This window comes from Cellvibrio mixtus subsp. mixtus J3-8 (assembly GCF_000766945.1).
In the GTDB taxonomy this organism is placed as follows: domain Bacteria; phylum Pseudomonadota; class Gammaproteobacteria; order Pseudomonadales; family Cellvibrionaceae; genus Cellvibrio; species Cellvibrio mixtus_A.
This window is the reverse complement of the sequence record NZ_KN266207.1, coordinates 344,062-459,404: the sequence shown is the minus strand read 5'-3', so window position 1 is coordinate 459,404 and position 115,343 is coordinate 344,062. Positions and strand designations below refer to the sequence as shown.

Sequence of the window (115,343 nt, the reverse complement as noted above, 5' to 3'; positions counted from 1 at the left end):
AGAGCCTTTATTAAGCGTAACGATAAATGAATTTTCTTTTGACGATGATTCACATTACGGAAATAACGAATTGCCAGCAGCACCAGGTTATGCACTCAAAGGTGAAATTTTGTATCGCAACAGCAACGGTTTTTTCGCCGGCCCAACGTTTGACATTATTGACGAACGCTACGCTGATTTCAGTAATACCTACACCGTTGATTCCTACATACTGTTAGGGCTACGCACTGGTTTTACTCATGCAGATTGGGAAGTATTCGGAGAAGTTCGCAACCTCACTGATAAAGAATATGTCTCTCTATTTAGCGTACGTGATCGCGCTGCGCCAAACGCCGCCATTCTACAAGCGGGTGAACCGCGTTCGGTTTATGTGGGTATGAGATTACAATTTTAAAGGAATACCAAAAGGGAGCATTTAACCGCTATTCAAGGACTGCGCAAGGATGCGCCACTCCATCAGACATTATCGAAAACTTCTGCCTCATCCAACTCTTGAAGCTGCCTCAATTGCCCCAATTAAGTTAAGCGGCGCAGCGAGCCAATGCATTCCGGAGTAACCATCATGTTGAAATCCATCCCGTTTTCTTTATTGGAGCTAGCCTCTGTTCGCGAGCATTCCAGTATCAGCGATACACTGCAAAATTCACTGTGTTATGCACAAGCAGCGGAAAAATTGGGCTTCAAACGGTTTTGGCTGGCTGAACATCACAATATGGAAGGTATTGCCAGTTCAGCGACAGCAGTATTGATTGGTTATATCGCTAGCGGCACACAAACGCTGCGAGTTGGTTCAGGTGGAATTATGTTGCCGAATCACCCCCCGTTGGTTATTGCCGAACAATTCGGGACACTGGCGTGTTTATATCCGGATCGTATTGATTTGGGATTGGGACGAGCACCAGGCACTGATCAAATCACCAGTCGTGCACTGCGGCGAGACAATCTTGCCGCCGATGAATTTCCTACCGAAGTCAGCGTGTTACAACAATTACTTGCTCCCAGCGTGCAAGGTCAACGTTTGAAGGCGATTCCCGGCGCTGGAACGGAAGTACCTATCTGGTTATTGGGCTCCAGTTTATTCAGCGCACAACTCGCTGCAAAACGCGGCCTGCCCTATGCATTTGCCGGGCATTTTGCGCCGCGCTTGATGCGCGAAGCGTTACGCATATACCAAACACAATTCGTCCCCTCTGCAACCCTGAATACACCTTATGCAATGCTGGGCATGCCGGTTGTTGTTGCGGATTCCGAAGAAGAAGCGAAATATCTTTCCACCACAAGTCATCAGCGAATTCTCGCATTACTGCGAGGAAACCCATTGTGGTTAAAACCACCGGTTGATTCCATGGAGGGCTTATGGAATATCGAAGAAGAATTGCACGTGAAGGATTTTTTATCGCTCGCCGCTGTTGGCAATCCCGCACAAGTCAAAGCAAAATTAGAACAGCTTGCGACTGAGCTAGGCATCAATGAATTTATGTTTACCATTGATGTTTATGAGCCACAAAAGCGTTTGCGTGCGCTTGAATTCCTGGCAGAGATGAAAAGCGATTAAAGATACAATTCCACTCAACGATTTAAACTAGCGGAAAAAAATAAAATAAAACATATAAACTGTAATCAGGAAAAACAAAGACAGCCGTAAAAAATTAAAGCCTGACTCCATTGATTCAGGCTTTAAGCATTGCTTTAAATACTTTAAAAGACGCATTTACATCAATCGCTATTTAGTTCTTTTCCAAAGATAAAATCCCAACCACATAAAACCACCAGAAAACAACAATCCGATGAAATGGGTGTTTTTAAACCCTGTTACCAATACAGAATCACTGTAATCTTCGGGATTGACATAAACCTTAACTATTTTATCAGTCGCCTGAACCTCATCGATACGACTGATACCATAGCCAATACGCGTACCCTGGTATTTTTTTCCGTCGATTTCATAACTGTATTTCAACCAGGTAGTACGAAATAAAGTAGTAGATCTGGCTTTATCTCCACTTTCCAATACACCGGAATAAATTCGCCAAGTTTCTGCTGACAAGGTTTTTACGATATTTTTGCTGGTGATGAGAAAGAAAAGCCCCGCTGCCAATATGCACAAACCAAAAAAGAAAGAACGCAAACGTTGATATTTTTTTTCTATTTCCGGAGTCATTGATTCGTTACCTCATTACAATAATTAGCTACCACAAAAACAAAAAGATAGTGGTGTTCATCGTAAGGTTAAATATTATATGTGCAAGGATGGCCACGAAAATACTGCCACTCCTGGCCCTGAGCGATGCAAACATCCAGGACACCAAAAACATCAGGATAAACCAGAGCGCGCCCGAGAACGGTAAAAATGTTAATCCGGATGTTGTTTTGATAATACCATGATGAATCTGATGGATCAGTGCAAATAAGGTACACTCAATGATAGTACTGGAACTGAGACTGAGTTTTTGTTCCAGCGTTTTTGGATCAGATGTCGCCCCTTAACGAAAAACGGCGTTATGTTTTTCCACATAACGCCGTTATCAAGCAGACTTTAATAAATCCGGAATTAATTCGAATCCAAACAGATTCAACGTTTAAATAAACAAAGTCCCGAGGTAAAACAAACCACCTGACAAACCTATAGTCGCCGGTAAAGTAAATAACCAGGCCAACAAAATGGTTTTCACCGTACTGAATTGCAACCCGGATTTATTTGCAACCATAGTACCCGCCACAGCGGACGATAACACATGGGTAGTCGACACCGGCATACCTGTCACACTCGCCACACCAATCGCAGTGGCTGCAGTAATTTGTGCGGCCATACCTTGTGAATAGGTCATGCTGCTTTTACCGATTTTTTCACCGACGGTATACACAATACGTTTCCAGCCCATCATAGTGCCCAAGCCTAGTGCCAATGCAACGGCGACGATTACCCAGAAAGGCGCGTATTCAGTGGTAGCAGTCAGGTCTTTGCGGAGGCTATCAAGATCGGATTTATCTTTACCGGAAAAGCCATCCAGCTTGGATACTTTCTTGGCCGCATCATCAATACACAATAATAACCGACGAATATTACGGCGCTCATTTACATCGAGATCGCGATAGTGAGTCATGCCATCCATACCATTGATCAAGGTATTGATCTCCAGCATTGTATTTTTGGTATTGCATTTAAAATCTTCAGGCAAGACAGCATTGGCGGGAATATTCACATCAACCAGTGAACTTACTTTTGCTTCGTGTTCGCGGTAAAACGTCTGCAAGTGGGCAGCAGCATCGCGGGTACGCTCCACTTCGTATTTGCCACTATCGAGATCAAGAACAAATTGGGCCGGGGCCAAACCGATAAGCACCAACATAATCAAGCCAATACCTTTTTGGCCATCGTTAGAACCATGCACAAAGCTCACACCCATCGCTGATGCCACCAGCGTTACCCTCGTCCAGAATGGCGGATGTTTTTTGCCATCGATTTGCTCACGCTCTTGCGGAGTTTTATGGATTTTTGGACCGGTAAACATTTTTTTGAGCAACAACAAAACCAGTGCTGCCACACCAAAACCTACCAGGGGGGAAATTAACAGGGAAAGCATAATATCAATGGCTTTTTTGACATTCACGCCTTCACTGATCGGGATATCGGACAATAATGCGTTAGCCAGGCAAACACCCAACAAGGAACCAATGAGGGTATGGGAGCTGGATGCCGGGATACCGAAATACCATGTTCCCAGATTCCAGACAATCGCTGCACTCAACAGGGAAAATACCAACACCATGCCCTGGACCGAGGAAATATTGAGCAGCATATCCAATGGCAGCAAATGGACAATCGCATAGGCAACCCCAAGGCCGCCAAGCATCACTCCGAGAAAGTTGAAAATACCGGAAGCAATTACCGCAAGATGCGGATTCATTGCTTTGGTATAGATCACGGTTGCTACAGCATTCGCTGTATCGTGGAAGCCATTGATGAACTCATAGGCAAGAACAAAAGCAAGTGCCAGAAAGAGACTAGCTCCCATGAAAAAGCTAAGTCCGGTAAACATTTCTAACATAGGTTATCCACTTGACTGAGAAGACCGATCTAAATAACCACCCCCTCCTTGTGGCTGAATCACACTACCTTACATTGCAGCCAGCACTCTGACCCCAACGGGCGCGCATTATGATGTTTTTGTGACATTAAATCGACATTATTAACAAAATCGAATGCACCGGATCGATTGTTTTTTGCCCAACCCTACCCACTACAGACAATAAAAAAGCCGCCTCGAACCTATCGGGCGGCTTTTTTGATCGCAATCTAGCGAGCTAGATAGTACAGCGACGAGCGATTAACGCTTAAAGTCCAATTACGTTTTCAGCTTGTGGGCCTTTTTGGCCCGGCTTAACGTCGAACTCTACTTTTTGGCCTTCAGCCAGGGTTTTGAAACCTGAGCCAGTGATAGCGCTGTAGTGAACAAATACATCTTGACCAGCTTCGCTTGCAATGAAACCGAAACCTTTAGACTCGTTGAACCACTTAACGGTGCCAGTACTTCTAGCCATGATAAACCTCGATGCTCTATAAATTTATAAATTGAATACCCCAAGAGGAGCCTTGGCTGGCGAATTCAGGTTTTACTTATGAAGAACAATACGAGGTGCTAATAGATGTACTGCTAGAACAACGGATAGACTTACCATAAATAATGCTGCAGATGGGCCAGCTAAAACGCACTATATTCCGGCCCTTTCATGATGTAAAGGCTTTATTGCGAGCAAAAAAATCGTTTTTTGGGTATAAGGCCGAAACAGCCTGCGGCAATTTGTCACTCCCGTCTTCCACCATTAAACCGCTAAGATTCATCACATCGCCAACGCTTGAAATTCACATGGCGAACCCACTTTCACTTAACCGGAATCCCCGGTTAATCTCCCTGGGGCTGGAATTCCAGCCCATTTTTTCCTTAACTAACGACGCAATTCCTGCGTAGTCAATTTAATCCTTTACCATGGATATCATTTTAATTCTTTAACAATCGTACAATTACCCAACCCGAATTCGGCTTGCGCCAAACCATACATAAACAGCGGATCATATTCATGAATCCCACCCAGGCAATCCCTGTAGAGCAACACCGCTTCTATATATTCACCGTTGACCAACAACTCTTGCGCAAGACGCTGGACATGGAACTTAACCTTTACCGTGCCAGGTAAAGCTGCAACAATCCGATATCCGCAATCCATGCCCGCGAAACGCGTGAGGTTACCACTTCATGAATATTAATCAGCCGCTTGTAAAAGCCCAGGATTCCAATTGCCCGCACGACAAACGCGTAAGTTGTGGCAATTGCCGGTTGAATACCATTTGCCTGCCAATCAGTTTGCATATTGATGATATTGATAAACTCAACAACATTGTGCAGCGCGGCAAACCATTACAAAAAGGTGACTACTTATACCGCGCCGGTGAGCAGTTTGATTCTGTATACGCTATTCGCTCTGGCGCGGTTAAGGCCATGACGCTGAGTGACAACGGTGAAGAGCAAGTGACCGGATTCTATTTGCCCGGCGAAGTCGTTGGCATGGATGGTATTGCTGACAATCGTTACACCAATTCGGTAATCGCGCTGGAAACTTCGTCGGTATGTGAAATTCCATTTAATCGTATGGAAGAATTAAGTTTGCAGATCCCTAATTTGCAGCGGCATTTTTTCCAATTGATGAGCCGCGAAATTACACAAGACCAACAAATTATTACACTGCTGAGCAAAAGCAGCGCTGAAGAACGTATCGCTGCCCTGCTGCTTAGTATTTCCAGCCGTAATAGTCGCCGCCAATTATCGGCTATAGCATTTCGTTTACCGATGTCACGCACCGATATTGGCAATTATTTAGGCCTGACTATCGAAACGGTCAGTCGAATTTTTACTCGTTTGCAAAAGCAGGATGTAATTCATGTTGATAAAAAAGAAGTGCTGATCAACAACATGGAGCAATTACGCAATATCGCAAATGGCGATACCGGCTGTTAATTTAACGAGATCGCACTATGACCGATTTAATTCGCCTGGAAGCTACGCTGACCGCATTTGATGCAGCCAATCTGCAAGATCCGAATACTGAACTGGTTGATGGAAAACCCGTTGCCAAAGAGTGGATATATGCTCAAAGAATGAGTGCACACCTGCATCAATTTTGCGATTCACCATCAGAAGCGCTGCAACTCGCTGCACGCAGCCAGCACATTTGCCGCTGGAAAATTCCACGTAGCGATTACCCGATGGATCGCAGTGGTTATAAAAAGTGGCGCCTGGATTTGGCGCAAATGCATGGCGATATTGCCGGCGACATTATGGCAGCACATGGCTACGATGAAACAATCATTACGCGAGTGAAAGATTTATTACTGAAACGCAGCCTGAAACGCGATGAAGAAGTTCAAGCGCTGGAAGATGTTGTGTGCCTGGTATTTATCGAGTTTTACCTGGAAGATTTTGCCAGCAAGCACGATGAAGAAAAACTCATCGATATCATTCGTAAAACCTGGAATAAAATGTCTGCGAAAGGCCATGAGGCCGCACTGAAATTGCCGCTGTCGCAAGCCATGCTGACCCTGGTAACAAAAGCATTAAGCCCTGGTTAAAAAGCAAAAGAACAACCGTTTTTACATTCGCTATAATTAACAACCATTATTAAGGAACACACTGTGTATTTAGCCCTAAAACATTTGCATTTAACATTTGTTGCGCTGTCGTTAATTCTTTTTGTGTTGCGCGGCATTTGGTTATTTATGAACTCCGGAATGCTAGGCAAAAAATGGGTAAAAATTTTGCCACACATTATTAGCAGCTTATTATTGATCAGCGGTATTGTGCTTGCAGTAAATTTAAATATGTCACCCGGCAATCAGCCCTGGTTGCTAGCCAAAATTATTGCGCTGGTTGCCTACATTGGCTTAGGTGTTGCTGCCTTTAAAGCCGCTAACCCTATTACCAGCAAAGCTTTCTGGTTAATTGCATTGTTGGTATTTGCCTATATGGTGAGTGTTGCTGTTACCAAAAATCCGTTAGGGTTTTTCGGCTAGCAATGTGAAGCAATAGATATAGCAATAAAAAAAACGGCGCTGAAGGCGCCGTTTTTTTCGAGCAACTTTTTATTGCAAAACAAATCAGGAGTTTTTCTTCAATGAAAGCACAGAGCGTTGTGGCTTATCGGGGCGCTCCGCAAAGCGCCTGGCAAGCTCTTCACGCGCTTTAATCGCTTCGGTTTTTACATCCTGCGCAGGATTTGATTGCCATGACTTGGGGGCACTGTTTCCGGCTTTTGCCAGGAACTCCAAGCCTGAGCGCAACAGGCGCGCCTGATCCACAAAACTGATGCCCTCTGGAAATTTGCCGGGGTATACCTCGGACGGGTCTTTGGGGTTACCTTCTATACGAATCGTAAAACCATTGGCATGAGTTGCAGTGCCAATTGCCAGGTCCGCTGTCCAATCATCAAAATTCATAGGTACCACTTGAAGTCATCAATGAAGCCGCTATTAAATCATATTGTAATTATGTGACCAAATAGCTAAACACTATTTCCAACAGAAAGAGTTGTAATATTTCCTGCTGCCTGCGAATTCCGGCGCTGCTCTTCACGTAATTCACGTTTTTTGGCGGCTCGTAACTGGCGCTCAGGAGGTAAAGCACCAATATGGGTCTCGTTGCGCTCTTTGGCGAGTTCGATTTGCTTCTGACGCTCGGTAAAACGAATTTTTTGATCATCAGTGAGTTTATCAAAACACCGCGGGCAACAAACACCAAGCATATATTGCGGTGAGAGTTTATCTTCTTCTGTGATTGGAAAACGGCAACCGTGGCATTGATCGTAAATACCTTTTTCCAATTTATGATTTACCGCTACGCGATTATCGAATACAAAACATTCACCACGCCAAAGGCTCTCTTCTTCCGGAACCTCCTCCAGATATTTAAGAATACCGCCTTCCAAATGATAAACCTCATCAAAGCCCTGCTCTTTCAGATATGCAGTGGATTTCTCGCAACGAATGCCACCTGTGCAAAACATGGCAACTTTTTTATGTTTGGCAGGATCCAGATTTTCCGCTACATATGCGGGAAACTCACGAAAGGTTTCGGTTTGTGGATCAATAGCGCGCTCAAAAGTGCCTATTTCATACTCATATGAGTTGCGGGTATCAATCACCACAACCTCAGGGTCACTAATCAACGAGTTCCAGTCCTTTGGCTTAACGTAGGTTCCGACGATTTGTTGTGGATCTATGCCGGTAACCCCCATAGTTACAATTTCTTTTTTTAACTTGACCTTCATGCGATAAAAAGGCTGCTCGTCATAAAAGGATTCTTTGTAACTTAAATTATCGAAACGGCCATCGTTGCGCAAAAATGTGACTAATCCATCAATCCCCGCACGGGTTCCCGAGACAGTACCGTTGATTCCCTCTTCTGCAAGCAACAACGTGCCTTTAATACCCAAAGAATCACACAGCGCTTTCAAACGAGGAACGAGGGTTTCGTAATCAGGTAATTTGACAAATTTATAGAGGGCGGCAACAACAGTTTGAGTCATAAGAATCACTTAACGGGTTAAAACAGGATCGGGCAGATACCCTTTTCATCGGGCGCGCATTATAAGCGTTTGTTTTTTGTACAACCACTAGTTCTTTTGCTGGTCGTGTTTGCTACCACCCAAACACTGTGGCGACTTTGGAACCCGGTCATCGGCTTGCCATTCTTTTGGGCTAAAGGTATGTAGCGCAAGCGCATGGACACCAGCACCTAACTCTTCGGACAAACAAGCATAAATGGCCTGGTGGCGCTGTACTTGACGCTTTCCTTCAAAAAAGGCCGACACGAGAGTTACCTTAAAGTGGGTTTCCGACCCTGGAGGAACCGAGTGCATGTAACTTTCGTTGATCACCTCCAGATGGGCTGGCTGAAAAGCGCGACCAAGCTTGGTATGTATTTGATTTTCAACGGAGTTCATAGCAATAACCTCTAATACGACAATGCATAGGGATAGATGATGGCTATCTGTCCAGCGGGATCCATGCAAAAAAACTGGCGGCATTTTACCGTCAAAGATCTACACTGTGTTGACTTGGCGCAACTAGATCCAAGTTAATTTACAGCCAAATAACCATAACACTGCGCAATTGGGGATAGCTAATCAGATCATGAGTGAACATAAGTTTTTCATCGACCGTCGTAAAGGCGCTGATCGCCGCCTGGATCGAGACCCCTGCAGAAACCTGCCAATGGACCTGTATCATCGCAAACGCCGTAAATCAGCAGAGCGCCGCAATCAGGAACGCAGTTTGGCCGATGATTATATAGCGTTCCTTGGAACACCAGACTCAGGCAATAAGATGCCTCATTAAATACCGGCCATGATCCCACTCACAACCGGCAAAATGAGTACCGACAAGCGTTTTTTCTGTAATAGGCTTACCAAAAGCGATTAATCGCTACTATTGACCACACGATTACCAATAGGGTCAAACTTACAAATACCAATGCCGAACCAATATCTTTGGCTCGACCAGACAACTCATGGCGTTCTGATCCCGTGCGATCAACGACCGCCTCTACCGACGAATTGGCAAGCTCCGCCATCAATACCCAAAATACACTGCTAATTAACAAGATAAGTTCGATATGGCTTTGTGCGAGCCAAAAAGCGGTTGGAATTAAAATCATAGCCAACGCCACTTCCTGTCGAAATGCAGCTTCATATTTCCAGCTTGCAGCAAATCCTTTCATTGAATAACCAAAAGCGTCTATTACGCGCGCGATACCGGTTTTGCCTGGTTTGCCCATTCCCGTCTCCAACAGAGTTGTCATTTCAGATTCATTGAGTGTTCACAGAATAGTCACATAGGAGTGTTACAAAATATCGGGTGCTGTTGATTCTGCACCCTAGCCTGGATTCCTGTGCAACATTAACTAAAGGCGGTGAATCATGAACACATTTTTACAGCGAGTCCACCATTTGGACACACTTGCATTCTTATGGGTGCATGTGACAAAAGGTTTTCAATATCGTCGCTCTGTCAGATTTATTTCACATACGGGCGATGGACCGGTGTATTTCCTGGTTGCATTGGCATTGTTATTACTGGAACCAATTGTAGGCGCAACTTTTTTTTGGGCTGGTATTATTGCTTATGTATTTGATGTAAGCCTTTATCTGTTACTGAAAAACGTAATCAAACGCGATCGCCCTGCCGTAAAAATTACTACCTATCAAGCGTGGATTACGCCTTCGGATCAATTCAGTTTCCCTTCGGGCCATACTGCCGCCGCATTTTTATTTGCGTGCCTTATTTTGAATTTTTACCCCGCATTTGCCATACCTGCATTTATCTGGGCAACGGCAATCGGCATGAGCCGGGTTTTGTTAGGAGTTCACTACCCTACCGATTTGGTTGCTGGCGCCATCCTTGGAAGTGCCTGTGCATTTTGGGGAATCTATTTACATGCAATTATGAGTGCGCCGTATTAATACCATTAGCTTTCACTTGAGAAAACTGCATGAAAATATTGTACGGAGTTCAGGGCACAGGTAATGGTCACACTACCCGTGCTCGCATTATGGCCAAAGCGCTTGCTGATGCTGGCGCTCAAGTAGATTGGGTATTTTCAGGCCGCGAACGCGATAAATTTTTTGACATGGAACCGTTTGGTAATTTTCAATCCTATCGCGGCCTTACTTTTGCTACACAAAGTGGCAAAGTACTTTATTTAAAAACCGCACTTACCTCCAATCTTGCCCAACTTTATCAAGACACAAAAAAAGTGAATGTCGAGGGCTATGATTTCATTATCAATGACTTTGAACCTGTTTCCGCATGGGCGGCAAAACGTGCAGGCAAAAAAGTGATTGGTATCTCTCACCAAAACGCTTTTTTTTACGATATCCCTAAAGTTGATAGCAATATTTTCGTTAATTGGTTTATGCGCAACTTTGCACCGGTAACAATGCCAATTGGTTTGCACTGGCATCATTTCAACCAGCCAATTTTGCCACCACTGATTGAGCATTCGCATTATTCGAATATTTCCACCCCCAGGCACTATCTGGTTTATTTACCTTTTGCCGGATTGGATGACATCGTTCCCCAGTTGCGTGAATTTCCACAATACGATTTTTTTATATATCAACCAGTTCCCGCTGCTTACGATGAAGGAAACATTCATGTCCGCCCATTTTCACGCGAGGGATTCCAACTGGATTTGCATCGCTGTGAAGGCGTGATATGCAGTGCCGGTTTTGAATTACCCAGTGAAGCAATTCACTTGGGTAAAAAAATATTAGTGCAACCGGTAGCAGGACAAATGGAACAAAAGTCCAATGCCCTGGCATTGGAAAAATTGGGTTATGGCTATTCAACAAAAAATTTTGATGTAGAAACCTTGCGAAAATGGTTGCCATTAAACGCCCCCACCAACGCGCAAAATTACCCTGATGTTGCCAAAGCATTAGTAGGTTGGTTGATGAAGGGTGGTGGTGAGGATATCCGCGAATTGCAACAACAGCTATGGCAGGAAAAAATTGACCAGGTAACACCGGCTGTACAAGTTTTCGCAAAATAGTTAATAGCCATACAAATCAATTCGCGCAAAAACAGCGGCTATAAGTCACTATTACAGAAGAAAGTTAATCAAACGAAACTTTTTGGCGCGCGGCCTTAATCGCACCGCGCTGGCTTTTTGAATCCATACGTTTTTGTCTGGATGAAAATGTAGGTTTGGTGGCGCGGCGAGCTTTTTCTATTTTTATTGCATCCACAATAATTTCTTGCAGACGCAACAATGCGTCTTCACGATTTTGTTCCTGGGTGCGGTAGCGTTGGGCTTTGATAACCAATACACCATCATTGGTGATACGGTTATCCCCTAACGCCAGAAGGCGCGCTTTGCAAAAATTGGTTAATGATGAATTAGGGATATCAAAACGCAAATGTATCGCACTAGACACTTTGTTGACATTCTGCCCTCCAGCACCTTGGGCACGCATGGCCGTCAGTTCAATTTCACTCAGGGGAATGTTGAGGCTGGCATTAATTCGCAACATGCGGATGCTGCTCATCAGGTTGATAAAAATACAATGGCTGATTATCGTCAATCAATACCGGTTGCAACTCGCGGTTATGACGATTACGCCAGGAATACCAACGCACCAAACCCCCTCCAAACAATAAACCAGTCAAACCAGCAAGCATGGTCACTGCTTCATTCGCGAATTGCATATGCGCCAGAGATGTAGTCATTACTAATACTACGATGGGAATCACGTAAATAATTAGCGAGCTCTTTGCAATAACTTCCTCCGGAATACCAATCCGGACTTCATCGCCCAGTTGGTAGCTTTCCGCAGCGCGGCCTTCGAGTAATACACGAATATAAGATGTATGACCATCCATCTGGCTAATCAATCGCTGGCCACATCCCCGTTCTGCTTTACATGAACCACAGGCAGTTTTTTGGACAGTTTCTACCCATACACTTTCGGTTTCTATTGAGACGATACGGCCAGTTTCAACAATCATATTGCCACCCCCAAAGAAAAAGGGGGGATTAAATCCCCCCTATGCTCTGTGCAACTTTTTGAGCGGTCACAATTGGTATTTCTCCAATCACCGTAACCCGATAGGTTTTACCCTGATAATTTAGCGCATCCATGATGACCAGCGTCGCGCCGCGATGGGCGACCCCTTCCGGAATAACGCCTGCAGCAGGCTCAATAAATACCGAAAATGTAGTTAAACCATCGGAATACATCAACATATCAATTTTTTGTCGCACCTGACGTTGGCCTGTAAAAATAAACCCGGGCGGCACCCATGCCAATTGCCAGCGTTCAGGCTGTTTGAGCACGTCCGGGTTACAGTCGGTTTGCGAATTCGCGTCTTTATGAATTTTCGCCAGGGGTCGCTTCATGCTTTCCGGATCAGGACTCAAATCCAGGTCAATAAATTGATAGCGCTCCAGCGGCCGTGACGATTCATCAACCAACCAGGATTTGAGGACAAGGCCGGTTTCATTGTCGATGCTCAACAAAGAGCTATGGCGGAATTTATCCAGCGGCAGCGCAAGTAATCCTGTCGCCTCGCGCCCGGCAACACGCTCGGGACCAAGAATTTCAAATTTATACAATTGATCCAACCGGGCAAGGTTCGCACCAAACTGGCTAATTTTACCTTGCAATAGCTGATTACCAAGGCTATCGCACGCCAGGGATTTTCCTTCGCGCACAAACTCACGCTCAACCCCGTTCATATGCTGCAAACGCTCGTGCTCCACACCATCTTCGATCCAATGGAGAATCCGAAAGCTTTGCAATGCGGGGTTATCTTTATGCTGGTAGGTAAATGATCCCTGGTAATTCAGGGTTTTTGGAACCGTTGCCATTTTATGTAACAAGGCCGCTACATCAGCAGAATCGCGCTGCGAATTTTCCGGCGATGACCCGGTTTCCTGGGCCATTAACGGCGTTGCACAGCAAAGTGCGATAAAAGAAAAATACGATAAGCAGCGACGGGGTAAATTAGCAGAAATGAAAGTTGGCATTCTGGGCTCAATCAGGAAGTTAGTTGGGAGCAGCATAACTGCTCCCTAATAATTCCAACAAGTCTGCAATGAGGTAGGAAGTGTGAAAAATTACTCTTCTTCAGTCAGGATCACACGGGTATACGGCAACATCCCCTGACCACTATTCATGGAGGCATTATCTGTATGCTCCTGAATCAACTGGTTTACATAAATAGATATGTCTTCGTTATATACCGGTGCTGCTTCTTGACGCGGTACATACATCACCCGACGGCTTTCTTGCGGCCGGGATTCATAACCACTTTGCACTGCAACAGTACGCGCAGATAAAGCCGGTGCATTAAACCCAGACGGTAAATTTGCCGCTTTGTTTTCGGGTACATTAGCAGGCACTGCAGCGGGTGTAGTCGCTGCAATTTCAGCCGTTTGCGGTGCGACAGTTTGGTATTGCTGCACACCTACAACCAAGGCACCGGCTACTGATGCTGCAACAGCAGCGCGGCCAAGTTGTTGCCACCAGGATGTCGGTACAGCCACTACATTACTTTCCTTCACCACTTCAGGCTTGGCTGCAACAACAGGTTGTTGCGAGTAAGTTTCCTCAGCTTCAATAGCGGCACTGATCCTGGAAGCGAAATCACCGGAAGCCATCACGGGTAATTTTCCTTTCAAACCTGCGCTGGCGATTTGGTAACGGGACCATGTAGTTTTTACTTCAGGGTTCGCATCCAGCGCCTTGAGCAGACGCTGTAGTTCCAATTCGGAAGCTTCATTATCCATAAGTGCTGATAAGGATTCGGCAAGCACTGGTGGTTGGATTTGCTCTGTCATTCTCGCTGGTGCCTCTACAAAACTAAGTATTATAGAAAAGGGTTTGGGGTAACGATGACTCGCGTAAAACTAACTGTCTCTATGACTAACCCCTACATAATTGGTTCAGTAATTTCGCAAAAATTGTGAAAGTTTTACAAAATGACTTAAATATCTTCAACCAACGGCTTAATGCGCTTATCGATCGCCTCTCGTGCCCGAAAGATGCGTGAACGCACAGTCCCCACCGGGCATGCCATTACTTCTGCAATTTCTTCATAACTCAGCCCATCCATTTCCCGCAGGGTCACGGCAGTGCGCAAGTCGTCAGGTAAATCGCGGAAGGCCTGGGAGATGGTATCTTCAAGTTCCTCGCACAGCACATTGTGTTCAGGAGTATTCAATTCGTGCATACCATCATTGCCATCAAAAAACTCGGCATCCTCAATTTCCACATCACTGGTAGGCGGACGACGGTTTCGCGCGACTATATGATTCTTGGCAGTATTGATGGCGATACGATAAATCCAGGTGTAAAACGCACTGTCACCACGAAAATTAGGCAGCGCCCGGTAAGCTTTAATGAAGGCTTCCTGGGCGACATCCTGGGCTTCGGCATGATCGCGGATAAAGCGGCTAATCACCGCCAATACCTTGTGCTGGTATTTAATAACTAGCAAATCAAACGCGCGCTTATCGCCTTTTTGAACTCGCTCGACCAATTGTTGATCAACATCAGGCGCCACTTGCGCAGTCATTCTTTAACCCCCAAGTACCCTGCACTTATGTCAGGGTCAATCTAAAGTCAGTGTGATCCAGACCAAACTACATTTTGCTTAACGTGCCTGTTGGCGTACCGTTAACCCCTATTTCTTGGCCGGAAATTTAATTATCTACCGGCATAGAGCAAACTGTATGCCTATCTATCACTGTATACCCTATTAAAGCAAAGTGGCTCATAGACATAAACCATACCAAAAAGTTCTGGCGGGTAATTATACGGGCTTATTCGGGCCTTGGCTGTTTCCTTCGGCTAAAGCTGTGCAAGCTTGTTATAATGCGCGTCATTTTCCAGCGAATTATTTACCCTTGTCGTGAGTCGGGTTTTATTGAATGAAAAAACACTATCAATATGATGTTCTGGTAATTGGTTCCGGTGCCGCCGGCTTGACGTTGGCCCTAAGTCTAGCGCAACACGCTAAAGTTGCTGTGCTTAGTAAAAATGCGGTGAACCAGGGCTCAACCTGGTTTGCCCAGGGAGGAATTGCCGCCGTACTGGACGACCAGGACTCTATTGATGCCCATGTTGCAGATACATTAATTGCCGGCGCCGGTCTGTGCCATGAGGATGCAGTAAGGTTTACCGTAGAACGCAGTAAAGAAGCCATCCAATGGTTAATCAATCAGGGCGTGAACTTCACCAAGGAAAATGCCAATGGCGATTATCATTTAACAAAGGAAGGCGGACACAGCCATCGTCGCATCATCCACAGTGCTGATGCCACTGGCCAGGCGGTGCACTCAACATTGATTGATCAGGTTGAAAGGCAGCCGAATATTGATATCTACGAACACCATGTAGCGGTAAACCTGATATCGCAAGCTGACGCAGGTTCACGCAAGCTGCGGTGTACCGGTGCCTATGTATTGGATAGCGAAAAAGATACCATTCACGTATTCCAGGCCAAAGTGGTTGTTCTTGCCACCGGTGGAGCAAGCAAGGTCTATCTGTATAGCAGTAATCCGGATAGTGCCAGCGGTGATGGGATTGCGATGGCGTGGCGCGCCGGCTGTCGTATCGCCAATATGGAATTCAACCAATTCCATCCTACCTGCCTTTATCACCCGCGAGCCAAAAACTTCCTGATCACCGAAGCCTTACGCGGTGAAGGTGCCTATTTGCGCTTGCCTAATGGCGAGCGATTTATGCTGCGCCTCGATGAGCGCGCCGAGCTGGCACCGCGCGATATAGTGGCTCGGGCGATTGACCATGAAATCAAACGCCTCGGGTGTGATTGTGTATATCTGGATATCAGCCACAAGTCACCGGAATTTATTAGCGAACATTTCCCCACGGTAAAAGCGCGCTGCCTTGAATTTGGAATCGATATCACCAAAGAACCAATCCCTGTCGTTCCTGCGGCTCACTACACCTGTGGTGGTGTTGTGGTTGATAAGAATGGCCATACAGATCTGCAAAATTTATATGCTATCGGCGAGACCTCATTTACCGGCCTGCACGGCGCCAACCGTATGGCGAGCAATTCGTTGCTGGAGTGCATCGTTTACGCCCAATCCGCTGCCGAACACATTCTTGCCAACTTGCCACATATTTCGGCACCGGATACATCTCCACAATGGGATGCCTCGCGCGTACGCGATTCAGACGAAGATGTAGTGATTTCACACAACTGGGACGAGCTTCGCCGTTTTATGTGGGATTATGTGGGAATCGTGCGTACCGACAAACGCCTTGAACGGGCAACACATCGCATAAAACTGTTACAGAAAGAAATTGCCGAGTATTACAGCAACTACAAAATCAGCAGCGACCTGATTGAATTACGCAACCTGGCAACAGTAGCAGAGCTAATTATTCGCTCTGCCCATGAGCGCAAAGAAAGTCGCGGGCTGCATTACTCGCCGGACTATCCCGATAAATCACCTATCGCCCGCGATACCATTATGATTCCCCACAATTTTGCAGGGCAGGATGTAATTGTTAGCAAAGAAGTTTCACCACAAAAATAAAGTCCGTTAGCTTTTGGGCCTCAGGCATACCCGTATCCAGGTACGCAAGCGCGCCCTGTCTATGGGGGATAGTGCATCGTTAGCAATCAGCAAATATTTACGCTGGCCCGAATCTATCGACTGCATGGGCAAAATAATGAGTAACGACCAACAAAGCACCTCACCTGCAAGCTGGTATTTTTGTGGGGTACCCATGTCAACCTTTAATATCCATTCTCCCCGCTCAAACCACAACATTCCTGAAAATAGAGTTTGTGTTTGATATTGGTAACCTGTCCATAATCCACACCAACCACTGGCAAGAACAATCAACCAAAACGGGTTGCCAAGTACCCACGGGAAAAGAACCCAAAATACACATACTGCGAATAACAAATATGTTATTCGATAAAAATAGGTAAGGAGGGAAGATAAAGTAATTGTCACCGCCACTAAGGAAGGCAGCGGTTTTAACAGGGATAGAGACGCGATGTCAGTTGCTGGATTAACTGTTTTTCTGGAGCCCGGTATTTGCACGAATAATATCCACAATCCGTTGTAGTTCAGGGTCGGCCGGATTTTCCCGGCGCATGAACCAGGCAAATAAATCCTGATCCTGTTCTTCCAATAATAACCAATAACGTTCCTTATCGCTTTGTTCCAAAGTGGGGTACACGTTTTCCAGAAATGGCATCAACACCAGATCCAATTCCAGCATGCCGCGGCGGCTTCCCCAAAACAAACGATTTATATCCACGCTACTACCTGTTTAATCACTGAAAAAGGCTACCATTATAAACGAGCCACTCATGAATAGCGCTAGGCAAAATCATTAGCCCGGATAGGGCGACTTCGCCCCGGGCCTTGGCTTGATAAAGCGCTAATCCATTCCACGAATATGATGATAAGCATCGGTTATTTATAGACCAAAATGTATTAGCTTCAAATTGCGACTATGAAAAACAAGCAATTCTTCCGATAATCACCGCTAACCATTTTCAATATTGCTTTTATCTAAAGCTTCAAACTTTTGGTAGATATTTATGAATACCAACTTTACCACCGTAACGCGCCCCTTATCCTGGTTGCAACTTAACCACTCACAACTTCTCCTTGTTCAAGGTGCGGATGCCAGTAAATTTTTGCAAGGCCAGGTCACCTGTGACCTGCGTGAGCTAAATTCTCTTGTCACTCGCCTGGGAGCGCAGTGCAATCCCAAAGGGCGAATACTTCTGACCTTTCGAGCATTACAAATAAATGCAGAAACGATCGCATTGCGCATCCCTTCTTCGATGCTGGAAAATGCCAGGCAATCCCTTGGAAAATACATTGTATTTTCCAAAGCTAAATTAATTGATGGCCACGATGAATACTCTCTCTATGGTTTGTATGGAAATGAAGCATCCGATCTGGCAAAAAAAATTTTCCTAAACCTGCCAGGTGAAGATGGCGGATATGTAGAGCACAATGGAAATTTTCTCATACAACTAGATTCATCTGGTCGCTATGAATGTTGGATTCACCATTCAAATATTACTGGCTTCGTACAGCAAATAGGCACAGTTGCAAGCCAAGGTAGTGTTGATGATTGGAAACTACTCGATATTCAAGCGGGTATTGCCGATATTTACCCGGAAACATTTGAACAATTAACACCGCAAGAAATAAATTACCAATTGATAAATGGTATTAGTTTTCGCAAAGGTTGTTATACCGGCCAGGAAATCGTGGCGCGCTTGCATTATCGCGGCAAGTTAAAACGGCACATGTACCGCTTCAGAATTCATACCCCGGAAACACCTGCGTTGGCAACACAGGTAATAAACAGCATTACGCAGCAAGCTGTTGGGCAAGTTGTCATGGCTGCGCGCATTAATGCAGAAGACGTTGAAATACTTGCATCAGTATTGGATGAGCATTTGGGAGCGCTGACACTTGCAACAAATACGCAAAAATTAGAACAGCTGCCACTGCCCTATGCTATACCTACAGCAGACCAAAGTACTGAATAACGCCTGCAACAGGATTTCCAATGAATGCTATCGCTGAAAAAGTTCGCCAGGAGATTATTACTGCTATCGAGAAGGATCAACTCGTACTCCCAACCTTACCTGAAGTCGCGCTTAAAGTTCGTGAAGTCGCCGATGACCCCGATGCAGACATTGATAAATTAACCAACGTTATCGGCAACGACGCAGCCCTGAGTGCACGAATTATCCGTGTAGCCAATAGCCCATTACTAAGAGCAAGTCGCTCCATCGAAGACTTGCGCACTGCGCTCATGCGCCTTGGAATCCAATATACGTGCAACATTGCTACAGGGCTTGCAATGGAGCAGATGTTCCAGGCTACGTCAGATCTGGTTGATATGCGCATGCGTGAAGTATGGAGCCGCTCCAGTGAAATCGCGGGGATTAGTTATGTACTCTGCAAACACTACACACGCCTGCGCCCGGACCAGGCCACCCTCGCCGGACTCGTTCACAAAATTGGGGTTCTGCCCATATTAACTTATGCAGAAGAACATCCTGCGTTACTCAAAGACAGCTTTACCCTGGATACGGTGATCGAGCAACTACAAGGGCAACTGGGCGATTTGATTTTGAAGACCTGGAATTTCCCCGAAGAGCTGGCTCATATCCCCAGTCAACATTTGGATTTTGACAGAAATATTCCCAAAGCTGATTATGCAGATGTAGTAACAGTAGCCATGCTACAAAGTTACGCGGGCTCGAAGTCTGCAATGGCACAGGTGGATTTATCTAACGTGAAAGCGTTTGGCAGACTTGGCCTTGATCCTGATACTGAAGGCACCGAATCAGAAGATTTGAATGAGGAAATGGAAGCTGCGATGGCTCTATTGCTGTGACAGTAGAGCTGAAAAAACAAAAAGCGGCAAATGCCGCTTTTTTTGAGTAAAACTTAAATTCAAGCACTAAATAAAGCTGCGCTATCCAAGCCTTGTTTTTCCATAATATCGCGTAAACGCTTCAATGCTTCCACCTGGATTTGACGAACACGTTCGCGAGTTAAACCTATTTCATGCCCGACCTCTTCCAACGTACTGACTTCATAACCACGCAAGCCGAAACGACGAGCCAACACTTCACGTTGTTTCTCAGTTAATTCGTCCAACCAATGATCCAGGCTGGTCGTCAAATCACTGTCTTGCAACAAAGTTGCCGGGTCAGATACATGGGTATCAGCAATAGTATCCACAATTGCCCGATCCGATGAATTACCAATAGGAGCATCAATGGAAGTTACACGTTCGTTAAGGCTGAGCATATGCTCTACATCAGCTACCGGCTTCTCCAGCAGATTTGCAATTTCTTCCGGCGTAGGTTCGTGATCCAGCTTTTGCGATAACTCACGCGCAGCACGTAAATAAATATTCAATTCTTTAACGACATGAATGGGCAAACGAATAGTACGCGTCTGATTCATGATCGCACGCTCAATTGTTTGGCGGATCCACCAGGTAGCATAAGTGGAGAAACGGAAACCACGCTCGGGGTCAAATTTTTCTACAGCGCGGATTAAACCGAGATTACCTTCTTCAATTAAATCCAACAGGGCTAAACCACGATTTACATAACGGCGGGAAATTTTCACAACCAGGCGAAGGTTACTTTCAATCATACGCTTGCGCGCAGCTTCATCACCTTTAAGGGCTTTACGTGCAAAAAAAACTTCTTCTTCTGCACTCAGGAGGGGAGAGAAACCAATTTCATTCAGATAAATCTGCGTAGCATCCAGCGTTTTATTGTACTTGTCATCAATAAGTCGCTCACTTACTACTGCAGGTTTAGACAGCTCTTCCTCTTCTGCCAAAAGAAGCTCTGCATCATCCAATTCAGCGTCTGGAACCATGAATCCATCATCACGATCAAATGCAGTTGTATCCCTATTTTGTAAAGTCATTTTTTCAGCCCCTTAATCAATTTTTTTATTTAACCGGCTGGCTTTTTATATTAAGTCACCCAGCTTTGCCCAAGCTGTACATCTCCATTCATGATGCCAAATGCCTGGAGAACCTGCTCATGACCCGTTTATCTCATGAGTGTGACACTTTAACGTCGCGGAAGATATTTCAGAGGATCTACCGGAGTACCGTCACGACGAATTTCAAAGTGAAGTTTTACCCGATCAGTACCGCTTGAACCCATATCGGCAATTACTTGTCCTGCTTTAACCAAATCTCCTTCTTTCACCCTTAATCTTTCGTTGTGCGCATAAGCGCTTAGGAAAGTTTCATTGTGTTTGATAATCAGCAATTTGCCGTATCCACGCAGCCCACTTCCTGCATAAACCACCTGTCCTGTAGCCGCTGCAAGCACAGGCTCTCCCAATTTCCCGCCAAGATCAATACCTTTATTGAAGCCGTCATTGCCCTGAAATGATGACAAAATTATTCCTCGAGTTGGCCAGCGCCATTGTGGTGCATCAGATTTGGCAATAGTTTTATTAGTCAAATCGACCTTATATGTTTTATTTTCTTTACGCTGAACTGGCAAGTTATTTGTACTTACCCTATCTTTTTTATCCAGAATCAGGGGATTTTTCGATGTGGTAATAGAAGTTTTTCCTGGAGTTACACTTGCCGGGGTTTGTAAATCCAACCGAATTACCTGCGATGGGCGGATGATATACGGTGAAACTATTCCGTTATATCTAGCAAGATCCTCATACTTAAGCCCATAACGCCATGCAATAGAAAAAAGAGTATCGCCAGGGGCCACAGTGTGAGTTTTGGGTCTCCATTGGGAGAAACGGGATTTGTCTGTAACAGGAGCAGGTTGATGAGAGGAGCAAGAAAAAAGCCCCCCCAAAATGATCAAAATAATGAACACCCGAAATGTCTTTAAACTGTAATGAAATGCTACTTCGGGCATAAAATCATTCACCTGCCGCGATCATTTTTTAACCTCTTTTATGCCATTTTAGACTTAATATTTTAAATTTATTTTAAAATTATCTAATATATTTATAAAAAAACGCACAAAAAGAGATTTATAGGGCTTTAAAAGCGGTGTTTGACGAAAAATACGCACTTTTTTGAACCTGAAAAACAAACCAATCTGGCAAGTTTTTTGTCCGTAGACCCGATTCTAGACTTTAGATGAGAATTTAGCGCGAAGTTCCTGATAAAAAAGGAACAAATTTAACTGGCTCGATAATTTGGGTTATGAAATTTTCAGTTTCCCCATCCCGCAAAATGAGATGTAACTGTTGTTCGCGCCCCCCCACGGGAATGACCAAGACACCTCCGGGAGCTAACTGCTTTAATAGCTCATCTGGAACCGACTGTGGCGCGGCAGTGCTAAGAATTCCGTCATAGGGACCCGCCTCAGGCCAGCCAAAACCACCGTCAGCATGGCGTAACTGAATATTCCGTAAACCTATCTGACGAAAACGTTCGCGCGCTTTGTCTTGCAACGGCTTGATACGTTCAACGCTATAAACGTTAGGAACTAATTGAGCAAGAATACTGGTCTGGTAACCGGACCCGGTACCAACCTCAAGTACCTTGGTTAATTTATTACCTGCAGCCCCGAGAAGTAATTCTGTCATACGGGCAACAATATAAGGCTGGGAAATAGTTTGGCCATGCCCGATAGGTAATGCGGTATCTTCATAAGCACGGTGAGCCAGGGCCTCATCAAGAAAAATGTGGCGAGGGGTATTGAGCATAACATCCAATACTTTCATATTGGTTACGCCTTGATCACGCAACCGCTGAATTAGACGCTCACGGGTGCGCAGCGAAGTCATACCAACGCCTTGCATCAATAAGTTAGTCATCTTCAGTGCCCCTTTATCTGATAGCCGAAATCATAATCACGGCCGCAACTATAGCACAGGGTAAAGCTGCCCTGACCTACTCAGCTACCGTCAATGTTGTTTGCAAATTTGCCAGCTCGTGCAAAACAGCGGTTGCAAATTCACCAGCCTCCAAAGAAAAGCTCAATTGCAAGTGCTGCCCTTGCCATTCATAACTTGCATTGTGCGGAATTAGCTGTAGTGAACGACGTTCTTGCGATAAACCCGCATGCTCCAACCCATTACACCAGTCATGCCAATTACTTAAAATCTGTTGTTCAAATTCAGCTAACCTGCTCGTCACTAGTGGTCGCCCCCTGCCCCACAAAGGTCCAGTAGGAAAAGACTCAACTTCACCCTCAAGGCTCTGCGACCAGTTACCTGCAACTACCCTTGCAGCAAGAACTTGATTAAATAAAAAAGATCGTGCCGCCGACAACATAAGGCCACGCTTTTGTTTGTCGCGATAACGTTTACCTCCGACCAGAATTGCATGGGCTTCCTGTAAATTATTTCCGTTGCGCCCAAAACGCTGCTCACCAAAATAATTGGGAACACCAAAGGAAAAAATCTGCTCTATTTTTTGCTGCAGGACTTCACGATTATCAACTTTTACGTCGCGCAAACGAATAACAAAATGATTTTTTCGATGATCGCCACGGCGCAATTTTTGTTGGTGGCGGGAGGTAGAAATTAATTCAATCGTCTCTGAATTAATTTCATCCCACGCAGGCTCTGCACCTTTGGGCAAATAAACACTAAACCATTGGGTCGTTATAGCATGACGATCTTTCCGCCCGCAGTAACCGACATCATTGAGCGCAACACCTGTCAAGGTCGCAATTTTTTCAGCGACCCAGGCAGTGTTTTCACCACGCTTTCGAATATGCAAAAGAATATGTTCACCGGAACCTGAAGGTGAAAAACCAAGATCCTCATCTACCTGAAAATCTTCAGGCTGTTCACGGAAAATAGCCGTTGCTGTTAACTCACCGTAGGCGCGAGGAAAATCCAAATTAAATTCAATCAAAACATACCTGCTTTTTTTGTTAGGACATTTATGTTGTAGCGTTAATTTTTATGTTTCATCCAGTTTCTTTAAAAAACTCCAGAAATCGCTTATCAAGCCACCATTCATAGTCATGGCTCAAAAAACCAACATGGCCTCCGGACGCTGTTACTTCAAGTGTTAGCCATCTATGGTTTTCCGATACAACCCGGGGAATACAATCCTCATTGATAAAAGGATCATTCTGTGCGGAAACCATTAAACAAGGCACTGCAATTTTCTCCAGCACATGCACTGCACTCGCTTTAGCATGTAACTCGGTTGCATTGCCGTAACCATTCAACGGAGCAGAAAAAACATCATCATAAGAATAAAAACTATTCACCCTTGAATAACCGGATAGGCTAATTTTATCCGGGTGTTTTAACGCTTTACGTTTTAATCGCCATTTCATACTGGTAACAAAATAAATCCGGTAGATAAGGTTGGACCACTTATCCAGCGTACGCACACATGCTGCCAAATCGATAGGCACAGATGCAGCACATACCGATTTAATACCACGCGAATAAACAGCAGTCCCCTGGTCACCCAACCATTTGAGAACAATATTGCCACCTAAAGAGTAGGCTGCCAGATATATTTCCTTATATCCCTGCTCGCCTGCCCAGGTAATGACATCATCGAAATCCTGCGTCGCACCTGCATAATACAAACGCGCTGAAGGATTATCCGGATTTCCGCATCCACGCAAATTCCAGGTAAGTACATCCACCAATTTACCTGCAACACCTTGTTGTAATGCCGTTTGTGCCATCCCTAACACATAAGGTTGCTGGTTGCTCCCCTCTAATCCGTGGGAAATAATGAGTAAACTTTGTTGCGGCTCCGCTGCTGCGGAATACAAATTCCCACTCAATTGATCACAATCTTGTGTAGGAATGGAAATCGAACGGGATGTTAATTTAATACGACGCAATAACACCGGCAATTGTGTTTGCAAATGCCCATTGAACATCCACCAGGGTGAACGAAAATCAGAGATTTTTAACGGCATATGAAGTCCTTATCAACTAATCATTATATTTTTTCGAGCAATACCACAGCATAACAAGCAATACCTTCTTCACGACCGGTAAATCCCAATCGCTCGGTAGTGGTCGCTTTCACATTTATTTGACTGGTTGTAGATTGCAAATCAGCGGCAATAGTTTCTTGCATGCGCGGAATGTAATTAGCCATACGCGGTGCCTGGGCAACTATCGTCATATCGGCATTAACCAATTTCCAACCCTGTTGGGTTACTTTTGCATAAACCATACGCAACAACGAACGACTATCTGCATTTCGATATTGCATATCGGTATCAGGAAAATGTTTACCGATATCTCCCATGGCTACTGCACCTAACAAAGCATCACTTAACGCATGTAGAAGCACATCACCATCAGAGTGGGCAATCAATCCGTGATGATGAGGTATCACTACACCACCAATAACAATTTTATCGCCTTCACCAAACGCGTGAACATCGTAGCCATTACCTATGCGCATCGACATAAAAATTTCCGCAAATAAAAATAGGATTAATCAAGATTATTTTGCTGCTGCATGAGCATAGCAGCAATTGCCAAATCTTCCTGACGAGTGATTTTAATATTATCGCTACGACCTTGAACCATTAAGGGGCGATAATCATAAGCCTCTAATGCAGACGCCTCATCTGTAATTATTTTTCCTTCAGCCAATGCTTGCTGCAAACAATTACGCAACAATCCTATCCGAAATAATTGCGGCGTTTGCGCCTGCCAAAGCACGCTACGATCAATTGTTTTATCAATGACAGCAGAAGAAACCTGTTTCAAGGTATCACTTACTGGCACCCCTAAAATTCCACCCACCGGATGATCGCCAACAACATCAATCAACATCATAATTTCTTGTACGCGAATGCAAGGGCGCGCAGCATCATGAACCAAAACCCAATCATCATCTTTTGCCTGCGCAGACAACGCATGAAGGCCGCTCAATACCGAATCAGCGCGTTCTTTGCCACCCGCTACACGAATAATATTATCGTTATGCGCGAGCGCTAATTGCGGCCAAAATTCATCGTCCTCGGCTAACACCACATGGATTCTTTTAATAACCGGCAATGCCAATAAGCGCTCCAGCGTATGCTCCAGAACCGTTTTTTCCAATAAAGGGAGATATTGTTTGGGGCAAGCAGCCCCCATACGTGAACCAATGCCAGCGGCGGGCACTACAACCCAATAAGCGGGCACATCAGGAGAATCAGGAGCATTCATGGGGATATTCAGATATGTGCGATAAGTTCATTACCACAAGGATTTTACGTTTACTGCTTATCATCCAGCAACATAAAAAAAGTTTCGTCTTTTTTGATAAGGCCAATATCGTTACGGGCACGCTCTTCAATTGTATCCAAACCGGATTTTAATTCTTCGACCTCAACATCCAGGATACGGTTGCGCTCGCGCATGCGATCATTCTCAGCTTGCTGCAGATGAATCTCACCTTCCAGACGATGGGCATGCGCCAAACTGCCATCACCGATCCATAACCGGTATTGCAGGTAAGCCAATAATATAATCAGAATGCCCAGCAACCATTTCATAATGTTACATCAATGCCAGATCTTTTATTTTAACCGCATGAAAATTTATTTTTAACAGAAACAATACAACCAACGTAATAAAGGCCGAAAATTCGGCCTTTATTACTTTTTTATTTACGACTTGAATTCAGCGCGACCTTTATATGGAGCAGCTGCACCCAATTCAGCTTCAATGCGCAACAGGCGGTTGTACTTGGATACGCGATCTGAACGGCACAGGGAACCGGTTTTGATTTGACCTGCAGCAGTAGCAACCGCCAAATCAGCAATGGTAGTGTCTTCAGTTTCGCCAGAACGATGAGAAATTACTGCAGTGTAACCAGCGTCTTGCGCCATTTTGATTGCATCCAGAGTTTCAGACAAAGAACCGATCTGGTTGAACTTGATCAAAATAGAGTTAGCGATTTTCTTCTCAATACCTTCTTTCAAAATTTTGGTATTGGTTACGAACAGATCGTCACCAACCAATTGGATTTTGTGACCAATTTTCTGCGTCAGATCTGCCCAACCAGCCCAATCACTCTCATCCTTACCGTCTTCGATAGAGATGATTGGATATTTAGCAGCAAGCTCAGCCAGGTAATCAGAGAATTCATTCGTAGTAAATACACGGCCTTCACCAGCCAAATCGTATTTACCATCCTTATAGAATTCAGAAGAAGCGCAATCCAGGGCCAGGGTTACATTTTCACCCAGTTTATAACCGGCTTTTGCAACTGCTTCAGCGATAACTTTCAGCGCATCTTCATTAGATGGAAGGTTTGGAGCAAAGCCGCCTTCGTCGCCAACTGCGGTGTTCAATCCCTTATCGTGCAGGATTTTTTTCAGGCTGTGGAAAATTTCCGCACCAACACGCAGAGCTTCAGCAAAGGTTTTTGCCCCCACTGGTTGAACCATAAACTCTTGAATATCTACGTTGTTATCTGCGTGCTCTCCGCCGTTGATGATGTTCATCATTGGCACTGGCATGGAGTATTTGCCCGGAGTACCGTTCAGGTCAGCGATGTGTGCGTATAGGGGTACTTTTTTGGAAATCGCAGCTGCTTTGGCGTTAGCTAAAGAAACAGCAAGAATGGCGTTAGCGCCTAACACAGTTTTGAAATCAGTACCGTCAGCTTTGATCATTGCATTATCAAGTGCGCGTTGATCCAGAGCATCAAAACCTACCAGTAAATTTTTAATAGTAGTGTTGATATTGTTTACCGCTTTCAACACGCCTTTGCCCAGATAACGTGATTTGTCGCCATCGCGCAATTCCAGAGCTTCGCGTGAACCGGTAGAAGCACCGGACGGAGCAGCCGCAGAACCTACGGAACCATCTTCCAGAATAACTTCGGCTAATACAGTTGGATTGCCACGGCTATCCAGAATTTCAAAAGCTTTGATGTCAACAATCTTAGTCATTCGTTTTTCTCCAGAGTGTGTTTCTACAAAAATCAGTTAATACCTAAAGTGTTACTCGATATCCAAAAATTATTGAATATCCAAAGGCGGAAAATTTTTCACTACATCATCAATGGTTTTCATTTGATGTAAAAAGGGTTCAAGCCTATCGAGCGGCAAGGCACTGGGGCCATCACATTTGGCTTTATTCGGATCGGGGTGCGCCTCCAAAAATAATCCAGCCAGGCCAACTGCCATACCCGCACGAGCAAGCTCAGCAACCTGGTGACGACGGCCACTGGATGCAGCCCCCATTGGATCACGGCATTGCAACGAATGAGTTACATCGAAAATTATCGGAGCATTACCGCTCACATCGCGCATGGTACGAAAACCAAGCATGTCTACCACAAGGTTGTCATAACCAAAGTTAGTGCCCCGGTCACATAAAATAATTTTTTCGTTGCCGCACTCAGCAAATTTTTCCACAATGTTTTTCATCTGGCCGGGACTAAGAAATTGCGGCTTTTTAATATTGATAACCGCACCGGTTTTAGCCATAGCAACAACCAAATCCGTTTGACGCGCAAGAAATGCAGGCAACTGGATCACATCACAGACATCAGCCACTGGCTGGCATTGATAAATTTCATGCACATCGGTGATGACAGGAATACCAAAAGTTTGTTTGATTTCCTGGAAAATCTTTAATCCTTCTTCCATTCCAGGGCCGCGATAAGAATGGATAGAGGAACGATTTGCCTTATCAAAAGAAGCCTTGAAAACGTAGGGGATACCCAGTTTTTGGGTAACCTTCACGTAGGCTTCTGCAACTTGCAGGGCCATATCGCGCGACTCAAGAACATTCATACCGCCGAACAATACAAAAGGCAGTGAATTACCAACTTGAACCTTACCAATATTTACAACTTGTTGTGACACACGAGTTCCTTTTTTGATCAGATATTGATTTACAAAAAAGACCGGGGCGCAATAAATTGCGCCCCACAGAATTATTTTTTATTTGCCAGTGCCGCCTTTACAAACGCAGTAAAGAGCGGGTGGCCATCGCGAGGAGTGGAAGTAAATTCCGGATGGAATTGACAAGCCACAAACCAGGGATGATCCGGGATCTCTACCATTTCAACCAAGGTGTCATCTGCAGACCAACCACCGATTTTCAAACCGGCCTTTTGCAACTGATCGACATAATTGTTGTTCACCTCATAGCGATGACGATGGCGTTCAACAATAACATCAGCACCATAAATATTCCGCGCACTGGAACCTGCAACCAAACGGCATTCTTGCGCACCTAAACGCATGGTACCACCGAGATCAGAAGACTCATCGCGCTTCTCGACTTCACCATCAGAGGTGATCCATTCAGTAATCAAACCGATTACCGGATTTGGTGAGTTACGATCAAATTCCGTAGAGTTAGCACCTTTCAAACCGAGTACGTTACGCGCAAATTCGATTACTACTGATTGCATACCCAAACAAATTCCCAAATAAGGAACTTTGTTTTCGCGGGCGTATTGCACTGCCATCAATTTACCTTCAACACCGCGCTCACCAAATCCACCGGGGACCAGAATAGCATCGGCATCACTCAAAATGCCTACACCTTCTTTTTCCACGCGTTCAGCGTCGATGTAATTGATATTCACTTTAGTGCTGGTATGAATGCCAGCGTGAGTCAGGGCTTCAATCAGGGATTTATAAGCATCCAGCAATTCCATGTATTTGCCGACCATGGAAATGGTGACGGAATTTACCGGATTCAGTTTGCCATCAACGACTTTATCCCACTCGCCCAAGTCCGCTTCACGGCATTGCAAGCCCAACAACTCAACCACAATTTGATCGAGACCAAAGCTTTGCAATAAGCGCGGAATTGAATAAATAGTATCTGCATCAGGAAGCGGCACTACAGCCCGCTCAGCTACGTTGGTAAAAAGAGCTATCTTGCGGCGCGAATCTTCATCAACCATTTTTTCTGAACGGCACAGCAGGATATCTGGCTGCAAGCCAATAGAACGCAGCTCTTTTACCGAGTGCTGGGTCGGCTTGGTTTTGGTTTCACCGGCGGTAGCGATATAGGGGACGAGGGTCAGGTGCATCAACAGGGAACGCGATCCCAACTCTACTTTCAATTGACGTACCGCTTCCAGGAATGGCTGGGATTCGATGTCACCCACAGTACCGCCGATCTCAACCAATGCCACGTCGACATCGCGTCCCCCTTCGAGGATACGACGTTTGATTTCGTCAGTAATATGCGGAATCACTTGCACAGTACCGCCGAGGTAATCACCACGGCGCTCTTTGCGCAAAACGGTCTCATATACGCGACCAGTCGTGAAGTTATTGCGGCGCGTCATCTTGGTACGGATAAAACGCTCATAATGACCGAGATCCAAATCAGTCTCTGCACCATCTTCGGTAACAAATACCTCCCCGTGCTGGAAAGGGCTCATAGTACCCGGATCTACGTTGATGTAAGGGTCCAGCTTCATAATGGTCACTTTAAGACCGCGGGCTTCAAGGATTGCAGCCAATGAAGCCGAGGCGATGCCTTTGCCCAATGAAGAAACAACACCACCGGTTACGAATATATAGCGCGTCATGTAAAACCTGATTAACTGTGAAAATGCGGAGCGGATTGGAGATAAATGCCTGTTTCAGCGCCCGGCAGTGCGAGCCAAGGGATTTATCGTTCAGGACGGGGCGCCAGAGTAACAGAAACGGCCTTTCGGCTCAACGAAAAGCTGGCCATTGGCATCGACAGGATTAAATAAGTGATTGATCTAAAAAAGATTGGTACTGGCACGGCGCTGGTTAATCATGATCTCCGTTGCCAGTAAAAGCCGCCTGTATATGGCGACCGGCAAAACCTCGCGAATGCAGAAAACGCATTTGCCTCGCTTTTTCACGCCCATCTGCGGGTAAATCATGGAAACGTTTCTGGCGTATATTTTGGGCAAGTTCAAACCAGATGGAATCAGCATCATCAATCAACGCACCAATCAATTCGCTTGAAATCCCCTTGTCGCGCAACTCCATCCTGATTAGCGCACTTCCCTTTCCCTGGCGCTGGCGCATGGCAATAAAGGCAACAGCAAAACGCTCATCCGATTGGAGATTCTGTTCCGCCAACTTGTTTATTACTTGCTCAACAAGCCCAGAGCCGGGAAACTTTCGCTCCAGCTTTTCCGTCAACTCTTTTACCGAATGTTCACGCATAGCCAATAAATTCATGGCAGCCATACGCAAATCCGGGAGAGTAATTTGTTCTGGCATAAAAAATTTATCCTGATTGCCTGTTTTTTAACACAACAAAACCAATCACCAAGCCATGAAAAATGGCCGCAATTGCGGCCATTTTTCATACGCATCAATTAACTTTTATTTTGGTGCAGCCTGAACCGGCGGGAAGAAAGAAATCACTTCAGTTACCGCCTTGCTTAGTACTTCACGTTGTTGTTGCGGAGCCATACCACGACTCAAGCGCTTTTCTGAAACACCGCGCCAAATAGGTTTATCTGTTTTAGCATCAACGATGTCAATAATCAGACTTCCCTGGTTATACACTCTCAATCCTGCACCGGGGCCATGGAAAAATGGACTTGGATAACGATAGTAGCCACGACCATAAAATCCAAAACCGTATAAATCATCGTAACTGCGCGGATCTATTTTTTCTTCAACCACAACATGATAACTCACAATAAAATCCGGTTTTGCACCTGAAGCAGCACTTTGATAGCGCTTGCCCAATTCACTGTCCAATGCAGAATGAATATGACTGAGAGTAAAAGGGGAAATCAAAATATCTTCTTTAGTATCTTGTTTGGTTTCCACCACACTGAAAGTTTTTAATGCTGAAAAATCATAATTTGCCTGATGGTCGGTTTCTACGTTTGGCTGGGTTGTACAGCCCGCAAACAACAAGATGCTGCTTAATACGATCAACCATGTAAACTTTTTCATACCTGCCTCGATTTAAAAAATCATGTAGCTAAACGCTTTATCCTATTATCAATGTCGGAGTTTTTGCAGCAGCTTTTAACACCCGGCATTTAAAACCAGAATACTGAGCATAATAGACACTAGCAAGAAGAATTCTGTAATAAAAAGCCCCCGCTGTGTTAACAACGGGGGCTTTTTATTATCCTGATACAAAGTATTACATTTCAATATCTTCTGCTTCGCCACCGCTTGCACTTAATGAGAGTGCCGGTGTCGCCAGAAGTTCAGCACGAACCCTTTGCTCCAATTCTTGAGCAACAGCAGGGTTTTCTTGCAAAAACTTCATCACGTTATTTTTTCCCTGGCCGATTTTATTACCTTGATAGCTATACCATGCACCGGCCTTGTCAATCATTCCCAATTTAACACCGTAATCAACCACCTCACCCATACGGTTGATACCTGAACCATACAGAATCTGGAATTCAGCTTGTTTGAAGGGTGGAGCTACTTTGTTCTTAACAACTTTTACACGAGTTTCAGATCCAACTACTTCTTCCCCCTCTTTTACTGCACCAATACGACGAATATCCAAACGTACAGATGCATAGAATTTCAATGCATTACCGCCAGTAGTAGTTTCCGGATTACCAAACATCACACCAATTTTCATACGAATCTGGTTAATGAAAATCACAAGGCAATTGGCATTTTTGATATTGCCGGTGATTTTGCGCAACGCTTGCGACATTAAACGCGCTTGCAGGCCTACGTGATGGTCCCCCATCTCCCCTTCAATTTCTGCGCGGGGAGTCAGCGCTGCTACCGAGTCGACCACCAATACATCTACCGCACCAGAACGAACCAGCATGTCAGTTACTTCCAGGGCTTGTTCACCTGTATCTGGCTGGGAAACAATCAAATCATCAACATTCACACCCAGCTTGGTGGCGTAGATAGGATCGAGTGCATGTTCTGCATCGATAAATGCACAAGTACCGCCCTGGCGCTGGGCTTCTGCAATAACTTGCAAAGTAAGGGTGGTTTTACCAGAAGATTCAGGGCCATAAATTTCGATGATACGGCCTTTGGGTAAGCCGCCAATACCGAGGGCGACGTCCAACCCTAACGATCCGGTAGAAATTGCAGGAATCACCAAATCTTCGCGATCCCCCATACGCATGACAGTTCCTTTGCCAAACTGACGCTCGATCTGGCTCAGCGCCGCTTGTAACGCCTTTTCTTTGTTCGCATCCATTTCACACCTCAACTTATACAATGAAATCTATTTGAAAATGATTCTTATGAGATTGGTGCAAGCTTGCTGCAACCATGGGTGTACTATACACCAAAAACCTGTACGCGCAACCAGTACCTGTTAATTTATACAGGGCAATATTCACGGATACCCAACTCATTCATTGCAAACTATAAAGCCACTACAAAAGTGGCTTTATTAAGGTCAGATCATCTATCGCGATGGAAATCCCATCATCATTTAACCATCGGAGCCATCCAATTAACTATATCGCTACTGAGATCCTTCAGGCATTTACGGGTCGCGGAGCAAATAGTTGTGCCGGGGGTTCCCAAGTCCAATACATTTGAAGAAGGAGTGAATTCATTCAATACCATGATGGCACAGGTATGTTTTGTGGTAACAATATCCTGCTTCCCTTTCACCAGCGCCACGGTTACTTGCACTTTGGGCAAATTGGAACTTCGTTTTGTACCAAATTGACGTTTTTTATCCTCACCCAACACCAACTGTTCTATATCAATTGCCAGGACAGGTACCGAGCCGTTAAGGATTTTGTCAGCGGTGCCGACTGGCTCAAGATTGATGCCGTCAACATTCGCTTGTTCGACGAGATTACCAACTAGCACCTTATCAATATCACAGGGGAATTCTGCTTGTTTGTACTTATAACCCGGAACATTAAACCCAACATTCTGATTAATATAGACTAAAGGTGTATGTGTTCCCGTGGGTGCGGAATCAGGGGCAGCGAACGCCGCAATGGGACATGCGAATGCCAGGATCAGTAGTGATAATTTCATAGCCTTACCTTCTATGGTTGTGATCTGGGAAGACACTCATCAATACAGAGGATGTGTGTGAGCTCAATATATGGCAAACATCAAAAGAAACACTGACCATCCGGAAACTTCGCGCTTACCTTTTACTTACCAATTTTTTTTATTTATAAATCAATAACATAAGAATGCTAAAAAAATAACCATTGCTTGTCTTATCCAATCGGGTTCTTGCAAAATTACATCCATGGTCAACGCTTGGGTAGCCCCTGGTGACCACATCCAAATCAATAAGAAAAACTTACCGGAAAGGTACCACTATGCTGACAGTAACAGGTTCCGTACCTGTCATGGATGCACATCCAGACACCCGTTTTATGCTGGGTGAGATTAAAGTCTCTCCTTCGCATAATACGTTATGGGCTCGCGACCAAAGCATTAAAGTACAACCCAAAGTCATGGCGGTTTTGCACTACCTTGCACTAAACCAAAACCGCGTGATTAGCAATGAAGAATTGATTGAGCGCCTGTGGGCCGGCCGTGTAGTTACCCATGGCTCCGTGCAAAAAAGTATCAATGCCCTAAGAACCGCCCTGAATGGATTAATTAGCGATCAGGAGTTTATCGTTCATTATTCAAAACGTGGTTATCAACTCGCCATAGAGCCGCAATTTCTAACGGAAGAAACGCTTGAATCCCCAAATGTGACAACGGCTATCGAGCTTGGAAAAGCATTTGCCTCAGTGCAGCCCAAATGGCGCACAGCATTCTGGACGATCACCGTATTAATTGTTCTCTTCATTATTTATCACGGTGTTAATTGGGCCACGATTTATCTCCCCAACCATCACAACACCGTTTTCCAAACTACGGCAGGTTACACCAATGAAACGGGCCATGAACGCAATCCGACACCACACCCGGACAATCAACACATCGCCTATATTCGCGAAAAAGCGAACCCTGCAAAACCAAATGAAAGTGACAGTGAAATTGTCATTCGCAATGCCGCAGGAAAAGACTGGCGTGTTGCCACCAGCCATGGAACCTGGTTCAAACTAGCCTGGTCGCCAGCAGGGAAAAATCTGGTGGCTATTGAAATAAAACGCCGTGACAAGTTTCTCGCCGAAACCCAATTTTACCAGCCTCCCAATTTTCTCTATTCATTTCATATTTTCGCGCTGGATCTTGATAAAGAACAATTACTGGAAAAACAACAATTGAGCCAATGGCAAGGGCAGATCTTGAGCGTTACCTGGTGGGATGAAGATACATTGGAGATTGTCGCCAAACAGGGGCCGAATGCTGGTAATGGGCGCTACCGTTATTCAATCCGCGAACAACAATTGAAATTACTGGATGAAGTTGAAGGTGCAATTAACCCAATTGCCAGCACCATCCTCAATCAGAAAACAGCAATTGCGAGCTTGCATAAAAATAAAGTGCGCATTGATTTTCTTAATGCCGCACAAGGCTCCATTAATCGGGTGCAACTGGATGTAAGTGCCGCAGACATCAGCTGGATTCCTGACGGTAGCGGTGTACTTGTGTATGCGGAAGAAGAGCGCAAACTCTTTGTTGTCTATTTGAATGGCAAGCAAGTAGCAATTCCATTAGCGGAAACAAAAGATAAAATCTTTTCACGGCCACATTACAGTACCGATGGAACCGGCATTTACTATACCGAAGAAAAGCGCAGTGCCAACATTGTAATGGCATCGCTAAACGGATTAAAAACCAGCCTTACCGGAAACATCAATTTAAATTACGCAGCGAGTTTTTCCCCCAGCGGTGAACGGATAGTGTATGCCTCTGTGCGCAATAACCAGACTCATTTGTGGTTAGTTGAAAATGGACAAGAACATCAACTTACTACCCAACCTGTCACGGCCAAAATAGATTCAATCATCTGGTCTGACGACGGCGACCATATTGTTTTTAATTCAGGCAACCAACTTTATCATCACAATTTATTAACCAATACAAGTGAATTGCTTGTTGTTGATACTGACAACATCGAGCCTATTGCCTATTACCCGAATAACAATCGGTTATTTGCACTTAAACACAATGGCGATAGTAGAAATTTGTGGCGCATTGAAGGAAAACAGCAAAAGCAACTCACCTTTGGCGCAGTCGGTTCTGCGATTGAATACAGCGGCGATGTATTGTTTCAATATGTGAGCGAAAGTGGCTTGTGGGCACTACGCAGTAAAGACGATTCGCTCGAACGCATTCCGCCCAATGTGGATGCCTACAGCAAATTACTCAAGGCAGATTCCGCAGGTATTTATTTCATCACGGGTGGCACCTGCCATGAATCAAATGTTTTTTATTGGCGCTATACAGAAAACAATAAATCAATATTTCTACCGCAACCAAATAATGCCGTTTCCACAACATCCTTTAATCCGAATAAAGGCTTATTGCAAACCGGATGTGAGTTATCTGAAGCCAATATCGTTTTATTGAAGTGACCCCAGTGCGCAACGGTGCGTTACATCGTTAACGCACCTTCCAACGCAAAAACTACTGCCTGTTTTTGTATCTCTCCCCTATCCCCCTCAAAATTTTTTAATCCGGTTTTGATGACAGCATTTTTCGTAACCCAGGCAAACCACACGGTGCCAACCGGTTTCTCCGGTGATCCGCCACCCGGACCAGCAACCCCGCTGATTGCAACAGCGAGATCAGCCTCAGCAAGTGCCAACACACCACGTGCCATTTCAATGACTACCGCCTCACTTACCGCGCCCTCGCATTCCAGTGTTGCTGCGCTTACACCAAGTAGTTTTTGTTTGGCAGAATTGGCGTAACTGACAATGCCACATTCAAACCAGGCGGAACTACCGGGAATAGCCGTAATTGCAGCCGCCACACCACCGCCAGTGCAGGATTCTGCAGTGGCAATGTACCGGTTGCTGTGCAATAACCGTTCACCCAGTTGCTGCCCCAGTTGTACCAGATAGTTATCCATTGTCGTCCCCATCGCTTGTAAAACATTAGTGTGCCGTCAAACAGATGCTGATACCAGTATCATAATCTGTGATGGAAACTTTCCCGCCTCGCGCAATAACGCGATCTATACTCCAAGCCATAACACATGGCGAGACATTAAACGTGCAAACGATCCCTGGCTATCACATAAAAACCCAACTCGGCGAAGGTGGTATGGCCAAGGTTTACCTGGCGATACAAAAATCCCTTGACCGGCAAGTCGCGATTAAAGTGCTGGACGCCAGCCTGAACCAGGACGAGATAATCCAGCAACAATTTGAACAGGAATCGAAACTGGTTGCCCAGTTAAACCATCCGAATATTATCCAGGTCATTGATAAAGGCATTAGCGATGAAAAACTGCCTTATTTCGTGATGGCTTATATTAAAAGTGTATCGTTGGAAACCATTCTCACTCGTACAGATGTCAACTTAAGCCGCAAGCTGGATATCCTGATCCAATTATGCAGCGCTCTCGCCTACGCCCATCGCAACAGTATTGTGCATCGCGACATAAAACCTGCAAACGTGTTGGTGGATTACGATGGTCGCGCGTATCTAATGGATTTTGGAATCGCTGGCTATTTCACTTCCAACAAAAAAAACGAACACACTGAAAATAATCAACAAACACCAGACATGATCATGGGAACCGGCGCATACATGGCTCCCGAGCAACGTGAAGGAATTTCCCAAACCAGTTACCAGAGTGATATTTATTCGCTGGGTGTATTGATCCATGAATTTATTTATGGAGTGACGCCCGTTCAGGCAACGCTACAAACATACCGGTCATTCAATAATGATCCGGCAGTGAATAAATTTGCACTCGCTACAAAAATACAAGCATTGATTGAACAATGTACTCAACCCATACCGGCACAGCGTCCGGCCTCGGTAGAAAGTATTCGCCAACAATTATTATTAATTGCCCAAGGCAAGCATCTCCATACTAACCGCTGGGGAGTTGAATCCACTCGCGATAATATTCCACCCAATTACACACTGCTGGATGTATTTAAAGAGAATCCGTTTGGTGCAACCTATCTGGTCAATGACCCCAATCGCCAGCGCTTTCTGGTCATTAAAAAACAATCGCTGGATCATTTGGGTAACGCCCCGCAATTCGCAGCAAAGTTAATCCAAATCCAGCACCCGCATATCGCAAGGGTTTACGGTACAGGTAAAAATCCGCGGGTATTTATTATTGCCATGGAATATTTACCGGGAGGTAATCTACAGGAACGGTTGAGCCACACGTTAAATATTGGCGAATGTTTAATTCTGGCCCAGCAATTGGCAAATGCACTTGCTTGTGCACACTCCTATGGATTGGTTCACGGTAACTTGCGCCCGAGCAATATTTTATTTGCAGAAAAGAATCATCTGAAGCTCACCGATTTCGGTTTTCCACCACATAGTTATGGCGAAGACACGCATTGGTATCACCCGGCCAATGAACCGGTTTCTATTACAACGGATATTTATGCAATGGGAGTTATATTATTTCAACTTATCACCAACCAATTACCGTCTAATGATTGGTGGGGTATGAAAAATCGCTGGAGACTGCGCAAACTCCCCGCTAATTTACGCAAAGGTATTTTGCAGATGTTACAACCTAACCCCAAAAAGCGGTTGCAAAGTGCTGATCATGCCGCGTCTATTTTCTCTATGTTGCAAAACGATCAAAAAACCCGGGTAATGCAAAAAATGGCTGGTACTTGAATAGCAATTCCATTAATGAATCCTGCGGAGGAAAAATGCCAAACCAGTTAGAAGAATTGAGAAAATTTAGCAACCTTACAATTCAGGAAGTTGACGTCAGCAGGGCAAAATCACTTTCTGCCACACATACCGAAATCAGTTCCAAAACAATTCTGTCACTACTTAACGAACTGCAATTTACCACAGCATTACAAAAAGCAGTTAATGATAGCCGCGACCAACGCTGGAACGGAGATTACGCAAAAAGCATCCGCCGCAATTTAATATTAAATTTTGCAAAAGATTTTAACGCGCAGCTACCAGGTCAGATTTCAATCGAACTGGATGCAGATCTGGCGTTTGATATCGAGGGTATTATCAATCAGGCCAGCAACATTCATGAACAATATCGCTATAGCAGGGCGAGTGCCGCGCAACTATTAATAAAAATTCCTGCCACCTGGGAAGGTATAACGGCTGCCCGTGAATTAAAACGAAAATCAATCAATAGCCATCTCACAATGGTCTACAGCTTTATCCAGGCGCAAGCCGGTGCTGATGCGGAAGCAGAAGTGCTGTCTATCCCGGTCGGCCCCACGAGCAGCTGGTACCAGACTTATGAGCCCCAGGATTACTCAGCGAATGATCCGGGTGTTGCAACACTCAGTCATATTTATACCAACCTGAAATATTTGGGTTATAAGACCCCGATCAGGGGAACCGAATTTACCAGTATCAAGCAGATACAGCAGTTGGCGGGCTGTGATCAACTTGAATTAACAACATTACTCGCGCAACAACTCCAACAAGAACATTCACCGCTGGAGCGCAAGCTGGACAAACCCGCTGATGTCTATGAGCGCCCACCGGCAATATCTGAAAAAGATTTCCGCTGGCATCTGACTATCAATGCGATGGCCCATGAAAAGCTCGCACAGGATATTCGCGAGCTGGATATGAGCCAGTATCAATTAGATAATTTTATTAAAGAAAAAGTTGAGTCATTGTAAAAAAATCTGTAGCCCGTAAGGAGTGAAACCTATTGCGGTAAAATGGATCTGCGAATTACTACGTATTTCGTTAGGCTCCATACAGGCTACGGTTCGATAGCCGGGATACACAAAAACAGGCGCATTAAAAATTTCATTGGCAGTGAGCGGGTGATCTGGTTAGAATACGGTCTCTCGCAACGCCAAGTGCCTGCGCTTTAAAAATACCAGAAATAACAATAAAACTAGTCTCAGCCGTATCGATTCCAGTTATATAAGGGCTCAAGCGTGCCCATTCGCAATGATTTCCCGGTCAATAATCGGCTCTAATTGATAGCGCTATAACCCTGTTTATTATTCTAATAAAATTCGTGAGCTGCCTGAGTTCATTAGCCTTGGGCTAATGTAATGTTTTTCATTGCAGCAAACGCATTCTGTGGCAATGTTATTCAGTGAGTACCCTTCCATACACACTATAAAGGGGAAAACCATGAAACGACATTTTTTTAGCAGCATTATTTTTATTTTATCAATGCTGGCTGGTGTAACCAACTCTGCACAAGCAGCCTTAATCACTACAAATTTTTCGGCGCTGGCCGGCAACCAGGGCACGGTTGATATTCAACTAAACCTTGGCACAGGTGAAACAATTGAAGGTTTTTCCCTGTATTTTTCTGAAGAGTTATTCAGCGACCTTTCTATCGTGTTTAGCCCATTAGCCTGGGACAGCGTAGTTTTCCAGCCGGATAGTTTATTAGGTGCAGGCTTATTCGATAGTTTTAATCCGGCAGGTTTGATTACAGGCTCAGCACGTATTGCATTTACGTTTATTGGTAGCGGCGCCCTGCCCGCATTAAATTATGACTTATACAATGCCGATTTTCAGATCATTGAGTCTGGTGTTTCTACACCGGCCGGTACATCTGTTTCCGAATCTTCATCGTTGGCACTGATTCTGTCCGGGCTGTTTGCACTCGCGTTACATCGCTGTTTATGCATAGCGCGCAACCGTTTTCATTTGGCTGCAAGCCATTAATAACGGAGGTAGTTATGAATAATAAAATTAACAATAAAATTTCCTTTTTGCAGCGTTTAGTCAGCCGCGCAGCTATTTCATCACTTTGCCTGGCTAGTGCAACTCACGCAGTGGATCTCAATGTAGTAACGCTCACAAAACTGGGCGAAACCCGCGTTGATCGCACCAATTATGATTACGTATTTTCCGTCACCGTAAAAAATGGGGCGCAAGCCCTGACCAATGCAAGCCAAACACTCACTGCTGTAGGAACAGGCTCCAGCATTATTGATGGAAGTGTTGCCCTGGGTAATCTTGTTGCTCACGAACAAATTACACCGGCAGATACCATCACTATTCGTCACAATCGTTCCTTGCCGTTTAATCAATCAGCATTCACGTGGTCGGCAAGTGGTACCCTGGTAAGCGCTTCATCTTCCAGTGCAACAAATCGCACATTATTAAATGAGCCATTTAATATTGATAAAGCAACATTATTTGGTGCTGATTATCGATCCATTTCAACGGATACAACAGCACCCTTATTTTTTGTAACAGGTGGCAACAGTGGAATAACAATTGCCAACAACGAACTTACACTTGCAGCAGCACGTTTTACTATTGGCCATAAACCGCCGCGCAACAACACAACTACCGGTGATGCAACTGCCAATGGCGATCTGGATTTAAGCAAGCCTTATCGCATCTCTTTCCGCGTAGTTGCCAGTTCCGGTTCCGGTGCATTACAGGTATTGGTTGATAACAACACAACAAGCGCCGGTAATTCATTGCATGGCAGTGCTTCACGGATATTTAATGCATCTGCAAATAGTTTGGTTGCCGGGCAAACCATTGAGCTTCTACCAACTATTGGCACAGCAAATTCATTTATTGCGTTGCGTACGGAAAGCGGTGCGTCAGTCACCATTGATGATCTGATTATTGAGTATCTGGATGGATCTATTGTTAATTCCTCATCCTCTATATCGCTATCAAGTACAAGTAATAAATCCAGCTCAAGTATTGCGGCACCGGTAAGCACTTCATCTGCGTCAAATAGTTCAATCGCATCAAGCAGTGTTCCTGTGACCAGCAAATCATCCAGCAGTACCACGTCTTACAATGGTGCACTTCGCCCTGCGAAAATAGAAGGTTTTGCCGCGCACGCAGGTGTAACGGGTGGCCAGGGCGGCGCGGTGGTTACAGTATCGACGGGTACACAATTAAATGCCGCGCTGTGTAGCCGCGCAACCACAAGCACACCTATCACCATTTTGGTGAACGGCACTATCACCCATGCCAATACTACTGCGCAGGGTTGCAACACCCAGGCAGATGTTATTGAAATCAAACAAATGAGTAACATTTCAATTATTGGTGTAGGTACCAACGCATTGTTTGATGAAATTGGTATTCATGTGCGCGATGCGTCCAATATTATTTTGCAAAACCTGCACATTCGTAACGTGAAGAAAAGCGGATCACCTACCTCGAATGGCGGTGATGCAATTGGCATGGAAACCAATGTAAATCGCGTGTGGATTGACCACAATCACCTGGAGGCATCCGGCGGTGAAAAAGAGGGTTACGATTCATTACTGGATATGAAGGCTGGCGTTACCAATGTGACCGTTTCTTACAACTTCTATAACGATTCCAGCCGTGCCGGTTTAATCGGTTCCAGTGATAGCGATAATAAAAATACCAATATCACGTTCCATCACAACTGGTATAAAAATATTGAACAACGCACACCGTTAATTCGCCACGCGTTGGTGCATATGTATAACAATTACTGGTCTAATGACCGCATTGATTATATGTTCCATGCAATCAATTCACGCATGAGCGCAAAAGCACTGGTAGAAAGCAACTATTTCTACAATGTAAACAATCCATTGCTTGCTTCTGACGATTCAAGTCAACCGGGTTGCTGGCAAACTAATAATGAAAATACAGTATTACCTTCCATTTATTACAGCCGAACGGTAGGCAACGGCGCATTGGTAATTCCCGAAGTTGTCGATGGTCAATTGCAATCAACCTGTAGCGTCACAGTTCCTTACAGTGTTGAACTGGATCACTCGTCTACAGTACCTGCAATTGTTATGGCGAATGCGGGAACAGGAAAAATCTCTCCAATAACAGAAACCTCCAGTAGCAGTTCGATTGCAGTTTCATCCGCTGCAACGAGCAGTTATGCATCATCAATTGTTATTGTGAGTTCAGCAGCGTCATCATCATTAATAAGCTCAAGCGTTGCACTTTCCTCCGCAGCCAGCAGTGAAGCACAAACAACTGGATCAAGTTCTTCCCTTGCTTCCACAAGCCAGTTTATTAATGAGGCATTTAATATCGATAAAGCAACGTTGTTCAGTGCAAACTACAAATCGATATCTACCGATTCATCGTCTGCGCTTTACTTTATCACTGGTGGAAGCAGCGGCATTACCATTACTAATAATAAACTCACGTTAGCAGGAGCACGGTTAACAATCGGCAATCGTCCACCGCGTGCATCAACTACAGCGAGTGATACAAATGCCAACGGCGATTTTGATTTCACTCGCCCGTATCGAATCAGTTTTTCTGTGGTTGCTGCATCCGGCTCTGGAAAGTTGCAAGTGTATGTTGATAACAACACCACCAGCCAGGGCAATTCAATACACGGAGCTAATTCAAAAGTATTTGAAGCAACCGCAAGCAGTTTAACGGCTGGACAACGGATTGAAATATCGCCAACCGTGGGTACAAGCAATTCATTTATTGCATTGCGCACTGAAAGCTCGGTAACTGTCACAATTGATAACCTGGTAGTGGAATATTACGATGGTTCTGTTGTTTCTTCTTCCAGTGTTAATAGCGCCATTGCGAGCAGTAGCTCCATTATTAGCACTTCATCAATTTCATCCAGTGCTTCAACCAGTGTAATTAATTCCAGCGTCAGCAGCTCCTCATCAAGCATTCCCAATATTCCAGATGATGTAAACCTGAGTGCAGATTGTATTAACCTTGCAACCAATCCGGGCATTAACTGGCGCGATACGGCATTGCAAACTGACCAGGAAATTGTGGAATGCTTATATAAAACACTCGGCACTCCTGTTGGTTATGGTGAGAATGCCCGCGGTGGTTACGATCCGAATGGCAATAGTAAATTGACTGTTATCACCAAAAACTCCAGCAAATCTGTTGAACAACAAATTCTGGACGCTATTACCGGCGATGCCCACAACTGGATAGTGTTCGATAAAATGGAATTTGCACAACCCCATGAAATTGGTATGTATCGCCTGGGTTGTAGTAACGCTACCGTGCAATCCATTCTCGGTGCTACTGAAGCCGAGTGCATTAATTATCAACAATGGTGTGCAAAAAATAGTGTGAGTGAATCCGCGTGTGTTACAACGTTTTTTAACACGGCAATGAATAAATCCAACAACCCGATTCGTAATCCGGTCGTCGGTTCCAACAAAAGTATCGATGGACGTATGAGTGAGGCCTATTTCCTGTTCAGTGGTTTTGCAATTGGCAAAGATTCAACCGGTTCGCCAACCCAAACTGCCGAACATGTAATACTGACTCATTTGAATTTCAAAGGTACAGGCCATACCGAAGATCATTATGTTGATCCTGATATGATTCGCTCCACCGGAGCATCGCACGATATCTGGATTCATAAAAATACATTTGATACGACCGGTGACTCGGCATTTGATGTGAAAGTTGGTGCTTATAACATCACTATGTCATTCAACAAAGTACAAAATGTAAAACGCGCAACCCTGCATAGCTCCAGCGATAGCCATACTATTGATGCTCAAATCCGCACTACCATGCATCACAACGCGTTTGTGACTACGGATGATCAATACACTACGTTGGGTAATACGTTGCGCCGTGTGCCATTAATTCGCCGTGGAACCACACATATGTTTAATAATTTGTTTGTGAATTATCGCAAAGACTTATTGAGCATTCGTGTCGGTGCAAGCGTATTGTTTGAAGATAATATGTTTGTAGTAAACCGTAGCTTGCAAGAAAAAAGTTCACTGGAGGCATCACTCGCCGAATTGCAAAGCAATTTGATTCGCGATGTCAGCGGCGGAAATTATCGCGGCGAGGGAATTTATTTATGGTTTGCCGATGGTGCTTGTAACCTGGATGAGTCCACCAAAACACTATTAACAGCAGCTTCCGGTAATGTTGCTGATTTGAGCCAACACTATAATGCCAATTCCCGCTCGGTGATTAGCCATTGGCGTTTCAGCGCGGGGCAATCGTTGGAAGACTATGTGAGTGCGACCGCAGGTAAATATGGTGCAGTTCCATTTAACTCACCGCTAGCAGCGGATCGCTATTACACACTGCCCCACACTTCCTGCCAATAATTGGCAATTCCAGAAAATCAAGGGCGTTTCAGCGCCCTTTTTAAATTTATTCGCGTTTTATTAGTTTTTATCCGCGTTTTGAATATCCAAAGGAACCAACGCCAGTGTTAACCCACTGGGTACTACAGGCGGCGGGCCACGCCTCGCTTTGGGTGCAGCCGGGCTTGCAGGGTTTCCTGCAGCAATTCGTTTTGCCTGCTGCTGCATTTCCAATTCAATTTTTTTAGCTTCAGCACGCCGCACTAATTGCACAACCATTTGACGACATTTTTCGGCCTGCACTTGCGTATTGGGCAGATCATTCAAGCACTCAGCCAACAATGTATAAGCAGCGGGCAAATCAATATATTCCGGATACAATTTATGCATTCCATTGAGCATTTTAACTGCCAGCTTTAAATCACCCTGTTGGCGCAAAAATGTCGCGAGTTGTACACGCATTGCCGGCGAATCAGGGAGATAGTCCGGCACCAGTAAAGTAATTTGCTTAAAGATTGAAGTCAGTTTATCAAAGCGCTTTTTGCGCAATAAAAATTCCAGATAAGTTAGTCCGTAATCAGCCATTAGCGCCGGCTTCTTGCACACGTATAGCAACTCAAAAAAACGATCAAAAAAATTGACTTCGTTAGGGAATTGCTTAAATGCTTGATAATAAAGCCCTACCAGTTGCTCATAATCCCCCTCCTTCAACAACACATCCATTTTTGCAGCCATGCGCTCAAAATCGCTACGCTCAGGCTGTTCATCGTCCTCATCGGAGCGCGCGCTATAACCTAATTCGTGCTGGTATTGGAATAACATGTACCCCATTAAATGAAACATTACGACCATGTAGTAGCTGGAAATTATCGACTGGACCAAAAATGCACCAGCGGGAAGAATAGCGCTTGTCCATTCATGCAATACACCGATGGACGTCATCATGATCATCATAAAAACAATCAATAATCCGTAGGGCAAACCTATCGCGACCATCAAGGCAATTGCCGCCAGAGGATTGAGCGCCTCAAACATACTTTCGGTTTGCGCAAAACGAATTAATACCGCTGGAAAACTGACCACGGCAATAACGCCTAAAATTCCACCGAGTGTTACACCCACATAATAAGCAGCCAAACCGGCAAATACCGACATGACAATGGTGATTAAAATTAGCTGGAATAATAATTTAATCCCGCCTTGATAAGCATCCATCACATCCGGTGCTTTCATTTCTCCCAGTGCCGTGCGCTCAAGGCAGGTAAAACTGTATTTAAGCATGGCCCCCGCAGCAAACAGGTACATCACAATCGATATCACAAACAAAAATGGCATGAGTACCGCTATCACAGACATAACAGAAGTGATAACGATCAAACTCATTGCCGAGGAATTAAGCGGATATTTAAATGCTTCTTTCAGGCGACGCCAAAATGGTGTAACGGTATTGGCAGAACCCAGGCTTTCCACTGTTGAATCACATATAAAACAATGCAAGGTATGGCGTTTGTTTTTTTCGTCATTTACACAGCGATCACATTGGTGGATATTGCATTGGCGGCAAAAATACGTAGCACCATCAAGGGGATGATATTTACAGTAATCCACGTTCTGCTCCTTGTGCCAGTTGTGCAGCCAATGATTCGTAATGCGCTTTTTTCTGTCCATCGCGCAGGCGCTGGAACGCAGCAGCCAATTTCATTGCAAATACAGAGAGCGCAGGATTTCTGGATTTTGCCCGCAAGAGCTCATTAAATACTTGCTCGGCCGACGAGGGATTTTCCAGCGCGGCAAATTGCATTCCTAGCTTTAATGCAGTTTGTTCATTGAGCTGTGAATGTACTTCTGGATTCTCCTGCCACACCCGATCCAGTTTTTTTATGTGCTCCGGAGTTAACAACGGCTGTGTTAACAACGTCAACGCTGATTGCTGGAAGGCTTCGCCACGCCCGATCTTTAACAGGTTGTAGCGAATTGTTTCCAATTCAAAATCTTGCCCTTGCTGTGAAATTAATTCATTCACTAACGCCAGCGCTTTTTCAAAACGAAACCGCTCAATATTCTCGTAGATTTCTGCCAGTTGTTGTTGGCGCGGATTTGCAATTTGCTCGGACTCGATATATTCCGTGTTGAACACCGAGCGATTAAACAACCACGCCAAACCAATCAATACCGCACCCGCCACGAAACCACCGGCGTGCGCCATAAAAGCCACATTGGACTCAGAATCAAACTGGTAACTGTAAATTTCCTTGCCAATATAAAATGGCAAAATCAACAACGCCGGCGCCCGGAAATAACCGACAAAAAAGAAAAACCAGTAAAAGAATTCGATTTTTTTCCAGCGAAACACCGCGAGGTACATTGCCATTACCCCCGAGATAGCACCGGATGCCCCGACTAATGGGCCAGTGCTTTCCCAATCGGAAGCTGCATGGGCAAGGCCCCCCGCCACACCGGATAATAAATAGAAGGCTAAAAATCGCCAATGGCCGATAGCGGCTTCCACGGCAAAACCACAGACGATTAAAAAGAACATATTGCCCAGCAAATGCATAATATCGCCGTGCAAAAACTGGTGGGTAATTAATGAGGAAATGCGCAAATGTGCCGGCGTTAAACCATTGGCAATATAACTCACAGATTGAATACGTTTGTGCATAAGCTCGCGCTGGGGGGCCCACTCATCGTAAAAATCCGGATTAAAATGAGTGCGCGCGTTTTGTGTTAAATAATGATAGAAATCCACATGCATTAGCATATCGCCAATTACCGCAGTGGTATCTTCGTCAGCCACCGCTGCGCGATATTCGCCCAACAATTCATTTTCATTATTCTTTTTCAGGTACTCCTCAAATACCGGCCATTCACGCTCAAAGTAGCCTTGCACCTGATATTTGGTCATTACTTCAATAAGCTTGGGGGTATCGCTGCTTTGGTAAAGAAAGAACACCATGACATTGATAAACACTAACGCGCACAACACCAAAGGCGCATGCCGCCAATCCAATTGTTTTTCTGTGGGTACTATGATCATTTTTTTGTTATTGATTCCTTTACCGAGAAGAGAGATGAGCTTGCTTCTGAAGGCTTGTGAGCCGCGTTGGCGGCGGCAATCTGGCCGCCGTGAATTCTAGCCAAACTTCAGATAATTGGCAGCCAATTTATCTTTTTACGGGTTATCCGGCATCATCAAGATCTTCAGCACCAACAAAAAAGCCCCGCCATCGCTGGCGGGGCTTAATCCAATCAAGCTCAATTAGTTATTACAGGCACCCAGGTTTTCCCACACGTGATAAACGCCGCTGTTCAAATCCGGGCGCTCATTCAGGGTCCACCATTTAGCGCGATACTTTTTGCCACTGTATTGCACAACGGTATTACCCCCATAGGGCGATGCCGAACTCCACTGCGGTAATGTGCAAATATCAGGTGCACCCGTCAAAGAGAAAGGAACCAGATCGGCAGTCTCAAAGATGCTGCCGGTGAGACTGGACTGCGCTGGCACTTCGGTAGAAACACCTACACCAATCTTGTCACCATTCACCAATAGCAGGTTTTGCAATGCAGATTTGGGAATAGCAAGCTGGAAAGTCGTCCAGCCACCATTAGCAACCCTGCGCCCCTGGAAGCCTGTTACCGGCAACCAGGTACCCACTTCAGAATACACACCGGATGCATTCGGGAAGGTTTCCAGTTTCATATATTGGTTGCTGTCAAAACCCCCAGGAGTCAAAACCACATGCAGGTTGCTATAACCATAAAAGAAACCATCAGCACCAGGATCAAGTGTCACACGCAGATTCGGTTGATCGCCCTGCACTTTCGCCCCTACATATAAATAGTTTGCATCCGCACCTATATGTAAATCCGAAGTATTACCTGCTGGAATAAAGCTTTGGGTTCCCGCTTTTGGCCAGGTACTGATATCCGCATTAACGTTTAAGGTTCCAAACGGAATATTCTGGTTTATGGCGTATAGCGGCTCTGCATCCAATTTGTCATTAACACCATCGCTATCGGTATCCGCAGCATTTGGGTTGGTGCCGCTGTAAATACCCGCCATGGCCTCTTCCAAATCAGTCAAACCATCTTTATCGGCATCCTTATTATTGGGGCTGCTGCCCAACCTGGCTTCAGTGATTGGCAAATCAATTCCATTGGGAACACCATCGTTATCAGTATCTTCAAATATTTTGGATTCAGCACTCTGACTTGCACCAAGCAACAAGAAGTTATCACGCCCCCAATGGCGAATTATCTTCGCATTCAAGTCTGCATCAATGCCGGAATCAGGAACAAACTCTCCCTGGTTTAATGCGTCGGATGGATGTGCATGTGGGTATTTGGCAAAACCATTACTCGCAAAGAATGAATCCACAACGTGATTGAACTCATGGATAGTGACAAACAGATTGTCCTGGATATCATCAAAAAAACCGACGGAGAAATAAGGCGTATTCCCCAGGACCGGCTCCCAATAGGCAGCATTTGCACTACTTCTTGATACCACCATGACTGCGTCGTATTGGTTATCCAGATAACCAAGTGCACGCAAATCGCTTTCCACCACCTCGCGTTTCACCCATCCCTCATTATCCACTTGCACATTGGCAGGCTGGTTGATGTAAACCGGTTGGGTATCAAAGGTGACCAGATAACTCATACCGGAATTGCGCCAGTAAAATTCAGTCACCTTATTCAGTTTGGGACGGAATACACCTTCGATATTAACTGGCAATTTAGGTTTGCTATTGGCATCCATGTAATAAACAACCAGCACTTTCGATTCCACATAGCCTTTAGGGCCATCAAGGAATTTCACACCATCTATATTCGCGGTAAAACCGTATTCCCAGGTATCAGCCTTGATTTCGATTTGATCCACATCAGCCAGGTTAGGTGTGCCCGTGCTGGTACGAATCCAGGACTGGTTTCCCGCTAACGGAATTTCGTAATAAACCCATGAATTATTTTTTATAAGGATTTGAGTTGGGGTATAGGTATAGGAACCACCTGACGTAGTCAGGGTAACAATAGGTTGATTTCCCTGAAAGCCGGTTGCAGAGCCTGCAACGCCGGCATTAGGGTTTTCAGTGTAAAGCCAAAAACCAAGGTGGGTTTTGCCCGAGGCGTTGAAGTTCAGGTTGGCAGAAGCAGGATAACGAACTCCTGTTCCAAACCCGCTTGCCGTTTCCAGGCGAATAGAGGAACTCCCATCCTTTACACGGGCAGAATCAAGGTAAACGTTGGCTGCAGCATTGTCGTCCGCAAATGCTCCCCATGCCGCCACATTACCCTCTGAAAACTCTTGTGCAATGACGGGTAAACCACACATCAAACTTGTTGCCAATAGCCATTTTGATGTTTGTTTAAATCGGTTGATGATTGTTAATGATTTTTTCATTTTATCAATAGCTCCCTATCAATGTTGTCAGTTAAAAAATGCATAGAAGTCCGTATCAACAAAACATCAAAATTGCCAATAAACCACTAGAGACATCGTTGTCTTTACAGCTTCCGGCACGCATAGTACGCAATGATTTATTACAGAAACAATAAAAAATTAATTTTTTTATGAAACTTTCATTATTTTTTTGTTACAGCATCTAAAAATTGTACAAAATGTTTTTAAACCATCAACTGATTAATCACCAGACTTACCACATGTACAGGTTCAGTTTTGCCTCATAAAAATCTCGGCGATAAGCGGAATTTACCTACGCCCGCCAAAGGACCATTCAGTGTTTAATTAACCTTTAAGGCTGGCCCAAAGCAGCGCGAGAAAAATAAAAGGTAATTTAATACCTAAAAAATCAAAAAATATGAATTAAAGGTAAAAAAAGACCTAAAATTGAAATTTAAAATAAAAGCTATTAAAATACCTTTAAAATGCTTAACAGCAAGTTATGAGGTAAAAAAATACCTATGAAATTCACTAACATGAGCAATATGGCAATTGCAGCTGAGTTGGGTAATCGCCTTGAGCACCTGCGCCTGCAACAAAACCTGACCCAGCAAGCCCTGGCAGCAGAAATAGGCATTACACCTAAAAGTTATCGCCAATTAGTCGCTGGCGGAGGAAAGCTGGAAAACATGATTGCCGCATTACGCGCATTAAATGCGCTGGAGCAGTTGGATAATTTTCTTCCCGAACCACCACCTAGCCCTCTAGCGCAATTGAGGCTACAGGGAAAGCAACGCCAGCGGGCACGTTCACGCCAGTACCCAAAAGAATCCGGCACCAATAATGATCATCGAATTGAAGAACAAGGGTTGGATTGGTAATGCAAAACCTCGCGGAAGTCTGGTTGTGGGACAAAATGGTTGGCGCCCTTGCCTGGTCGCCGGAAAACAAATTAGCCAGTTTTGAATATACATCGGAATGGCAGGAAACCGGGGTGCAAATTTCCCCGTTGCATATGCCATCACGACTGAATGACCAATCGATTTTTCAATACCCAAACCTTAATCCGGCAACCTATAAAGGTTTGCCAGCCTGTTTTGCGGATACCCTTCCCGACGACTTTGGCAATGCCGTTATCAATGCCTGGCTAGCTCGTATTGGTCGCGATTCACAAAGCTTTAACCCATTGGAACGATTACTTTATAGCGGCAAACGCGGTATGGGCGCACTCGAATATGCGCCGGCATTGCGCCAGGCTAAAAACGCCAACGATAAACTGGAACTTGAATCACTGATCCAATTGGCACAACAAGTTCTTGACCAGCGCGCAGGTGTCAGCAGCAATCTATACCAACCCGGCAACGATGACCTGACAGCAATTTTACAAGTAGGGACTTCCGCAGGTGGCGCACGCGCAAAAGCATTGGTGGCGATTAATGGATCGCGGACGGAAATCCGTTCCGGCCAGGTCGATGCGCCGGAGGGTTTTGAACAATACTTGTTGAAATTTGATGGCGTAGTTGAACACGGTAACCAACGCGAAACCTTTGGCGACCCCCAGGGTTTTGGACGAATGGAATACGCCTATTACCTAATGGCAAAAGATGCAGGGATTAACATGACGCCTTGCGAGTTGCTGGTTGACGGATCGCGTGCGCACTTTTTAACGAAGCGCTTTGATCGCATCGGCAACCATAAATTACATTACCAATCACTTTGCGCAATGGATCATGCAGATTTCAAACAACCCGGCCATTACAGTTACGAACAGCTTTTTGGTGTTGCGCGACAATTGCGTTTAAAACGCGCTGATGCGGTGGAAATTTATCGCCGCATGGTATTTAACATCATTGCACGCAATCACGATGATCACAGTAAAAACATTGGGTTCCTGTTGCCCGGGCCGCGCACAGATTGGCAACTGGCTCCTGCATTTGATATTGCCTATAGCTACAAACCCGGCTCCCCCTGGGTTAACTTGCATCAACTCAGCATGAATGGCAAGCGCGATAACTTTATGATGGAAGATTTTCTCAGCACCGCAAAACTGATTAGCAATTTCACGAAAGAGGCTAAAGCGATTATCCAGCAAGTATTGGATGTAGTTAGCCAATGGGAAAATTATGCGCAACAGGTTGAAGTGAAACCGGAATTTGCCAGCGAGATAAAACAACATTTACGACTCAAGTGGTAACACCCATTTATCACCAGAAAAATTCAACAACGGAAACCTATTATGCACATTAGCACGATTGTTTTTTTTGCATTGTTAGCGTTCTTCACCTGGCGTGGCTATCAAAAAGGGTTTATTGAGGCAATCACCCGAATTCTCGCCTTTATCGTCGCCTATCCTGCCGCAATATTTTTTAGCCGGCCTTTTGCAAAATGGTTGATGGCAAACACCCCCCTGGATGGGATTCTGGTTTATTTCATCGCAGGTTGTACAATTTTTATAACGGTAAGCCTGCTCGTCACAGCATTGCTGAATTTGTTATCGAAATTAATTCCAGACAACAAAGCAACCGAGCTGGGTTCAAAAATTGGCGGCGCCGGTGTGGGCGTATTCATGGGGGCAATTATCGGTTTAGTCGTGGTATATGCACTGGGTTTGATAATTACACCCGAGCCAAGCACATCCACTATCGCCACTAAAACACCCACCGGGCAGGATATTCAACCTGCTACAAATACTGGCCTGGCACCCGGTGTTCCGGGAATAAAAGACCTGGAAAAACATCGGGATTCTTTTATTGAGGCAAGTGCAAAAAAATTAATCGGCAACGCCGCTGCAGCAGCAGTGGATTTAGCATTAGATGATAAAACCACAACCCAGGTTACCAAAGCATTTGTTCAAGACCCGCAATCCATGCTTACTCATGTCCAACAAGTTACTAATAATGGACAGTTACAAAAATTAATGGCGGATGAAAAAGTTCAATCAATTATGTCTAGCGGCGACACCCAAGCATTGATGCGCGATCCGGCATTTAAAGAATTAATCGATAATCCCAGTGTACAAGCCTTGATGGCGCAGTCCGATGTGGACAGCAATACCGGCTCGCAAGCCGCTGCCGAAAAAATGATAACAGCATGGAACCGAGTGCAAACACTGAAAGACGATCCGCGGGTTATCGCTATTATCAGCGACCCGGAATTTCAACAGCAGTTAAATTCACCCAATAAATTGCAACTGATGATGAATCCAAAATTAAATCAACTGACTGAAATTATCTTTAGCAGTGAAGCAGCGCCAGTAAACAGAACGACCAAATATCAAGTACAGGAAGTGAATCAAATCAAGCAGGCAGAAATGCCTGACGTGGCAACCCCAAATGAAACACCAAAAAAAGAAGAAAAGGCACCGGTAACTATTTATCGTTGGACCGATGAAAACGGGCGAGTACATTATTCTGACAAACCCGTTAACAAATAAATCAATAAATTTTGGGCTCGCCTTCAGGCCGCGTTTTAAAGCGCGGCTGGGCCCACAAATATTGCTCGGGCACTTTCAAAATTTCCTGTTCAAAATATTCATTAATGCGACGTGCATCCGCGAGCTCGTCACCTGTAGGGTAATTTTCAAAAGGAGGATGAATGACTACTTGATATCCTTTGTTATTCTCAAGGCGGTATTGAGAGAAGGGAATAATTTTTGCGCGCCCCATGCGCGCAAATTGCGCAGTAGCGGTGACAGTAGCAGCTGGCACGCCAAAGAAAGGAACAAACACCGAAATTTTTTCACCCATATCGCGGTCAGGTGCATACCAAATCATCCTTCCTTTGCGCAACTGGGTCACCATGGCACGAACATTGTCACGGGCAAATGCAATTCCACCGGGAGCATAGGCTTCGCGCCGTACTTTCTGTACATAATCAAAAACCGGATTTTTGTGCGGCGTATACATACCATCGTAATTAACATAAATACCCAGCATAGCACTACCAATATCAAGCGTGGTTAAATGCATACTTAACAGCATTGCCCCCTGCCCTTCTGCTTTTGCCTGCTCTACATATTCAACACCGGAGATAGTAAATAATTTACGCAACCGGGATTTGGCCCAGAAAAATCCGATACCGGTTTCAAATACTGCAATCGCCGTGGATTCAAGATTTTTTTGCAAGAGCGCTTCAATCTCTTGTTCTGACTTATCCGGAAAACATAATTGCAAATTGGTGCGCGCCATCACCACACGTTTTTTATTCAGGTTCAATAACGGTGTTAATGCACGGGCCATCCCCATCTGCCAGGAATAAGGCAGCTGTGCAATTAAAAACCAGAGACCAAAACCAATCCAGGTTGGCCAATGGCGAGGGGCGAGTAAAGCGCGGGAGAAATCAGGGGCTGCAGACATAGGCATCAATAATTCAATAGAAGTAAACGAATTATAACGGCTGGTGCGCAAAGCGCCTAATTAAGGCATTAACGCATCAATTTGCCCATGTTAAAGAAAACATGGGCAAATCATAGTAAGGGTTAAAAGTTATACACCAGATTCACAAACGTGGTGGTATCGGTTTTCTCTTTACCTGGCGCGACATCGGTATCGTTGGCAACCGCAAATCCCACTTTCATTTTCATTGCTTCGGTGATTGACGAGGACAATGAAGTTTCCGATTGGGTACGAGTGTTATCAGAACCGGATTCAACACTAATCGTTTGTTTAAATTCTGCAGTTGCAGTGATTTTCCATTCCAATGCGGTGGCTGCACGCAGCATTGCACCGGATTCGTCGGTCAGTGTATCCGGAATAGCCGGGTCATCGCTTTCAATGACTTTTTCGCCTTCAAAATAACCCGGGCCCGCTTCCACAAACCAATTGAGCGTTGGGCTGGAATATAGCCAATCACCATAACCAAGGGCAACGGTGCTGTAACTGCGATAAGCACCAAACTCATCGTGTGTATGTGAACCAAAACCAAACAAATAGGACTTTTCAACACCAATCAAATAAGCAAATTTGGCAGAGCCGAAATATTTTTCAGCCGTTTTTTCCTTGCTGGTGGTGCCATCATCTTTGGTCACTTCGTCTTCTTTAAACAAGGAACTGAGGATGTATTGGTTCTCCCATTTTTCCAGGTTTTGTTTTGCATCCAGCTTAACCTGAACGCTGGTGGTCTCGGTATTTCCCGAGGTGGCTATAGCCCCCAGATCTACTTCAACATCCCACGGGCGTTTTTTTTCATCTGCGGCAAAAGCCGCTGCCGAAATAACCGACAACACTAAAGCAAGTGATATTTTTTGCATAAATTTAATTCCTGTTACCGCTTTTGGAAGGCCGAACCTTAGCATAAAAAACCTAAAGCCCAAATAAAACGACCGGCACTTTGGCCGGTCGTTCCAATGCGGGAAGGGAAATTTCTTAGTCGCGCAACAAGCAATTAAGCTCATCCACAACTTCAGCCCAATCGGAATACTCCTGACGGGCTTCACGCAGGAATGCCGCTTGTTCGGCAGACCAGAAGGTTGCGCTAGCCAAAGGCTCGGCTTGCGGTAATGGGCGATGCTTTTCGATGAAAGCGTCTATCGCAGCGGGAGAGTTGGGCAGGCCTAGCTTGGCAAAAAGATCACTCAGTGTGTAAAACATGCGGCCCTCCTGTCGATATTTACGGAAACAAATCTAATACTGCAAGTTAAACTACAACCACATAGCTAAAAATTGCAAAATCGTTCCGTCGATAGAATAACGTTATTGGCAGTGAGTTTCCTAGTTTATTTTTATTGTCGTTGCGACAGTATTTCAATAGTTTCATCTTTCTGTTGCCACAACGTATTTACCCACTGCTGAAAGCGTGCACGAAATGCCGGATCGCCTTCATAATCACCCAATAAATCGGCAGGAATTGGCAATTGCCGCACTTGCACACGAATTGTTTTTACATTTCCACGCACATAATCCCAATAGCTTGGAATTCCACCTTCATAATGGATTGTCACATCCAGCAACTGATGCAATTGGCCATCCATTGCATTTAACGCAAACGCCAAACCACCCGCCTTCGGCATCAATAAATGCCGGTAGACAGCCCCTTGTTGCTGGTGTTTTTCCGACGTAAAACGTGTGCCTTCCAGAAAGTTAATAATTGTTACCGGGTGATGACGAAAACGCGCACACGCTTTGCGCGTACGCTCAAGATCCCTGCCTTTAAGTGATGGATCGCGTGCTATTGCTGCTTTGGAATGCCTGCTCATGGAGGGGAAATCCAGCCCCCAGAGTGCCAACCCTAACACCGGAACCCACAAAAGGCTGCGCTTGAAGAAGAATTTTACCCCGGGGATGCGGGTACCAAAGGTACGCACAACAATCAATATATCAGCCCAGGCCTGGTGATTAGCGACCAGCATATACCACTCCTTCGGGTCCAGATTCCCAACCCCCTCAATCTCCAGGCGCGTAGGCAGCAACCAGTTTTGTTGCGCATTATTTACCCATATCCAGAAATTTGCGCACGCATCCAAACAGGGATTAAGCATATGTTGCCAGGCAGGAATTGGTATCAGCCGCAACAGCGCAAAAAACACAATGGGGATAGTCACCATGATAATGGTGATCGAAAAAATCGCCGCAATTAAAATACCGCGTAAACTCGCAAGCATAAGCACTAAATCCTGTGAACCCGGATTAAAAAACAAAGTCAAATCTGACGCGTATTTTTGTCTATTCCAGCATTTGGATCAACTTGAAGGATAAACCATGAAGAAATTATGGGCCGAACATCGGGGGTTTATTGTTTTTTTTGCGCTGATGTTTTGTTTTCGCAGTGCTATTGCTGACTGGAGTGATGTTCCCAGCGGTTCAATGAAGCCAACACTCCTGGAGGGTGACCGGATAAGCATTAATAAAATGGCTTATGACCTGCGCATTCCTTTTTCGCATATTTCCCTCTACAAAATTGCCGACCCCGCACGCGGAGACATAGTCGTGTTCGATTCAAAAGCAGCGGATAAACGCTTGGTGAAACGCGTGATTGGCCTGCCCGGTGATACTGTTGCGATGGAGAACAATCGTTTGTTAATTAATGGGCAAAAAGTTGATTACCAACCACTATTGGCAGGCGACCAATTGGAATTACTGCCGGGAAAAAATCATTCGCTCAGGGTTAACTCACCCTCATCCCGCTATGCTAATTTTGATCCGGTGAAGGTACCCGCTGATCATTATTTAATGCTGGGCGATAATCGCGATAACAGTGCCGATTCACGCGTGATAGGTTTTGTACCACGCAATGAATTGGTGGGACGTTCCCGCGGAGTGGTATTGTCGCTCGACTACGATAATTATTTTTTACCACGCACGGAACGCTTTTTTAAGGAACTGAAATAATTTCCTGCGTTAACGCGATTATTAATGAAGTTATTGCTCACGAAAATAATCGCGTATCTCCAACCAGTCATTTACGCGCACGTCCGCCGCTTCCAATACATTATGCGACGCAGTATATAAAATTCCCTGCCCTACAAAACCTTCAAAATGGCGGGAGCTATCGTCGATTAAAAAGTCCGCTTGTAGAATATTTTTCTTACCGCAAAAAATAAAATTCATTGGCGATAAAAACGGTAGATATTTACGCAACCATTCATATTTTGCCGAAAATGATGTGGGATGTTCCATAGCAGCAGTGGCAATGACAATCTCATAGCGCTCATGCAATTCTGCAATAACGTCAATTGCGTGGGGATGTGGAGGGAGTTCTTCAAAAAACGCAGGATTATCCGGGTAAGCGCGTACCCGCGCAACATGGGCCTCCGGGACTTTTTGGTAAATTTTAAGCGCGTACAAATCCGCTTTGGTGAGGTTTTGTTGAAACTCGGTGTTGTACCAATCAAGATGACGAGCCAGTGTGTCGCAAATGGTCTCGTCCATATCAATCGCAATACGTTTACTCATTTCTATCCCTTAAATTAAAAATAAACAGCTTAATAAAAAATCCCCGCACATGGCGGGGATCTATTATTGCTCAAAAAACCAGATATTAATCTGTAACCGGAAGCCCGCCAGTTAAAAGTTGGTTTGCACCAAGGGTGTTGTTTCCGCATCGTAATCGACAGTTTTTATACCGAAACCAAACAAACGCAGGAACTCAGCTTTGTAGCCTTCAAAATCAGTCAATTCAAACAGATTTTCTTCTGTGACTTTGTCCCAGATTTCCTCTACTTTGCGCTGTACAGAAGGATCTAATTCCAATTCATCTACGCGGTAACGGTTACCATCATCCAGGCGCGGATTATTCGAATACAAACACTCGGTAAACAAACGCTGGATCTGCTCAATACAGCCTTCGTGGGTACCCTGCTCTTTCATCACTTTAAATAAAATTGCAAGGTATAACGGCATTACCGGAATCGCAGAGCTCGCCTGGGTCACAACGGCTTTCAAAACAGCAACACGTGCATTACCACCGTGTTTTGCGCTCAAGGTTTTTGCCGCGCGATCCAGGTCTTCTTTTGCTTTACCGATGGTTGCCTTGCCATAAATTGGCCAGGTTAATTTATCGCCGAGATAGGTATAGGCGACTGTCTGGAAATTATCGCTCAACAAATCAGCACCTTTGAGGGCATCAATCCACAACTCCCAATCTTCACCGCCCATCACTTTAACGGTGTTGGCAATTTCTTCATCAGACGCAGGCTCAATAGTGACATCAGAAATTTTCAAGGTGTCAGTATTCAGGTTTTTTGATGTGTAGGATTTACCGATTGGCTTTAATACTGAATTAAAAACCTCTCCGGTTTTTGGATCGGTACGACGGGGAGACGCAAGACTGTAGATCACCAAATCTACTTTGCCGATACCATTTTTCAGGGTTTCAATCACTTTCTCTTTGCAAGCATCGGAAAATGCATCGCCATTAATCGTTTCAGCGTACAAACCCTCGGCCTTTGCAGCATCGTGGAAAGCAGAGGTATTGTAATAACCTGCGGTCGCCGTTTTGGATTCGCTCGGCTCTTTCTCAAAACATACGCCCAGCGTATCTGCACCGCCACCAAACGCAGCGGTAATACGGGAAGCCAAACCAAAACCGGTGGAGCTGCCCAACACCAATACTTTTTTGGGGGCACCAGCAACGGGACCTTTGGCCTTAGTGAAAGCGATTTGCTCTTGAACATTGGCAGCACAACCTTGTGGATGCGCATTGGTACAAATAAAACCGCGAACTTTTGGCTTGATAATCATGGAGTTATCCTATGGTAATCGATTTGAAGTCAAATTCCGGAGCGCCCTGGCCCACGGGAAAAGGCCGCCATTATAGGCCTTCAACGCCAGAATGTCCCATCGGGCTAAACACTGGAAACTTTGGCTGCCATCTGGGCTATAGTGAATCTGAAGAATAACCCCCAACAGAAGGAACAGTTTCATGCTCTACGCAATGTTTGCCATGGTATTACTTACCTTTGGTGTCGCCTTTCGAATGATGTTTCTGCGAATCAAAGCCATCAAAACCGGTCAGGTTAGAATCAGCCAATTTCGATTAAACACTGGCGAAATGCCGACGGAAATTGCGCAAGCTGCACGTAACTACAGCAATCTATTTGAAATTCCGCTGCTATTTTACATCGCGGGAACCATTGCCATTGCAATGCATGTTGAATCTACGTCCATGGTGGTTTGTGCATGGCTATTTGTGCTCTGCCGCCTGGTGCATAGCTGGATCCACCTTACGTACAACAACGTAATCCACCGTATGTGGGCGTTCGTGGCCAGTAATGCCTGCATTCTGATTATTTGGGGATTATTGTTGTTAAAACATTCACTTGATTGGGTGTAATCCAGTGCTACTCATCTTTACACTCTCCGCGGATTTGCAATGAGTTGCTTTCAGTTAAAATGCGCCGCTTAAAAGAATGCGCCGCTCATGTGAACATTTGCATGAGTCAGGTTTGCAAGTCACCATCCAATGGCCAGGACAACCAATGATTACTCACGAACCCAATCCAGTTTATGTAGCAAATCCCGAACGTTACACAACCATGAAATACCAACGCTGTGGCAAAAGCGGATTGCGCTTGCCGCGTTTGTCGCTCGGGTTATGGCAAAACTTCGGTGCTGTTGACCCGCAATCCAACGCTCGTGCAATGCTGCGTCGGGCATTCGATTTAGGTATCACCCATTTCGATTTGGCCAACAATTACGGCCCTCATTTCGGTTCTGCAGAGCAAACTTTCGGCAATATTTTTGCACAAGATTTTGTGCGTTATCGCGATGAATTAATTATTTCCAGCAAAGCCGGTTATGACATGTGGCCAGGCCCTTACGGCATTGGTGGCTCGCGCAAATATCTGGTCAGCAGTTGCGATCAAAGCTTGAAGCGCACCGGCCTCGATTATTTCGATATTTTTTACCACCACTGCATGGACCCGGAAACACCCATCGAAGAAACCATGCAGGCATTGGATTTTATTGTGCGTTCCGGTCGCGCACTCTACGTTGGCATTTCCAATTATCAGCCCGCGCAAACCAAAGAAGCCGTGCGCATCCTGCGTGAGTTAGGTACACCGTTATTAATCCATCAGCCACGTTACAACATGTTTGATCGCTGGATTGAAAATGGTTTAACCGATGTTTTGAAAACAGAAGGCGTAGGCTCGATTGTATTCTCGCCATTGGCACAAGGCGTACTCACCAACAAATATTTGAATGGCATACCCGCAGACTCCCGTGCGGCTCGCCCGGAATTAATTTATCTAAACAACAAAGACATCACCCCAGAAAAAATCCGGAAAGTACAAGCACTCAATGCCATTGCTGAAACTCGTGGTCAATCGCTAGCACAAATGGCTATCGCATGGACATTAAATAACGATGCTGTTATCACCTGCCTGATCGGCGCCAGCCGTCCTGCGCAAATTGATGATTCAGTAGCTGCACTGAACAATCTGGAATTTAGTGCTGAAGAATTGGCGAAGATTGATGGTATTTTGAAGTAAGCTTTTTTGTTCAACACCTAAAAATTTCGGCCCATTAAGGGCCGAATTTTTTATCTTTACCGAGAAACAAAAAAGTTTCTAAAACTATGTTTTGGCTCGATCTACGGAGCGTAAATTAGCATCAATATTTTTCTCTTGCTAACCGTACAGATCAATAGAGTTGATTGACCGCCTACAATTTTTCTAAATTACTATTAATCTATTTAAATTCAAAAAACGATGTAACCGTAAGCCGGCCGGTCGCAGGGCTGGGGTCAAAATTATAATCCGCACCGATTTTCCCACAGTGAAGGCTCGTCCCCCTATACATAAGCAATCGATTAAATACTGCATCAAATGAGGCGATTTCCTCAAATTGATCGGTGGAGCCACTGATATAGCCTTCCGGGTATGTATCTTCTGTGGGAAATCGTTCTTGTATTTTTTCTATGTAACTGGAATAGCGCTGCTCATCAACATATTCAAAGTTTGTTGGCCTATGGCGATACAACGAGGTGCCCATATTCGGAACCGATTGTAGATAATGCACAAACGCCAAACCTTTGCGCGATGGAGAGTCGAAATGCGGGATTCGTTGCAATAAATCAAGATCATTTTGGCGCGTTGTTATTATCGAAAACCTGGAAACAGCTTTCTTGATTTGCCTCACCTCTAAATTAAAAAACTGCTCCATAAAGAAGCCAAAATTTTTAACAAGAGCCATGGTATATTCCTGCGGAACTTGCATACGAACACCGGGATAAAAAGAGTCTGCTCGCGCAAACTCATTTATCTGCACAGCACATTCTTTTAACGCCAGGGCCCCTTTAAGGTAATTATCAACCAATAGAACTTCCTGTTGCTCATTGCCAACCTTATAGCATTCAATATTGGCATCCTCGCAAAGCCCGTACTCAATCGGTCTCATACAATTCTCTATATTTTTAACTCTCAATACTTCATGTAAACCAAAAGACAAACAAGCCTTTTTTAAACCGGTGCCCTTGCCTTACAGAATTGATTGATAAATTCTTGATGAGAAGGCATTGCCGATACTTTTTTATGCACGTCGTCCCTCAAGAATGCAAGGAAGCCTTTCAACTCCTTTTCTTCCATCATATCGACAACCGGATGATAGGCGGTAGGCATAATACCTTGCCCCATCATTACCTGGACCCAGGAATCGTTTAAAAATAATTCTTTGTCTTCGAGCATAATTGCGCCAGTATCTTTGAATAATTGTATTCGACGCGCCAGGATTTCAGGTATCTCCATATTCTTACAATAACGCCAAAATTCAGTGTCTTCACGGTGGGTCGCGTGGTAATGCAATACAACAAAATTACGGGCACGATCCATTTCTGCACTTGATTGCCGATTAAACTCATCCACATTAGACATAGAAATTTCATTTTGTGGGAAATACCGCATCAAACGATAAATGGTAGACATGGCTAAATGGATTGAGGTTGATTCAAGAGGCTCAATAAACCCTGATGCCAGCCCTACGGCAATACAGTTTTTATTCCAGGACTTTATGCGACGCCCCGTTTTATATTTAATCACGCGCGGCTCGGTAACCGGGCGACCTTCCAAATTATTCAACAACGTGTTGATGGCTTCATCATCTGAAACATGCCGGCTGGAAAAAACCAAACCATTTCCCGATCTGTGTTGCAGCGGAATACGCCACTGCCATCCAAAATCGTGCGCAATTGCCTGGGTATAAGGTCTTGGCGATCGCACATTTTCCGTTTGTAGTGCAACCGCAGAATCACAGGGAAGATAATGACCATAGGGCACATAGGGTGTATTTAACGCACCATCAATAAGCATTGCTTTGAAACCGGTACAATCCAGGAATAAATCGCCCGCTATTTCTTGTCCATCTTTCAATAACAACGACTTAATATAACCATTTTCCGGAGAGAGGATGACCTTATCAATAAACCCTTCAACATGCTTCACTCCAAGTTTTATAGAAAAATTTTTCAAATAATCCGCATATAAATTTGCATCAAAGTGGTAGGCATAATTAACGCCATCATTTTCGCCACTACACTTTTCCAAACTGGCGGCTTTAGACTCAGGGCAGTAATCACCAAAGGGAATATTTATGCCGTATTTTTTTCCTGCAAACCAAAAATGCTGGAACTGGCATGCCCAACACTCTTTTCCGGTAAGCCCGAAAGAGTGAAAGTATTTATCACCCTTGTTAGCCCAGTTACTAAACTCAATACCTAACTTAAATGTTCCTTGAACACTAGCCATCAATTCCTGGTCATTAATACCCAACAGCTTATGAAATACTCGCAGTGTGGGGATAGTTGCTTCGCCCACGCCAATCCGCCCAATGTCTGGCGACTCAATCAGAGTGATATCCAGATTTTTTCCGAGCACCTTGGAGATAGCTGCAGCAGCTAACCAACCAGATGTTCCACCACCTGCGATAACAATTTTGCGAATAGAGTTCGTTGCTGTATGTTCGTTCATATCCAGGCTCATTTTTATTGATTGTTCGTAGGCTAACTTACTTCGTTTTTGCGTTTTTGATATCAATCAAACGTTGAATATTATTCACAGAGTCAGCAACATTATAGGCAAGTGACAAGAACCCGGATCTGTGCAATTCAACTACTGCATCATTTTCCAATGCAGTTAGCTTTTCAATGTGCACTGTATAACCGGCATCAAATTTAATCGTAGTCCCATGACCTAAATCAATTTCCAACCTAACCCGCTCAAGAAGATCGTATTTTAAAAAGGCTTCAATCATAGGCTCAAGTAGCTCTGAACCTTTATGGCGCGCCAGCAACACATCTCTTACGTCATTTAAGGTTGTGGAGCTAGTGCCATCATCCTTGAAAAGTGCAGGAGTTACGTTTGGCTGGATTCTTGAATCATTTAGATCCACATAAACAACGAGCCTTTGTTCTGTTTCTTGTTGCTGAAGCCCAATAATAAAAGGACCCTGCTTCACAGCGAGAGGAATGTAACGTGTACTCCAATTTGAGTTCTCATCAAGGAGGAGATTTTCATGCTCTTCAAATCCCAATAAGACTACTGGCAAAAAGCGGCCAGTCTCAGAATCTTTACGAAACAAAATTGGGTATTCTCGTTGAGCTTTGGCAAATTCATTAGGCAATATCATCACTGCGCCGACCTGGTGTCCGTATGAAGAGCCGTATTTTTCTGTATATCCAAGATTTTTATGTTGCTCAACGTTTAGCGGTTGAAAGTTTTTCATTTTATGTTCCGTTTTCTCACTTGACCTAAAAATGCGTGACCTAAAAAAATGCCGCTCAAAGGAGCGGCATTCTCTTTACTTACATCAATGACTATTAGAAATTGTAACGCGCAGAAAGCGCATAACGAGCCTCTAACACATCGACAGTTCTTACTTGCTGCTTGGTACGACCATAAACTTTCTTGTCATCACCTAGCACGTTAGTACCTTCCAAAGCTACCGTGAAATCATCAGTAATTTTGTAGCCTATATTAAAGTCAACCTGACCGTAGTCTTCTGTAAACTCAGGCTCACCGTTGAAGTTTGCATTACTCAGGAACTTGTCGCGCCAGTTGTACGCAATACGTGCTTGCCATTGATTTTTTTCGTAGATACCAACCACGTTAGCCGAATCACTCAAGCCAGTCAGCGCAAATTGAGTAGCAGCGCCTGGTGCTGAGTTGAGGTCGTAGCTAAAATCGCTATTAACGATTGTGTAGTTAGCTTGAATACCAAAACCACTATCGCCGAAGAAGTGTTGACCTGCGAATTCCCAACCGTTCAACACAGCATCTTGAGAGTTTACAGGTACGGTAGTGATATTGGTAACACCTGGATCACCTGCTACAGCAACAATATCTACACCGTTACTGTACTTCAAGTAACCCTCTTCAGTGCCCGAAGCAATGCCTCCCGCACCACACAATGTTTTATCTGTCCCGGTATTCACGCAACCCTTATCGGTGCCGTTCATCCTGGCCACCTGTTCAAACAAGTTTCTGTCAGTTACTGCAAGACCAGCAGCCCTCAATGCATTTGCAGCGGCGATTGCACGTGGACCAGCACTTGGATCCAATGTGCCTGCGTAAGTAACCGTAGTATCTTCTGAACCAATGAAGTTAGGTACACGCTTATCGAAGAAACCAATAGAAACATAATCAGAATCGTTGAAGTAATATTCAAGCGACAAGTCCAGGTTGTTGGACTCAATTGGCTTCAGCTTAACGTTACCGTCGCTACTAAGACCCGGTAAGCCGCCAGCCAATACTGGACCTCTTGCTGCATTGCCTGCTGCACCCATTTGTAACTGGTTGTAGCTTGCACGAGAGATCGTTTTACTGGTTGACGCACGAGCAATCAGTTCATCACTGATATGGAAGGTTAAGTCCAGATTGGGAAGCACATTGGCATAATGATAATCGCTAACGGTATACGGGAGAGAATCAGCCGCCCCAATAGCACGATTGTTGAAATCCCTATCGGCAGTCCACGTGATCTCTCTTGGAGATACACGTGAATAAGACTCTACATCGGTTCTTTCATAACGAACACCAGCAGAAACATTCACCTCCATATCACCCAAGGTGCCATCTAGGTTGGTTTCAACGTAGGCGGCCTGGATATCTTCAACAATCTTACGGTCAGTACCGTCGATTTTAGCAGCTGCATAGGGAACCTTATCCGGAGATTCAGCAAACATTTGCTTAGCCACCGCATTAAAGTTGGTAACGCGCACACCAGTAATATCTGATGTAGCTTTATCACCGTTGTAACCTACGCTTGAAAAGAAATCCTTGCTTGCAGCTGACAAGTTAGAGTTATAACCATCAAAATAATCGTTGAAATTAATCAACTCAAACCAATCAGGATTAATATCACCCGCTGCTGCAACACTCCAACCCCCCTTCATTGTTGCGTTACCAATGTCGGATTGCCTTTGAATTGATTCGGTTTGCTGTGCATCTATACCAAAGTTAATAGAGCCTGAGTCTGAAAACTGGTACTCACCAGAAACCTTACCCTGGGTAACTTCTTGCCAGGAACGAGCACTAACCAACTGGCTAATGGTAGAACCCACATCGCTCTTCTTGATGCTACCGTTATTGAGAACACTAGCAATAAGAGGCAAATCACCACTCATGTCCAAACCTTGGCCAATCAACGTGTTTACGCCTATGCCAAGCGTAATGTTTGTGCCCGGCGCATCCCAAGGAGTTGCACTTGCTTTGGAGCGGTGAACGTCAAGTGCAAGGCTCAACTCATCGGTAACATCAAACGCTACGTTAAGGCCTACGTCATCCAATTTGCTCTTAACTGAACGTAAGGAGTTTTTCAGCGCGATATCACGAGGGGAATATGTGCCTACGCCAGTCACTGGATTCACATTGTAGTTAGACTGCCACATGTAAACAGGAGACGTAGTGATTGTGCTGTCATCCCACTTCGCACCATTCGTTGCCCATGCACCGTCAGAGAACCATAAAGAGTAAATGCTGTGCAGCGATTGGGTTTTAGTTTCTACATTCAGGTAGTCAAGCGTGGCGGTGATCTTATCAGTGGGTCTGAATTGCAATGTCAACAAAGCGTTGTCACGCTCACGTGTCGTATCAGTATGGAAAAAATTCGCTTCCTGGAGACGTGTAGCCACTTCACCAGAATTGGGAACAAGTGGATCAAGTTTAGTTGGTTCGTTAATTATAACCGCGTCCGCAGAATAACCATTGTTGAATATGGCGCCGCCTGGATAGTATTGGCGTCTATCACCCCAACCACTATTGGCAAAACCAGAGCGAGCGCTGTCACGTTCTTGATGAGCTAATGACAATGATGCCCCAAACATCTCATCAGACCAACTAACGAAACCAGACACTTCTGGAGTAACATCATCACCAGTGTCGTTAGACTCATCCATTAACGCCTTACCACCAACCGATGCTTTAAAGCCTTCATAATCGAATGGCTTGGCAGTGGACAGGTTTATCGTTGCGCCAATACCACCGGTAGGAACACTTGCCTTGCCAGTTTTGTACACTTGCACACCTGAAACAGATTCAGAGGCAATATTGCTCATATCAAATGAGCGGGTGCTTTCAACGTCACCGCCTTCAATTACAGACGCTGATGACAATTGTCGGCCATTCAGAGTAACCAGGTTGTATTGTGGGCCGAAACCACGAGAAGTAATCTTGGCACCTTCGCCATTATTACGATCAATAGAAATACCGGTGATGCGCTGTAACGATTCAGCCAGGTTTGAATCTGGCATTTTGCCGAGGTCTTCCGAAGAGATGGCATCAACAACACCCGCTGCGTCACGCTTGACATCGACTGCACGAGTCAAAGAACCGCGAATACCAGTCACCATTACTTCTTCAACTGAATCGTCTTGAGCGTAAGTCAGACCACTGAAGCTGGCCGCTACAGCTGCAGATGCAACTGCGGTAGCCAGGAGTTTTTTCTTAAAGCTTATAGTTTTGTACATGGAGCTCTCCTTTATTATCGTCAGGAATTATTTTCCGGTACACACATGCCTGAAAACCCGGCAATCTGTGGCCTGGTGTTCAAACATTTTCGCTTTCGGAATGAAGGCGAATCCTCTCTGCTGGTCTAGTTATTTTGATTTTTACTCTAGAACACTTTTTAAAATACAAAAGAAAAACAGAATCTTTTTTACAGATAAATGTTATTTGGTGATTTGATGAGACACATCTCACATCCACTACATTTAGATTGCGCACAAAACTACTACTATGTGACAGCGCTGTCAATTATTTAAAAAAGGAATCCAGTGTAAAGATTGGCGGAAAATATCACCTTTAACTTATAGTCAAAAAAACAATAAATGTTTTATTTTCTAAGGACTTAAGGCAACTGCCAATTGATTGGTGCTTTATTGATCTGCTGTAAATACTGGTTGGCTTTTGAGAAGTGCCCACAACCAATAAATCCACGATGTGCTGATAACGGTGAAGGATGCGGGGCCTTAAGGATTAGATGTTTGCGGGGATCAATGAACGCCGCTTTCTTTTGGGCATAACTACCCCACAATAGGAACACAACCCCCTGGCATTGCTCATTAACAAGTTGAATTGCTTTATCGGTAAAAATTTCCCACCCTCTGCCCTGATGCGAACCAGCCCTTGCCTGCTCTACAGTCAAGGTCGCATTAAGCAATAGCACACCCTGGTTGGCCCATGCCTGAAGGCACCCGTGCGGCGGAATAGCCCCCCCCAAATCCCGATGCAACTCCTTGAACATATTCTGTAACGATGGCGGAGCAGGAATACCCGGTTGCACCGAAAAGCAGAGGCCATGTGCCTGGTTAGGACCGTGATATGGGTCTTGCCCCAGGATAACAACCTTTACCTGATCCAGCGGTGTGCTGTTAAATGCATTGAATATATTTTTAGAGGCAGGATATATCACCTTTCCCTGCTGCTTCTCTGCGAGTAGAAACGCTTTAAGCTGTTTCATGTAAGGTTGTTCAAATTCATTCGCAAGATGATTTAACCAACTTGGATGGAGATCTATTTTTTTTGTGGTTTCAGACATGGTGATTTCCCGCAAATAAGCTCGCCAATAAAAAGCCCGGCATTGACCGGGCTTTTTACAAGACCAGGCTCTAAAAGTAAAACCTAGAGTTTATCTGCGTGCTCAGCCAGATATTTAGCAACACCTTCTGGCGATGCATCCATACCTTTATCACCATCTTTCCAGCCAGCAGGACAAACTTCACCGTGTTGCTCGTGGAAAATCAATGCATCAACAGTACGGATAGTTTCATCGATATTGCGACCAATTGGCAGGTCGTTAACGATTTGCGAACGCACAACACCCGCTTCGTCAATGATGAAAGTACCGCGGAAAGCAACACCGTCAGCAGACTCTACATCGAATGCCTTGGCAATCTCGTGCTTAACGTCAGCAACCAATGTGTATTTAACCGGACCAATACCACCTTCATTTACTGGAGTATTACGCCATGCGTTGTGGGTGAATTGGGAATCAATAGAAACACCAATTACTTCTACATTGCGTTTTTTGAACTCTTCCACGCGGTGGTCAAATGCCAGCAGTTCAGATGGACATACAAAGGTGAAGTCCAAAGGATAGAAGAACACAACTGCTTTTTTGCCCTTGGTAGCAGCTGCGAAGTTGTAACCGTCTACGATCTCGCCGTTTGCCAATACTGCTGCTGCAGTAAAATCCGGTGCTTTTTTACCTACTAATACGCCCATAACAATGCTCCTGATGGTTGATAGGTTAATCGGTGAATAAATACCTGTTTCAGCGGCCATGAGTGTATTCAATTTGTATGAATAATTTATGGCCAGTTATTGATTGAATGGTATTTATTGATAGTGCGCCGCTATCATACACAGACCATAGTGAGTGTCATATTGATTTTGTATATAACGCTTACAAGAGTGCCGCTATTACAAAAACATTGGCGTAATTATCATCAAACATTGGTTGGGTTATATTAACGAATAAAAAATTATTTCAAACAGGAATTTATCTCAGCACCTATTGACACCAATTATCATTAACATTAAATTTAAGTGGTTGATGTTTGTTCATCTAAAACCACTTAATCAGAGCTTTCCGTTTATGTACGTTTGTGTATGCAAGGGTATTACTGACCGCCAAATCAAAGCAGCTATCAATGATGGGGCCAGCTCTCTTGGTCAATTGCGTAAGGCATTAGGTGTTGCCAGCCAATGTGGTAAATGTTCTGTAATGACGCGCGAACTCCTTGATGAAGCATTAAGCGTCACCCCGATGATCAATGGCCTGCCCCAATTTTATGCTGTGGCTTGATAAAGCCACACAAACACAAATCTAAATCGTTGCCATTTTCAGTATTTTTTCCTTCAACATCAATCACTTAGAAAACACTTCCGCTTGACATCACTCTCCCTTAAGGCCAGACTTTGTTTCTGTTTTAGCCCATAAGGAGAGCACCATGAAAGGTGATCCACAAGTTATCGCCGTATTAAACAAAGTGCTGGGTAATGAGCTTGTAGCTATTAACCAGTATTTCCTTCACTCCCGTATGTATAAAGATTGGGGCCTGAAAGAACTGGCCGACCACGAATACCATGAGTCCATCGATGAAATGAAACATGCCGATGCATTGATCGAACGCATCCTATTTCTCGAAGGTTTGCCGAATCTGCAAGACTTAGGCAAATTGCATATCGGTGAAGATACTGAAGAAATGCTCAAATGTGATTTAACACTGGAACTGAGAGCTATTCCGGATCTGCGTGATGGCATTCTCATCTGTGAAGGCGTACGTGACTTCATTAGCCGCGATTTATTGAAAAGCATTCTGGAATCTGAAGAAGAACACGTAGATTGGCTCGAAACCCAATTGTCGTTAATTGGTAAAGTGGGAATTCAAAATTACCTGCAAGCCAAAATGGAAGGTTAATTTCCATTGCATCTCTTACCAAAATAATAAAGGAGCCGATTGGCTCCTTTATTATTTTTATAGGCTGCAAATTTCATTACATGTTGATCCAGCCATTCAGCGCTCGTAATTTAAAAATCACATTCCCACGTTTAAGCACAACACCATCCTCAAATATTTCTTGTACAACTAATTGGCTCGATGCAGCAATATTTCCAACACCTAATGTTTGTCCGTTAATGACAACAGTGCTTACACCGCCTGCTAAAAAATTATGCCGCTGGTAACTAATGGTAGGAATTTGTTGTTTGGTATTCCAGGGCAACTCATTAAAATCCTGAACATTCACAATATTGGCAAACGTGCGTGACGGTAAAGTCTCGGCAGCGACCCGCCCGGTGTTAGTAATATGAGTTGGCTCTTCGACAACAGCCGGTAGATTAACAAATGGATCTTCAATGGATTCAGAAGCGGCTGGTTCTTCAGCAGTATAGAGCTCATTGATTTGCGGATCGGCAGAAGGGGCTGACTGGGCCTCAGGAGCAGCATAAAGCTGTTCAACTGCTGCCGTCGGCCTAGGAGATATTATTGACTCGACTGGCTTGGTTTCAGCAATCGTTTGTACCTCTTCTGCTTTTGTTGTGGTCCGACTGCTTTCCTCGACTGACGGTTGCGACGATGCATCAGCTTGTGGCTGCGGGGGCGAAACAGTGGCAGCACCTGGCTTGGCAACAAACCAATAAACAGAAGCGATCAGCGCAACGACTGCAAAAAAAATAGCAACATACAATCCATATTTATTACCGGTTTTTTCTTCGACAATGGTCACTGTCGATGAATGGACAGTATTTAAACCAGGTACGCTATCCTGGTTCTTACGCTCGTTATCAGCGCGATTCAAGGCATCCAAAATGAGTGACATAAACTACAGCCCTTGAGCCTTGATATGTTGTTGAAGTTTTTGTTCATTTAATTCTGCCAGGGGTTTATCCATTCCCAAGGCTTCATTCAAACGCCGTAAGGTTTGCTCATTAAAAATCCCATCGGGAATAATGCCATTGTTGGCCTGGAACAACTCAATCCGCTTTTGCAAACGGTCAGTAAAAAATTGCCGGGTTAAGGGTGCAGGTTGCTGATCCAGCTTTGCGAACTGCTCTGCAACCCAGGTTACCAGCTCACTCCGATCACCTACTTGCAAGCTTCCTTCAAAGCCCGCAGGACGCGACCAGACATATAAAAAATCGCCATTCCATTGGGCAACCAGTTCGCTCCAGGTGATAACTTTTTCCACGCCATCAACCAAAAACAACGCGTGATCTTCACTCAAACCAATAAGCAATGCATAAACCCATTTTTTATCGGACGTGGAAAGTGTCATTATTCCAGGTCGATTCAATTCTTTTAATTCATCCCATGAACCTAATCTGGCTTTGGCACATTCATATGTCGATTTATTCAATGATGTGCACGGAGATTTTTTATCAATTGCGTTCAATCCAGTAAATTTAAACAAAGCCAGTTGTGCCGCAATCTGGTCGCGTGTTGCAACAGCGGTTAAAACATTTTCTATGTGTGGTGTTTTTGAAGTAACTGATGATGCAACGTTGCTGGATGCAGCCCGCCGCGCATCCAATACATTTCCCGCCGCTAATACATTCGTATCAACTGAAGAGTGCTGGGCGTTCGTCATGCCGGCATTTGCAGATGGATGATCCGGAACTAAAAACCAAACTATTGTCATTGCCACTAATACAAGCCCGACAAAGACAGCATGCCAGGAGGTACGCGAAGCAGCCGCTTCCTTTTCTTCCTGGTGGGTAGCAGTTCCGGCAACTTCTTTCACCGCAGCGGCAAAAATTTGTTTATCTATTTGATGGCGATTTTGTGCGTAGGCACCTAATAACAAACGTTCGCAAATTACATTAATCAAACGGGGAATACCGCCACTGAATTCGTGAATTTTTTTAATAATAGAATCACTGAATGGAATTTGGTGATCGGCGATGCCGGCAACTTTCAAGCGGTGGTAGATATAAGCCTTGGTTTCAACGAGGCTCAACGCCTCCAAATGAAAACGCGCAGTGATGCGCTGTGATAATTGGCGCAAGGCCGGACGCGCCAGTAATTTTTTTAATTCCGGCTGCCCCACCAACATAATTTGTAATAATTTTTCTGTGGTGGTTTCCAGATTCGTAAGCAATCGGATCTGCTCCAGCACTGGCACTTTTAGTAGTTGCGCTTCATCTATCAATAAAACGGTTTTGCGGCCTCTACGATGGTTATCCAGCAAAAACTGATTGAGTGCGTCGGTGAGTACTTTTACTGTTAGCTCATCGGCAATATAACCCACACCCAATTCGTCGCAGATAGTAGAAAGCAACTCAGGCGCGCTGGCCATGGGGTTTAGAATAATGGCGATATCGGTATTGTCTGGTAATTGCTCAAGCAAACAGCGAATTATCGTCGTTTTACCGGTTCCCACTTCGCCAGTCAGCATCACAAAACCACCGTTTTGTATCCCGTAAAGCAGGTGTGCCAACGCCTCCCGATGCTGATCACTCATAAAGAGATAGCGCGGGTTTACGGCAATGGAAAACGCGGGTTCTTTCAGCCCAAAAAATTCATGGTACATAAATGCTTACAAGTCTTTTAAATACTTATTGTCATAATGAACAGACCGGAATCGGCTGTGCCGCCGAATCATATCAGGCCTGAGATTACACTGTTACTCTCTTGTTCCATGGCGATGGCTTAAAACAACAGTTTTACATCTATACAGGCCTGTTTGATTGCCCGAAAAGCCCCAAATTGGTACCATTGCGGCCTTTTTAAACAGGCACCCGTTTGCCTCTCCGCTTTCCCGCCGTTTTTGATTATTTTCCAATCTACAGAGAGCTTCTATGTCCGTTGATTTTCGCTCAGCTTCCCCTATTGATTTCCGTTCCGCTTCGCTAGGGGAATTGGCCAATCACGACGAGTTTGTCCAACGTCATATAGGCCCGGATGCCCAACAAACTGCCGCTATGCTGGCAGCACTGGGTGTTAGCTCAGTTAAGGAGTTGATCGATAAAACAGTGCCCGATGCTATTCGCCTGAAAGGGGAGCTGAACCTGGGCCCTGCCGTCACGGAAGCTGAGGCGCTGGCACAACTCAAAGCCATCGCCGGAAAAAATAAAATTTTCAAAAACTATATCGGCATGGGTTACCACGATACCCATGTACCTCACGTGGTACTGCGCAACGTGCTGGAAAACCCGGGCTGGTACACCGCTTACACCCCCTATCAACCGGAAATTGCACAAGGTCGCCTGGAAGCATTGCTCAATTACCAGCAAATGATTATTGACCTGACCGGCATGGAGATGGCCAACGCGTCTGTATTGGATGAAGGCACTGCCGCCGCTGAAGCCATGGCGATGTGTAAGCGCCAAAATAAGAAAAGCAAATCTGATGTGTTTTTTGTTGATGCGGATACTCACTCACAAACTATCGAAGTTGTCAGGACCCGTGCGGAACATTTCGGTTTTGAAATTGAAGTTGCAACCATTGGGCAATTGGCCCATGGCGATTACTTCGGTGCCCTGCTCTCCTATCCTGGATCGAGTGGCCAGATTCGCGATTTAACGACGATTATCGAAACTGCCCACAATAAAAATACACTGGTAACTGTGGCGACGGATTTAATGGCGCTATTGTTGCTCAAATCTCCCGGTGCAATGGGAGCCGATGTTGTAGTCGGCACCAGCCAGCGATTTGGTGTACCACTTGGTTTCGGTGGCCCGCACGCCGGGTTCTTCGCTTTCCGCGATGCTTACAAACGTTCGGCACCAGGCCGCATCATTGGTGTATCTATTGATACCCGCGGCAAACAAGCACTGCGTATGGCGATGCAAACCCGCGAGCAACATATTCGCCGCGAAAAAGCCAACTCCAATATTTGTACTTCGCAAGTATTGTTGGCAGTTATGAGCGTGTTTTATGCCATTTACCACGGCCCGGAAGGTTTGAAACGAATCGCCAATCGCATTCATCGCTTAACAACCATTGCTGCTGCTGCATTAAAAGCCAAGGGTTTTGCAATTAACAACGCAAACTTCTTTGACACTATCACCGTCAATGTTGGCGACAACCAAAAAGCAATCAATCAAGCCGCGCTCGCCGCAGAAATTAATTTGCGTTTAGTAGGTAATGATTCTCTTGGTATCAGCCTGAACGAAACAACGACCGTCCCTGATTTGGAAAATTTACTCGCCGTATTTGGCGTAACCGGTGTTGAGCTTTCCTCACTGGATGCACAAATTCGCGATGGTAAAAATATCACTGCCAATAACGCAATTCCCGCCGATTTGCGGCGCAGCGATGCAGTATTAACGCACCCGGTATTCAATACCTATCACAGCGAAACCGAAATGCTGCGCTACTTAAAGCGCTTGGAATCCAAAGATATCGCACTTAACAATGCGATGATTCCACTCGGCTCCTGCACCATGAAACTAAATGCAACCGCAGAGATGATTCCCGTCACCTGGCCAGAATTTGGCAAACTGCATCCATTTGCGCCAATTGATCAAGCCGAAGGTTACAAGCAGTTATTTGAAGAGCTGCAAGAGATGCTCAAAGCGTGTACCGGTTACGATGCAATCAGTTTGCAACCTAACGCCGGCTCACAAGGCGAATATGCCGGACTTGTTGCGATCAAAAAATATTTTGAAAGCAAAGGCGAAACGCAGCGCGATATTTGTTTGATTCCCGCCTCTGCGCACGGCACTAACCCCGCCTCCGCACAAATGGTGAGCTACAAAGTCGTTGTTGTTGCTTGCGATGCAAAAGGTAACGTCGACCTCAATGACCTGCGCGAAAAGATTGCCACTTACGGCAACCAAATCGCGTGCATCATGTGTACCTATCCTTCTACTCACGGTGTATTCGAAGAAGGTATCACCGATCTGTGCGATATGATCCATGCCATCGGCGGCCAGGTTTATATCGACGGTGCCAACATGAATGCGCTTGTTGGTGTGGCTGCGCCAGGTAAATTCGGTGGCGATGTATCGCATTTGAATTTGCACAAAACATTCTGCATCCCTCATGGTGGCGGTGGTCCCGGCATGGGCCCGATCGGCGTAGGCAAACATTTGGAGCCCTTCCTCGCTGCGCATCCGGTGCAACCCGTTCCCGGCACCAACGTAAATAACGGCACTATTTCTGCTGCCCCCTGGGGTTCCGCAAGCATCCTCCCCATCAGCTGGATGTACATTAAAATGATGGGAGCCTCCGGCATGCGCCATGCCACCGAATTCGCAATGCTGAATGCAAATTATGTGGCAAAGAAACTGGAAGCGGCATACCCGATTTTGTACAAGGGTACCAATGGCTTTGTTGCGCACGAATGTTTGCTGGATTTGCGCCCATTAAAAGAAGCAAGTGGTATCAGTGAAGAAGACATTGCCAAGCGCTTGATGGATTTCGGTTTCCATGCCCCAACCATGTCTTTCCCGGTTGCAGGCACGCTGATGATCGAACCAACCGAATCGGAATCTAAAATTGAATTGGATAAATTCATTGAGGCAATGCTGATCATTCGCAAGGAGATCGAACAAGTTATCAACGGTGAAATCAGTGCCGACGCCAGTGCCCTGCATAATGCCCCACACACCCAGGATGACGTATTGGAAGAAAACTGGACACGCGCTTATTCCCGCGAAGTCGCAGGCCGCCCCGCCAGCTGGTTGAAAAACCATAAAGTCTGGCCGAGTGTGAATCGTATCGACAACGTATACGGCGACCGCAACCTGGTTTGCTCATGTCCAGGCATTGAAAATTACGTCGATTAAAAACCGATTGTATTTTGGATTCACCGTAAGGGCGCGTTTATCGCGCCCTTTTATCCTCCCTATGACTATAACCTCACCCAATCCCGATACAACATGACCCATTGTTGGCAACACGACTCCTTTAAATATCAAAAACCGCCCTAAAACTGTAAAACAATATCTATAGACTTCTTTTTCTTAAGGTATTTTTGGATAACTTCCTGTATATTACGCCGCTATTTTCAAACCCAGCTTTTTTCTAACCCTGTTTAACATAACGAGAGTCCTATGGCTGACTTATCCCTTTACAGAAACATCGGTATCTTCGCCCACGTGGACGCCGGTAAAACTACCACTACTGAGCGTATTCTCAAGCTCACCGGTAAAATCCATAAACTCGGTGAAGTTCACGAAGGTGAATCAACGACTGACTTCATGGTGCAAGAAGCTGAACGCGGTATCACCATTCAGTCAGCAGCTGTGAGCTGTTTCTGGAAAGGTCACCGTTTCAACGTTATTGATACCCCCGGCCACGTTGACTTCACCGTGGAAGTGTATCGTTCATTGAAAGTATTGGACGGCGGCATCGGCGTATTCTGTGGTTCTGGCGGTGTAGAACCCCAATCAGAAACCAACTGGCGCTATGCGAACGACTCTAAAGTTTCCCGTTTGATTTTCGTAAACAAGCTGGACCGTATCGGTGCAGATTTCATCCGCGTAACCGAGCAGGTAAAAAATGTTCTGGGTGCTACTCCCCTGATAATGACCCTGCCAATCGGTCGCGAAGACACCTTCAAGGGTGTGGTTGACCTGCTGAACCGCAAAGCATTCGTGTGGGATGATTCAGGTATTCCTGAAAACTTCACTGTTACTGACATCCCTGCAGACATGGTTGACGATGTAGAACTCTATCGTAGCCAGTTGGTGGAAACCGCTGTAGAACAAGATGACGACTTGATGATGGCATATATGGAAGGCGAAGAGCCTTCTGTAGAAGACCTGAAGCGTTGCATCCGCAAAGGTACCCGCGACCTGGCATTCTTCCCAACCTTCTGTGGTTCTGCCTTTAAAAACAAAGGTATGCAACTGTTGCTGGACGGCGTAGTTGACTATTTGCCTGCCCCTACCGAAGTTAACCCACAACCGTTAACTGACGAAGAAGGTAACGAAACTGGCAAATTTGCTATTGTTTCTGCAGACGAGCCTTTCCGCGCCCTGGCATTCAAGATCATGGACGACCGTTTCGGCGCCCTGACCTTCGTTCGCATCTACTCTGGTGTACTTAACAAAGGCGACACCATCCTTAACTCATTCACCGGCAAAACCGAACGTGTTGGTCGCATGGTGGAAATGCACGCCAATGACCGCACAGACCTGACCACCGCTCAAGCGGGCGACATCATCGCGTTAATCGGTCTGAAGAACGTGCAAACTGGTCACACCTTGTGTGATCCAAAAGAACCTTGCACACTCGAACCAATGGTTTTCCCTGAGCCAGTAATTTCTATTGCTGTAACTCCGAAAGACAAGAGCATGATTGAGAAAATGGCTACCGCTATCGGTAAGCTGGTTTCTGAAGACCCGACTTTCCGCGTGGAAACCGACCAGGACTCTGGCGAAACCATCCTGAAAGGTATGGGTGAATTGCACCTGGATATTAAAGTGGACATCATGAAGCGCACCTACGGTGTAGAGCTGAATGTTGGTCAACCACAGGTAGCCTACCGCGAAACCATTACTCGCGAAATCGAAGACAGCTACACCCACAAGAAGCAATCGGGTGGTTCTGGTCAGTACGGTAAAATCGACTACCGTATCAAGCCGGGCGAGCCAAACACTGGCTTCGTATTCAAGACCTCGGTTGTTGGTGGTAGCGTTCCAAAAGAATTCTACCCGGCAATCGAAAAAGGTTTTGCGTCTATGATGGGTACCGGTCCATTGGCAGGCTTCCCGGTTCTGGACGTTGAAGTTGACCTGTTCGACGGTGGATTCCACGCCGTGGACTCGTCTGCAATCGCGTTCGAAATCGCTGCAAAAGGTGCTTTCCGTCAATCCATGCCAAAAGCCGGCCCACAACTGCTTGAGCCAATCATGAAAGTGGACGTGTTTACTCCGGAAGATCACGTAGGTGATGTGATCGGTGACCTGAACCGTCGTCGCGGCATGATCAATGGCCAGGAAGCTGGCGTGACTGGCGTACGCATCAAAGCTGAAGTTCCGCTGTCAGAAATGTTCGGCTACATCAGCACCCTGCGTACCATGACTTCTGGCCGCGGCCAGTTCTCTATGGAATTCGCTCACTACTCTCCATGCCCGAGCAACGTGGCTGAAGCAGTAATCGCGAAAGAGAAAGAAAAGAAAGCTGCCGCTGCCAAGAACTAAGTTTTAAGCAAGCAATAAAAAGCCCCGCCAGTGCAAACTCGCGGGGCTTTTTATTGAAGGACTGTTTTACTGCGCAGCATTTTTTTACGGTTTTTTTCATCCACGGGGATAATTGCAGCAACCGGGAGCTCAATATCATCACGATCAATCCGCATTAATTGGAATGACAAGGCAATGAGCAATACCAGTTCCGAAAAACCGGATCTAGCCTCCGACTATTACCTCACAAATTTCCAGTTTTTGGTGGATTGGGTCGTACAACGCTATGCAGATTTACTGAACGAGGATGAACGTGAATTTGTCTCCCGCTTTCAGCAGCTCGAGCGCGATAGCCAATGTTTGCTGGTGCGATTATCGAGCCGTAAAGGCCCATTATTTCGCCGCAGTAAATTGCGCTACGCAGAGATAGATTCGATTGATGAGGCCGCCTTGAAATTGATTCAGGCAGGCTTACTCAGCAATAACCAACCATTGTCGTTGAGCGAATTATGCGATTCCTTAACAAAAGGGGAATTGCTCCAATTATTTAAAGCACATATAAATAATGGAAAACACCTTCGCAAAGAAGAAATTGTTGCCGATTTGATACAGCAATTTCCAGCACCCAAGTTATGGCGAGAGTGGACAGAAAACCAACTGGGTGATGCGTATTATTTAGATAACCGCTCAATTATCAGCAATTTATTGCTGCTATTTTTTGGTAACACTTACCAGGACCTCACCGAGTTTGTACTGCAAGACCTGGGGCTATATCGCTATGAAAATTATGTTATCGATCAGCAGCATCGCATCTTTAAAAGTCGTTCCGAAATCGAGCAATATCAATTATTAATGACATTGCGTGAACAACTTGAGCGCGCAGCTACACTGGAGGACCTCATACACATCACAACCTTATTACCCACAACGGCAACCAGCAACAAGCTGGAGCGCCGCAGGGCTCGTTTGTGCAATCAACTGGCATATCAATTGGAGCGAGCCAATGAACAATCTTTAGCACTTAAACTCTACACCCAAAATGAAATACCACCAGCACGGGAACGACGAATTCGCTTGCTGGAAAAACAGGGAGAACTTTCTGCAGCATGGGTGCTGCTTCAGGAAATTCAGGCAAATCCATTTAATGAAGAAGAATTACAAATAGCTCGAAGGATGACACCTCGCCTCGCCAAAAAGTTGGGCGAGCCATCCATACAGAAAACACTGCCAACAATTATTGAGAAGTATTTGGAGTTAGGCGCCGCTTATGATGACGAAGGAAACCGGTTTTCCGTTGAAGAGGCCGCCCGACAATTTCTACATACTGATAACGCCCCCTGTTTTTATGTAGAAAATATTTTGCTAACCGGATTATTCGGTTTATGGCTATGGCCGGAAATGTTTCGTGGTATTGAAGGTGCATTTGCAAACCCATTCCAGATTGCTCCATTAGACATGTACCAGGAAGACTTTGCGCGTAATCGCCCAGGCTTGCAGCAGTTGTGGGATTTATTTGATCAGGATAATCACCATCAACACATATTCAGCGTATGGGATGATAAATACGGCATAGCCAATGCCCTTGTTAATTGGTCGATACTGGATAGGGAACTAATTGCAATGGCACTGGATTGCATCCCTAAAGCACATTTGAAACGTATTTTTGAGCGATTATTATTTGATTTAAAAAGTAATCGCAGCGGTTTACCAGATTTAATTCAGTTTTATCCAGCAGAAAAAACGTATTGCATGATTGAAATAAAAGGCCCCGGAGATCGCATTCAGGATAACCAGGAACGCTGGCTAAAGTATTTTTCACTACATGGAATTCCCGCCGAGGTCTGTTATGTCCGCTGGCGGTAAACCAAAGAGTGTTGCGATAAAAACACTGGTTGAATTTGCAGCCAAGACCGGCAGCCTGGATCGCAGATTTACTCCCGCCCCCAGTGGCCAGGAGGGCATTGAAGGACACAAGCGCGTTACCAATAATCGTGCTATCGGCTATCAAACAGAAGTTAGCATTAGCATTATTTATGGTGACATCACCTTTCGCGGACGCGCCGACGGTTTTAATCCCAACGATAACTGCATAGAAGAAATTAAAACTTTTTATGGTGACATAACCAACATTCCTGAAAACCACCAACAGTTGCATTGGGCGCAAGCAAAGTGTTATGGCTGGATGTATTGCGCACAACACAATTGTGAAGAAATTAATTTGGCATTAATTTATTTCAACCTGGGCGATGAACAAGAATATCGACAAGATGAAACATGGAGCGCAATAGCCTTACAAGAATTTTTTGAGCAGCTGGCAGAAAAATATTGCGCATGGCAAGCTCAAATTAATCAGCGCTTACTACAGCTGGATGACTGGATCGAACAGCTACAGTTCCCCTACGGTGAAATGCATAGTGGGCAACGCATTATGGCCGAGGCAGTATATAAAGCGGCAGCAACCGGACGCGTGGTGTTAGCTGAAGCACCGACAGGAACAGGCAAAACACTTGCAGCACTGTTTCCGGCACTCAAAGCGATCCCACGCACTGCAGTTGATAAAATTTTTTATCTCACCGCAAAAACTACCGGTAAACAATTGGCATTGGAAAATGTCGCACTGATTTCCGGCAGTGATACCAATACATGGATTCCGTTGCGAACCTTGGAATTAACTGCACAAGAAAAATCCTGCCTGGAACCCGAAAAAAAATGCAGCGGAGATTCCTGCCCTTACGCACTGGATTTTTACACCAAACTGGAAAAAGCACGCGCAACAGCCTACAAATTACCACTGTTAGACAAACAACAACTTGCCGAACTGGCTTATCAATTTAAAATTTGCCCATTCTATCTCAGCATGGAAATGAGTCGCTGGGTAGACATAGTAATTGCTGACGTAAATTATTACTTCGATGGTACGCCGTTATTATTAGGGCTTACCAACGAATTTAACTGGAATCCCTACTTACTTATCGATGAAAGCCATAACCTAATTGATCGCGGCCGCAGCATGTACACTGCTGAATTGCAGCGCGATGATCTTCTCAGCGCAAAAAAGATCGCTCCTGCTTCTATCAAAAAATCACTGGAAAAAGCCAATAAAGCCTGGCTGGCACTATTGAAAAATTTGATACAGGATACAAATGAATTACGGCTATTGCCTGCACTACCGGAAAAACTCGGACAAGCACTCGTCGAATTTACTAATAGCTATATTGAATTCCTGCAAAGTAATCCAGAGCATCCGATACAAGAAACAATTGTTCAGGATTTTTTCTTCGCTGCACTCAACTATCAACGATTGGCTGATTTTTTTGACGAAGATTTTTGCATTGATATACAAGATGCAGGCTCAAAAAAAGAAATACTAACCTTACGCAATTTGATACCAGCCACCCAGCTTGCTGCACGCGGAATTTTTGCCCATAGCGCATGCTATTTTTCAGCAACGCTTCATCCCGCCCATTATTACCAGGTATTGTTAGGTTTACCTGAAGATACCGTACACATCAATGTGCCCTCACCCTTTCGCCAGGAACAATTAAATGTTCATATTGCTCATCAGCTCTCAACGCGTTACAAGGACCGCAAGGATGCAATTGAGCCCATTTGCAATATCGTTAATGAGCAAATTAAACGCGAGCCTGGCAATGCCCTGATATTTTTTTCCAGTTACGAATTCATGCAACAGGTTGAAATGCATCTGCGTAGAACGCTCACAGATACTGGTGTTGAATTATTGATCCAATCGCGCCGCATGAGCGAAGAGGATCGGCAGGAATTTATCGCAAAGTTTAACCAACATAAAAATTTGTTGGGCCTTGCCGTATTGGGCGGTGCATTTAGCGAAGGCGTGGATTTATCAGGCGATGCATTGAAAGGTGTTTTCATCGCCACGCTGGGGTTACCACAAGTAAATCCAGTTAATGAACACCTCAAATCAGTCATGCAAAAAAAATTTGGCCAAGGTTACGATTTTACTTATACCTACCCCGGTATCCAAAAAGTTATTCAGGCGGCAGGACGGGTTATTCGCACTAAAACTGATACCGGATATGTATGGTTGCTGGACCAGCGTTTTCAACAAAATTCTATTGCCGCTCTCCTGCCCGATTGGTGGCCTATTAAATAAAGTTCCGAAGGGATTCAACGGCCAGTTGAAAAGCAAAATGGATTACTCATTCAAAACAAGTATCAAGAGTAGAAATAGATTAAAAAAAGGCTGATCGGTTTTGCATACCAAAACAGCCAAATCAATTTTTATTTATGCGAATGCAGCCAATACCTTGCGCCGCCCGGAACCCGGATTCCAATTGCTAGTAGAATGAGCCCATGAAAGATTGTTCATAAAAACCAAATCGCCTGCCATTAATTGCTGCGTTAGTTTTGACTTAAACAAGGATGGATAATGAGTACCAGACTTCCATACCCTGCGAGCATATGCGTTATCCAATGCAGTAAAGTCATTTACACCATCAGGAATCTTCAACAAATCGCAATTTCTTAATAAATCAAAATATCCTGTACCCGAATCAAAATCATAGCTGGCCACCGTATCCCAATAAGCATAACAATCGCGATCCAGGATAACCGAGTGAACTTTTCTTAATTGCTCCAGGACATTAAACAAACTCACACCATCCACAGGCGAAACATCGTTCGAAATTATTACATCAGCGTCTGTCAAAAGATCCGCAGGTAATTCTATGCCATGCATCATCTTTAACTTCATAGTTTCATATTGAGATAATTTTTTATTGCCTAACTTACATTTTTTCACCAGTTCACGCTGAATGCTCCACTCAGGGCTGGCATCATTTATATTTAATAAAATTGACGAACCCCCATCAGTAGTATTTTCCACCGCATAAAAAGATGCCAATTGCATTCGCATGCGAGAGCTACCTTCGCAATGCGCCGGGATAAAATGATAGTCATCGCGCTTATTGACAGTCATAAAATATTTCCCAACATTTTCCCTATGCCCCTTCACCGAAGCAAATCCCGCTTCCACTTCCAATTTGTGATCCAGCCCAAAATTTTGGGCGACATTGAACATCATGTCATCTGCATTTTTTTGTGTCACACCACGAACCAAAACAACCTGGTCATTTTTAAGGGCAAGAACAATCTGCGCCACTATTCCAGTAATATTTTCATCCAATACAGTTAGCCTGGCGGTATCTTCCGGGATGTTATGCACAACTTCAGGGCTTTCAAATAAGGTATTCATAGATTTTTCCTTTTCCAAGCAACATCTACTATGTTCAATGACAGGATTATTTAAACAGGAAAATATGAGCACTCATTATTTAAGTTATAAATACGATAGTAATGGAAAAATCAGTGTAGTTTTATTGGCAAAAAGATACGGTTAATGTTGATGATTTGCAACCCTGCAAAAGCAATGCAACATTCTCTTTGTATATCAAGCAAGCAACATAACCTTTTTAAGCAGATGGGAGATTTAAAAGAAAGCAAGCAGGCTCGGACGCATCAACAATAGATCGAGAATAAAATTATTATTTATTGGTCCACTTCGCAGGATAGGAAATTTTTTTTAAATAAAATTGCATAACGTTGTGCAGTAAGGACTTAACATTATCGCTTTATTAAAACTAAATTTTTTAATTAAAAAAATACAAATTAAGCAGAATTGAATTAATGGTAATTCTTTTTAAGTGCTGATTGAAATACGAGAAAATAGAGAAGATACGTAATTATGATAAGGGTATTAAATTTACATATATAGTCTTGATCATGTCGAATCACCTTGATCAAATTCGGAACCAAAAATAAAAAAGCCCGCATTTAATGCGGGCTTTTTTATTAAAAGTCTTGCTGAAAAAATGGTCGGAACGGCGGGATTTGAACCCACGACCCCTACACCCCCAGTATAGTGCGCTACCTGGCTGCGCTACGCTCCGATTTTTTCTACCGGATACTGAATCAGTTCAGCATCGCGAAGGCTCGGCATAATACCTTAATTTATTACTAATGCAATCAGAGAATTCAGATTTAATTCGCGGTGATCAAGTGGTAGTCGAGACGAATAATTTCACATCAATCGTCCGTTGCTTTACTTGATTTTAAGAAGATCCAACAAATGTTCAAGATCATCAATCATCCGCACCACCAACTGATTCAGCTGACCTGATTCGGACTGACCGGTTTCATTTGTCATCTGCAAACGCGCACCGCCAATAGTGAATCCTTGATCGTACAACAGACTGCGGATTTGGCGGATAGTCAAAACATCCTGGCGTTGGTAATAGCGACGGTTGCCACGGCGCTTCACCGGATTTAATTGGGGAAACTCCTGTTCCCAATAACGCAGCACGTGAGGCTTAACAGCGCATAACTCGCTGACCTCACCAATGGTGAAATAGCGTTTTCCGGGTATTACGGGAAGTTCGTCGTTATGACTCGGTTCCAACATAAGCTTCTACTCGTGCCTTAAGTTTTTGTCCTGGGCGAAAAGTAACCACGCGACGGGCGCTGATAGGAATCTCCTCGCCTGTCTTGGGATTTCGCCCGGGGCGCTGGCTTTTATCACGTAACTCAAAGTTACCAAAACCAGACAATTTGACCTGTTCGTTATTTTCCAAAGCATGGCGAATCTCTTCAAAGAAGAGCTCCACCAACTCTTTCGCTTCACGTTTATTGAGGCCAAGATCCTCATAAAGTTTCTCGGCCAAGTCTGCTTTGGTCAGAGCACCGTCCGACATAATTATTATTCCCTATCTGAGGGTGGCGGAAAAATGCACCCCCAGATACTGAACAATCGAGTCTATGGAGGCGTTGATCTCATCTTCATTAAGAGTGCGTGAAGGATGCTGAAAGGTCAACCCCATTGCAACACTTTTTCTATGTGGATCAATGCCTTTGCCCATATAAACGTCAAAGACCTTTAAGTCTGTGAGATGTTCCCCAGCTTGGCTTCTTATCGCCGTCAAGAGTTTGTCAGCAGCCAGATTGCGGTCTACGAGGAGTGCAAGATCACGGCGAACCTCGGGAAATCTGGATAATGAACTAAACGCCGGAATACGCGCATTCAATAACGCAGACAAGCGAACCTCAAACACATAGGCGGTTTGCGGTATATCCAACTGCTGTTGCAGGCTTGGATGCAAGGCGCCAATTACGCCCTGCCAATCGTTGTCGCGATAAATATCCGCTGTTTGGCCAGGATGAAGCGCAGGGTGAGTACCAACTTTAATCGTAAATGCAGACTCATCACCGGTTAATGCCAGCAGCGATTCCAGATCCCCTTTAAGATCAAAGAAATCCACAACCTCGGCAACATTCGCCCAGGATTCCGGCGCACGGCTACCATAGATCAAACCTGCCAGCATCGGCTCCTGCTTGAGGCCGTCGGCAGATGGAACAAAACGCAATCCCGACTCGAACAAACGCACACGGTTTTGTTGACGATTCAGGTTGTTGCGCAGAACACTAACCAAACCGGGGATCAAGCTGGTGCGCATTGCGGCCATATCGGCACTGATTGGATTACGCAGAATTACCGGATTAACTTCGGGATCAAACAAAGCGGACAATTTTGGTTCGATAAAACTGTAGGTAATCGCCTCCTGATAACCACGCGCGAGCAATTGCTTGCGCAGCGCCGGCAACCCCATTTTCGCTTCCGGGTGCGGTTCAATATCCAATGGAGCTGCAAGGCTACGCGTTGGCAAACGGTTGTAGCCATACACACGTGCAAGTTCTTCCAACAAATCAGCTTCAATGGAAATATCGAATCTGTAGCTCGGAACGGCGAAAGTCCAACCTGCGACCGATTGGGAGACCAGCTTCAGCCCAAGGCGCGACAGGATATCAACTACTTCGTCGTCAGCCATTTCCAAACTCAAACCATTCACAATACGCGCCTTGCGTAATGTGACTTCACGTTCTTTTGGCAAGTGCTCATTACTGACATGAACTAATGGACCGGCTTCACCACCAACAATATCCAATAATAATTGTGTTGCACGCTCAATCGCTTCAACTTGCAGACTGTAATCAACACCGCGCTCAAAACGATGGGAAGAATCTGTGTGAAGACCATAAGAACGTGCTCGCCCTGCAATCGCCAACGGATTGAAAAAGGCGCTTTCGAGGAAAATATCGCGGGTACTTTCAGAAACGGCGCTGGCTTTACCGCCCATCACACCGGCAATTGCCAAGGCTTCTTTTTCATCCGCGATGACTAACGTGTCGGCATTGAGTTTTACTTCCTGACCATCAAGCAATACCACCAACTCACCCTGGCGCGCCAGACGCACATGAATTGCATTACTCAATGTGGATAAATCAAATGCATGCATTGGTTGACCCAATTCGATCAACACATAATTAGTCACATCAACTACGGCATCAATGCTACGCAAACCGGAACGAACCAGCTTGTCTTGCAACCATGCCGGGCTTGGACGAGTGATATCGATATTGCGAATCACACGCCCTGCATAACGACTACAGGCAGAACCAGCGTCCAGATGCACCGGGAATGTATCGTTAATAGTTGCCAGCACAGATTGAATCACCGGGGCGGTTACCGGAGCGCGATTCAATACGCCGACTTCGCGCGCAATTCCCTTCACACTTAAACAGTCGCTGCGATTGGGTGTTAAATCCACTTCGATAAGCTTGTCATTCAAGTTGAGGTACTCGCGCAGATCAGCACCTACCGGAGCATCCGCTGGTAACTCCCACACACCTGAATCATCGTCGCCCGCTTTTAATTCTGTTTGTCCGCACAACATGCCAAACGATTCAACACCGCGCAGTTTTGCTTTCTTGATCTCAAACTCGGGTAATTTCGCACCGATAGTCGCAAACGGGATTTTAATACCGACGCGCGCGTTGGGTGCACCGCAAACCACTTGCGAGAGCTCCCCAAGGCCAGCAACCTGGCACACACGCAATTTGTCAGCATCGGGGTGCTGCTCGCAACCAACTATTTCACCAACGATTACACCGCTGAAGTCGCCCGCAACCGACTCAACAGCATCAACTTCCAAACCGGCCATCGTCAATTGTGCAACCAACTCATCGGTGCCAATTTCCGGATTTACCCATTCACGCAACCAGGCTTCACTGATTTTCATAATTCATTCGTTCCGTAGGTTGGGCAGTCATGCCCAACAATAAACGTTGTTTTTACCACACTCATAATCGGCAGAATGGTCATGTTGGGCATGACTGCCTATGCGGCCCAGCCCAACCTGCATAAGTTAAAACTGCTTTAAGAAGCGCAAATCGTTTTCAAAAAACAGGCGCAGATCGTTAACGCCATAACGCAACATCGCGAGGCGCTCTACGCCCATACCAAATGCAAAACCGGTATAGGTTTCCGGATCGACACCACTGGATTTAAACACTTCCGGGTGCACCATGCCGCAACCGCCCACTTCGAGCCAGCCAGTGCTTTTGCACATACGGCAGCCTTTACCGCGGCATTGGGTACATTGGATATCCATCTCTGCCGAAGGCTCGGTGAACGGGAAATAGGATGGGCGAAAACGCACAGGGACATCGGCCTCGAAGAATGCTTTCAGGAATTGATCCATAGTGCCTTTCAAATCGGCGAAGCTGATATTTTTATCGACGACCAAACCTTCAACCTGATGGAACATCGGCGAGTGAGTTACGTCAGAATCACAACGATAAACACGCCCCGGGCAAATCACGCGGATCGGTGGTTTTTTATTTTCCATCGTGCGCACTTGTACCGGCGATGTGTGCGTGCGCAACACGTGGGTATCATCAACATAAAAGGTATCGTGCATTGCACGCGCCGGGTGATGTGACGGAATATTGAGCGCTTCAAAATTGTGGTAGTCGTCCTCAATCTCCGGGCCGACTTCAACGCTGTATCCCACAGCAGCAAAAATTTCTTCGATGCGTTGCAAGGTGCGGGTAACAGGATGTAAACCACCTGTGTGTTGGCCACGACCAGGCAAGGTTACATCAATAACTTCGCTCGCCAGTTTTGCATCAATGGCCGCTTGCTCAAGTAATTGTTTGCGCAGGTTCAGTGCATCTTGCACTGCATCTTTCGCTTTATTAATTTCCGCACCGGCAGCGGGGCGTTCCTCGGGCGACAATTTACCCAGGGTTTTCATCAGCGCAGTAATACTGCCGTTTTTACCCAGGTAATCCACGCGCACAGAATCCAGAGTGGAGAGATCCTGGGCATCGTTTACCAATTTGAGCGCTTCTTGTGTAAGCGCAGCGAGATTTTCCATCTGCTTTTCCAGTTTAAAAGTATTAAAAAATTAGTTATCTGAAACAACGATATGACGGATTCTTTTTGCCGAGTTATTACACTCATCTGTGTAAGCGATTGAAATTTTTTTCCCGGCCGAATAAGCCATCATAACAATGGAAAGGATTTCCTTTGACCCTGCCTCAGATACAAACCACCAATATGCACCATTCGAACTTGAGCATACTGCAGAGGTATTGTCTTGTGTGTCAGTCACTATGCGATAAGACGCACCATCATATAATGCTATCGAAACAATCTTTGCTGGCGTTGTCCATTGACCGGCACTAATTGTCGCTGCATTGACGCTTATAGATGACAAAAAAAATATTGTTGCAAGCGCTTTCCAGATCTTCATAGCCATTCCATTTTTTCACATATATAAAAAAGGGGAGGAACCAAAGCTCCTCCCCTTTTCATCGCGTTCACAAAAACCCTTGCGGGTTTTCCGTTGTTGGACGATTAAGCAGCCAGAGCTGATTTAGCCTTCGCAACAACAGCAGCAAAAGCTGCTTTGTCATATACCGCCAAATCGGCCAGTACACGACGATCAAGAACGATGCTCGCCTTTTTCAAGCCGGCAATCAATTGGCTGTAGGTCAAACCTTCAGCGCGCGATTGGGCATTGATACGAGTGATCCACAGAGCGCGGAAATTACGCTTTTTAACGCGACGATCGCGGTAAGCATATTGACCGGCTTTGATAACCGCTTGCTTGGCAACACGGAATGTACGCGAACGTGCACCGTAGTAACCTTTAGCAGCTTTTAAAACTTTCTTGTGACGACGACGCGCCTCTACACCACGCTTAACACGGGCCATAATTCAATCCTCTACAAAATTCTCAAAAAGCGCTATTAGATAGCACGGAACAAACGTTTTACGCGTGGTACATCGGCTGCATCAACGATGCTGGTGCCGCGCAGTTGGCGCTTACGCTTGGTCGTCATTTTGGTCAGGATGTGGCTCTTGTTAGCGTGCTTGAACTTGAAGCCCGCGCCAGTCTTTTTGAAGCGCTTTGACGCGCCACTGTGTACTTTAGCTTTGGTTGCCATGTGATAAAACTCCACACATCTAGGTAAATAATATAAATAATCAAGGCAGCTAAAAGCCCGACTATTTTCTCTTTTTGGGAGCGAGCACCATGGTGAGCTGCTTACCTTCCATTTTGGCAGCCTGCTCTACGGCGCCCATCTCAGCCAGGTCTTTCTCGATGCGTTGCATCATTTCCATCCCCAACTCTTGATGGGCAAGCTCGCGGCCACGGAACTTTAACGTTACCTTGGCCTTGTCCCCATGCTCCAGGAAGCGGATCAAGGCTTTCAATTTCACCTGATAATCTGCTTCCTCCGTCCCTGGGCGAAATTTCATTTCTTTGATTTGCTGCTGCTTTTGCTTCTTCTTGGCAGCCGCTTTGGTCTTCTTGATCTCAAACAGATGCTTGCCGTAATCCATAATCTTGCAGACTATTGGATCGCTATCAGCAACGATCTCCACCAAATCCAGGGTCGCAGCCTGAGCCTGGGCAAGTGCTTCACTCAGGGGAACAATACCAACCTGTTCACCATCTGCATTAATTAAACGAACCTGTTTGGCTTCGATCTGATCGTTGATCCGCGCTTTTTTAGAATTGCCTTTGGCCGCGGGAGCGTTATCTCGTTTGATAGTTGTATCTCCAAATAATTAATAGGAACGAATCTTTCTCACTTTTTTGCACGTCCAGGTCCCAAAACCTGTTTTTAAGCAGAAATATTTCTGCCTCGACGCGCTATATCGGCGGTCAAGTGCTCGATGAAAGCTTCCAGAGTCATTACACCCAAATCTTGTCCGTCCCTTGTGCGAACCGCAAGTGATTGATTTTCAACCTCTTTATCGCCAACGACGAGCAGGTAGGGTACCCGCTGAATTGTGTGCTCGCGGATTTTAAAGCCGATCTTCTCGTTTCTCAAGTCCGGAATGACACGAATGCCCTTATCGCGCAGGGTTTTTTCCACCAATTTTACGTATTCCGCCTGGTTATCAGTGATATTCATCACCGCAACCTGGGCCGGCGCCAACCACACCGGGAACGAACCCTCATAGTGTTCAATCAGGATTCCGAGGAAACGCTCGAACGAACCAAGGATGGCACGGTGCAACATAACCGGACGCTTACGCGCATTATCTTCAGCGACATATTCCGCATCCAGGCGCTCAGGCAATACATAATCCAACTGGATAGTACCGCACTGCCAGGAGCGCCCCAGCGCATCCTTGATCTGGTATTCAATTTTCGGGCCATAGAAAGCGCCTTCGCCGGGAAGCTCTTCCCACTCCAGCCCCGCCGCGCGCAACGCTGCACGCAAGCCCTCTTCCGCTTTGTTCCAGGTTTCCAGGGTGCCGGCATATTTTTCAGGGCGCAGGGAAAGTTTTACAGCGATATCGGTAAAACCGAAATCGTCATACACCGATTTGAGCATTTGGTTAAAGGAAGATACCTCCTCCACCACCATGTCATCGGTACAGAAAATATGGGCATCATCCTGCACAAAACCGCGCACGCGCATAATGCCGTGCAACGCACCTGAGGCTTCGTTGCGATGGCAAGAACCAAACTCCGCCAAACGCAGCGGCAAATCTTTGTGTGAACGCAGGCCGTGATTGAAGATTTGGATGTGGCCCGGGCAGTTCATTGGTTTAACCGCAAAATCACGTTTTTCCGATTCGGTGGTAAACATGTTATCGCGATAGTTTTCCCAGTGACCGGATTTCTCCCACAGGGTGCGATCCATAATCAGCGGCGTTCTTACTTCCTGATAACCCCACTCGTTTTGCTTGGCACGCATGTACTGCTCGATTTGCTGCCATAAAGTCCAGCCTTTCGGATGCCAGAACACCATGCCCGGTGCTTCATCTTGCAGGTGGAACAGATCAAATTTCTTCGCCAGTTTGCGATGGTCGCGTTTGGCCGCTTCTTCGAGCAAATTCAAATAGGCTTTCAGTTGTTTGGCATCCGCAAACGCAGTGCCGTAGATGCGCTGCAACATTTTGTTGTTGGAATCACCGCGCCAGTAAGCGCCGGAAGTACGCATCAATTTAAAGTTCAGGCAAAAACGCATGTTGGGCACGTGGGGGCCACGGCACATATCAACGTATTCTTCGTGGTGATACAGACCCGGCGTTGCATCTTTAGGCACGTCGCGATCCAAAATCTCCAGCTTGTAAGTCTCGCCGCGCGCGGTGAAAACGTCATAGGCTTCTTGCCAGCTGACTTTCTTTTTCACCACGTCATATTCGGTTTTCGCCAACTCCAGCATGCGCGCTTCCAGACGGGCGATATCCTCGTCGGTCAGCTTATGCTCCAGGTCAATATCGTAATAAAAACCGTTGTCGATGGTTGGGCCGATAGCCATCTTCACATCAGGAAACAGTTGTTTGATCGCATGGCCGAGCAAGTGCGCGCACGAATGGCGGATAATTTCCAGACCGTCTTCGTCTTTCGGGGTAAAAATCACCAGGTCGGCATCTTCAGTGATCAAGTCATGTGCATCGACACGCTGACCATTTACACGGCCGCCAAGTGTGGCTTTAGCCAAACCAGCGCCGATAGAAGCGGCAACTTCATAAACAGATACGGGATTTTCGAACGGACGTTTGGAACCGTCGGGGAGAGTAATTACAGGCATGATAAATCCTTGGTCAGTGGTGACCCCTACGAAAGGTCACGTGATAAAAACAGGGTGTTAAAAATAAAAATCCCGCACTTACGAATGTGCGGGGGATTGTACGGGCTGGCGAGTATAGGGGAGCTTGGGGAAAAGAGGCAACTTTGGAGGAAATAGATCCCGCTAAATTTGCCAGGCTAATGTAATTGCACCAAAATTTTTCCGCGCGGTCCTGCTTTCACTTGGATCAGTATCGGATTGGAAAGAAAAACAGACGCTCGCACGCTCCCACGCGTAAGTGATTCCGCCCATTAACGAATACTGATAATTCTCCAAACCTTCAGAAGCGCTCGCACCAAACTCATTACCGTCAACGAGAATCTGGTTATGTACATAATTGGCGGTTCCACCAAGATAGATATACCAACCATCGGATACAGCAATGGGCGTACTGATACGGCTGGATAAAAACCCCATCGTAGAATAATTGCGCGCGAGACCACTTCCTGCCCGTAAAAATAAACCGGCGCCAGCGCGGGATTCCAGATTACCGCCCGCCAAATCTGCCAATATCACCGCATCAAACGGACTTGAATCAGTAGTAGAAAAGCGCCAGACCGCCGTGCGCTGAATTTGCCAGACAAATTTATCAGCCAGTTGATAATCCCAACCTTTGGGTTGATCAGAACCTACTACTTTATGCACAAATTTTTGGGTTTGCTCTGCACCGGATGAAGGGCCAACAATACCCACCAATGTTGCAACATGATCTGAAAAATCGTTTTTGACCACGACATAGGTTGAACGCAGATACAACAATCCTGCATATGGGGCATCAGCGGGATCAGGAATTTCTTTGGTAATATCCTCCGGCGTTACCATCGCCTGTCCGAGTGAATGCAATTTATAGGCATAGGTTGGATCGTCATCCACCATCCACGCCAGGGGTAACGTCAATAGCGGCGATTTGGTAATTTCCTCACCAGGATCATTGCGTTGCCCCAAAGAAAAATAGATTCCGTTGGTGTAACCTCCGCCATCCTTCCCCGCAACCAGATCATTTTCCCAACTTGCCGAAATCCAACTACGCTCGGCAAATACAGCCTGGCTACTCGCAAGCGCAGAACCTAATAACAGGTAGCGCGATACAGAAGAACACCGAACGAATAAAGCCATCACTTTAGTTTTCATAACATCTTCCCTATAACTGACGATAAGTTATGGACAAAGATTTGGTGGCACAAGTTCTATTGGGTAAAAAATGGATAATAAAAAGCCCTCGCGTGGAGGGCTTTTATCCATTGAAATTTTTACAACATTAATAGACGTCGCGACGATAACGATTAGTTTCAATCAATTGTTGCAAATCGTTTTCACCGAGTATTTCGATTAGAGCTTGATGTACACCTGCGCCCATCGCCATACCGCCGCACACATAAATTGCAGCACCGCGATCCAGCCATTCACACAATTGCTGTTGCTTTGATGCCACTATATTTTGCACATAACCTTCGCCATCGCGCGAATAAACTTCATCTAATTCGGTGAGGAATCCCGACTGTTGCCATGCATCCAACTCATTGGCAAACAGGCGATCATGGCAACGTTGACGCTCGCCAAAGATCAACCAATTTTCTTGCTGGTCTTTTAGATAACGCTCATGCAAATGTGCACGCAAACCAGCGATGCCCGTACCAGCCCCGATCAAAATCATCGGGCAATTCGCTTGCGGCGCATGGAACGAAGGATTAGCACGAATACGCGCCAGCACTTTATCGCCCTCTTCTGCGGTTGCGGTTAGCCATCCCGAGCCGAGCCCTAACTCACCCTTTTCATTAAACGCCTGGCGTACCACCAGATCCAATTGGCCATCCGTTGTTAAGGATGCAATCGAGTATTCGCGATGCGGTAAATCAGGATTATTTTGCGGCCTGATCTCCAAAATATCACCCGCTTGCCAGTGAGTATTTCCCGGGGCGGAAGGTTGTAATGTCACACGGTAAACCGGCGTACCCACACTGCCCGCATTCAATAATTCACGTTTCTGCAAACGCCAATCTTCATACTCCGCAGCGGCCCAGGCAGTCACATTTTCTACACCACTAATCATTGCAATCTGTTGTTGCCATTGATGAATCGCCAGTTCATTGCCGTTATCGACATCAATACGTGAAAAGAGCGGATTCGCTCCATTGCTTAACAACCATTGCTCAACCTGTATTGCGAATGAGCAATAATCCACATAACGTTTATCGCCAAGCGCCAATACACCAAACTGTAATTGTGTTAACGGCAATGATGATTTCAATAACTTCCGTACAAAGCCGCGCGCAGAATCAGGTGCTTCGCCTTCACCAAAAGTGGAGACTAAAAACAATATTTTCTTGGCCGATTCAAGCGTAGCTTTATCCAACGCAGAAATATTTTTTACGCTGGCTTTGACTCCACCGGATTGCAAAATAGTCGCCGTGTTCCAGGCAAGCTGTTCTGCAGTGCCGGTTTGGGTCGCATACACAATCCAGTAATCTGCATCGGTATGCGCGTTAGCAACACCGGTCGCTGCACTTTTGCTATTGCGTTTCTTTTTGCGGCGATCGAAATACAGCAGGAAGCCGGTGATAGTAAATAGTGGCATCAGAAATGAGGCCGTCATATTGATAATCAAACCGGGAGTTCCAAACCATTCGCCCGTATGCAATTCATAAATGCCTTGCATAATACGCTTACCTAATGGCTCCAGTGGTTTGTAGGGCTGATCACTTACTAATTCACCGGATACTGCATTAAAGCTAATCATGCTGCGCTGACGATCATTCGTTGCATCAGGAGTGACATAATTGATCATCACCGGATCTTTTTCCGAACGCGGAATAGTAACGCTCGCAAATTTAAAATTATTTTCTGCTTTGGTGACAAAACTTGCCCAGGCAATATCAACTGCAACGGTCGCCACAAATTCATGATGCCTTTCACTTTCACGTCCCATCAGACCCTCGCCACCGGCGCGACCTTCAGCACCACGACGACCTTCACCACCTTCACGACCAGCACCACCACCCTCGCGGCCAGGACCGCGAGCTTCGCGTCCTTCACGTGACCCCATACCACCAGCGCCCTGTCCACCACCAGGACTACCCGGTCCAAAACCACGGCGTTCCTCTACAGGCTCGCCAGTTAACAATACCGACGCACCGCTTTTAAACCAACTATAAGACCAGGTCAGGCCGGTTAATGCCATCAGCAAATACATCAGGATCACCCAGGTACCTATGACCGAGTGCAGCGCCCAATAAAAATTGCGGCCTTTTAAGCTGAAATCGATGCGGAACCAATTGCGCCAGTTCAAGGCGCGGCGCGGCCAGCGCAAATACAAACCGGACAATGCAAAAAACACTAACGCAAATGCACTAAAGCCCGTAATTTGGCGACCAATATTAATGCCGTCCGGCTCTGATGGAATTAACAACCAACGATGCAGTGAACGTACAGTGCGGAAAAATTGTTCGCCGGTAATTTTCCCTAACAATTCGCCAGTATAAGGATTGATATAAATAGCATCGCCGCGACGCTCACCAGGCGGTGGAGCAACACGTACTAATGCACTGCGATCAGCGTCAGGCCATAACGTAATTTGCTCAACGCGCGACTCCGGTTTTTGTGCGTGGAAACGCTCGGCAATCGCATCGGGAGTCAAACGCTCACCACTCACCTGAACTTGCACAATCTCCGGGCTGATCGCCTCCATGATCGTGCGCTCAAAACTCATCAAGCCGCCTGTAACACCCACGACAGCTAAAACGATGCCCGCCGTAATACCCAAAAACCAGTGAATCTGGAATAACACGTTTTTCACACTAACGCCCCCAAGCTCAAAAATAGAAATTTATTGTGATCTATTGTTTTACAAATTCGACCAATTAATTTGCTGCCAGCGTCCAACCACCGCCGAGCGATTTATACAAATCCACTGCGGCATTCAAGCGCGCCAAACGTTGTTGCACCAGCGAATCCTGGGCCTGGAACAAACTGCGCTGTGATTCCAGCAACGACAATAAATCGTCCGTTCCTGCGCGATAACGCGCTTCCGTTAATTGCAAGCTACGTTCGGCATTGGCGACAATTTCGCGCTGGCTAATTTCCTGGCGCTGACTAACATCCGCAGAAACAAGCGCGTTATCCACTTCTTGCAAGGCCGTTAAAATCGCTTTGTGATATTGCAAAATCAATTCACTACGGCGCGCTTCGCTTAAACGTTTTTGATTCACAACACGGCCACCATTAAACAATGTTTGTGCAAGGGATAACGTCCAACCTGTAGTTTGTGTAGCCGGGTTCAGACTGAATAATTCACTTGCAGATTTTCCTGCGCTGGCACCGATATCAATGCGTGGTAAAAGTGCTGTACGCGCCACGTGTACATCAGCATTGGCTCCGCGCAAATCAGCCTCACTTGCAGCCAAATCCGGACGACGGGTAACCAGATCAGCAGGTGTTCCCGCTGCAACTTCCGGTACCTTTATATCCAATAATTTTTCATTTGCTAGCGTAAACTCTTGGGGTGTTTTACCTAATAAAATCGCCAGTGCTGATTGCGTTTGGCGCGATTGCAACTCGAGCGGCAATAAGGATGCCTGCTGACTTAATAAATTGGTTTTCTGCTGGGCAACTTCCGCTGCTGTTGCAGCACCATTGCGGTAACGTGCATCCACAATTTTTTGTACACGCTCAGCAATCGCAATATTTTTGCGCGCTGTAGCAATACGTTCCTGCAAAGCAAGCCAATCAAACCAACCATTGGCAATAGCAGCTTTAATACTTAACGTTGCTGCATCCTGATCGTAACGGGTCGCGTCGTAACCCGCACGTGCAGATGCGCGATCCGCAGCGATGCCACCCCATAGATCAATCTCATAACTGACATTCACTCCTGCACCGCTCGACTCCCTCCTTGCATAGCTACTCGCTCCATCAGCCTTACTGCGCGACTCACCGCTGGATGCACTTGCCGAAAGCGATGGAAATAAAGTCGCATTGGCAATACGCATTTGCAGTTCCGCTTGTCTCACACGCTCTGCGGACATTAATAAATCCGGGCTTTGCTGCTGGGCCGCTTGCATCAAATCATTTAATGCCGGTGACTGGAACGATTGCCACCAGTTTGAATCTACCACTACCGCATTTTCATTATCAGCTTGCAACGGGGCTACGGAATAATTATCCGCATAATTGATATCCGGTTTTTTCACTTCATTAAATGAGCATGCACTCAACAATACTGACGCGATCACCAGCGGCAACGTTTTAACGACTAATTTTTTTCCAGGCGATTGCATAACCATTACTCCGTAGCCAAAGCAGCAACCGGATCAAGGTGAGCCGCTTTACGTGCTGGTAAATATCCAAATAACAAACCGGTTAAAAACGCACAGCTAAATGCCATGACGACCGGGAATAATGAATAGGCTACCGGAGTGCCAAAGTGGGCGATCAACGCAGCTGTGCCCAAACCCAACACCACACCTATCACGCCGCCGATGGCAGAAACAACCAGCGCCTCAATTAAAAATTGCTGCATAATGTGGCGAGTGCGCGCGCCCGTTGCCATGCGAATACCAATTTCGCGGGTGCGCTCCGTTACGCTCACCAACATAATATTCATCACCCCGATACCACCAACGAGTAGGGAAATTGCAGCAATAGATCCCAACAAAAAAGTCATGGTATTTTGCGTTTCAGAAACCATATCGATGAGCGATGACATGCTGCGAATCTGGAAATCCTCAGTGCCATGCCGCTCCATCATCAACGCATGAATACGGGTTTGCACTTCTTCCATATTTTTTTCTTCGTCCACTGAAACCGTAATATTGCGCAAAAATTTCTGGCCAATTACGCGCAAGCTACCGGTGTTAAACGGTACAAAAACTTTGTCGTCCTGATCTTGCCCGCCGGGGTCAGCGCCGCGCTCGCTCATCACACCAATGACCTGGAACAATACGTTGTTGATGATAATAAATTCACCAATCGGGTTTTGCTCCGCAAATAATTTTGTAGCAACTGTTTTTCCGAGTACAACTACGGTTGCGTAATTGGCTTCGTCTTCTTCTGAGAAAAAAGTTCCTTGAGCCACGTCCCATTTGCGCGCGAACGGGAATTTGGCAGCAGTTGCAGTGACTTCCGTACTGTGATCCACATTGCCGTAGCGTAAAGTGTAACTCCCATTAATTTCCGGCAGTGCTGCTGCAACGTGGGGCAAGGTTGCAATGGCATAAACGTCTTCCGGTACCAGTGTTACCGAATCCCAACGAAAACGTTGGGTGGGTCCACCGGGCCTTACGAGTAATAAATTGCTGCCCATAGCACTAATACTATCCACTACGGATTTTTTCGCACCGTCACCAATGGCGAGCATACTAATAACAGAGGCAACGCCAATCACTATGCCGAGCAATGTCAAAATGGTGCGAAAAATATTGCTATACAGCGAGCGGAACGCTGTTCTGGTGGCCTCCACAATTTCAGTTTTTAATGCAGATTCGCCGCGTAATACGTGCTCTTCTACCGGTAACTCTTTAGGAATAATTGGCCCCGGGTCAGAGACAATTTCACCGTCGCGAATTTCGATTAGTCGCTGTGCATGATGGGCAACTTCAGCGTCGTGGGTAATAAGAATAATAGTGTGCCCCTGCGCTGACAGCTCTTTCAGCAAGCGCATCACTTCTTTGCCGCTGTGACTATCCAGTGCACCGGTTGGCTCGTCCGCCAAAATAATTTGGCCACCATTCATTAACGCCCGTGCAATGGAAACACGCTGCTGTTGCCCACCCGACAATTGATTAGGGCGGTGATGCAAGCGCTCTTGTAAACCCAACGAACTTAATAGTTGGGTCGAGCGTTCACGGCGTGCCTGTGGTGACAAACCGGAATAAGTCGCCGGCATTTCCACATTTTCGCACGCGGTTGAACCAGCCAATAAATTGTAACTTTGGAACACAAAGCCAAATGCTTCGCGGCGCAATTGCGCAAGGCCATCGGTATCCAGCTCAGCAACATTTTTTCCATCAAAAAAATAATCGCCCGTTGTTGCGCGATCAAGGCAACCGAGCAGGTTCATCAAGGTTGATTTACCGGAGCCCGATTGCCCCATGATCGCGACAAATTCACCGGGATAGATTTCCAAATCAATGCCGTGTAAAACCTGGGTCGCAATTTCACCATTGCGAAATGTTTTGGTAACGCCGGCTAACTTGATCAGCGGTTGGATAGGATTAGCAGCGCCCATTAACGTCTACCCATTCCCGGACCACCGAAACCACCCGCGGGTGCTACTTTGACCTGGTTCGGCTTGCTGCTGCCGCTGACAACTTTTTCGCCTTCCTTCAAGCCTTCAAGAATTTGCGCTTGCACACGGTTGGTAACACCAACCAATACTTTGCGCTCTTCAACATCCCCTTTTTCATTCATGACTTTAACAATTGCCGGACGCGGTTGATTACCGGTTGCGCCCTGCCCTTGCATATTATTTTCGCGACGCTGCCGCCATTCGCTATTACCTTGTTGCGAATTTGCAACAGGCGGTTTTTCCCCTTGTGCATCCGGCAAATTTTTAGCGCTGGCTTGAGGGCCACCTTGAGGACGCATGCCGCGCAGTGGAGCAAAACTGACCGCAGACATAGGTACCAGTAATGTATCTTTTGCCTGGGATTCAACAAAAAATACTTGCGTGCTCATCTGCGTCATCAACAAACGATTTTCATTGGGCACATCGAATAATGCGTTATATAGCACCACATTATTGAGGATTTCCGGTGTGGGCTGGATGCGATCCAGCTTACTGTACCAACGGCGCCCCTGGCTTCCCAACGTTGTGAAATATACCGGCATATCTTTACGTAGCTTGCCGATATCCGCTTCGGAAACTTGCGTCTGTACCGTCATGGTAGACAAATCAGCCACACGCATGATTGTCGGTGCTTGCTGGTTGGTGTTGAGCGTTTGACCTTGACGGGAGGTGATGGATACCACAGTGCCATCAATAGGTGCGTAAATTTTGGCGTAGTTTAAATTGGCTGCTTCAACCCGCAAGGTCGATTCAATTTGTTCAATTTGAGCCTGTAAGGATTTAAGTTGCGCACGCGACGATTTCAAATTGGCATCGGCAGTTTCCAGGGCCTCGCTTGTAGTGGCATCTTCAGCAAATAAATTTTGTTCGCGCTTGTAGTTGATTTCGGCAAGCTTCAATTGCGCTTCGCGATCCAGTAATTGGGCTTTTTGGTTTTGCAATTGCGCGCGGGTTGCATCTACTTTAGCGGCATAAACAGTTGCATCAATTTCAGCAAGCAAATCACCTGCCTTCACTTCGCTGCCTACGTCTACATGCAACTTTTCCAACTGGCCCGAAACCTGTGCCCCCACATCAACGTAATCCTGCGGCTGTAATGTTCCGGTAGCAGTTACCAGGTTTTCAATATCGCCGCGCATTACGGCTTCAGTGGTCAACACTACTTCATTTTCATCTTTGCCAAAGGCCAGTTTCCACAGCCCCCAAATAACAAGCAAAATGACAACAACCAATAGTGCCAGGCCTTTTGGTTGACGCAGGAATGATGTGGAGATTCCAGAGGATTGCATAATATTTTTCTCGTCCAGTATTTTATGGCGCGAGTATACCTTATGCATAAAACGAAAAGGCCGCGCAGGCTTTAGATGAACACTTGTTTCACAATCTACAGCATTGTTTTTCAACAATAATTAATAGACATCGCGACAATAGCGGCGCTGCTCACCGGGTTTGGCATCGCGCGAAAAAACCCGATCAACCCGAGTTAATAAACCCATATTGTGCCAACGTTGAAGATCTGCATTAAAAAAATTATCGGTTGCTGCGGAGCGCTCACCAAACAATAACCAATTGCGGGTATCGGCGCGCGCGGGATTGGCCAAATGGGAGCGCAAGCCCGCAATGCCGGTACCATTGCCGATTAAAATCAGCGGGCAATTATTGTCCGGTGAGTGAAAATTTTTATTGGTGCGAATACGCAATCGAATTGGTTGTTGGACACCGGCATGAACGCTTAACCAACCAGAACCCAAATCCAAATCCAAATCCAAATCCAAATCCAAATCCAAATGATAGCGCCCGGGCGCAACATTCACCTGGCGCACCAATAAATCGAGTGTATTTTCATGAGGCACGGAGGCAATCGAGTACTCGCGATGGGGTAATTCTATAAGCGAATTCACCAATGCCGCGTCATGCATTTTTTTTAATTCAGTGAATCGATCTTCACTCACAAACAGATCCTTGTATAGTAATAACGCCGGATGAATAGTGTCACGTGCTAATTGCTGCAAAAATCGCTGTATGGTTTGCTCACTATTGCCGGGCCCTATTTCAGCAATATCACCGGCATTCCAACTCATTGCAGTAACCGTCGTGACCTTTGGTTCAGCATTAATTTGCGAGGCGTGATTGAGTGTGATGCCGGTGATAGCAAATAACAGCATGCCGATCAAACAAATTGCAGAACTGATCCAGTGCCACTCACGAAGTCCTCCCGGATAAATTTTCATTCGAATTTTGTTCACCTTTTAAAAAATACGCAGGGCCCCTCGCTAAAGGAGCCCTGCGTGAATATTTACATTTTCTAGAATCTGGCGTTTACTCCGATCCAGAAATTACGCGCTTTGTCTTTGTTGTTGTAATGGTCCAGGTAACTCGCCTGGTAGCCCGTTACATCATCACCGGAAAATACACAATTATTACCACTGTCGCATTCAACAAAACTCAAGTCGTAACCAGTGAAATCACGATCCAGTAAATTGTTAATGCGCGCATTAATAGTGACGGTTTCGCTGGCTTTATAAGAGGCACCCAGATGCAATACTTCATAACTTTTGAAGTACAACTCGCGTTGGGCAGTAGCATCCCAGGTGTTGTAACGGTCCGAATTGAATTCGGTGATGAGCGAAACATTTAACTTGTCTGTCGCAAACCACTCTAAAGTCGCATTTGCCATGTGTTTGGCGGAGTTGCCCAGCGGACGGCCTTTTTGGGCACCGCTTTTTTGCTCGCTGTCGGTATAGGTGTAATTGGCACGCAACGCCCAACCATTGAGGATTTGCCAGCGGCCAGCGACTTCAAGCCCTTGGATTACGACTTCATCAATGTTTACCGTTTTGGTGCTATTGGAGTACCCAAGGTCAGAGTAGTCACCCGTGCCAGCACAGGCAATTCCAGTCACACCGCCACAGGGTTGCGAGGCAATTTTATCGTCGAACTTATTGTGGAATGCGGTAACGTTGAAGTTATGGCCTTTGGAATGCTGCCAATAAGCAGCCAACTCTGTGCTGGTACTGGTCTCAGGTTCAAGATCAGGATTTCCAAATTGTGGAGACACGCCCTGGCCACCAAAACCTACTACACCATCGTATAGCTGGGTGGTCTTCGGGGTTTTAAAACCGGTACTGACACCGCCCTTCACAGTCCATTGCTCGCTCAGGGTGTAAGTGCCATAAAGACGTGGACTGAGGTTATCGCCAAATACTTCATGGTCGTCATAACGCAAACCGGCGGTAATCCCCAATGGACTTATTACATACCAGGTATCTTCGGCAAATAGCGAGTACATGTTGTGCTCTTGCTTACCGCCGGGCGTACCTGCTTCCATGCCGAATACACCATCTTCCAGCTCGCCCTGGATCACCTGGGCACCTACAACCGCAACGTGCTCACCCGCCAACTCAAAAGGCATGTCCAGCTTTGCATCAAACGTATATTGGTTGCTGGACATAGTGCGCTTCGGGCGGGGCAGGAAAGTGGCCTCTGCCAATGCCCTGCGTTGCTCGACAGTCAGTGATGAATATTGGCCTGCGCCATTCATCATCGCGAGCAACTGCTGACGCTCGGCAACAGTGAACGGCATGGTACGGCCGTGGTTATTGGTATCGACATAAGATAAGGAGATGAAACTGTTACCCAAATCCCATTTGCCCTCATGGGATAGCGACCAGGTATCGCGCGAGAACTCCTGGGTTGCACTGTAACCAGCCTGGGGATTGGCACGGGTGCAATTTCCCCTCGCAATACAGTTATTCGGGGTCGCACTCCAAATGGAACCAATATTATCGACCGTGCCCACGGGATACTCCTGCACCCCGGCGTCATTTGTACGCGGAGTGTTGTCGTATTCCTGGGTTGATGTATCGATATCAAACCAGATGCTTTGATTAGCAGTCGGTGTCCAGGAAAGCCGTGCCCCCAGGGACTCGTTTTCATTGTCGACTGTTTTACCCCCACTGCCGAAACCCAATGACCGGATACGGGTTTCGCCATTCGGATATACCACCGGAGCATAGCTGGGAGTGGATGCTTCACGATTATAAAAACTACCGCGCAGGGCAAGCCCGACCTTGCCCGGAATTACAGGGCCCATCACATTAAAATCGGTAGTGATGTCATCGCCATAGGCATCATCTGTTTGACTGGTACGGCTGTGGCTGATTGATCCTTGCCATTTATCTGTCACCTTTTTGGTGATGATATTGATAACACCGCCCATTGCATCTGCACCGTACAGCGTAGATGCAGGGCCGCGAATCACTTCGATCCGCTCAACAGCATCCATGGGTGGAATATGCCCGAACTGGTTACCGCCAAAGTTGTTGGGATAAATATCGCCATGGTTATTTTGGCGCTTACCATCGACCAGGATAAGCGTGTAATCGGCACCCATCCCACGCATTGAGATGGTGCCCTGCCCGGTTTTATCGCGGGTTTCACCAACATCCACCCCTTCCAGATCGCGCACTGCATCCAACAATGTCACGTAGGGGCGCCTGGTCAGTTCCTCGCCCGTAATCACTGAAATGCTGGCCGGTGCATCCGTCACTTTTTGCTCGTAACCAGCCGCTGTAATAACGACTGTTTGCAAACGTTGTGGCTCATTCGCGGCAACACTTGCACCTGTAAACAGGGTAACGGGGACAAAAAAAGTCATCGATGCACCACGAACAGCTTTCGACAGGATTGATTGTGACGGCAAATTAATGCGCGGACGGGTAGATATCATCATAGCCTCTTAACACAGTTTTAATAAGAATCTAAATGATAATACATATCATTAACAGGCGTATCAAACCCATTTTTATCAGGATTTGTTAGGGATTTGTCCTCTAAATGTCCATGCCCTGCCCAAAAAACCATCATCAAACCTGCGCCCATTGCCGCAACAGATTGTGATAATGGCCGGTCAAGCCCACAATTTCTTCGCTATCACCCACCTTTTGGCGCAATGACTGGATATTGCAATCCAGCTCGTATAACAAATTCCGTTGCCAATCATCACGTACCATACTCTGGGTCCAGAAAAAACTGCTCACGCGCTCACCGCGTGTAACAGGCTCAACCTGATGCAAACTGGTAGCGGGATATAAAATCAAATCCCCCGCAGGCAGTTTTACGTCGTGGCTGCCGTAAGTGTCTTGCACAATTAATTCGCCACCGTCGTATTCATCAGGCTCTGATAAAAACAGGGTGGATGACACATCGGTACGCAAACTTAAATTGCTGCCGGGAATTAAGCGTATGGCGCCATCAACATGAAAACCGTAATGCTCACCACCGTTATAGGCATTAAATAATGGTGGAACTATTCGCAATGGCAGAGCAGCAGACATAAAAACCGGATTCGCATAAAGTGCTTTTAAAATAATTTCGCCCAGCTCACGGGCAACAATCCCATCAACTGCCAGCTGGCGATTTTTTTTCACCTGCGAGCCTTGCACGCCAACGGTAGCTTTGCCATCAATCCAATCAGCCTGATTCAAGCGAGTGCGGAATTCTGCGACTTGTTGTTTGGTTAGCACTTCAGGAATGTGGATTAACATAACGCCCTCGTAGGGGCGCACTTCATTGCGCCCTGTTTTTACCTGTTGTTTTTTGCACTCCTGCAATGCACAGGGGCGCGATAAATCGCGCCCCTGCCAATTCGCATTAAACCGGTTGATTAGAATGCGAAGTTAACACCCAGTCGAGCAGACAATGGCGCACCGGGATAATAACGTGCGCCGCTGTTATTCAAGCTCGCAACATAATCCTCATCTGTCAGGTTGAGGACATTCAGTTGCACGCTGATATTTTTGTTAATCGGGTAAGAAGCCATTGCATCCAAAACCCAGTAATCACCAAACTCAAGTACGGAACGCGTGCTGAGCGCTGTTGAATTTACTATGCTGGAACTCACCATGGTATCTATGTAACGCGCACCGCCACCAATCACCAAACCACTGTCAAAGGTATAGCTATTCCACAGTGTAAAAGTCGTCTTTGGTGACCACTGGATCGCACCACCCTCGTTGTTGCCAGACGCTTCGTTTGTAGTGGTATCCGGGTTATCGACAGTGCGGTTACCGCGGGTGATCTCGTTATCCATAAATGCAAGGCCAGCACTGATTTGCCACTTGTCCGTCAAGGCACCCACAACGCCTAACTCCAAACCTTCAACCTGCTTTTCACCGACAGCAACAGATGAACCATCCGCATTAGTGGCAATTTCATTTTCGTTAGTGCTGCGGAACAACGCCGCAGTCAGGAACAATTTGTTATCCAATACATTCCACTTGGTGCCCAATTCAGTATTGGTACCTTTTTGGGGGTCCATGTTGGGGCTATTGATATTGTTAGTCGCATTCGTGGTATTTAACGAAAAGTTCGCGCCGCCCGGTGGTAACTGGGACGTTGCATAACTCACATAAATCGAACCATTGGCTGCCGGCTTATATACACCGCCTAATTTCCAACCCACCAACTCGTCGGTCAAATGCGCATCACTCGCTAACAAAGTACCGATTGGTACAGTTTGTACGGCAGGTGCAGTCACCGCGGCCTGGCGGGTAATAACGTCTGTCCTGGTGTGGAAACGATCAGCGCGAACACCGGCACTCAATTCCCATTGATCGTTCAGGGTAATAGTGTCTTGTGCATAAAAGGCGTAAGTAGAGGTTTCACCATCCGTTTTTCCACCGGTACGACGCACAGGCTGGAACACATCATCAGTACGCGGGCTATAGAGATTGGCATTAACCTGGGGCATTGTTGATGACGATGTTGGCGATAGGAATGGAATGCCCAAGGTGTAGTTCAGTTGGCTTTCGTAAATAAATTCAACGCCGGAACTCAGATCATGTTTGATGCTACCGGTTTCAAATGAGGCAGTCAGGTTGGTCTGGTTGGTAAGGATTTGATTGGTTTGGTCCTTACCCTGGCGCGAACGCGAAATTGTCCATGTATCCGAATTTGACGGGGTCACGAAGGTGACTGTATTAACACCGGTCAATACCTGATCCTGATTAGTGCGACCATAACGCGAGGTATTGCGCAGGGTCACTCCTTCAGCCAAATCCTGCTCAATACGAACAGTAACCATGTTGGCTTTTACATCGTTGAAATCGCTGGTTGAACCGTAGAAGTTTTCAGTGTCTGCACGCTTGGGGGTTTGGCCTTTTAATGCACCTGTTGCAAAAATCGCGTTGTAATAACCATCCAAGCCGATAGTTGGTATACCGCCATCCGGAATGCCGGATTGCTCCATCGATAAAATATTGATGTAAGTGCGGGTACCCGTTCCAAGCCCCAAAGCAAGGGATGCTGCAACGCCCTGGAAATTACTTTCCACTTCATCGCGACCATCAACACCGGCATCTTGCTTCATCAAGTTAACGCGCAATGCGGAACTTTCACCTAGGGTGCGGTTTACATCCACAGTTGCGCGTTTGTAATCCGAGGTTCCCACATTCACAGTGCCAGAGGTTGCATCTTCCTGGTTCGCTAATTTGGAGCTCAGGTTTACATAACCTGATGCCGCGCCACGGCCATTGTCTACACCCGCTGGACCCTTAGAAATTTCAACTTGCTCAGTATTAAAAGTATCGCGGCTGATGCTACCCAAATCGCGGATTCCATCGACGTAAATACTGCCCTGGGTGTCAAAACCGCGCATGAAGATGGAATCACCGGTAGAGGTGTTGCCATTCTCCCCCATCAACATGGTGATACCCGGAGTGTTGCGCAGTGCCTCACTCAATGTTGTTGCAGCTTGTTGTTGGAAAAGTTCTTTTTTCACAACCACAATAGTTTGTGGGGTATCTACCAGTGGTTGGGTAAGTTTTGGCGAGCTGGCTTTGTCAGCTTTGAAAGAAGCAATTGCATCAGCTTCTACTTTTACCGCATCCAGCTTTTTTGCGTCTTTAGTATCGTCAGCCGCCATTACACCGGCTGAAGCCAGCAACATAGCAGAGGACAACGCAGTTACAGTGAGTTGCGAGGAAGTAATGCGCTTTTTAGAAACTATATGCGCAGATAAAGATTTGGATTTGGTCATAACTATGCCTTTGGGTAATAAATATATGCATTTAATAAATTTAACCAAATTTTATCGATAGTCATTAACATTTACAATGATAATAATTCTTATTTGATATTTTATTTTTTTAACACTTAATTAAATGAGACGTCATTCTCCTTCTATATAGTTATTTAAATTATTGATCATATAACAAAATGCGCTTAATCTTGGAATTAGATGCTACAAATAAGCCCCGGCAGGAGTAATCAACCAATGGTTAAATATTGGACTTATGCATGGCTACTACTGAGCCTCGCAGCCCCGTCGCTGCATGCAGAAAGCGTATCTGAAAAAGTTGCCGGGGAAGATGTTGATACCTCTATCCGTATTCGCCTGGGTGCAGAGGATTCATGGCCGCCCTATTCTGATGAGCACGGCCAGGGGATATCTACTGAATTGATCAAAGCGGCTTTTGCCAAATCAGGTTTATACCCCACTTTTCAAGTGCTGCCCTACGCCCGGGTTTTACATGACCTCGCATCCGGTAAAATTGATGGTGGCTACAACGTAACACTCCAATCCACCACAAAAGATAAATACTTGTTTGGTAAAGTCCCGCTGCTCACCGTGGAGTCTTACTGGTTTTTTCTACCCGACGCTTTTCCAGATATAAAACGTATCGAAGACATTCCGGCTAAATTCCGGGTGGGGTTTATTCGCGACTATGAATATGGCGATATTTACGAACAACATCGCGATCGATTCACCGAAATACCGCTTACCCAGCAATCACAAATAATCCGCATGCTCAGACAAGGGCGTATTGATGCTGCCGTCATGTTTGATCGCGAAGCGGAATTTGCCTTGAAAAAAATGGGATTGGAAAACAACACACTCGACAAACGTTTTATCAACCATCGAGGCGATGTTTACGTTGCTTTTTCACACAAAAGCCCACGGGCGAGGTTATTGGCAGGACAATTGGACGAAGGACTAATCGCCCTGAAAAACAGCGGCGAATATGAAGCGTTAATCAATAAAAGCTCTCACTAAAAAAAATACCGCACAGCGGCGGTATTTTTATCTGTCGCACAATAACTACATGTATGCGTTTGATCGATCCGTATGGTCAGTCACATCGCGAATACCTTTCAACTCAGGTAACTTGTCCATCAATTGAACTTCAATACCCTGCTTTAGGGTAATCGCAACGGATCCACACCCCTGGCAACCACCGCCAAACTTCAATATCGCAATCATATCCGGCGTCACTTCTACCAGGCTCACATTCCCACCGTGGGAGGCAAGGCTTGGATTTACATCGTTGTAAAGCACATAGTTAATACGATCTTCCAGCGGGCTGTCATCCGTCACACGGGGCATTTTTGAGTTGGGTGCACGGATAGTAAGCTGCCCCCCCATACGATCTGCAGAGTAATCTACCTTCGCATCTTCCAAAAATGGCAGGCTGCGCTCTTCAAAGTAAGCACTAAAACCATTCAAAGGGACAATCACATCGCCCTCTTTTTGCTCACCCGGCCGACAATAGGCGATACAGGTCTCCGCGCTGGGTGTTCCCGGATTGGCAACAAACATACGTATACCAATACCGTCATTGTCTTTTTGCTTGTCCAACAGCTCTTTCAAATACTTTTGGGCAGATTCAGTGATATCGACGTTAACCATATAAACCTTTTAATAAATCCTGGGCAGGGAACAAACAATACCCGATCAAATTACTCGGGTATTCTACTGTATTGACCTGCGACTACGCACTAGGATTTTGCAATCATCGCCATAGCTGTTCTGTAAATACCTCGAATTTGTAACCCCGGATAGAGAGTCATTTGAGCAGTTTTATGCGCCATTATTTTATTTTCATGGATAGTAAGCACACTCAGCTATTAAAAAATATGAATTTGACCGCCTGTCGGAAATGAAAACCCATTGAGAAATTTAATTACGTAATAACCCCTTAAGGAAACTATGCTTTTATGGTGTGAAGTGTGCATACAAAATTTTGTGATGCATGTATCATTTCACGCCAAACAGGAGTACTGACATGAACAATGAATCAAGCACCTTTTTACTCACCCCGAAAAACCTGCGTATTACCCTTTACATTAGCCTCGTTGTAGCGCATTTGCTGTTTGGTGTGCTTTATCCCGAATCCATTGCTATCGCAGCTTTAGGCTTTGCGTTCTTTGCAGCGTTAGTGCTTTTCCAGCTTCGCCCTGCTCATCCGCAAGCCATTAAAGTTGAAAAAACTGTTCACCTGGACAAATAAATAGTGACGCCAGGGATACTGGAATCACTTAATGTGCTTTACCCCCCTCGATTTAAAATGGGGCAATCAACCCAAAAGCCTGCGCAGTTTATGCTCAACGGGCACGCTCCCCGTCTCTCTTAATCAGCCCTTTCATACACTTTTCTGCTAGAATTCATGCCACTTTGAATATCAATTTTTTTTGATATTGCACTCTGATTTTTATTCTTTTAAAAGATTTCCATTGATAGGTTTTCCATGACTGCACCTGCTGCCCTGCAAGCTCGTATTGATTCCCTCCATAATGCCATTAAAGAACGCATCCTGATTCTGGATGGCGGAATGGGCACGATGATCCAAAGCTACAAACTGAAGGAAGCAGACTATCGCGGCGAGCGTTTTGCCAACTATCACATGGATATCGCCGGCAACAACGATTTGCTCTGCATAACCAAGCCAGACGTTATCCGTGAAATCCAGCGCGCTTACCTTGAGGCTGGTGCCGATATTCTGGAAACCAATACGTTCAATGCCACACGTATTTCCATGGCCGACTACGACATGGAAGACCTTGTACCAGAGCTCAATTTTGCTGCCGCCAAACTTGCACGCGAATTATGCGATGAACTGACAGCCCAAAATCCTGCCAAACCGCGCTTTGTAGCCGGCGTGCTTGGTCCCACCAGCCGTACCTGTTCAATTTCGCCTGATGTAAATGATCCCGGGGCACGCAACGTCACTTTCGATCAATTGGTTGAAAACTATGTCGAAGCCACTGATGCGCTGGTTAAAGGCGGTGCCGACATTATTTTGATCGAAACCATTTTCGATACACTCAACGCCAAAGCCGCCGTTTTCGCCGTGCAAAAATATTTTGACGCTACCGGCTTTGAATTGCCGATTATGATTTCCGGCACAATCACCGATGCGTCAGGGCGCACCCTTTCAGGTCAAACAACAGAAGCGTTTTATAACTCGCTCGCCCACGCTCGCCCACTGAGCATGGGTTTGAACTGCGCACTGGGTGCAAAAGAATTACGCCAATATGTACAGGAAATGTCACGCGTCGCGAATTGCTTTGTGTCAGCGCATCCCAACGCCGGTTTACCCAATGAATTTGGCGAATATGATCAAACTGCGGAAGAAATGGTAGCGATTGTTGAAGAGTTTGCCGCAAGTGGATTCTTAAATATTATCGGCGGCTGCTGTGGTACCACACCAGCGCACATCAAGGCACTTGCCGGTGCGATGACAAAATATCCCCCACGTTCTATTCCCGCTATTGAACCTGCATGTCGCTTATCCGGCCTTGAACCATTCAACATTACCAAAGAATCATTATTCGTAAATGTGGGTGAACGCTGTAACGTTACCGGCTCTGCACGTTTTAAACGTTTGATTGTGGAAGAGGATTATTCCACCGCCCTGGAAGTTGCATTAGAACAAGTTGAAAACGGTGCGCAAATCATTGATATCAACATGGATGAAGGCATGCTCGATGCCGAAAAAGCCATGGTGCGCTTTTTAAATTTAATTGCAGGCGAACCGGATATTGCACGTGTACCCATCATGGTGGACTCATCCAAGTGGGATGTGATCGAAGCCGGTTTGAAATGTATTCAAGGCAAACCCATTGTTAACTCCATCAGCTTGAAAGAAGGCGAAGAGGAGTTTTTACAAAAAGCAAAATTGTGTATGCGTTACGGCGCCGCCGTGGTGGTAATGGCATTTGATGAAACCGGTCAAGCTGACACTATGGAGCGCAAAAAAGAAATTTGTGAGCGTTCTTATCGCACTCTGGTTGATAAATTAAATTTTCCACCGGAAGATATTATTTTCGATCCAAATATTTTTGCAGTTGCAACCGGCATTGAAGAACATAATAACTACGCTGTAGATTTTATTGAAGCTACCCGCTGGATTCGCACTAATTTACCTCATGCCGGCGTGAGCGGTGGTGTATCTAACGTATCATTTTCTTTCCGCGGTAATAATCCGGTACGCGAAGCGATTCATTCTGTCTTCTTATACCATGCAATTAAAGCCGGCATGAATATGGGGATTGTTAATGCCAGCCAACTGGCTGTATATGACGATTTGCCGCAGGAATTAAAAGATAAGGTCGAAGATGTAATTCTTAATCGCCACAGTGGAGGTACTGAAGCGCTGCTTGATATCGCCGAAAAATATCGCGGTGAGGGCGCCGCCGGTGAAGTAAAAGAAGATGCAGAATGGCGTTCACTGCCTATCGCAAAACGCATTGAGCACGCACTAGTAAAAGGTATTTCCACACATATTGAAGCCGATACCGAAGAAGCTCGCCAACACTATCCGCGTCCGCTTGATGTTATTGAAGGTCCATTGATGGACGGCATGAATGTGGTGGGGGATTTATTCGGCGAAGGTAAAATGTTTCTGCCCCAGGTGGTGAAATCAGCGCGCGTAATGAAACAATCAGTGGCTTATTTGCAACCATTTATCGAAAACGAAAAAACCGAAGCATCAAAACCGAATGGCAAAATTTTGATGGCCACAGTAAAAGGCGACGTACACGATATCGGCAAAAACATTGTTGGTGTAGTTTTACAATGCAACAACTTCGAAGTAGTTGACCTTGGCGTAATGGTGCCGTGCGATAAAATCATTGACACTGCCGTCGAACAAAACTGTGACATTATCGGCCTCTCCGGTTTGATTACTCCTTCGCTGGATGAAATGGTATTTGTAGGGCGTGAAATGGAACGTCGCGGCATCAACAAACCGCTGTTAATTGGTGGCGCGACAACATCCAAAGCGCACACTGCCGTAAAAATTGACCCGGTATTTAAACTTAACCAGGTTATCTATGTGGCGGATGCATCGCGCGCCGTCGGCGTTGCCAGCACCCTGCTCTCAAATGAACTTCGTCCGAAATTTGTAGAGGATATCAAGCAAGAATATATAGAAGTGCGAGAGCGTAATGCTAATCGTAAACCACGTGGCACAGTGAGAACCTATCCCGAAGCAATCGCCAAAGGATTGAAACTCGATTGGGAAAATTACACACCACCAACACCGGCGTTCATCGGTATCAAAGTATTTGAAGATTATGATTTAAATACATTGGTTGAATTCATTGATTGGACCCCATTCTTTATCAGCTGGGATCTCGCCGGAAAATACCCGCGTATTCTGGAAGATGAAATCGTCGGCGAAGCAGCGCGCAATTTATTTGCCGACGCACAAGAAATGCTGCGTAAATTGATCGATGAAAAATTAATTAAAGCCAATGGTGTTATCGGATTCTGGCCAGCAAATACTGTCAACGCAGATGACATTGACGTATATGATGATGCCGGAAATAAAATCGATACTCTGCACCACATTCGTCAACAACACCTCAAACAAGGTATGGAAACCAAGCCACATTATTCGTTAGCGGATTACATTGCACCGAAAGAAACTGGAAAGCAGGACTATATTGGCGGCTTTGCGGTTACTACCGGCATAGGTGCGGAAGAGCTTGCGAAGCAATATCAGGATAACGGCGATGATTACAACAGCATCATGGTTAAAGCCCTTGCCGACCGTTTGGCAGAAGCATTTGCTGAACATATGCACCTACGTGTGCGCAAGGAATTCTGGGGTTATGACCGCGACGAAAATCTGGATAATGAAGAGCTCATTAAAGAGCAATACAAAGGTATCCGCCCTGCTCCCGGTTATCCCGCTTGTCCGGATCACACCGAAAAAGCGACACTATTTAAATTATTAAACGCAGAAAAAAATACCGGAATTACGCTAACTGAACACTTTGCAATGCTGCCAACAGCTGCAGTATCCGGTTGGTATTTTTCGCACCCTGAATCAGAATACTTCAATACCGGAAAAATCGAAAAGGATCAAATTGAAAGCCTGGCTCAACGCAAAGGAGTAAATGTATTGGAAGTTGAGAGATGGTTAAGCCCGGTACTCGCTTATGAACCAGGGGCAGCCAACGAATAATTTTCAGAGACGGGGCTCACGCCCCGTCAGCACACCTTGCCCACGCAACCCGTGTAGACTGCTATTAAAAAGTAATTTTTATAGAAGCCGCGCTACGTTTCGCTTCGCCATGAAAAACTGCCTCAATATTATTTCCATCCGGATCAAGGACAAATGCTGCGTAATAACCGGGATGATAAGGCCTTTCACCTGGTTTTCCGTTATCGCGCCCACCATTCAATAATGCTGCGTTATAAAAGGCATCCACCTGTTTGCGGTCTTTTGCTTGAAATGCGAGATGATGTCGCCCGGTTAATGCGCCTTGGGCAGCTTTACTATCCGCACTAGAGACAAATAATTCATCCACCCAAAAGAAGTCCTCGCCAGTACCACCCATCGGTATTTCCAGGATTTCAAAGACCGCCGTATAAAATTTTTGCGAGGCAGGCAAATCACGCACAACCAATTGAATATGATCTATCAAACGCCCACGATGCAATTCTTGTGTTTCCATTTCAATCACCTATTCAAAAATGAACTTGTTGTAACAAAATAAACTTGTTGTAAATAGTGCCAACAATCTTGCTTTGGTTTTTTATTACCTTAAGATAGGATTACCTGTGCCCAAATATGTTCCCGCAACAGAAAATGCAATGCTCTACAAATTGTAAAAATTTGCTACCCACAGCAAATCATGTATAAAACGCCTCATGCAACCGATAAAATTAAATATTAATACTCCCATTAAAATGCGAAACTAGCCGCTGTTTATAGTACTTACATGGAGAAAGGATATGAAAAGATGTCTATTTATGGTGCCTTTACTGCTCTTGGGCTGCGGCGGAGATAATGATTCTTCAGGAAAAAACAAAGGTAATAGCAGTGCAAGCAGTAATGCACTT

The 115,343-nt window shown here is 45.5% G+C and carries 101 protein-coding genes and 1 tRNA gene (1 of these 102 running past the window's edge); 31 read left to right on the top strand and 71 right to left on the bottom strand.

Features of this window, described 5'->3' with window-relative positions:
* Both A596_RS06975 and A596_RS06970 read left to right on the top strand, forming a co-directional pair.
* On the top strand, window positions 1-394 hold the 3' portion of the coding sequence (locus A596_RS06975; protein WP_039913412.1) for a TonB-dependent receptor family protein. It extends 1,676 nt beyond the left edge of the window; the window shows 394 of its 2,070 coding nt (coding positions 1,677-2,070); its start codon lies beyond the left edge, outside the window; the stop codon is at window positions 392-394.
* A 168-nt stretch (window positions 395-562) separates the two neighbouring features.
* On the top strand, window positions 563-1,555 hold the full coding sequence (locus tag A596_RS06970; protein ID WP_039913411.1) for an LLM class flavin-dependent oxidoreductase: 993 nt from the start codon (window positions 563-565) through the stop codon (window positions 1,553-1,555).
* A 168-nt stretch (window positions 1,556-1,723) separates the two neighbouring features.
* On the opposite strand, the gene A596_RS06965 is transcribed toward A596_RS06970, so the two are convergent.
* From A596_RS06965 to A596_RS06945, 5 genes are all read right to left on the bottom strand, one after another.
* Window positions 1,724-2,161: a DUF3592 domain-containing protein gene (locus A596_RS06965; RefSeq protein ID WP_039913410.1), complete on the bottom strand. Its 438-nt coding sequence runs from the start codon at window positions 2,159-2,161 to the stop codon at window positions 1,724-1,726.
* Between the two features lie 28 nt (window positions 2,162-2,189).
* On the bottom strand, window positions 2,190-2,459 hold the full coding sequence (locus A596_RS23875; protein ID WP_084128113.1) for a CPBP family glutamic-type intramembrane protease: 270 nt from the start codon (window positions 2,457-2,459) through the stop codon (window positions 2,190-2,192).
* Between the two features lie 120 nt (window positions 2,460-2,579).
* Window positions 2,580-4,049 (bottom strand): inorganic phosphate transporter, encoded by a 1,470-nt coding sequence (locus tag A596_RS06955; protein ID WP_039913408.1) that lies wholly within the window; start codon window positions 4,047-4,049, stop codon window positions 2,580-2,582.
* Between the two features lie 286 nt (window positions 4,050-4,335).
* Window positions 4,336-4,542 carry a cold-shock protein gene (locus A596_RS06950; protein WP_039913407.1) on the bottom strand — a complete coding sequence of 69 codons (207 nt, stop codon included), beginning with the start codon at window positions 4,540-4,542 and terminating at the stop codon, window positions 4,336-4,338.
* A 453-nt stretch (window positions 4,543-4,995) separates the two neighbouring features.
* Complete coding sequence (locus A596_RS06945) at window positions 4,996-5,226, bottom strand: hypothetical protein (protein WP_039913406.1); 231 nt, start codon at window positions 5,224-5,226, stop codon at window positions 4,996-4,998.
* Between the two features lie 29 nt (window positions 5,227-5,255).
* On the opposite strand from A596_RS06945, the gene fnr reads away from it, so the two are divergent.
* The 3 genes from fnr (at window position 5,256) to A596_RS06930 (ending at window position 7,066) form a co-directional block, all read left to right on the top strand.
* Window positions 5,256-6,014, top strand: coding sequence for a fumarate/nitrate reduction transcriptional regulator Fnr (fnr, locus tag A596_RS06940; protein WP_039913405.1), 759 nt, complete (start codon window positions 5,256-5,258; stop codon window positions 6,012-6,014).
* A 17-nt stretch (window positions 6,015-6,031) separates the two neighbouring features.
* Complete coding sequence (locus A596_RS06935; protein ID WP_039913404.1) at window positions 6,032-6,625, top strand: DUF4202 domain-containing protein; 594 nt, start codon at window positions 6,032-6,034, stop codon at window positions 6,623-6,625.
* 63 nt (window positions 6,626-6,688) lie between these two features.
* A complete protein-coding gene (locus A596_RS06930; RefSeq protein WP_039913403.1) occupies window positions 6,689-7,066 on the top strand; it encodes a SirB2 family protein in 378 nt (125 codons plus the stop codon).
* 84 nt (window positions 7,067-7,150) lie between these two features.
* Here A596_RS06930 and A596_RS06925 read toward each other — a convergent pair whose 3' ends face one another.
* From A596_RS06925 to A596_RS06915, 3 genes are all read right to left on the bottom strand, one after another.
* The gene (locus A596_RS06925) at window positions 7,151-7,489 is read right to left on the bottom strand and encodes a hypothetical protein (RefSeq protein ID WP_039913402.1); all 339 of its coding nucleotides are present in this window, start codon (window positions 7,487-7,489) and stop codon (window positions 7,151-7,153) included.
* Window positions 7,490-7,554: 65 nt separating this feature from the next.
* The gene (gene trhO / locus A596_RS06920) at window positions 7,555-8,577 is read right to left on the bottom strand and encodes an oxygen-dependent tRNA uridine(34) hydroxylase TrhO (RefSeq protein ID WP_039913401.1); all 1,023 of its coding nucleotides are present in this window, start codon (window positions 8,575-8,577) and stop codon (window positions 7,555-7,557) included.
* 87 nt (window positions 8,578-8,664) lie between these two features.
* Window positions 8,665-8,994: a BolA family protein gene (locus A596_RS06915; protein WP_039913400.1), complete on the bottom strand. Its 330-nt coding sequence runs from the start codon at window positions 8,992-8,994 to the stop codon at window positions 8,665-8,667.
* 190 nt (window positions 8,995-9,184) lie between these two features.
* Between A596_RS06915 and A596_RS22630 the strand changes: the two genes are divergently transcribed.
* Window positions 9,185-9,388 (top strand): hypothetical protein, encoded by a 204-nt coding sequence (locus tag A596_RS22630; RefSeq protein WP_084128111.1) that lies wholly within the window; start codon window positions 9,185-9,187, stop codon window positions 9,386-9,388.
* Window positions 9,389-9,455: 67 nt separating this feature from the next.
* Here A596_RS22630 and A596_RS06910 read toward each other — a convergent pair whose 3' ends face one another.
* Window positions 9,456-9,851: a diacylglycerol kinase gene (locus A596_RS06910; RefSeq protein ID WP_412130144.1), complete on the bottom strand. Its 396-nt coding sequence runs from the start codon at window positions 9,849-9,851 to the stop codon at window positions 9,456-9,458.
* A gap of 118 nt (window positions 9,852-9,969) precedes the next feature.
* Between A596_RS06910 and A596_RS06905 the strand changes: the two genes are divergently transcribed.
* Both A596_RS06905 and A596_RS06900 read left to right on the top strand, forming a co-directional pair.
* Window positions 9,970-10,512 (top strand): phosphatase PAP2 family protein, encoded by a 543-nt coding sequence (locus tag A596_RS06905; RefSeq protein WP_039913398.1) that lies wholly within the window; start codon window positions 9,970-9,972, stop codon window positions 10,510-10,512.
* A 29-nt stretch (window positions 10,513-10,541) separates the two neighbouring features.
* Complete coding sequence (locus tag A596_RS06900) at window positions 10,542-11,603, top strand: MJ1255/VC2487 family glycosyltransferase (protein ID WP_039913397.1); 1,062 nt, start codon at window positions 10,542-10,544, stop codon at window positions 11,601-11,603.
* A 64-nt stretch (window positions 11,604-11,667) separates the two neighbouring features.
* Here A596_RS06900 and arfB read toward each other — a convergent pair whose 3' ends face one another.
* The 5 genes from arfB to rpoE all read right to left on the bottom strand — a co-directional run bounded on the left by arfB (window position 11,668) and on the right by rpoE (window position 15,130).
* A complete protein-coding gene (gene arfB, locus A596_RS06895; protein WP_039913396.1) occupies window positions 11,668-12,084 on the bottom strand; it encodes an alternative ribosome rescue aminoacyl-tRNA hydrolase ArfB in 417 nt (138 codons plus the stop codon).
* Complete coding sequence (locus A596_RS06890) at window positions 12,071-12,559, bottom strand: SoxR reducing system RseC family protein (RefSeq protein ID WP_039913395.1); 489 nt, start codon at window positions 12,557-12,559, stop codon at window positions 12,071-12,073. The genes arfB and A596_RS06890 overlap by 14 nt, the downstream gene beginning before the upstream one ends.
* A gap of 28 nt (window positions 12,560-12,587) precedes the next feature.
* Window positions 12,588-13,580, bottom strand: coding sequence for a MucB/RseB C-terminal domain-containing protein (locus tag A596_RS06885; RefSeq protein WP_235425634.1), 993 nt, complete (start codon window positions 13,578-13,580; stop codon window positions 12,588-12,590).
* A gap of 90 nt (window positions 13,581-13,670) precedes the next feature.
* Window positions 13,671-14,393: a sigma-E factor negative regulatory protein gene (locus A596_RS06880; protein ID WP_084128109.1), complete on the bottom strand. Its 723-nt coding sequence runs from the start codon at window positions 14,391-14,393 to the stop codon at window positions 13,671-13,673.
* 146 nt (window positions 14,394-14,539) lie between these two features.
* A complete protein-coding gene (gene rpoE / locus A596_RS06875; RefSeq protein WP_039913394.1) occupies window positions 14,540-15,130 on the bottom strand; it encodes an RNA polymerase sigma factor RpoE in 591 nt (196 codons plus the stop codon).
* A 355-nt stretch (window positions 15,131-15,485) separates the two neighbouring features.
* On the opposite strand from rpoE, the gene nadB reads away from it, so the two are divergent.
* Window positions 15,486-17,123 (top strand): L-aspartate oxidase, encoded by a 1,638-nt coding sequence (nadB, locus tag A596_RS06870; protein WP_039913393.1) that lies wholly within the window; start codon window positions 15,486-15,488, stop codon window positions 17,121-17,123.
* Between the two features lie 6 nt (window positions 17,124-17,129).
* Here nadB and A596_RS22900 read toward each other — a convergent pair whose 3' ends face one another.
* Window positions 17,130-17,639, bottom strand: a complete 510-nt coding sequence (locus A596_RS22900) for a protein YgfX (RefSeq protein WP_152600120.1) — start codon at window positions 17,637-17,639, stop codon at window positions 17,130-17,132.
* Window positions 17,608-17,859, bottom strand: coding sequence for an FAD assembly factor SdhE (locus A596_RS06865; RefSeq protein ID WP_039913392.1), 252 nt, complete (start codon window positions 17,857-17,859; stop codon window positions 17,608-17,610). Before A596_RS06865 ends, A596_RS22900 begins: the two co-directional genes overlap by 32 nt.
* A 286-nt stretch (window positions 17,860-18,145) precedes the next feature.
* Here A596_RS06865 and ygfZ point away from each other — a divergent pair, with 286 nt between their 5' ends.
* Window positions 18,146-19,114: a CAF17-like 4Fe-4S cluster assembly/insertion protein YgfZ gene (ygfZ, locus tag A596_RS06860; RefSeq protein WP_039913391.1), complete on the top strand. Its 969-nt coding sequence runs from the start codon at window positions 18,146-18,148 to the stop codon at window positions 19,112-19,114.
* A gap of 20 nt (window positions 19,115-19,134) precedes the next feature.
* Window positions 19,135-19,971 carry an HDOD domain-containing protein gene (locus tag A596_RS06855; RefSeq protein WP_039913390.1) on the top strand — a complete coding sequence of 279 codons (837 nt, stop codon included), beginning with the start codon at window positions 19,135-19,137 and terminating at the stop codon, window positions 19,969-19,971.
* A 59-nt stretch (window positions 19,972-20,030) separates the two neighbouring features.
* Here A596_RS06855 and rpoS read toward each other — a convergent pair whose 3' ends face one another.
* The 15 genes from rpoS to A596_RS06780 form a co-directional block, all read right to left on the bottom strand.
* The gene (gene rpoS / locus A596_RS06850; protein ID WP_039913389.1) at window positions 20,031-21,026 is read right to left on the bottom strand and encodes an RNA polymerase sigma factor RpoS; all 996 of its coding nucleotides are present in this window, start codon (window positions 21,024-21,026) and stop codon (window positions 20,031-20,033) included.
* Between the two features lie 149 nt (window positions 21,027-21,175).
* Complete coding sequence (locus A596_RS06845; protein WP_052417316.1) at window positions 21,176-21,997, bottom strand: peptidoglycan DD-metalloendopeptidase family protein; 822 nt, start codon at window positions 21,995-21,997, stop codon at window positions 21,176-21,178.
* A 235-nt stretch (window positions 21,998-22,232) separates the two neighbouring features.
* A complete protein-coding gene (locus tag A596_RS06840; RefSeq protein ID WP_039913388.1) occupies window positions 22,233-22,907 on the bottom strand; it encodes a protein-L-isoaspartate(D-aspartate) O-methyltransferase in 675 nt (224 codons plus the stop codon).
* A gap of 76 nt (window positions 22,908-22,983) precedes the next feature.
* Window positions 22,984-23,955, bottom strand: coding sequence for a tRNA pseudouridine(13) synthase TruD (gene truD / locus A596_RS06835; protein WP_039913387.1), 972 nt, complete (start codon window positions 23,953-23,955; stop codon window positions 22,984-22,986).
* 55 nt (window positions 23,956-24,010) lie between these two features.
* Window positions 24,011-24,991 carry a YheT family hydrolase gene (locus tag A596_RS06830; RefSeq protein WP_039913386.1) on the bottom strand — a complete coding sequence of 327 codons (981 nt, stop codon included), beginning with the start codon at window positions 24,989-24,991 and terminating at the stop codon, window positions 24,011-24,013.
* Window positions 24,992-25,014: 23 nt separating this feature from the next.
* Window positions 25,015-25,488, bottom strand: coding sequence for a 2-C-methyl-D-erythritol 2,4-cyclodiphosphate synthase (ispF, locus tag A596_RS06825; RefSeq protein ID WP_039914393.1), 474 nt, complete (start codon window positions 25,486-25,488; stop codon window positions 25,015-25,017).
* A gap of 32 nt (window positions 25,489-25,520) precedes the next feature.
* A complete protein-coding gene (ispD, locus tag A596_RS06820) occupies window positions 25,521-26,243 on the bottom strand; it encodes a 2-C-methyl-D-erythritol 4-phosphate cytidylyltransferase (protein ID WP_039913385.1) in 723 nt (240 codons plus the stop codon).
* Between the two features lie 50 nt (window positions 26,244-26,293).
* The gene (locus A596_RS06815; RefSeq protein WP_039913384.1) at window positions 26,294-26,572 is read right to left on the bottom strand and encodes an FtsB family cell division protein; all 279 of its coding nucleotides are present in this window, start codon (window positions 26,570-26,572) and stop codon (window positions 26,294-26,296) included.
* Window positions 26,573-26,686: 114 nt separating this feature from the next.
* Complete coding sequence (eno, locus tag A596_RS06810) at window positions 26,687-27,976, bottom strand: phosphopyruvate hydratase (RefSeq protein WP_039913383.1); 1,290 nt, start codon at window positions 27,974-27,976, stop codon at window positions 26,687-26,689.
* Between the two features lie 69 nt (window positions 27,977-28,045).
* A complete protein-coding gene (gene kdsA, locus A596_RS06805; RefSeq protein WP_039913382.1) occupies window positions 28,046-28,897 on the bottom strand; it encodes a 3-deoxy-8-phosphooctulonate synthase in 852 nt (283 codons plus the stop codon).
* 71 nt (window positions 28,898-28,968) lie between these two features.
* Entirely contained in the window at window positions 28,969-30,588 is a 1,620-nt protein-coding gene (locus tag A596_RS06800; protein WP_039913381.1) for a CTP synthase, read from the bottom strand.
* Window positions 30,589-30,799: 211 nt separating this feature from the next.
* Window positions 30,800-31,261 (bottom strand): regulatory protein RecX, encoded by a 462-nt coding sequence (locus A596_RS06795; RefSeq protein ID WP_052417315.1) that lies wholly within the window; start codon window positions 31,259-31,261, stop codon window positions 30,800-30,802.
* Between the two features lie 105 nt (window positions 31,262-31,366).
* A complete protein-coding gene (locus A596_RS06790; protein WP_039913380.1) occupies window positions 31,367-31,951 on the bottom strand; it encodes a DUF4136 domain-containing protein in 585 nt (194 codons plus the stop codon).
* Between the two features lie 196 nt (window positions 31,952-32,147).
* Window positions 32,148-33,188, bottom strand: coding sequence for a recombinase RecA (gene recA / locus A596_RS06785; RefSeq protein WP_039913378.1), 1,041 nt, complete (start codon window positions 33,186-33,188; stop codon window positions 32,148-32,150).
* 236 nt (window positions 33,189-33,424) lie between these two features.
* Entirely contained in the window at window positions 33,425-33,991 is a 567-nt protein-coding gene (locus A596_RS06780) for a hypothetical protein (RefSeq protein ID WP_039913377.1), read from the bottom strand.
* A 296-nt stretch (window positions 33,992-34,287) separates the two neighbouring features.
* On the opposite strand from A596_RS06780, the gene A596_RS06775 reads away from it, so the two are divergent.
* Complete coding sequence (locus A596_RS06775; RefSeq protein ID WP_039913376.1) at window positions 34,288-36,444, top strand: winged helix-turn-helix domain-containing protein; 2,157 nt, start codon at window positions 34,288-34,290, stop codon at window positions 36,442-36,444.
* Between the two features lie 20 nt (window positions 36,445-36,464).
* Here the strand turns inward: A596_RS06775 and A596_RS06770 are convergent, their stop codons facing one another.
* On the bottom strand, window positions 36,465-36,944 hold the full coding sequence (locus A596_RS06770; RefSeq protein ID WP_039913374.1) for a CinA family protein: 480 nt from the start codon (window positions 36,942-36,944) through the stop codon (window positions 36,465-36,467).
* Window positions 36,945-37,087: 143 nt separating this feature from the next.
* Here A596_RS06770 and A596_RS06765 point away from each other — a divergent pair, with 143 nt between their 5' ends.
* From A596_RS06765 to A596_RS22625, 4 genes are all read left to right on the top strand, one after another.
* The gene (locus tag A596_RS06765) at window positions 37,088-38,692 is read left to right on the top strand and encodes a protein kinase domain-containing protein (RefSeq protein ID WP_052417314.1); all 1,605 of its coding nucleotides are present in this window, start codon (window positions 37,088-37,090) and stop codon (window positions 38,690-38,692) included.
* Window positions 38,693-38,727: 35 nt separating this feature from the next.
* Window positions 38,728-39,681 (top strand): transaldolase family protein, encoded by a 954-nt coding sequence (locus A596_RS06760; RefSeq protein WP_052417313.1) that lies wholly within the window; start codon window positions 38,728-38,730, stop codon window positions 39,679-39,681.
* Window positions 39,682-40,150: 469 nt separating this feature from the next.
* Window positions 40,151-40,696, top strand: a complete 546-nt coding sequence (locus A596_RS06755; RefSeq protein WP_039913373.1) for a hypothetical protein — start codon at window positions 40,151-40,153, stop codon at window positions 40,694-40,696.
* A 14-nt stretch (window positions 40,697-40,710) separates the two neighbouring features.
* Window positions 40,711-45,066: a pectate lyase family protein gene (locus A596_RS22625; protein ID WP_160280102.1), complete on the top strand. Its 4,356-nt coding sequence runs from the start codon at window positions 40,711-40,713 to the stop codon at window positions 45,064-45,066.
* A gap of 60 nt (window positions 45,067-45,126) precedes the next feature.
* Here A596_RS22625 and A596_RS06745 read toward each other — a convergent pair whose 3' ends face one another.
* From A596_RS06745 to A596_RS06735, 3 genes are all read right to left on the bottom strand, one after another.
* Window positions 45,127-46,653, bottom strand: coding sequence for a hypothetical protein (locus A596_RS06745; RefSeq protein WP_039913372.1), 1,527 nt, complete (start codon window positions 46,651-46,653; stop codon window positions 45,127-45,129).
* Window positions 46,640-48,082, bottom strand: a complete 1,443-nt coding sequence (locus A596_RS22005; RefSeq protein ID WP_052417312.1) for a rhomboid family intramembrane serine protease — start codon at window positions 48,080-48,082, stop codon at window positions 46,640-46,642. Before A596_RS22005 ends, A596_RS06745 begins: the two co-directional genes overlap by 14 nt.
* 222 nt (window positions 48,083-48,304) lie before the next feature.
* A complete protein-coding gene (locus A596_RS06735) occupies window positions 48,305-50,452 on the bottom strand; it encodes a hypothetical protein (protein ID WP_039913371.1) in 2,148 nt (715 codons plus the stop codon).
* A 521-nt stretch (window positions 50,453-50,973) separates the two neighbouring features.
* On the opposite strand from A596_RS06735, the gene A596_RS06730 reads away from it, so the two are divergent.
* From A596_RS06730 to A596_RS06720, 3 genes are read left to right on the top strand one after another with little or no spacing between them, the layout of a single operon-like run.
* Complete coding sequence (locus tag A596_RS06730) at window positions 50,974-51,333, top strand: helix-turn-helix transcriptional regulator (RefSeq protein ID WP_039913370.1); 360 nt, start codon at window positions 50,974-50,976, stop codon at window positions 51,331-51,333.
* Window positions 51,333-52,646, top strand: coding sequence for a type II toxin-antitoxin system HipA family toxin (locus A596_RS06725; protein WP_052417311.1), 1,314 nt, complete (start codon window positions 51,333-51,335; stop codon window positions 52,644-52,646). The genes A596_RS06730 and A596_RS06725 overlap by 1 nt, the downstream gene beginning before the upstream one ends.
* Window positions 52,647-52,688: 42 nt before the next feature.
* Window positions 52,689-53,885, top strand: coding sequence for a CvpA family protein (locus tag A596_RS06720; RefSeq protein WP_039913369.1), 1,197 nt, complete (start codon window positions 52,689-52,691; stop codon window positions 53,883-53,885).
* Between the two features lies 1 nt (window position 53,886).
* Here A596_RS06720 and lpxL read toward each other — a convergent pair whose 3' ends face one another.
* The 4 genes from lpxL to A596_RS06700 form a co-directional block, all read right to left on the bottom strand.
* Window positions 53,887-54,807, bottom strand: a complete 921-nt coding sequence (lpxL, locus tag A596_RS06715; RefSeq protein WP_039914380.1) for an LpxL/LpxP family Kdo(2)-lipid IV(A) lauroyl/palmitoleoyl acyltransferase — start codon at window positions 54,805-54,807, stop codon at window positions 53,887-53,889.
* Window positions 54,808-54,929: 122 nt separating this feature from the next.
* Window positions 54,930-55,700 (bottom strand): DUF481 domain-containing protein, encoded by a 771-nt coding sequence (locus A596_RS06710; RefSeq protein ID WP_039913368.1) that lies wholly within the window; start codon window positions 55,698-55,700, stop codon window positions 54,930-54,932.
* Window positions 55,701-55,815: 115 nt separating this feature from the next.
* Window positions 55,816-56,040: a DUF2789 domain-containing protein gene (locus A596_RS06705; RefSeq protein ID WP_039913367.1), complete on the bottom strand. Its 225-nt coding sequence runs from the start codon at window positions 56,038-56,040 to the stop codon at window positions 55,816-55,818.
* A 131-nt stretch (window positions 56,041-56,171) separates the two neighbouring features.
* A complete protein-coding gene (locus A596_RS06700; RefSeq protein ID WP_039913366.1) occupies window positions 56,172-57,050 on the bottom strand; it encodes an acyltransferase in 879 nt (292 codons plus the stop codon).
* A 97-nt stretch (window positions 57,051-57,147) separates the two neighbouring features.
* Between A596_RS06700 and lepB the strand changes: the two genes are divergently transcribed.
* Window positions 57,148-57,777 (top strand): signal peptidase I, encoded by a 630-nt coding sequence (gene lepB / locus A596_RS06695; protein ID WP_039913365.1) that lies wholly within the window; start codon window positions 57,148-57,150, stop codon window positions 57,775-57,777.
* A 30-nt stretch (window positions 57,778-57,807) separates the two neighbouring features.
* On the opposite strand, the gene A596_RS06690 is transcribed toward lepB, so the two are convergent.
* On the bottom strand, window positions 57,808-58,341 hold the full coding sequence (locus A596_RS06690; protein ID WP_039913364.1) for a 5' nucleotidase, NT5C type: 534 nt from the start codon (window positions 58,339-58,341) through the stop codon (window positions 57,808-57,810).
* 111 nt (window positions 58,342-58,452) lie between these two features.
* The gene (gene fabV / locus A596_RS06685; protein WP_039913363.1) at window positions 58,453-59,628 is read right to left on the bottom strand and encodes an enoyl-ACP reductase FabV; all 1,176 of its coding nucleotides are present in this window, start codon (window positions 59,626-59,628) and stop codon (window positions 58,453-58,455) included.
* Between the two features lie 181 nt (window positions 59,629-59,809).
* Between fabV and A596_RS06680 the strand changes: the two genes are divergently transcribed.
* Both A596_RS06680 and mgrA read left to right on the top strand, forming a co-directional pair.
* The gene (locus A596_RS06680) at window positions 59,810-60,220 is read left to right on the top strand and encodes an MAPEG family protein (RefSeq protein WP_039913362.1); all 411 of its coding nucleotides are present in this window, start codon (window positions 59,810-59,812) and stop codon (window positions 60,218-60,220) included.
* A gap of 145 nt (window positions 60,221-60,365) precedes the next feature.
* Entirely contained in the window at window positions 60,366-61,379 is a 1,014-nt protein-coding gene (gene mgrA, locus A596_RS06675) for an L-glyceraldehyde 3-phosphate reductase (protein WP_039913361.1), read from the top strand.
* A 199-nt stretch (window positions 61,380-61,578) separates the two neighbouring features.
* On the opposite strand, the gene A596_RS22000 is transcribed toward mgrA, so the two are convergent.
* From A596_RS22000 to A596_RS06645, 6 genes are all read right to left on the bottom strand, one after another.
* Window positions 61,579-62,286, bottom strand: a complete 708-nt coding sequence (locus A596_RS22000; RefSeq protein WP_052417310.1) for a DUF6445 family protein — start codon at window positions 62,284-62,286, stop codon at window positions 61,579-61,581.
* A 62-nt stretch (window positions 62,287-62,348) separates the two neighbouring features.
* Window positions 62,349-63,851 (bottom strand): tryptophan halogenase family protein, encoded by a 1,503-nt coding sequence (locus A596_RS06665; protein WP_039913360.1) that lies wholly within the window; start codon window positions 63,849-63,851, stop codon window positions 62,349-62,351.
* A 37-nt stretch (window positions 63,852-63,888) separates the two neighbouring features.
* Window positions 63,889-64,605 carry a SapC family protein gene (locus A596_RS06660; RefSeq protein ID WP_039913358.1) on the bottom strand — a complete coding sequence of 239 codons (717 nt, stop codon included), beginning with the start codon at window positions 64,603-64,605 and terminating at the stop codon, window positions 63,889-63,891.
* 94 nt (window positions 64,606-64,699) lie between these two features.
* Window positions 64,700-67,846 carry a TonB-dependent receptor gene (locus A596_RS06655; protein WP_052417309.1) on the bottom strand — a complete coding sequence of 1,049 codons (3,147 nt, stop codon included), beginning with the start codon at window positions 67,844-67,846 and terminating at the stop codon, window positions 64,700-64,702.
* 380 nt (window positions 67,847-68,226) lie between these two features.
* On the bottom strand, window positions 68,227-68,916 hold the full coding sequence (ung, locus tag A596_RS06650; RefSeq protein ID WP_039913357.1) for a uracil-DNA glycosylase: 690 nt from the start codon (window positions 68,914-68,916) through the stop codon (window positions 68,227-68,229).
* Between the two features lie 83 nt (window positions 68,917-68,999).
* Complete coding sequence (locus tag A596_RS06645) at window positions 69,000-69,602, bottom strand: peroxiredoxin (protein WP_039913356.1); 603 nt, start codon at window positions 69,600-69,602, stop codon at window positions 69,000-69,002.
* Between the two features lie 292 nt (window positions 69,603-69,894).
* Here A596_RS06645 and A596_RS06640 point away from each other — a divergent pair, with 292 nt between their 5' ends.
* A complete protein-coding gene (locus A596_RS06640; RefSeq protein ID WP_326979674.1) occupies window positions 69,895-70,185 on the top strand; it encodes a bacterioferritin-associated ferredoxin in 291 nt (96 codons plus the stop codon).
* Between the two features lie 145 nt (window positions 70,186-70,330).
* Window positions 70,331-70,801, top strand: a complete 471-nt coding sequence (gene bfr, locus A596_RS06635) for a bacterioferritin (protein ID WP_039913355.1) — start codon at window positions 70,331-70,333, stop codon at window positions 70,799-70,801.
* Between the two features lie 76 nt (window positions 70,802-70,877).
* On the opposite strand, the gene A596_RS06630 is transcribed toward bfr, so the two are convergent.
* Window positions 70,878-71,702 carry a general secretion pathway protein GspB gene (locus A596_RS06630; protein ID WP_039913354.1) on the bottom strand — a complete coding sequence of 275 codons (825 nt, stop codon included), beginning with the start codon at window positions 71,700-71,702 and terminating at the stop codon, window positions 70,878-70,880.
* Window positions 71,703-71,705: 3 nt separating this feature from the next.
* Window positions 71,706-73,412, bottom strand: coding sequence for an ExeA family protein (locus A596_RS06625; protein WP_039913353.1), 1,707 nt, complete (start codon window positions 73,410-73,412; stop codon window positions 71,706-71,708).
* Between the two features lie 268 nt (window positions 73,413-73,680).
* Between A596_RS06625 and gcvP the strand changes: the two genes are divergently transcribed.
* The 4 genes from gcvP (at window position 73,681) to A596_RS06605 (ending at window position 83,086) form a co-directional block, all read left to right on the top strand.
* The gene (gene gcvP, locus A596_RS06620; protein WP_052417308.1) at window positions 73,681-76,614 is read left to right on the top strand and encodes an aminomethyl-transferring glycine dehydrogenase; all 2,934 of its coding nucleotides are present in this window, start codon (window positions 73,681-73,683) and stop codon (window positions 76,612-76,614) included.
* A gap of 267 nt (window positions 76,615-76,881) precedes the next feature.
* Window positions 76,882-78,975: an elongation factor G gene (gene fusA / locus A596_RS06615; RefSeq protein WP_039913351.1), complete on the top strand. Its 2,094-nt coding sequence runs from the start codon at window positions 76,882-76,884 to the stop codon at window positions 78,973-78,975.
* A gap of 174 nt (window positions 78,976-79,149) precedes the next feature.
* Window positions 79,150-80,817, top strand: a complete 1,668-nt coding sequence (locus tag A596_RS06610; protein ID WP_039913349.1) for a VRR-NUC domain-containing protein — start codon at window positions 79,150-79,152, stop codon at window positions 80,815-80,817.
* Window positions 80,801-83,086, top strand: coding sequence for an ATP-dependent DNA helicase (locus A596_RS06605; protein WP_039913348.1), 2,286 nt, complete (start codon window positions 80,801-80,803; stop codon window positions 83,084-83,086). Before A596_RS06610 ends, A596_RS06605 begins: the two co-directional genes overlap by 17 nt.
* Window positions 83,087-83,218: 132 nt before the next feature.
* Here A596_RS06605 and A596_RS06600 read toward each other — a convergent pair whose 3' ends face one another.
* The 20 genes from A596_RS06600 to A596_RS06505 form a co-directional block, all read right to left on the bottom strand.
* Window positions 83,219-84,187: a hypothetical protein gene (locus A596_RS06600; RefSeq protein ID WP_039913347.1), complete on the bottom strand. Its 969-nt coding sequence runs from the start codon at window positions 84,185-84,187 to the stop codon at window positions 83,219-83,221.
* A 617-nt stretch (window positions 84,188-84,804) separates the two neighbouring features.
* Window positions 84,805-84,881 (bottom strand) — tRNA-Pro (locus tag A596_RS06595).
* A 152-nt stretch (window positions 84,882-85,033) separates the two neighbouring features.
* Entirely contained in the window at window positions 85,034-85,393 is a 360-nt protein-coding gene (locus A596_RS06590) for a MerR family transcriptional regulator (protein ID WP_039913346.1), read from the bottom strand.
* The gene (gene ihfA, locus A596_RS06585; protein WP_007642205.1) at window positions 85,374-85,682 is read right to left on the bottom strand and encodes an integration host factor subunit alpha; all 309 of its coding nucleotides are present in this window, start codon (window positions 85,680-85,682) and stop codon (window positions 85,374-85,376) included. The genes A596_RS06590 and ihfA overlap by 20 nt, the downstream gene beginning before the upstream one ends.
* Before the next feature lie 12 nt (window positions 85,683-85,694).
* A complete protein-coding gene (pheT, locus tag A596_RS06580) occupies window positions 85,695-88,064 on the bottom strand; it encodes a phenylalanine--tRNA ligase subunit beta (protein ID WP_039913345.1) in 2,370 nt (789 codons plus the stop codon).
* A 126-nt stretch (window positions 88,065-88,190) separates the two neighbouring features.
* Window positions 88,191-89,204, bottom strand: coding sequence for a phenylalanine--tRNA ligase subunit alpha (gene pheS / locus A596_RS06575; protein WP_039913344.1), 1,014 nt, complete (start codon window positions 89,202-89,204; stop codon window positions 88,191-88,193).
* A 30-nt stretch (window positions 89,205-89,234) separates the two neighbouring features.
* Window positions 89,235-89,582, bottom strand: coding sequence for a hypothetical protein (locus A596_RS06570; protein ID WP_039913343.1), 348 nt, complete (start codon window positions 89,580-89,582; stop codon window positions 89,235-89,237).
* 104 nt (window positions 89,583-89,686) lie between these two features.
* Complete coding sequence (gene rplT / locus A596_RS06565) at window positions 89,687-90,046, bottom strand: 50S ribosomal protein L20 (RefSeq protein ID WP_039913342.1); 360 nt, start codon at window positions 90,044-90,046, stop codon at window positions 89,687-89,689.
* A gap of 35 nt (window positions 90,047-90,081) precedes the next feature.
* Window positions 90,082-90,279 carry a 50S ribosomal protein L35 gene (gene rpmI, locus A596_RS06560; protein WP_007642209.1) on the bottom strand — a complete coding sequence of 66 codons (198 nt, stop codon included), beginning with the start codon at window positions 90,277-90,279 and terminating at the stop codon, window positions 90,082-90,084.
* Window positions 90,280-90,340: 61 nt separating this feature from the next.
* Window positions 90,341-90,889, bottom strand: a complete 549-nt coding sequence (gene infC / locus A596_RS06555; protein ID WP_084128101.1) for a translation initiation factor IF-3 — start codon at window positions 90,887-90,889, stop codon at window positions 90,341-90,343.
* Window positions 90,890-90,963: 74 nt separating this feature from the next.
* Window positions 90,964-92,889 (bottom strand): threonine--tRNA ligase, encoded by a 1,926-nt coding sequence (gene thrS, locus A596_RS06550; protein ID WP_039913339.1) that lies wholly within the window; start codon window positions 92,887-92,889, stop codon window positions 90,964-90,966.
* A gap of 162 nt (window positions 92,890-93,051) precedes the next feature.
* The gene (locus A596_RS21995) at window positions 93,052-94,059 is read right to left on the bottom strand and encodes a lipid A deacylase LpxR family protein (protein ID WP_052417307.1); all 1,008 of its coding nucleotides are present in this window, start codon (window positions 94,057-94,059) and stop codon (window positions 93,052-93,054) included.
* Between the two features lie 127 nt (window positions 94,060-94,186).
* Window positions 94,187-96,721 (bottom strand): PepSY domain-containing protein, encoded by a 2,535-nt coding sequence (locus A596_RS06540; RefSeq protein WP_039913338.1) that lies wholly within the window; start codon window positions 96,719-96,721, stop codon window positions 94,187-94,189.
* A 64-nt stretch (window positions 96,722-96,785) separates the two neighbouring features.
* On the bottom strand, window positions 96,786-98,201 hold the full coding sequence (locus A596_RS06535; RefSeq protein ID WP_235425633.1) for an efflux transporter outer membrane subunit: 1,416 nt from the start codon (window positions 98,199-98,201) through the stop codon (window positions 96,786-96,788).
* 5 nt (window positions 98,202-98,206) lie between these two features.
* Window positions 98,207-100,150, bottom strand: a complete 1,944-nt coding sequence (locus A596_RS06530) for a MacB family efflux pump subunit (RefSeq protein WP_039913337.1) — start codon at window positions 100,148-100,150, stop codon at window positions 98,207-98,209.
* Complete coding sequence (locus A596_RS06525) at window positions 100,150-101,547, bottom strand: efflux RND transporter periplasmic adaptor subunit (RefSeq protein WP_200882881.1); 1,398 nt, start codon at window positions 101,545-101,547, stop codon at window positions 100,150-100,152. Before A596_RS06525 ends, A596_RS06530 begins: the two co-directional genes overlap by 1 nt.
* Window positions 101,548-101,619: 72 nt before the next feature.
* Complete coding sequence (locus tag A596_RS23480; protein WP_052417305.1) at window positions 101,620-102,441, bottom strand: PepSY-associated TM helix domain-containing protein; 822 nt, start codon at window positions 102,439-102,441, stop codon at window positions 101,620-101,622.
* A 74-nt stretch (window positions 102,442-102,515) separates the two neighbouring features.
* Window positions 102,516-104,942: a TonB-dependent receptor domain-containing protein gene (locus tag A596_RS06515; protein WP_039913336.1), complete on the bottom strand. Its 2,427-nt coding sequence runs from the start codon at window positions 104,940-104,942 to the stop codon at window positions 102,516-102,518.
* Between the two features lie 133 nt (window positions 104,943-105,075).
* A complete protein-coding gene (locus tag A596_RS06510) occupies window positions 105,076-105,756 on the bottom strand; it encodes a Fe2+-dependent dioxygenase (RefSeq protein ID WP_039914361.1) in 681 nt (226 codons plus the stop codon).
* A gap of 119 nt (window positions 105,757-105,875) precedes the next feature.
* Window positions 105,876-108,248, bottom strand: coding sequence for a catecholate siderophore receptor Fiu (locus tag A596_RS06505; RefSeq protein WP_039913334.1), 2,373 nt, complete (start codon window positions 108,246-108,248; stop codon window positions 105,876-105,878).
* Window positions 108,249-108,485: 237 nt separating this feature from the next.
* Here A596_RS06505 and A596_RS06500 point away from each other — a divergent pair, with 237 nt between their 5' ends.
* Window positions 108,486-109,265 carry a substrate-binding periplasmic protein gene (locus tag A596_RS06500; protein WP_052417304.1) on the top strand — a complete coding sequence of 260 codons (780 nt, stop codon included), beginning with the start codon at window positions 108,486-108,488 and terminating at the stop codon, window positions 109,263-109,265.
* Window positions 109,266-109,310: 45 nt separating this feature from the next.
* On the opposite strand, the gene nfuA is transcribed toward A596_RS06500, so the two are convergent.
* Window positions 109,311-109,898 (bottom strand): Fe-S biogenesis protein NfuA, encoded by a 588-nt coding sequence (gene nfuA, locus A596_RS06495; protein WP_039913333.1) that lies wholly within the window; start codon window positions 109,896-109,898, stop codon window positions 109,311-109,313.
* A 376-nt stretch (window positions 109,899-110,274) separates the two neighbouring features.
* Here nfuA and A596_RS06490 point away from each other — a divergent pair, with 376 nt between their 5' ends.
* Window positions 110,275-110,499: a hypothetical protein gene (locus A596_RS06490; protein WP_039913332.1), complete on the top strand. Its 225-nt coding sequence runs from the start codon at window positions 110,275-110,277 to the stop codon at window positions 110,497-110,499.
* A gap of 237 nt (window positions 110,500-110,736) precedes the next feature.
* Window positions 110,737-114,462: a methionine synthase gene (metH, locus tag A596_RS06485; protein ID WP_039913331.1), complete on the top strand. Its 3,726-nt coding sequence runs from the start codon at window positions 110,737-110,739 to the stop codon at window positions 114,460-114,462.
* A gap of 64 nt (window positions 114,463-114,526) precedes the next feature.
* On the opposite strand, the gene A596_RS06480 is transcribed toward metH, so the two are convergent.
* Window positions 114,527-114,955 (bottom strand): VOC family protein, encoded by a 429-nt coding sequence (locus A596_RS06480; RefSeq protein ID WP_039913330.1) that lies wholly within the window; start codon window positions 114,953-114,955, stop codon window positions 114,527-114,529.
* Window positions 114,956-115,343: the final 388 nt, after the last annotated feature.

Excerpts from the sequence above, each read along its gene's own strand:
- A596_RS06855 (WP_039913390.1), top strand. The coding sequence starts at position 19,135 with ATGAATGCTATCGCTGAAAAAGTTCGCCAGGAGATTATTACTGCTATC.
- pheS (WP_039913344.1), bottom strand. The coding sequence starts at position 89,204 with ATGGAAAATCTCGCTGCGCTTACACAAGAAGCGCTCAAATTGGTAAAC.
- rpmI (WP_007642209.1), bottom strand. The coding sequence starts at position 90,279 with ATGGCAACCAAAGCTAAAGTACACAGTGGCGCGTCAAAGCGCTTCAAA.
- fusA (WP_039913351.1), top strand. The coding sequence starts at position 76,882 with ATGGCTGACTTATCCCTTTACAGAAACATCGGTATCTTCGCCCACGTG.
- A596_RS06515 (WP_039913336.1), bottom strand. The coding sequence starts at position 104,942 with ATGATGATATCTACCCGTCCGCGCATTAATTTGCCGTCACAATCAATC.
- A596_RS06905 (WP_039913398.1), top strand. The coding sequence starts at position 9,970 with ATGAACACATTTTTACAGCGAGTCCACCATTTGGACACACTTGCATTC.
- A596_RS06775 (WP_039913376.1), top strand. The coding sequence starts at position 34,288 with ATGCTGACAGTAACAGGTTCCGTACCTGTCATGGATGCACATCCAGAC.
- A596_RS06720 (WP_039913369.1), top strand. The coding sequence starts at position 52,689 with ATGCACATTAGCACGATTGTTTTTTTTGCATTGTTAGCGTTCTTCACC.
- mgrA (WP_039913361.1), top strand. The coding sequence starts at position 60,366 with ATGATTACTCACGAACCCAATCCAGTTTATGTAGCAAATCCCGAACGT.
- A596_RS06945 (WP_039913406.1), bottom strand. The coding sequence starts at position 5,226 with ATGGATTGCGGATATCGGATTGTTGCAGCTTTACCTGGCACGGTAAAG.
- A596_RS06760 (WP_052417313.1), top strand. The coding sequence starts at position 38,728 with ATGCCAAACCAGTTAGAAGAATTGAGAAAATTTAGCAACCTTACAATT.
- A596_RS22625 (WP_160280102.1), top strand. The coding sequence starts at position 40,711 with ATGAATAATAAAATTAACAATAAAATTTCCTTTTTGCAGCGTTTAGTC.
- ygfZ (WP_039913391.1), top strand. The coding sequence starts at position 18,146 with ATGAATACCAACTTTACCACCGTAACGCGCCCCTTATCCTGGTTGCAA.
- A596_RS06500 (WP_052417304.1), top strand. The coding sequence starts at position 108,486 with ATGGTTAAATATTGGACTTATGCATGGCTACTACTGAGCCTCGCAGCC.
- A596_RS06510 (WP_039914361.1), bottom strand. The coding sequence starts at position 105,756 with ATGTTAATCCACATTCCTGAAGTGCTAACCAAACAACAAGTCGCAGAA.
- thrS (WP_039913339.1), bottom strand. The coding sequence starts at position 92,889 with ATGCCTGTAATTACTCTCCCCGACGGTTCCAAACGTCCGTTCGAAAAT.
- A596_RS06970 (WP_039913411.1), top strand. The coding sequence starts at position 563 with ATGTTGAAATCCATCCCGTTTTCTTTATTGGAGCTAGCCTCTGTTCGC.
- A596_RS22000 (WP_052417310.1), bottom strand. The coding sequence starts at position 62,286 with ATGAGACCGATTGAGTACGGGCTTTGCGAGGATGCCAATATTGAATGC.
- A596_RS06730 (WP_039913370.1), top strand. The coding sequence starts at position 50,974 with ATGAAATTCACTAACATGAGCAATATGGCAATTGCAGCTGAGTTGGGT.
- A596_RS06600 (WP_039913347.1), bottom strand. The coding sequence starts at position 84,187 with ATGAATACCTTATTTGAAAGCCCTGAAGTTGTGCATAACATCCCGGAA.
- A596_RS06755 (WP_039913373.1), top strand. The coding sequence starts at position 40,151 with ATGAAACGACATTTTTTTAGCAGCATTATTTTTATTTTATCAATGCTG.
- A596_RS21995 (WP_052417307.1), bottom strand. The coding sequence starts at position 94,059 with ATGAAAACTAAAGTGATGGCTTTATTCGTTCGGTGTTCTTCTGTATCG.
- A596_RS22005 (WP_052417312.1), bottom strand. The coding sequence starts at position 48,082 with ATGATCATAGTACCCACAGAAAAACAATTGGATTGGCGGCATGCGCCT.
- rplT (WP_039913342.1), bottom strand. The coding sequence starts at position 90,046 with ATGGCCCGTGTTAAGCGTGGTGTAGAGGCGCGTCGTCGTCACAAGAAA.
- A596_RS06625 (WP_039913353.1), bottom strand. The coding sequence starts at position 73,412 with ATGTACCATGAATTTTTTGGGCTGAAAGAACCCGCGTTTTCCATTGCC.
- A596_RS06885 (WP_235425634.1), bottom strand. The coding sequence starts at position 13,580 with ATGCCAACTTTCATTTCTGCTAATTTACCCCGTCGCTGCTTATCGTAT.
- A596_RS06525 (WP_200882881.1), bottom strand. The coding sequence starts at position 101,547 with ATGCATAAGGTATACTCGCGCCATAAAATACTGGACGAGAAAAATATT.
- pheT (WP_039913345.1), bottom strand. The coding sequence starts at position 88,064 with ATGAAAATCAGTGAAGCCTGGTTGCGTGAATGGGTAAATCCGGAAATT.
- A596_RS06535 (WP_235425633.1), bottom strand. The coding sequence starts at position 98,201 with ATGCAATCGCCTGGAAAAAAATTAGTCGTTAAAACGTTGCCGCTGGTG.
- A596_RS06645 (WP_039913356.1), bottom strand. The coding sequence starts at position 69,602 with ATGGGCGTATTAGTAGGTAAAAAAGCACCGGATTTTACTGCAGCAGCA.
- ispD (WP_039913385.1), bottom strand. The coding sequence starts at position 26,243 with ATGAATGCTCCTGATTCTCCTGATGTGCCCGCTTATTGGGTTGTAGTG.
- A596_RS06590 (WP_039913346.1), bottom strand. The coding sequence starts at position 85,393 with ATGTTGGAACCGAGTCATAACGACGAACTTCCCGTAATACCCGGAAAA.
- rpoS (WP_039913389.1), bottom strand. The coding sequence starts at position 21,026 with ATGACTTTACAAAATAGGGATACAACTGCATTTGATCGTGATGATGGA.
- A596_RS06815 (WP_039913384.1), bottom strand. The coding sequence starts at position 26,572 with ATGAAATGGTTGCTGGGCATTCTGATTATATTATTGGCTTACCTGCAA.
- ispF (WP_039914393.1), bottom strand. The coding sequence starts at position 25,488 with ATGCGCATAGGTAATGGCTACGATGTTCACGCGTTTGGTGAAGGCGAT.
- A596_RS06710 (WP_039913368.1), bottom strand. The coding sequence starts at position 55,700 with ATGCAAAAAATATCACTTGCTTTAGTGTTGTCGGTTATTTCGGCAGCG.
- A596_RS06610 (WP_039913349.1), top strand. The coding sequence starts at position 79,150 with ATGAGCAATACCAGTTCCGAAAAACCGGATCTAGCCTCCGACTATTAC.
- A596_RS06900 (WP_039913397.1), top strand. The coding sequence starts at position 10,542 with ATGAAAATATTGTACGGAGTTCAGGGCACAGGTAATGGTCACACTACC.
- A596_RS06780 (WP_039913377.1), bottom strand. The coding sequence starts at position 33,991 with ATGAAATTATCACTACTGATCCTGGCATTCGCATGTCCCATTGCGGCG.
- A596_RS06505 (WP_039913334.1), bottom strand. The coding sequence starts at position 108,248 with ATGACCAAATCCAAATCTTTATCTGCGCATATAGTTTCTAAAAAGCGC.
- nfuA (WP_039913333.1), bottom strand. The coding sequence starts at position 109,898 with ATGGTTAACGTCGATATCACTGAATCTGCCCAAAAGTATTTGAAAGAG.
- fnr (WP_039913405.1), top strand. The coding sequence starts at position 5,256 with ATGAATATTAATCAGCCGCTTGTAAAAGCCCAGGATTCCAATTGCCCG.
- A596_RS06690 (WP_039913364.1), bottom strand. The coding sequence starts at position 58,341 with ATGAGTAAACGTATTGCGATTGATATGGACGAGACCATTTGCGACACA.
- A596_RS06890 (WP_039913395.1), bottom strand. The coding sequence starts at position 12,559 with ATGATTGTTGAAACTGGCCGTATCGTCTCAATAGAAACCGAAAGTGTA.
- A596_RS06725 (WP_052417311.1), top strand. The coding sequence starts at position 51,333 with ATGCAAAACCTCGCGGAAGTCTGGTTGTGGGACAAAATGGTTGGCGCC.
- A596_RS06955 (WP_039913408.1), bottom strand. The coding sequence starts at position 4,049 with ATGTTAGAAATGTTTACCGGACTTAGCTTTTTCATGGGAGCTAGTCTC.
- A596_RS06680 (WP_039913362.1), top strand. The coding sequence starts at position 59,810 with ATGCTCTACGCAATGTTTGCCATGGTATTACTTACCTTTGGTGTCGCC.
- A596_RS06480 (WP_039913330.1), bottom strand. The coding sequence starts at position 114,955 with ATGGAAACACAAGAATTGCATCGTGGGCGTTTGATAGATCATATTCAA.
- A596_RS06705 (WP_039913367.1), bottom strand. The coding sequence starts at position 56,040 with ATGTTTTACACACTGAGTGATCTTTTTGCCAAGCTAGGCCTGCCCAAC.
- A596_RS06735 (WP_039913371.1), bottom strand. The coding sequence starts at position 50,452 with ATGAAAAAATCATTAACAATCATCAACCGATTTAAACAAACATCAAAA.
- ung (WP_039913357.1), bottom strand. The coding sequence starts at position 68,916 with ATGTCTGAAACCACAAAAAAAATAGATCTCCATCCAAGTTGGTTAAAT.
- A596_RS06700 (WP_039913366.1), bottom strand. The coding sequence starts at position 57,050 with ATGCTTGCGAGTTTACGCGGTATTTTAATTGCGGCGATTTTTTCGATC.
- A596_RS23480 (WP_052417305.1), bottom strand. The coding sequence starts at position 102,441 with ATGAAAATTTATCCGGGAGGACTTCGTGAGTGGCACTGGATCAGTTCT.
- arfB (WP_039913396.1), bottom strand. The coding sequence starts at position 12,084 with ATGTTGCGAATTAATGCCAGCCTCAACATTCCCCTGAGTGAAATTGAA.
- A596_RS06605 (WP_039913348.1), top strand. The coding sequence starts at position 80,801 with ATGTCCGCTGGCGGTAAACCAAAGAGTGTTGCGATAAAAACACTGGTT.
- A596_RS06925 (WP_039913402.1), bottom strand. The coding sequence starts at position 7,489 with ATGAATTTTGATGATTGGACAGCGGACCTGGCAATTGGCACTGCAACT.
- recA (WP_039913378.1), bottom strand. The coding sequence starts at position 33,188 with ATGGATGCGAACAAAGAAAAGGCGTTACAAGCGGCGCTGAGCCAGATC.
- A596_RS06655 (WP_052417309.1), bottom strand. The coding sequence starts at position 67,846 with ATGTACAAAACTATAAGCTTTAAGAAAAAACTCCTGGCTACCGCAGTT.
- A596_RS06950 (WP_039913407.1), bottom strand. The coding sequence starts at position 4,542 with ATGGCTAGAAGTACTGGCACCGTTAAGTGGTTCAACGAGTCTAAAGGT.
- fabV (WP_039913363.1), bottom strand. The coding sequence starts at position 59,628 with ATGATTATCAAGCCAAAAGTTCGCGGTTTTATTTGTACCAATGCGCAT.
- A596_RS06910 (WP_412130144.1), bottom strand. The coding sequence starts at position 9,851 with ATGACAACTCTGTTGGAGACGGGAATGGGCAAACCAGGCAAAACCGGT.
- A596_RS06845 (WP_052417316.1), bottom strand. The coding sequence starts at position 21,997 with ATGCCCGAAGTAGCATTTCATTACAGTTTAAAGACATTTCGGGTGTTC.
- A596_RS06915 (WP_039913400.1), bottom strand. The coding sequence starts at position 8,994 with ATGAACTCCGTTGAAAATCAAATACATACCAAGCTTGGTCGCGCTTTT.
- A596_RS06795 (WP_052417315.1), bottom strand. The coding sequence starts at position 31,261 with ATGCCAGAACAAATTACTCTCCCGGATTTGCGTATGGCTGCCATGAAT.
- gcvP (WP_052417308.1), top strand. The coding sequence starts at position 73,681 with ATGTCCGTTGATTTTCGCTCAGCTTCCCCTATTGATTTCCGTTCCGCT.
- A596_RS06800 (WP_039913381.1), bottom strand. The coding sequence starts at position 30,588 with ATGACGCGCTATATATTCGTAACCGGTGGTGTTGTTTCTTCATTGGGC.
- ihfA (WP_007642205.1), bottom strand. The coding sequence starts at position 85,682 with ATGTCGGACGGTGCTCTGACCAAAGCAGACTTGGCCGAGAAACTTTAT.
- A596_RS06570 (WP_039913343.1), bottom strand. The coding sequence starts at position 89,582 with ATGAAGATCTGGAAAGCGCTTGCAACAATATTTTTTTTGTCATCTATA.
- A596_RS06790 (WP_039913380.1), bottom strand. The coding sequence starts at position 31,951 with ATGAAAAAGTTTACATGGTTGATCGTATTAAGCAGCATCTTGTTGTTT.
- A596_RS06530 (WP_039913337.1), bottom strand. The coding sequence starts at position 100,150 with ATGGGCGCTGCTAATCCTATCCAACCGCTGATCAAGTTAGCCGGCGTT.
- rpoE (WP_039913394.1), bottom strand. The coding sequence starts at position 15,130 with ATGACTGCGCAAGTGGCGCCTGATGTTGATCAACAATTGGTCGAGCGA.
- metH (WP_039913331.1), top strand. The coding sequence starts at position 110,737 with ATGACTGCACCTGCTGCCCTGCAAGCTCGTATTGATTCCCTCCATAAT.
- trhO (WP_039913401.1), bottom strand. The coding sequence starts at position 8,577 with ATGACTCAAACTGTTGTTGCCGCCCTCTATAAATTTGTCAAATTACCT.
- A596_RS06770 (WP_039913374.1), bottom strand. The coding sequence starts at position 36,944 with ATGGATAACTATCTGGTACAACTGGGGCAGCAACTGGGTGAACGGTTA.
- A596_RS06965 (WP_039913410.1), bottom strand. The coding sequence starts at position 2,161 with ATGACTCCGGAAATAGAAAAAAAATATCAACGTTTGCGTTCTTTCTTT.
- A596_RS06935 (WP_039913404.1), top strand. The coding sequence starts at position 6,032 with ATGACCGATTTAATTCGCCTGGAAGCTACGCTGACCGCATTTGATGCA.
- A596_RS06880 (WP_084128109.1), bottom strand. The coding sequence starts at position 14,393 with ATGACAGAGCAAATCCAACCACCAGTGCTTGCCGAATCCTTATCAGCA.
- lepB (WP_039913365.1), top strand. The coding sequence starts at position 57,148 with ATGAAGAAATTATGGGCCGAACATCGGGGGTTTATTGTTTTTTTTGCG.
- eno (WP_039913383.1), bottom strand. The coding sequence starts at position 27,976 with ATGACTAAGATTGTTGACATCAAAGCTTTTGAAATTCTGGATAGCCGT.
- lpxL (WP_039914380.1), bottom strand. The coding sequence starts at position 54,807 with ATGTCTGCAGCCCCTGATTTCTCCCGCGCTTTACTCGCCCCTCGCCAT.
- nadB (WP_039913393.1), top strand. The coding sequence starts at position 15,486 with ATGAAAAAACACTATCAATATGATGTTCTGGTAATTGGTTCCGGTGCC.
- A596_RS06490 (WP_039913332.1), top strand. The coding sequence starts at position 110,275 with ATGAACAATGAATCAAGCACCTTTTTACTCACCCCGAAAAACCTGCGT.
- A596_RS06665 (WP_039913360.1), bottom strand. The coding sequence starts at position 63,851 with ATGAACGAACATACAGCAACGAACTCTATTCGCAAAATTGTTATCGCA.
- A596_RS06830 (WP_039913386.1), bottom strand. The coding sequence starts at position 24,991 with ATGCCGTTAAAAATCTCTGATTTTCGTTCACCCTGGTGGATGTTCAAT.
- A596_RS06840 (WP_039913388.1), bottom strand. The coding sequence starts at position 22,907 with ATGACTAACTTATTGATGCAAGGCGTTGGTATGACTTCGCTGCGCACC.
- A596_RS06630 (WP_039913354.1), bottom strand. The coding sequence starts at position 71,702 with ATGTCACTCATTTTGGATGCCTTGAATCGCGCTGATAACGAGCGTAAG.
- A596_RS06660 (WP_039913358.1), bottom strand. The coding sequence starts at position 64,605 with ATGAAAAACTTTCAACCGCTAAACGTTGAGCAACATAAAAATCTTGGA.
- bfr (WP_039913355.1), top strand. The coding sequence starts at position 70,331 with ATGAAAGGTGATCCACAAGTTATCGCCGTATTAAACAAAGTGCTGGGT.
- A596_RS22630 (WP_084128111.1), top strand. The coding sequence starts at position 9,185 with ATGAGTGAACATAAGTTTTTCATCGACCGTCGTAAAGGCGCTGATCGC.